78 protein-coding genes and 1 tRNA gene are annotated in these 85567 nt (G+C 59.7%); 18 read left to right on the forward strand and 61 right to left on the reverse strand.

The window, feature by feature from the left end; genetic code table 11:
* Positions 1 to 111: 111 nt before the first annotated feature.
* The 6 genes from ACKUUJ_RS07940 to ACKUUJ_RS07965 form a co-directional block, all read right to left on the reverse strand.
* Positions 112 to 1047 carry a hexose kinase gene (locus tag ACKUUJ_RS07940; protein WP_409065242.1) on the reverse strand — a complete coding sequence of 312 codons (936 nt, stop codon included), beginning with the start codon at positions 1045 to 1047 and terminating at the stop codon, positions 112 to 114.
* A gap of 198 nt (positions 1048 to 1245) precedes the next feature.
* Entirely contained in the window at positions 1246 to 1770 is a 525-nt protein-coding gene (gene lacB / locus ACKUUJ_RS07945; protein WP_117583544.1) for a galactose-6-phosphate isomerase subunit LacB, read from the reverse strand.
* Positions 1771 to 1833: 63 nt separating this feature from the next.
* Positions 1834 to 2262 carry a galactose-6-phosphate isomerase subunit LacA gene (gene lacA / locus ACKUUJ_RS07950; protein ID WP_117635790.1) on the reverse strand — a complete coding sequence of 143 codons (429 nt, stop codon included), beginning with the start codon at positions 2260 to 2262 and terminating at the stop codon, positions 1834 to 1836.
* A 303-nt stretch (positions 2263 to 2565) separates the two neighbouring features.
* The gene (locus ACKUUJ_RS07955; protein WP_409065243.1) at positions 2566 to 3531 is read right to left on the reverse strand and encodes a hypothetical protein; all 966 of its coding nucleotides are present in this window, start codon (positions 3529 to 3531) and stop codon (positions 2566 to 2568) included.
* 507 nt (positions 3532 to 4038) lie between these two features.
* Positions 4039 to 4377 carry a PTS lactose/cellobiose transporter subunit IIA gene (locus tag ACKUUJ_RS07960; RefSeq protein WP_006234827.1) on the reverse strand — a complete coding sequence of 113 codons (339 nt, stop codon included), beginning with the start codon at positions 4375 to 4377 and terminating at the stop codon, positions 4039 to 4041.
* A gap of 214 nt (positions 4378 to 4591) precedes the next feature.
* Positions 4592 to 5596 carry a LacI family DNA-binding transcriptional regulator gene (locus ACKUUJ_RS07965; RefSeq protein ID WP_409065244.1) on the reverse strand — a complete coding sequence of 335 codons (1005 nt, stop codon included), beginning with the start codon at positions 5594 to 5596 and terminating at the stop codon, positions 4592 to 4594.
* Between the two features lie 357 nt (positions 5597 to 5953).
* On the opposite strand from ACKUUJ_RS07965, the gene ACKUUJ_RS07970 reads away from it, so the two are divergent.
* Both ACKUUJ_RS07970 and lacG (ACKUUJ_RS07975) read left to right on the forward strand, forming a co-directional pair.
* Entirely contained in the window at positions 5954 to 7729 is a 1776-nt protein-coding gene (locus ACKUUJ_RS07970; protein WP_409065245.1) for a lactose/cellobiose PTS transporter subunit IIB, read from the forward strand.
* Positions 7730 to 7795: 66 nt separating this feature from the next.
* Complete coding sequence (lacG, locus tag ACKUUJ_RS07975; RefSeq protein WP_152068508.1) at positions 7796 to 9235, forward strand: 6-phospho-beta-galactosidase; 1440 nt, start codon at positions 7796 to 7798, stop codon at positions 9233 to 9235.
* A 267-nt stretch (positions 9236 to 9502) separates the two neighbouring features.
* Here the strand turns inward: lacG (ACKUUJ_RS07975) and ACKUUJ_RS07980 are convergent, their stop codons facing one another.
* Complete coding sequence (locus tag ACKUUJ_RS07980; protein ID WP_040358938.1) at positions 9503 to 10531, reverse strand: LacI family DNA-binding transcriptional regulator; 1029 nt, start codon at positions 10529 to 10531, stop codon at positions 9503 to 9505.
* 344 nt (positions 10532 to 10875) lie between these two features.
* Here ACKUUJ_RS07980 and lacG (ACKUUJ_RS07985) point away from each other — a divergent pair, with 344 nt between their 5' ends.
* On the forward strand, positions 10876 to 12324 hold the full coding sequence (lacG, locus tag ACKUUJ_RS07985; protein WP_006234822.1) for a 6-phospho-beta-galactosidase: 1449 nt from the start codon (positions 10876 to 10878) through the stop codon (positions 12322 to 12324).
* Positions 12325 to 12500: 176 nt separating this feature from the next.
* Positions 12501 to 14261, forward strand: a complete 1761-nt coding sequence (locus tag ACKUUJ_RS07990) for a PTS lactose transporter subunit IIBC (RefSeq protein WP_022094682.1) — start codon at positions 12501 to 12503, stop codon at positions 14259 to 14261.
* A 257-nt stretch (positions 14262 to 14518) separates the two neighbouring features.
* Here ACKUUJ_RS07990 and ACKUUJ_RS07995 read toward each other — a convergent pair whose 3' ends face one another.
* Positions 14519 to 15520 (reverse strand): LacI family DNA-binding transcriptional regulator, encoded by a 1002-nt coding sequence (locus ACKUUJ_RS07995; RefSeq protein ID WP_117583550.1) that lies wholly within the window; start codon positions 15518 to 15520, stop codon positions 14519 to 14521.
* Between the two features lie 284 nt (positions 15521 to 15804).
* Between ACKUUJ_RS07995 and ACKUUJ_RS08000 the strand changes: the two genes are divergently transcribed.
* On the forward strand, positions 15805 to 17583 hold the full coding sequence (locus ACKUUJ_RS08000; protein WP_117583551.1) for a PTS lactose transporter subunit IIBC: 1779 nt from the start codon (positions 15805 to 15807) through the stop codon (positions 17581 to 17583).
* Positions 17584 to 17658: 75 nt separating this feature from the next.
* Complete coding sequence (gene lacG, locus ACKUUJ_RS08005) at positions 17659 to 19080, forward strand: 6-phospho-beta-galactosidase (RefSeq protein ID WP_204986886.1); 1422 nt, start codon at positions 17659 to 17661, stop codon at positions 19078 to 19080.
* Between the two features lie 506 nt (positions 19081 to 19586).
* Here lacG (ACKUUJ_RS08005) and ACKUUJ_RS08010 read toward each other — a convergent pair.
* The gene (locus ACKUUJ_RS08010) at positions 19587 to 20351 is read right to left on the reverse strand and encodes a DeoR/GlpR family DNA-binding transcription regulator (RefSeq protein WP_055251192.1); all 765 of its coding nucleotides are present in this window, start codon (positions 20349 to 20351) and stop codon (positions 19587 to 19589) included.
* A 206-nt stretch (positions 20352 to 20557) separates the two neighbouring features.
* On the opposite strand from ACKUUJ_RS08010, the gene ACKUUJ_RS08015 reads away from it, so the two are divergent.
* On the forward strand, positions 20558 to 21610 hold the full coding sequence (locus tag ACKUUJ_RS08015) for an aldose epimerase family protein (protein ID WP_409065246.1): 1053 nt from the start codon (positions 20558 to 20560) through the stop codon (positions 21608 to 21610).
* Positions 21611 to 21935: 325 nt separating this feature from the next.
* Here the strand turns inward: ACKUUJ_RS08015 and ACKUUJ_RS08020 are convergent, their stop codons facing one another.
* Complete coding sequence (locus ACKUUJ_RS08020; RefSeq protein WP_347479669.1) at positions 21936 to 22418, reverse strand: PTS sugar transporter subunit IIB; 483 nt, start codon at positions 22416 to 22418, stop codon at positions 21936 to 21938.
* A 207-nt stretch (positions 22419 to 22625) separates the two neighbouring features.
* On the opposite strand from ACKUUJ_RS08020, the gene ACKUUJ_RS08025 reads away from it, so the two are divergent.
* Positions 22626 to 22701, forward strand: a tRNA-Thr gene (locus ACKUUJ_RS08025).
* A 212-nt stretch (positions 22702 to 22913) separates the two neighbouring features.
* Here ACKUUJ_RS08025 and ACKUUJ_RS08030 read toward each other — a convergent pair.
* From ACKUUJ_RS08030 to ACKUUJ_RS08040, 3 genes are all read right to left on the reverse strand, one after another.
* Positions 22914 to 23387: a YhcH/YjgK/YiaL family protein gene (locus tag ACKUUJ_RS08030; protein WP_347479668.1), complete on the reverse strand. Its 474-nt coding sequence runs from the start codon at positions 23385 to 23387 to the stop codon at positions 22914 to 22916.
* A gap of 197 nt (positions 23388 to 23584) precedes the next feature.
* Positions 23585 to 24520, reverse strand: coding sequence for a hexose kinase (locus tag ACKUUJ_RS08035; protein ID WP_409065247.1), 936 nt, complete (start codon positions 24518 to 24520; stop codon positions 23585 to 23587).
* 59 nt (positions 24521 to 24579) lie between these two features.
* Entirely contained in the window at positions 24580 to 25461 is an 882-nt protein-coding gene (locus ACKUUJ_RS08040) for an aldose 1-epimerase family protein (RefSeq protein ID WP_409065248.1), read from the reverse strand.
* A gap of 157 nt (positions 25462 to 25618) precedes the next feature.
* Here ACKUUJ_RS08040 and ACKUUJ_RS08045 point away from each other — a divergent pair, with 157 nt between their 5' ends.
* Positions 25619 to 26203, forward strand: coding sequence for a flavodoxin domain-containing protein (locus ACKUUJ_RS08045; protein WP_118372965.1), 585 nt, complete (start codon positions 25619 to 25621; stop codon positions 26201 to 26203).
* Between the two features lie 75 nt (positions 26204 to 26278).
* Here the strand turns inward: ACKUUJ_RS08045 and nagA are convergent, their stop codons facing one another.
* From nagA to ACKUUJ_RS08085, 8 genes are all read right to left on the reverse strand, one after another.
* Entirely contained in the window at positions 26279 to 27448 is a 1170-nt protein-coding gene (gene nagA / locus ACKUUJ_RS08050) for an N-acetylglucosamine-6-phosphate deacetylase (protein ID WP_022094606.1), read from the reverse strand.
* A gap of 117 nt (positions 27449 to 27565) precedes the next feature.
* Positions 27566 to 28732 (reverse strand): SIS domain-containing protein, encoded by a 1167-nt coding sequence (locus tag ACKUUJ_RS08055; RefSeq protein WP_035137674.1) that lies wholly within the window; start codon positions 28730 to 28732, stop codon positions 27566 to 27568.
* Between the two features lie 114 nt (positions 28733 to 28846).
* Positions 28847 to 29578 carry a GntR family transcriptional regulator gene (locus ACKUUJ_RS08060; protein WP_022094608.1) on the reverse strand — a complete coding sequence of 244 codons (732 nt, stop codon included), beginning with the start codon at positions 29576 to 29578 and terminating at the stop codon, positions 28847 to 28849.
* Positions 29579 to 29763: 185 nt separating this feature from the next.
* Entirely contained in the window at positions 29764 to 30846 is a 1083-nt protein-coding gene (locus ACKUUJ_RS08065; RefSeq protein WP_055251210.1) for a PTS system mannose/fructose/sorbose family transporter subunit IID, read from the reverse strand.
* Entirely contained in the window at positions 30836 to 31636 is an 801-nt protein-coding gene (locus ACKUUJ_RS08070) for a PTS sugar transporter subunit IIC (RefSeq protein ID WP_022094610.1), read from the reverse strand. Before ACKUUJ_RS08070 ends, ACKUUJ_RS08065 begins: the two co-directional genes overlap by 11 nt.
* Positions 31637 to 31726: 90 nt before the next feature.
* Entirely contained in the window at positions 31727 to 32209 is a 483-nt protein-coding gene (agaV, locus tag ACKUUJ_RS08075; RefSeq protein WP_022094611.1) for a PTS N-acetylgalactosamine transporter subunit IIB, read from the reverse strand.
* A 36-nt stretch (positions 32210 to 32245) separates the two neighbouring features.
* Complete coding sequence (yajC, locus tag ACKUUJ_RS08080; protein ID WP_409065249.1) at positions 32246 to 32527, reverse strand: preprotein translocase subunit YajC; 282 nt, start codon at positions 32525 to 32527, stop codon at positions 32246 to 32248.
* Positions 32527 to 32970: a PTS fructose transporter subunit IIA gene (locus tag ACKUUJ_RS08085; RefSeq protein ID WP_409065250.1), complete on the reverse strand. Its 444-nt coding sequence runs from the start codon at positions 32968 to 32970 to the stop codon at positions 32527 to 32529. Before ACKUUJ_RS08085 ends, yajC begins: the two co-directional genes overlap by 1 nt.
* A 702-nt stretch (positions 32971 to 33672) precedes the next feature.
* Here ACKUUJ_RS08085 and ACKUUJ_RS08090 point away from each other — a divergent pair.
* Together ACKUUJ_RS08090 and ACKUUJ_RS08095 are read left to right on the forward strand one after the other, a co-directional pair.
* Positions 33673 to 34311, forward strand: a complete 639-nt coding sequence (locus ACKUUJ_RS08090) for a hypothetical protein (protein ID WP_409063553.1) — start codon at positions 33673 to 33675, stop codon at positions 34309 to 34311.
* A gap of 9 nt (positions 34312 to 34320) precedes the next feature.
* A complete protein-coding gene (locus tag ACKUUJ_RS08095) occupies positions 34321 to 34560 on the forward strand; it encodes a helix-turn-helix transcriptional regulator (RefSeq protein WP_118388347.1) in 240 nt (79 codons plus the stop codon).
* Positions 34561 to 34674: 114 nt separating this feature from the next.
* Here the strand turns inward: ACKUUJ_RS08095 and ACKUUJ_RS08100 are convergent, their stop codons facing one another.
* From ACKUUJ_RS08100 to tmk, 13 genes are all read right to left on the reverse strand, one after another.
* On the reverse strand, positions 34675 to 35769 hold the full coding sequence (locus tag ACKUUJ_RS08100) for a hypothetical protein (protein ID WP_409065251.1): 1095 nt from the start codon (positions 35767 to 35769) through the stop codon (positions 34675 to 34677).
* 126 nt (positions 35770 to 35895) lie between these two features.
* Positions 35896 to 36981: an isocitrate/isopropylmalate dehydrogenase family protein gene (locus ACKUUJ_RS08105; protein ID WP_022094615.1), complete on the reverse strand. Its 1086-nt coding sequence runs from the start codon at positions 36979 to 36981 to the stop codon at positions 35896 to 35898.
* 6 nt (positions 36982 to 36987) lie between these two features.
* Positions 36988 to 37686 (reverse strand): HEAT repeat domain-containing protein, encoded by a 699-nt coding sequence (locus ACKUUJ_RS08110; RefSeq protein ID WP_055251216.1) that lies wholly within the window; start codon positions 37684 to 37686, stop codon positions 36988 to 36990.
* Positions 37687 to 37701: 15 nt separating this feature from the next.
* Positions 37702 to 38130, reverse strand: coding sequence for a hypothetical protein (locus tag ACKUUJ_RS08115; RefSeq protein ID WP_055251218.1), 429 nt, complete (start codon positions 38128 to 38130; stop codon positions 37702 to 37704).
* Between the two features lie 5 nt (positions 38131 to 38135).
* Entirely contained in the window at positions 38136 to 39215 is a 1080-nt protein-coding gene (locus ACKUUJ_RS08120) for an NAD(P)-binding domain-containing protein (protein WP_409065252.1), read from the reverse strand.
* Between the two features lie 98 nt (positions 39216 to 39313).
* Positions 39314 to 40267 (reverse strand): DegV family protein, encoded by a 954-nt coding sequence (locus ACKUUJ_RS08125; protein WP_343001421.1) that lies wholly within the window; start codon positions 40265 to 40267, stop codon positions 39314 to 39316.
* A 79-nt stretch (positions 40268 to 40346) separates the two neighbouring features.
* Positions 40347 to 40931, reverse strand: coding sequence for a ribosome hibernation-promoting factor, HPF/YfiA family (hpf, locus tag ACKUUJ_RS08130; RefSeq protein WP_035137685.1), 585 nt, complete (start codon positions 40929 to 40931; stop codon positions 40347 to 40349).
* A gap of 317 nt (positions 40932 to 41248) precedes the next feature.
* The gene (locus ACKUUJ_RS08135) at positions 41249 to 42259 is read right to left on the reverse strand and encodes a substrate-binding periplasmic protein (protein WP_409065313.1); all 1011 of its coding nucleotides are present in this window, start codon (positions 42257 to 42259) and stop codon (positions 41249 to 41251) included.
* Between the two features lie 734 nt (positions 42260 to 42993).
* Positions 42994 to 44106, reverse strand: coding sequence for a hypothetical protein (locus tag ACKUUJ_RS08140; protein WP_409065253.1), 1113 nt, complete (start codon positions 44104 to 44106; stop codon positions 42994 to 42996).
* Between the two features lie 11 nt (positions 44107 to 44117).
* Positions 44118 to 44924, reverse strand: a complete 807-nt coding sequence (locus ACKUUJ_RS08145; protein WP_409065254.1) for a double zinc ribbon domain-containing protein — start codon at positions 44922 to 44924, stop codon at positions 44118 to 44120.
* A gap of 102 nt (positions 44925 to 45026) precedes the next feature.
* On the reverse strand, positions 45027 to 46721 hold the full coding sequence (locus ACKUUJ_RS08150) for a stage 0 sporulation family protein (RefSeq protein WP_409065255.1): 1695 nt from the start codon (positions 46719 to 46721) through the stop codon (positions 45027 to 45029).
* Positions 46712 to 47839 carry an ATP-binding protein gene (locus ACKUUJ_RS08155; protein WP_409065256.1) on the reverse strand — a complete coding sequence of 376 codons (1128 nt, stop codon included), beginning with the start codon at positions 47837 to 47839 and terminating at the stop codon, positions 46712 to 46714. Before ACKUUJ_RS08155 ends, ACKUUJ_RS08150 begins: the two co-directional genes overlap by 10 nt.
* A gap of 1 nt (position 47840) precedes the next feature.
* A complete protein-coding gene (gene tmk, locus ACKUUJ_RS08160; protein WP_409065257.1) occupies positions 47841 to 48524 on the reverse strand; it encodes a dTMP kinase in 684 nt (227 codons plus the stop codon).
* Between the two features lie 239 nt (positions 48525 to 48763).
* On the opposite strand from tmk, the gene ACKUUJ_RS08165 reads away from it, so the two are divergent.
* Positions 48764 to 49747 carry a zinc-ribbon domain-containing protein gene (locus ACKUUJ_RS08165; RefSeq protein ID WP_409065258.1) on the forward strand — a complete coding sequence of 328 codons (984 nt, stop codon included), beginning with the start codon at positions 48764 to 48766 and terminating at the stop codon, positions 49745 to 49747.
* A 141-nt stretch (positions 49748 to 49888) separates the two neighbouring features.
* Here ACKUUJ_RS08165 and ACKUUJ_RS08170 read toward each other — a convergent pair whose 3' ends face one another.
* The 7 genes from ACKUUJ_RS08170 to ACKUUJ_RS08200 form a co-directional block, all read right to left on the reverse strand.
* Positions 49889 to 52483, reverse strand: a complete 2595-nt coding sequence (locus tag ACKUUJ_RS08170; RefSeq protein WP_409065259.1) for a DNA topoisomerase I — start codon at positions 52481 to 52483, stop codon at positions 49889 to 49891.
* A gap of 54 nt (positions 52484 to 52537) precedes the next feature.
* Complete coding sequence (gene hypB / locus ACKUUJ_RS08175; protein ID WP_195920071.1) at positions 52538 to 53221, reverse strand: hydrogenase nickel incorporation protein HypB; 684 nt, start codon at positions 53219 to 53221, stop codon at positions 52538 to 52540.
* 55 nt (positions 53222 to 53276) lie between these two features.
* Positions 53277 to 53633, reverse strand: a complete 357-nt coding sequence (hypA, locus tag ACKUUJ_RS08180) for a hydrogenase maturation nickel metallochaperone HypA (protein WP_117565013.1) — start codon at positions 53631 to 53633, stop codon at positions 53277 to 53279.
* A gap of 6 nt (positions 53634 to 53639) precedes the next feature.
* Positions 53640 to 54431, reverse strand: a complete 792-nt coding sequence (gene tatC / locus ACKUUJ_RS08185) for a twin-arginine translocase subunit TatC (protein WP_022093860.1) — start codon at positions 54429 to 54431, stop codon at positions 53640 to 53642.
* Entirely contained in the window at positions 54431 to 55012 is a 582-nt protein-coding gene (locus ACKUUJ_RS08190; RefSeq protein ID WP_409065260.1) for a twin-arginine translocase TatA/TatE family subunit, read from the reverse strand. The genes tatC and ACKUUJ_RS08190 overlap by 1 nt, the downstream gene beginning before the upstream one ends.
* 154 nt (positions 55013 to 55166) lie before the next feature.
* Positions 55167 to 55481: an STAS domain-containing protein gene (locus tag ACKUUJ_RS08195; protein ID WP_117769921.1), complete on the reverse strand. Its 315-nt coding sequence runs from the start codon at positions 55479 to 55481 to the stop codon at positions 55167 to 55169.
* A gap of 66 nt (positions 55482 to 55547) precedes the next feature.
* The gene (locus ACKUUJ_RS08200; protein WP_409065261.1) at positions 55548 to 56852 is read right to left on the reverse strand and encodes an aminotransferase class I/II-fold pyridoxal phosphate-dependent enzyme; all 1305 of its coding nucleotides are present in this window, start codon (positions 56850 to 56852) and stop codon (positions 55548 to 55550) included.
* Between the two features lie 150 nt (positions 56853 to 57002).
* Between ACKUUJ_RS08200 and ACKUUJ_RS08205 the strand changes: the two genes are divergently transcribed.
* Complete coding sequence (locus ACKUUJ_RS08205; RefSeq protein ID WP_040359778.1) at positions 57003 to 57257, forward strand: hypothetical protein; 255 nt, start codon at positions 57003 to 57005, stop codon at positions 57255 to 57257.
* An 86-nt stretch (positions 57258 to 57343) separates the two neighbouring features.
* Here ACKUUJ_RS08205 and nhaA read toward each other — a convergent pair whose 3' ends face one another.
* From nhaA to ACKUUJ_RS08240, 7 genes are all read right to left on the reverse strand, one after another.
* A complete protein-coding gene (nhaA, locus tag ACKUUJ_RS08210; RefSeq protein WP_409065262.1) occupies positions 57344 to 58702 on the reverse strand; it encodes a Na+/H+ antiporter NhaA in 1359 nt (452 codons plus the stop codon).
* 266 nt (positions 58703 to 58968) lie between these two features.
* Positions 58969 to 59892, reverse strand: coding sequence for a manganese-dependent inorganic pyrophosphatase (locus ACKUUJ_RS08215; RefSeq protein ID WP_117646235.1), 924 nt, complete (start codon positions 59890 to 59892; stop codon positions 58969 to 58971).
* A 166-nt stretch (positions 59893 to 60058) separates the two neighbouring features.
* On the reverse strand, positions 60059 to 61012 hold the full coding sequence (locus tag ACKUUJ_RS08220; protein ID WP_226812558.1) for an ROK family protein: 954 nt from the start codon (positions 61010 to 61012) through the stop codon (positions 60059 to 60061).
* Between the two features lie 241 nt (positions 61013 to 61253).
* The gene (locus ACKUUJ_RS08225) at positions 61254 to 61586 is read right to left on the reverse strand and encodes a PTS lactose/cellobiose transporter subunit IIA (RefSeq protein WP_197736861.1); all 333 of its coding nucleotides are present in this window, start codon (positions 61584 to 61586) and stop codon (positions 61254 to 61256) included.
* Between the two features lie 9 nt (positions 61587 to 61595).
* Positions 61596 to 61898 carry a PTS sugar transporter subunit IIB gene (locus tag ACKUUJ_RS08230; RefSeq protein ID WP_035137700.1) on the reverse strand — a complete coding sequence of 101 codons (303 nt, stop codon included), beginning with the start codon at positions 61896 to 61898 and terminating at the stop codon, positions 61596 to 61598.
* Positions 61899 to 62059: 161 nt separating this feature from the next.
* Positions 62060 to 63403: a PTS sugar transporter subunit IIC gene (locus ACKUUJ_RS08235; RefSeq protein ID WP_195444678.1), complete on the reverse strand. Its 1344-nt coding sequence runs from the start codon at positions 63401 to 63403 to the stop codon at positions 62060 to 62062.
* Positions 63404 to 63522: 119 nt separating this feature from the next.
* Entirely contained in the window at positions 63523 to 64923 is a 1401-nt protein-coding gene (locus ACKUUJ_RS08240) for a glycoside hydrolase family 1 protein (RefSeq protein WP_117746098.1), read from the reverse strand.
* Positions 64924 to 65227: 304 nt separating this feature from the next.
* Here ACKUUJ_RS08240 and ACKUUJ_RS08245 point away from each other — a divergent pair, with 304 nt between their 5' ends.
* The gene (locus tag ACKUUJ_RS08245; protein ID WP_409065263.1) at positions 65228 to 65947 is read left to right on the forward strand and encodes a GntR family transcriptional regulator; all 720 of its coding nucleotides are present in this window, start codon (positions 65228 to 65230) and stop codon (positions 65945 to 65947) included.
* Between the two features lie 74 nt (positions 65948 to 66021).
* Positions 66022 to 66954, forward strand: coding sequence for a type I phosphomannose isomerase catalytic subunit (locus ACKUUJ_RS08250; protein ID WP_409065264.1), 933 nt, complete (start codon positions 66022 to 66024; stop codon positions 66952 to 66954).
* A 242-nt stretch (positions 66955 to 67196) separates the two neighbouring features.
* Here ACKUUJ_RS08250 and ACKUUJ_RS08255 read toward each other — a convergent pair whose 3' ends face one another.
* The 4 genes from ACKUUJ_RS08255 to ACKUUJ_RS08270 form a co-directional block, all read right to left on the reverse strand.
* Positions 67197 to 67964 (reverse strand): hypothetical protein, encoded by a 768-nt coding sequence (locus ACKUUJ_RS08255; protein WP_152068460.1) that lies wholly within the window; start codon positions 67962 to 67964, stop codon positions 67197 to 67199.
* Positions 67952 to 68974 (reverse strand): hypothetical protein, encoded by a 1023-nt coding sequence (locus tag ACKUUJ_RS08260; protein WP_152068459.1) that lies wholly within the window; start codon positions 68972 to 68974, stop codon positions 67952 to 67954. Before ACKUUJ_RS08260 ends, ACKUUJ_RS08255 begins: the two co-directional genes overlap by 13 nt.
* A 371-nt stretch (positions 68975 to 69345) precedes the next feature.
* Positions 69346 to 72246: an ATP-dependent helicase gene (locus ACKUUJ_RS08265; protein ID WP_409065265.1), complete on the reverse strand. Its 2901-nt coding sequence runs from the start codon at positions 72244 to 72246 to the stop codon at positions 69346 to 69348.
* Positions 72247 to 72601: 355 nt separating this feature from the next.
* Positions 72602 to 73576 carry an undecaprenyl-diphosphate phosphatase gene (locus tag ACKUUJ_RS08270; protein WP_409065266.1) on the reverse strand — a complete coding sequence of 325 codons (975 nt, stop codon included), beginning with the start codon at positions 73574 to 73576 and terminating at the stop codon, positions 72602 to 72604.
* 247 nt (positions 73577 to 73823) lie between these two features.
* On the opposite strand from ACKUUJ_RS08270, the gene ACKUUJ_RS08275 reads away from it, so the two are divergent.
* Positions 73824 to 74261, forward strand: a complete 438-nt coding sequence (locus ACKUUJ_RS08275; protein ID WP_006235921.1) for a universal stress protein — start codon at positions 73824 to 73826, stop codon at positions 74259 to 74261.
* 220 nt (positions 74262 to 74481) lie between these two features.
* Here ACKUUJ_RS08275 and ACKUUJ_RS08280 read toward each other — a convergent pair whose 3' ends face one another.
* From ACKUUJ_RS08280 to purH, 4 genes are all read right to left on the reverse strand, one after another.
* Entirely contained in the window at positions 74482 to 75525 is a 1044-nt protein-coding gene (locus tag ACKUUJ_RS08280; protein WP_161115888.1) for a sensor histidine kinase, read from the reverse strand.
* A 9-nt stretch (positions 75526 to 75534) separates the two neighbouring features.
* Positions 75535 to 76206, reverse strand: a complete 672-nt coding sequence (locus tag ACKUUJ_RS08285) for a response regulator transcription factor (RefSeq protein ID WP_161115889.1) — start codon at positions 76204 to 76206, stop codon at positions 75535 to 75537.
* 176 nt (positions 76207 to 76382) lie between these two features.
* The gene (locus ACKUUJ_RS08290; RefSeq protein ID WP_409065267.1) at positions 76383 to 77114 is read right to left on the reverse strand and encodes a hypothetical protein; all 732 of its coding nucleotides are present in this window, start codon (positions 77112 to 77114) and stop codon (positions 76383 to 76385) included.
* An 81-nt stretch (positions 77115 to 77195) separates the two neighbouring features.
* The gene (purH, locus tag ACKUUJ_RS08295) at positions 77196 to 78803 is read right to left on the reverse strand and encodes a bifunctional phosphoribosylaminoimidazolecarboxamide formyltransferase/IMP cyclohydrolase (protein WP_022093847.1); all 1608 of its coding nucleotides are present in this window, start codon (positions 78801 to 78803) and stop codon (positions 77196 to 77198) included.
* Between the two features lie 277 nt (positions 78804 to 79080).
* On the opposite strand from purH, the gene ACKUUJ_RS08300 reads away from it, so the two are divergent.
* On the forward strand, positions 79081 to 79722 hold the full coding sequence (locus ACKUUJ_RS08300) for a GNAT family N-acetyltransferase (RefSeq protein WP_409065268.1): 642 nt from the start codon (positions 79081 to 79083) through the stop codon (positions 79720 to 79722).
* 189 nt (positions 79723 to 79911) lie between these two features.
* Here ACKUUJ_RS08300 and ACKUUJ_RS08305 read toward each other — a convergent pair whose 3' ends face one another.
* Positions 79912 to 81858, reverse strand: a complete 1947-nt coding sequence (locus ACKUUJ_RS08305; protein ID WP_409065269.1) for a DUF2207 family protein — start codon at positions 81856 to 81858, stop codon at positions 79912 to 79914.
* Between the two features lie 456 nt (positions 81859 to 82314).
* On the opposite strand from ACKUUJ_RS08305, the gene gluQRS reads away from it, so the two are divergent.
* Complete coding sequence (gluQRS, locus tag ACKUUJ_RS08310; protein ID WP_409065270.1) at positions 82315 to 83316, forward strand: tRNA glutamyl-Q(34) synthetase GluQRS; 1002 nt, start codon at positions 82315 to 82317, stop codon at positions 83314 to 83316.
* Positions 83317 to 83331: 15 nt separating this feature from the next.
* Here gluQRS and ACKUUJ_RS08315 read toward each other — a convergent pair whose 3' ends face one another.
* From ACKUUJ_RS08315 to ACKUUJ_RS08330, 4 genes are all read right to left on the reverse strand, one after another.
* Positions 83332 to 84057, reverse strand: a complete 726-nt coding sequence (locus ACKUUJ_RS08315; protein ID WP_409065271.1) for a metallophosphoesterase — start codon at positions 84055 to 84057, stop codon at positions 83332 to 83334.
* Entirely contained in the window at positions 84054 to 84692 is a 639-nt protein-coding gene (locus tag ACKUUJ_RS08320) for a metallophosphoesterase (RefSeq protein WP_409065272.1), read from the reverse strand. The genes ACKUUJ_RS08315 and ACKUUJ_RS08320 overlap by 4 nt, the downstream gene beginning before the upstream one ends.
* Positions 84693 to 84732: 40 nt before the next feature.
* Positions 84733 to 84972 (reverse strand): hypothetical protein, encoded by a 240-nt coding sequence (locus ACKUUJ_RS08325; RefSeq protein ID WP_118081513.1) that lies wholly within the window; start codon positions 84970 to 84972, stop codon positions 84733 to 84735.
* Between the two features lie 153 nt (positions 84973 to 85125).
* The coding region (locus tag ACKUUJ_RS08330; protein WP_409065273.1) for a hypothetical protein at positions 85126 to 85567 on the reverse strand (442 nt) is incomplete at its 5' end.

Below are 85567 nucleotides of genomic sequence, written 5' to 3' on the forward strand. Positions count from 1 at the left end.
AAAGAGGAGGGCATTGACCTTTTGGTCATGCCCGACGATTGAACGTCAGATTGCCGCTTAGGGGCGTTTGCAGCGTCGAGCCGTTACGCGGTTTGGTAAAACCGCGTAACCCTACAGTTCAGTCACGACAACGCTGTTGTAGATCTCGTCCCAGCGGTCCATGACCAGGTGGCCGGTCTTGGGATCCATGGCGTTGAGCTTGCCGCAGGTATTGGCGGTCTTGAGCACCGTGATGTCGTCGGCACCAGCAGCAATGGCATGCGCAAAGCCGGCGATGGTCGAGTCGCCGGAACCTGTCGCGTTCACAGCCGCAATCGCGGGCGTCTTGGCGCGGAACGCGCGGCCCTCGTGGAAGCCCACCGAACCGGCAGCGCCCATTGAAACGACAACCCAGGGAATACCGGCAAAGCGGCCATCGGCGGCAAGCGCCTCGCGCAGGGCATCGACATCATCGGTCGTAAAGGACGTACCCAGCAGGCCGTTAATCTCGGTCAGGTTGGGCTTTACGAGCTCGGGCTTAGCGTCGGACTCCAGCACGGCTTCCAGCGATGCACCCGAGGTGTCGAGCAGCACCTTGGCGCCCGCCTCCTCGGCGATCTTGACGAGCTCGGCATAGTAGCCGGCATCGACGCCACGCGGCAGTGAGCCCGAAAGCGTCACAACGTCCGCCTTCGCTGCAAGCTCGGCAAACTTGGCCGTAAAGGCCTCGAGCTCGGCGGGCGCAATCTGCGGGCCGCTCTCCAGCAGCTCGGTCTGATTGCCCTCGTGCAGAATATTCAGGCAGATGCGCGTCTCACCGGCAATGGGCATAAAGTCGTTCTTGACGCCGTCGGCATCCATAAGCTCGGCCATATAGGCACCCATGTGACCGCCAAGCAGACCGGTCGCGAGCACGTCATCGCCCAGCTGCAGCAGCACGCGGCTCACCTTGAGGCCCTTGCCGCCAGCGGTCTTTTCGGGCGTCACACGGTTAACATCGTCGATGATCAGCTTGTCGAGCTGATAGCGCGTATCAATCGACGGGTTCATGGTAACGGTCAGAATCATGTTGGACTCCTGTTTAGAAAACCGGCCCGCGCCCCATCACAGAAACGCGAGCCGTCAATTAAAAAGCTGCAGAATGCCAGGTACCGCCAAAACGAAGCACACAAGCTCAGCAAGCAAAAGTGTTATCGGAGCAGCTCGCCCGCCAGATGGCTTCGCAGCGTCGACTGGTCTGGCGTTCGGTAGAACGCCGGAACCCCACTAGTCGTGGTATTCGCCGCGGTCCCACTTCTCCAGGAACTCGTCAAAGAAGTGCGGGTCAGCCTGAGCCTCGGCGTCGGCCTTATTGCAGGCATCGATCTTGGCAATCAGGGCATCGTGCTCGGGGGTCTTGTCGTAGGGCTCCTCCAGGAAGGCAAGCATGATGTCGGCCATCAGGAACTCGCCAGTGATCTTGCCGCCAAAGCCCACGATGTTGGCGTTGAGCTCGCGACGGGCATACAGGGCAGAGGTCATGTCGCGAACCAGGGCGCAGCGGGCGCCGGGAACCTTGTTGACGGCGTTGGTGATGCCGATGCCGGTGCCGCACAGGGCCACGCCAAAGTCGGCCTTGCCGCTGGCAACAGCCTCGCCCACGGCCTTACCGTAGATGGGATAGTGCGTACGGGTGTGGCTGTAGGTACCGCAGTCAAGCACCTTGTAGCCAGCCTGCTCCAGGCGGTCGGCCAGATAGATCTTCTCGTCCGTAACGATATGGTCGCAACCGATTGCGATGGTCTTCTTCATCAGAACGTCCTTTCGTCTGAATTCACAAGTTGAGATAGAAGTTCGAGTTCTCGGTGGCTCTCGTTAGGCCATCTTATTGAGCATGTCGACACGGATCTGGTGACGACCGCCGGCGTACTGGGCGCGCAGGAACTCGCGGGCGATCTTCTTGGCGACCTCGGTGCCCACAACGCCCGGGCCCATGGTGACCATGCGCGAGCCGTTGTGCTCGCGGGTCATGTAGGCGGAACGCTCATCGGAAATGTTGGCGACGACCATGCCCTTGATCTTGACGGCGGCCATATAGGAGCCGACGCCGTACTTATCGAATGCAAAGCCCTGGGAATCCTTGTGCTCCAGCAGGTCTTTGGCAACGGCGGTCGCGGAATCGACAAAGTCCGCGGCAGGGATCTCGGAATAGTCGACGACCTCGTGACCGTCGGCGATGAGCATCTCCTTGATGGACTCCTTCATCGACATACCGTCGGCATCGGAAGCGATTACAACCCTCATGACATCCTCCTTGAGAGATACGCAGGTGCGCAGTTTCTGTTTGGAAGTGTTGAATCGCGTTCAGGTCCGGGCATCTGAATGTGCGGTTCTTCACTGTTCATGTTTATTTGAACACATTCGAACAGAGACTGCAACAATAATTTGTTTGTCTTTGTTCTTTTTTGAACAAATACCGTTCGCGGATGATTGGCGACCGTTTGGGCCCGGCGCGAACGTAGCGACCATGTGCTCAACAAACAAAAGGGCGGCCGAGAACGTGTCTCGGCCGCCCTTCGGCGGTATGCCCCGGTATATACAGCTGTTTTAGTTACTCGGACTGCCCACCTTTTTGGTGTGCTTGGACGGAGTACTCAGAAAGCGGCCCGTCAAATAGCTCGCTGGACCGGAAATATCGATCCCCAACAGCGTGTGTCCCAGCCACAGAAACGCCGCGAGCACCAGCAATGGGATAACACACGAGGTCACGATCATCACGATGACGCCTTCGATCAGATCGGTCACCTGTTGCACAATCTCATCGGTCATCTGCTTGGCGCCGCTGGTCACCGACGTGACAAGACCCGAGGCGCCTTCGGCAAGCTGCTCAAGCACATTCTTGGACTCTGTGGACTCGGTCTTTTTCTTGCTTGCTTTGGAGCTGTCGCTATCTGCCGCATCCGCAGCCTTTTGCTGAGCTTGCTCAATACTTACGCGATACGTTTCATCGACCTTCTGCGACACCCATACGCTTGCAGGCACCAACACCATGCCAATTATGGCGACCACCAGCACACGCGTTGCCACGCGGCGAATGACTGTGCTCGTGCTCCAGCGTCCGTGAATGCCAAGTGAGATCGCAAAGAGCACCAGCGCAAACGGGATCAGGATGCCCAGGCCAACCGACCACAAAATCGTAAGCAAATATTTCTCTAGGTATAGCACGGCAAGCACGATACCAAGGTTGCCTGAAAGCTGTGCGAGCTGCTCGGCGACTGGCGTTCCCGTATCGCCCGGCAGCGCAGTGATACCCGCAGATAGGGCGACGCACGAGGTCGTGAGCGCCAAAACGTTGCCCTTCTTTTGGTCGATAACCTCGATGGTGGAGTCCCATGTTTTGGTATCGGCGAAATGCGGACGAGCTACAAAACCCGACAGCAGCGCCAGTACCACGAGTGCAACGATAAAGCCAATCTGTAGCTTTTTGTTTGCGCACACAATATCGGACAGGCTGGGCTGTAGCTCGGCTACCGTCGTATGCTCAGTTATCTGGACAGGACGCCCATGGGCCATCTCGTGCGCACCTCTTTTTTGTATTGACCCGTTATCCGGCATTTGGATACCTCCTCATTCCGGCCTGTATTGCGGGTGAAAGTATACCCATCCAGCGAAAAACCGAACGGGGGGCGTGCAGAAGCTCCATAACGCTGCCAGTCGAACAGTGCCATTTCAAAACTATGCCGGTTTACTACCGTAAAACCGATAGGACCGACCACATTTGCTATTAGCAGAAAATGGCAAGCTTTCTACCTGCGGCTTTGATAACGCTGTTCTTTCCATAGTTGAAAGAATACGATTCATCGTAGTAAACCGGCATAGTTTTGTAACCGACGGGTCGAGTCGGCACCGCAACAAACCTAATAACCCGTTTTCTTCCATCCTCAAAGGATCAAATGCATGGCAGGAGTGTCCCTAACTGCCGGCAGATAAGGAACGTCCCCAAGTGCCGGGTAAAAAGAAAAAGCCCTGTCGCGAGTTTGCGGCAGAGCTTTTGGAAGGGGACTTGGTTGTGCGGGCTCGTTAGGCGAGCTTGGCCTCGAGCTCGGCGATGCGCTTGTAGGCATCGATGGTAAAGCGGGTCTGCTTCTCCAGGATCATAGTGGTCATGAGAGTGTCCTGAGCGTGAGCCATGATGAAGGTCATCTCCATCTCGCCACCGCCGGCCTCCTGCGAAAGCAGCTTGGTCTGCGTGTCGTGGGCACCGATGAGCGCATCGCTGGCATCCTTGTGCAGCTGCTCGGCCTTCTCAAAATCACCCTCGCGAGCAGCATCGAGCGCTGCAAGCAGATCGGTCTGGGCGTCACCTGCGTATGCGACGATCTCGAATCCAACCATCGAGATTTCTTCTTTGGTTGCCATATTGCGTTCCTTTCACATATGAACCAATGGAGAGCATCGCGTCCGGGCATACGCGCTGCGTTCTGTATGGCAGAAACATTAACATTCAAACAAAAAAGAACAACGCAAAACATAATTTCAAGCTATGAACGGTCAATTTTCGCCCGTGAACGGTTTCCAAACCATTTCGAACAATATCAAACATTATTAACGGAAACCCAAACAGGACCGCGCCCTAGCGCAAATCGCGCACCGTATCGCCCTCTACGAGCACGCCGGGGATCAGCATGTGCTCCACGCCAGACGCACCCCCCTCGGCACCGGCGATCTTATCGACTGCCCACATGCCGACACGCCTGTTGTCAAAGCGCACGGTGGTCAGGCGACGGTCGGGCACGATATCGCCCAGGCTGTCACCAACACCCACCACGCTCACGTCCTCGGGCACACGCCTTCCGCGCGACTCGAGCCCGCGAATGCAGCCGTAGGCCATGGCGTCGTTGGAGGCATAGATGGCAGTACAGGTCGGATCGTCCGCCAGAGCCTGGCCTGCGGCATATCCGCTCTGCGCCGTCCAATCGCCACGGATGAGTCGCGGCAGCTCAATACCATGTGCGCGCAATGTCTCGCGCCAGCCTTCCTCGCGCTGCATGCCCGAAAGCGAGCGCTCGGGACACGAGATAAAGTGCACGGTCTTGTGCCCCTGCCCCAGCAAGTACTCGACCACCTGGCGCGAGCAATCGAACTGGTCGTTATCGACCGTAGAGCACAGCGGGTGCTCCAACATCGTAACGAGCACCGTCTGCATACCGGGCAGCGGCTCGAAGGTGCCAAAGTCCGCCGGCATGCGATTCATGATCACGACCACGCCGTCTACCGGCAGCGCGCTCATGCGCGACGATGCGCTCTCGAGGGTATAGGGATGTCCATCTACTTTAGTGAGGGTGATGGCGTAGCCGTGCTTATCGGCGGCGGCGGCAAAGCCCTCCATACGGTCGAGGTTGCCGGTACCGGTAATGTTGAACATGGCGACGCCGACGGTCTTAAACTTGCCACGGCGCAGCGATCGACCGGCAAAATTGGGGCGATACCCCAGCTCGCGCATGGCGGCGCGCACGCGCTCCTTGGTCTCAGGGCGTACGCTGGGCGAATCGTGGACGGTGCGCGAGACTGTCTGCTCCGAGACGCCCGCGAGACGCGCCACATCCTTAACGGAAACCGATTTTTTAACAGCGGCCATAGGTCGATCTTTCTATGTCGACGATGCCATTGGTGGCACCCTACGCAGTCATTTTTAACGCCTTCAAGTATATCCAACGCCTCCCCCACCATACGCTCACCACCCAAAACCTACCGTTCACCGACATTTTTGCTTCCCCAAACGGCTTTTGGCTCCCAAATGTTAACGTTGCCATTGCGCAAACACAGAGCCACCGGGCGGCTCAAACGTTTACGCATAAGGAATCGACGGTTCGCAGGCACAGGAACCACCGGTTCGCGTCTTTTTTTGTGTCGCAAAATGGCAACGTCAACATTTTGGCAACCGAACGCCAAAAGCTACCATCGTTGCTAACCCACCGACTCTTAGGAGCATTGCATGGAGCAACTCATCGCCACCATCGAAAAAGGCCAGCCCTTTTTCAACGCGATCGCCCGCAACAAGTACCTCAAGGCGATTCGCGACGGCTTTATCTCCGTCATCCCCATCATCATCTTCTCGTCCATCTTCTGCCTGGTAGCCTCGGTCCCCAACATCTGGGGTTTCTACTGGCCCGATGACATCAACAACGCCCTGTGGAAATGCTACAACTACTCCATGGGCATCCTGGCCATCGTCTGCGCCGCCACCACGGCCAAGCACTTCGCCGACGCCCAGAACCGCGATCTACCCAAGAACAACCAGATCAACTTCATCTCGTGCATGTGTGCGGCCATCATCGGCTTCTTGCTCCTTTCGAGCGACACCATCGCCACGGACGCCGCCAGCGGCTTCAACACCACCTACCTTGGTTCCAAAGGCCTGCTGACCGCCTTTATCGCTGCGTTTGTGACCGGCATCATCTACAAGTTCTTCATTAAGCGCAACATCACCGTCAAGATGCCCGAGCAGGTTCCGCCCAACATCTCGCAGACCTTTAAGGACATCATCCCCTTCTCCGTCTGCATCACCGTCTTTTGGGTTTTTGACATCGTCTTCCGCGCTGCTTTTGGCTTCTGCTTTGCTCAGGGCGTCATCCAAGTGTTCCAGCCCCTGTTCACCGCTGCCGATGGCTACATCGGCCTCGCTGTGATCTACGGCGCCATGAGCCTGTTCTGGTTCGTCGGCGTCCACGGCCCCTCGATCGTCGAGCCCGCCATCGCCGCCGCCCTTGTTGCCAACATGACCGACAACCTGGCCGCATTCCAGGCTGGCCAGCACGCTTCCGCTGTCCTGACCCAGGGTGCCCAGTACTTCGTCGTCTGCATGGGCGGCACCGGCGCCACGCTCGTCCTGGTCTTTATGTTCTGCTTCCTGGCCAAGTCCCAGGAGATGCGCGCCGTCGGTAAGGCCGCTATCGTTCCCGTGTGCTTTGCCGTCAACGAGCCGCTGCTGTTCGCCGCACCCATCGTGCTCAACCCCGTCTTCTTTGTCCCGTTTGTCTTTGCCCCGATCGCCAACATCTGGATCCTCAAGATCTTTATCGACTTCTTGGGCATGAACGGCTTTATGTACACCCTGCCCTGGACCGTCCCCGGCCCCATCGGTACCATCATGGGCCTGGGCTTCCAGCCGCTCGCCTTTGTGATGCTCGCCCTTATCCTGGTCGTCGACTTCGTTCTGTACTACCCGTTCTTCCGTGCCTATGACGCCCAGAAGTGCGCCGAGGAGGCCGAGATCTCCCAAGAGGAGCTCGCCGCCAAGAACGCCGAGAAGGCCGCCAAGCTCAACGATGCCTTCCAGGGCAAGGCTGACGCCAAGAGCGTTGCCGCCGGCGCTGCCGCCGAGGCCGTGAAGGCCGACTCCCCCGCCGCTTCTGCAGCACCCGCTGCCGAGGCAACGACCGCCAGCGACCTCAACGGCAAGCGCGTGCTCGTGCTCTGCCAGGGCGGCGGAACCTCGGGCCTGCTCGCCAACGCACTGGCCAAGGCTGCCAAGGAGCGCGGCATCGATCTTGAAACCGCTGCCGAGGCATATGGCAACCATGTCGACATGCTCCCCGACTTTGACCTGGTCGTCCTGGCCCCGCAGGCCGCCAGCTACCTGGCCGACCTGCAGAAGGACTGCGAACGCGTGGGCAACAAGTGCGTCGCCTGCCGTGGCAAGCAGTACATCGAGCTCTCCCAGAACGGCGATAAGTCTCTCGCCTTCGTCTCCGAGCAACTCTCGAAGTAAGTAACGCTCAGGGCCAGCCGACCATCCAAGACCGGCTGGCCCTTCGATTTAGACGATTGGATCATCATGTCCGTTAACCCTGCTAGCGTCACCAACCCGCCTACGCAGTTTCCCGAGGACTTTGTCTTTGGCGGCGCCACCGCTGCCTACCAGGTAGAGGGCGAGACCCGCACCCACGGTAAGGGCAAGGTTGCCTGGGACGACTTCCTGGAGGCCCAGGGGCGCTTTTCCCCCGATCCCGCTTCGGACTTCTACAACCAGTACCCCGTCGACTTGGAGCTGTGCGAAGAGTTTGGCATCAACGGCATTCGCCTCTCCATCGCCTGGAGCCGCATCTTCCCCAACGGTACCGGCGAAATCAACCCCGAGGGCGTCCAGTTCTACCACGATCTCTTCGCCGAGTGCCATAAGCACCATGTTGAGCCGTTCGTCACGCTGCATCACTTTGACACGCCGCTTCCTCTCTTTGAGAAGGGCGACTTCCTCAACCGCGAGACCATCGACGCCTTTGTGGACTTTGCCACCTTCTGCTTTAAGGAGTACGCCGACCAGGTGACCTACTGGTTCACCTTTAACGAGATCTGGGCCGACGCCTCCAACACCTACATCGAGGGCACCTTCCCCGGTGGCGTCAAGGCGCATCTTGCCGAGGCCTTCCAGTGCGAGCACAACATGATGCTCGCCCACGCCAAGGCAGTGCTGGCCTTCCACAACGGCGGCTTTAAGGGCAAGATTGGCGTCATTCAGTCGCTGGAGTTTAAGTATCCGCTCAACGAGAACGACCCCGCCGACATCAAAGCCGCCAACAACGAGCACGTGCTGCAAAACCAGTTCTTGCTCGACGCCACCTTCCGCGGCGACTACGCGCCCGACACCCTCGAGTGCGCCAACCGCCTGGCCGCCGTCTCGGGCGGCACCATCGAGATCTTGGACGAGGATCTGGAAATCATGCGCGAGGCCGCGCTCTACAACGACTACCTGGGCGTTAACAACTACCAGTGCCGCTTCTTGAAGGCCTACGATGGCGAAAACGACCTGCACCACAACGGTACGGGAGAGAAGGGCACCGGCCGCTGGCGCGTTAAGGGCATTGGCGAGCATGTGAACAAGCCTGGCATCCCCACCACCGACTGGGACTGGATCATCTATCCCGAGGGCCTGTTCGATCTGCTCGTCTACATTAAACAGCGCTACCCCAACTACAAGCAGATCTTCATCACCGAGAACGGCATGGGCTACAAGGACCCCTACAAGGACGGTTTTGTGGACGACCAGCCGCGCATCGACTACATCGAGCAGCACCTGCGTTGGCTGCTCAAGGCCATGGAGGTGGGCGTCAACGTGGGCGGCTACTTCCTGTGGAGCCTGCAGGATCAGTTCTCCTGGACCAATGGCTACAACAAGCGTTACGGCTTCTTTTACGTTGACTTTGAAACCCAGAAGCGCACGCCCAAGGCAAGCGCCTACTGGTACAAGCACGTGGCGCAGACCCGTCGTCTGGACTAGTGGCTGGCGGGGTTGCCCGCTCACACAACCTGTCCCCATTTCTCAGCCGGGGGCGGCACGTCACACGGCGCGCCGCCCCCGGTCTTTTTGTTTTTGGGCTGGTCGGGAGCCGTTTGTCTCGATCTGTAACATCTAGCCGAGTTTTTTGGTCCTAGCTGTTACAGATTGAGACGAACAGGATTGCTCTTTCCGAAGAATCTAAATCTGTAACACGTAGCCCGCTTTTGACCGTCTACCTGTTACAAATCGAGACAAACGGAGTAGGACCTAACCCCGTATGTCCCTAACAGTCGAGCGTTCGACCAGCGTACTCGGCACATGAATCGCCTCGATAGACGAGCTCTCTCCAATCGCCGCCTCAAACGCAAGCTTACCGACACCGCGCAAATCAAATCGCAGCGTCGTCAGCCGATTGTGAGGAACAAGTCCCTCGAGTGCGTCGTCGATACCAACCACGCTCACGTCGTCGGGCACGGACAGGCCCGCGTTCTCGAGCGCGGCGATAACGCCCAGCGCCATCTGGTCATTTGCCGCAAGCACGGCAGTCGGCGCCTGCGACCCGCCGGCAAGCACCTCGGCCGCAATCCGCTCGCCCATGGCGTACCCACTGTCCGCACTCCAATCGCCACGCAGCATCGGAGCGGCATCGACATGAGCACGACCCAGCGTATCGCGCCAACCGGCCTCACGAAAACGCGAGGAAATCGAGTTTTCCGGACCCGCCACAAACCGCATATTCGAGTGACCATGTTCCAGCAGATAATTGGTCAACAGCTCGCACGAACCATACTGGTCGGAGTCGATCGTCGTGCAGCGCGGATGCGCATACATGGACAGGATGACCGTTCGCACTCCCGGCTGGGGAACAAACTCCTCAAAATCGGGAGCCATGCGGTTCATGTTGAGAATCATGCCGTCGACGGGTCGCTCGACCATGCGGCGCGAGGCATCGGCAAGTGCATAGGGCTTGTCGCCGCCCATCTCGATCATAGTGACGGCAAAATCGTGCTCGCGCGCCGCTTGCATGATACCCTCGAGCGTCGCCAGGTTACCGACACGTGTGATGTTGTACATGCACAGGCCAATAGAACGATACGACCCGCCGCGCAACGCCGCTCCAGCAAAATTGGGACGAAAGCCCAGCTCTTCCATGGCGGCCAGCACACGCTTGCGCGTCTTTTCCGTCACGTTGGGCATACCGTTGACCACGCGAGACACAGTCTGGCGGCTCACGCCAGCGAGCGCCGCAACCTCTGCCGCGCTCGCCGAACGACCATTCCTTGTCTGCTGATCCATGCCTTCCACGCTAACCTGCTTCCCAACTATTCCCCGCGCCCATGGCGCATCGTACATACATTGATAACGTGCTCATGATACCCGAGCCATATACCACAACATGAAAACTTCTGTCAATCAAAACCGCTTACCGAACAAATACAACCGTTCGCGGCTGTTTGAAGTTGTTTTGTTTCTATACATCCCAGCCGGATGTTAACGTGCTCATTGTCAAATGTTCACGTGCTCATTTTGGTTCTAATCATTTTAAGATAGTGTTTATCGGGCTTTTTCACCGCTGAACGCTAACCAGGGAGCCTCCTGAGCGCAAACGCACAATATCGAACAGCGAGACGAGAGGGTGTATGCATATGTCTTTGCTAAACCGCGTACAGCAGCTGCCGAAGGGCTTTGTTTGGGGCGCCGCAACCGCCGCGTACCAAACGGAAGGTTCCACGAAGGTGGCAGGCAAGGGTAAGACCATGTGGGACGATTACCTTGTCGCCCAGGGTCGCTTTTTGCCCGACCCGGCCAGTGATTTCTACAACCGCTACGAGGAGGATATCCGCCTTTCTGCCGAGCATGGACTCAACGCCATTCGTGTGTCCATCGCCTGGACCCGCATCTTCCCCAACGGCGACGATGCCGAACCCCTCGCCGAGGGCGTTAAGCACTACCACGAGCTGTTCGCCTGCTGCAAAAAGTATGGCGTCGAGCCCTATGTGTCCCTGCATCACTTTGACTCCCCCGCCGCCCTGTTCAACCAGGGCGACTGGCTCAACCGCAAGACCGTCGACGCCTATGTGCGCTATGCCGAGTTCTGCTTCCGCGAGTTCCGCGAGGTCAAGAATTGGTTCACCATCAACGAGCTCATCAGCCTCTCGCACTCCCAATACATCCAAGGCAACTTCCCGCCCAACCATCACTTTGATGTGACGAGCGGCATCCAGAGCCAGCACAACGAGCTCGTTGCCCACGCCCGCGCCGTCAACCTGTATAAGGATCTTGACGAGACCGAGCACCTGGGCGGACGCATTGGCATGGTCAACGTCCTGACGCCGGCATATCCTGCCACCGACTCGCCCGCCGACCAGCACGCCGCCGACCTGTACAACGCCTTCTACACCGACTTCATCATGGACGGCGCCTTCCTGGGTCACTACTCCGCGCGCACCCTCTCACTCATCAACGAGATTCTGCGTGCCAACAACGCCACACTTACGGTTGAGGACAGCGACATGGAGGAGCTCGCCAAGGCGGCGCCCCGCAACGATATGTTCGGCCTCAACTACTATCAGTCGGCGTTTATCGCCGCCTACGATGGCGAGTCAACCAACAGCTTTAACGGCACCGGAGACAAGGGCACCTCGTGCTTTAAGTTTAAGGGCGTCGGGCAGCAGGTCGATATGCCGGGTATCCCCACCACCGACTGGGATTGGCTCATCTACCCGCAAGGCCTCTACGACACGCTCAAGCACATCAGCGCCACCTATCCCAACCTCCCCGTCATCTATATCACCGAAAACGGCCTGGGCCACAAGGACCCCGAGCCCGACGCAAACGGCATCGTCGCCGATCCCGAGCGCATCGACTTTGTCGACCAGCACATGGAGAAGGTGCTCCAGGCGCGCGCCGAGGGCGTCGACGTCCAGGGCTACTTTATCTGGAGCCTGCAGGACCAGTTCTCGTGGGCCAATGGCTATAACAAGCGCTACGGCCTGTTCTACATCGACTTCGACACGCAAAAACGCTACATCAAGCAGTCGGCACTCTGGTACAAGGAGCTCGCCGACACTATGGCGGACGCGCAGTAGCGCATCGCCTCGCTTTCCCCCGAGAAGGGAGCGGCCCTATGCGATACAAACCCAGCCGCTCCCCTCTCTCCCCCTGGGACCGGCCCCGCCTGCACCCGGGCTTTTAGCAAGCGGGAGACCATATAGGTTTTCAACGTCCATGCCATTAAGATTTCATGCAAAGAGGAGCGTGAACTATGGAATCGATCGTTAAGTTCTTGGAGAAAGGTCAGCCGTACTTCGACAAGGTCTCTAAGAACATCTACCTTCAGGCCATTAAAGACGGCTTTTTGGCAGCAATGCCCATTATCCTGTCTTCTTCTGTCTTCCTGCTTATTTCGACCCTGCCGGGCGTTGTCGCCACGGTCGGCGGCTTTACGCTGCCCGACTGGTGGAACGTCGACGTCGTGAACTTCTGCAACAAGGTTTACAACTTCACGATGGGCGTCGTGGGCATCATGGTCGCCGGCACCACCGCAAGCGCGCTGACCGGCTCCAAGAACCGCCGCATGCCTGCCGGCAAGGCCATCAACGCCACGAGCACCATGGTCGCCGCCATGTGCGCTATGCTCATCTTGGCCGTTACCCAGACGAGTGCCAAGATCGACGGCGCCGATGTCTCGGTGTTCTTTACCGACAACATGGGCACCAAGGGCCTGCTGAGCTCCTTTGTCGCCGCATTTGCCACGGTCAACATCTATGCCTTCTGCATTAAGCGAGACATCACCATCAAGCTGCCCAAAGAAGTCCCCGGCGCCATCGCCCAGAACTTCCGCGACATCTTCGCCTTCAGCTTCTCCATCCTGTTTGTCGCCGTCATCGACGTTATCTGCCGCACCTGCTTGGCCGTCCCGTTTGCCAACGTCATCTCCACGCTGGTGAGCCCGCTGTTCGCCGCTGCCGATTCCTACGCCGGCCTCGCCCTCATCTGGTTCATGATCCCGCTGTTCTGGTTCATGGGCATCCACGGCCCCTCGGTCGTTAAGCCTGCCCTCAACGCCGCGCTGTTTGGCAACATCACCACCAACCTCGCCACGCTGCAGGCCGGCGGTCACCCCGCCCTCGCCCTGACCGAAAACTTCGGTAACTACATCGGCGAACTCGGCGGCACCGGCGCCACGTTCATTGTCCCGATCATCTTCCTGCTCTTTATGCGCTCCAAGCAGCTCAAGGCCGTCGGCAAAGCCTCTGTCGTGCCCGTGATGTTCGCCGTCAACGAGCCGCTGCTGTTCGCCGCGCCCATCATCCTCAACCCGTACTTCCTGATCCCGTTCCTGTTTGCCCCCGTGGCCAACGTCCTCATTGGTAAGTTCTTCATCGACTTTTTGGGCATGAACGGCTTTATCTATGCCATGCCGTGGGCACTCCCCGGACCGATCGGCACCTTCATCGACACCAACTTCCAGCCGATCTCTCTGGTCCTGGTTGTCGTCCTGCTGGTCGTTGACTTCTTGATCTACTACCCGTTCTGCAAGGCCTACGACAACGTCCTGTGCAAGCAGGAGGCCGAGACCCTGGCCGAAGAAGAGGCCGAGGAGACCAAGGCCGTCAAGACCGCTGCCGCCCCCGCCGTTGAGGCTCCTGTTGTCGAGACCGCTTCTGCCACTGAGGCCTCCGCAGCTCCGTCCGCCCTTAAGGGCAAGGATCTGAGGGTTCTGGTTCTGTGCGCTGGCGCCGGCACCTCTGCACTGCTCGCCAACGCGCTTAAGGAAGGCGCCGACGAGCTGGGCATCGACATTACCGCCAACGCCGGTGCCTACGGCAGCCACTACGCCATCATGGACCAGTACAACGTCATCGTCCTGGCTCCGCAGGTTCGCACCTATTACAACGAGATGAAGGCCGACACCGACCGCCTGGGCATCACGCTGCTGTCGCCCAAGGGCAAACAGTACATCGACCTCACTAAGGATCCCAAGGGTGCCGTCGCCTGGATCGAGGAAAACCTCGAGGCATAAGACGCTGACACCACCTGCCGCTTGCAGACAATAAATGGCCCGTGCATCGATGTGTGATGCGCGGGCCATTTTGTTTAGACCGCACCCGTCCTCCTGTTCATCTCAATCTGTAACATCTAGCCGAGTTTTTCGGTCCTAGCTGTTACAGATCGAGATGAACGCACAGGCCAAGCCGAAAATCTCAATCTGTAACATGTAGACCACTTTTGACCGTCTAGTTGTTACAGATCGAAACAAACGGAATAGGCCGAGCACGTCTACGCCCGCAAGTCCTTTACGCTGGAACGCTCGACCAACACGCCCGAGACGAGCGTACGGCTTCTGGAGCTCGGAGCTTCCAGACCCGCGACGACCTCGTTGAGCGCACGGACGCCCAGCTCGCGGTGGCGAAACTTCACCGACGTCAGAATCGAGTTGGGAATCGTCTTATAGAGCTCATCGTCGAAGCCGATCACGGACACATCATTGGGCACACTGAGCCCTTTGTCACGTAGAGCCATCATCACGCCGTTTGCCATGCAGTCGTTAGCAGCGAGGACCGCCGTGCAATCGGGCTTATCGGCAAGCACAAGGCCCGCGGCATAGCCACTATCCGCATTCCAATCGCCTTGCAGAGGCTCGGGCGGCTCAATGCCACGCGCCTCGAGTGCCGCACGCCAACCTTTCATACGGCACTGGCTCGACAACGACTCTTTCTTACCAGAGACGAAGTACACGTTTTTATGCCCGTGGTTCAAGAAGTACTCGCACGCCATGCGCGCGCCGCCCTCTTGGTCGTCACTGACGGTGGAGCAGGTAGGATGTTCCATCGGTGTGATAATCACCGTCTTGAGGTCTTTCGGTGCCTCAAAAGTATCAAAGTCATCGACCATCTGACGCAGGTTGAAGATCATGCCATCAACAGGCAGCTGCGACATCCTACGCGCCGCTTCGGCAAGGGTCATCTTCTCCCCCGCCCGCTTTTTGATCATCGTGAGCGCAAAGCCGCGTTCTTCGGCGGCATCTGCGATACCGTCAATCATGTCCACGGCACCGCCCGACAAGTGGAACAGCACCACGCCAATGCACCCGTAACGGCCCAACTTGAGCGAACGCGCGGCAAAGTTGGTTCGAAACCCGAGCGCCTCCATTGCGGAATGAACCTTATCGCGTGTCGACTCTCGCACGCTATCGGGCTCGTTGATCACACGCGAAACCGTCTTGAGAGAAACACCCGCAGCAATCGCCACATCGTTCATTGAGACATTTTTCTTGTCCATCGTTGCCACTACTTCTCCAGTCGGTTTTGCATCGCTTGCTTTTTGCGTTCTAGCATACACTACCTGCCCGACTGACAAATCAACCGTTTACCGGACAATATCGACCGCTCACCCGTATATCCTTGTTGCTCTTCCAAAAATGTCTTACGTTGTCATTAACGAAATGACAACGTTGTCATTTCGCAATGCCTTCCTTAAGCAGGAAGGTTTCCGGGCAGTCCTGACCATCCATCGACGACCAGTTCCATCCACATGCATCGCGCATCAAGTAGCAAAGGAGCTCTATGGACGCCATCGTAAAGATGCTCGAAAAGCATCAACCGTTCTTCGAGAAGATCTCGAGAAACATCTACCTCCAGGCCATCAAAGACGGATTCCTTGGGTGCATGCCCATCGTCCTTACCTCTTCGATCTTTCTGCTGATCGCCACCCTTCCCGGCGTAGTTGGAATCACGTTGCCCCAGCCGCTCATCGACTGGTGCAACAAGCTGTACAACTTCACCATGGGCGTCATGGGCATCATGGTTGCCGGCACCACCGCCAAGAACTTTACGGCTTCCATGAACCGTCGCATGCCCGCCGGCAAGGTGCTCAACGACGGCTCCACCATGGTTGCCGCCCAGTGCAGCATGCTGCTGCTCGCTGTTACGCAGTTCACCACCAAGTTCAACGGCTCCGAGCTTTCTGTCTTCGATTGCACCAGCATGGGTACGCGCGGTCTGTTCTCGGCCTATATCGCCGCGTTCATTACCGTGTGGGTCTATAAGTTCTGCGTCTCGCGCGATCTGACCATTAAGCTGCCCAAGGAGGTTCCGGGCGCCATCGCACAGAACTTCCGCGACATCATCCCCTTCGGTGGCGCTGTCATCATTTGCGGCATCATCGATGTGGTTGTGCGCAACCTCATGGGCGTTCCGTTCTCCGAGCTGCTTATCAAACTGCTCTCCCCGCTCTTCACTGCGGCAGAGACCTACCCCGGACTCATCCTTATTCAGGCAGCCACCGCGTTCTTCTGGTTCATCGGTGTCCACGGCCCTTCGATTGTCCAGCCGGGCATCGACCCCATCCGTCTTGCCAACCAGGCCGAGAACCTGCAGGTTCTGCTGGCCGGTGGCCACCCCGCCCACTCCCTCACCTTTAACATGTCGCTCGTGGGTGAGTTCGGCGGCACCGGCGCCACGTTCATCGTTCCGCTTCTGCTGATTCTCTTTATGAAGTCCAAGCAGCTCAAAGCCGTCGGTAAGGCCTCGATTGTTCCTGTTGCCTTCGCCGTCAACGAACCGCTGCTCTTTGGCGCGCCCATGATCCTCAACCCCTACATGCTCATCCCCTTTGTTGCCGCCGGCTGCGTCAACGTAAGTGTTGCCAAGTTCTTTATCGACAACGTGGGCATGAACGGCTTCTCCTTCGTGGTGCCTTGGGCTACCCCTGCCCCCATCGGCATCTTCATCACCACGAACTTCCAGCTTATCGCCCTGGTATTTGTCGCGATCATCATCTTGCTGGACGCCATCATCTACCTGCCGTTCTTGAAGGCATACGATAAGCTGCTCTGCGACCAGGAAGCCGAGCGCGCCGCCGAGCTGGGTCTCGAGTCCGATGGTGCTGCCACCATCGCCGCCAGCACCTCTGCGCCCGCTGTCGAGCAGGCCACCGCTGCCGTCGAGCCGACCGCCGCTGCCGCTGACAGCAAGCCTGTCGCCGATCAGCCCGAGCCCGCTGCCGATGCATCCGCTAAGAAGGATGTCGACGGTCTGAAGGTCCTCGTCCTGTGCGCCGGCGCCGGCACCTCTGCCATGCTTGCCAACGCCATCAAGGAAGGTGCCGCGCAGACCGGAGAGAACATCGCTTCCTCCGCAGGCGCCTATGGCCAGCACACTGCCATCATGGATCAGTACGACGTTATCGTGCTTGCCCCGCAGGTCCGTAGCTACTACAACGACATGAAGGCCGACACCGATCGCCTGGGCATTAAGCTGCTCGCCCCGCGCGGTAAGGAATATATCGACCTTACTCGCGACCCCGCTGGCGCCATCAAGTGGCTCCGCGAGAACCTCGACTAGTTCCTCCCTCTGTTGGTGCCCGGATCCCCAGTTCGGGCACCTCTCCCTATTCGTATCCCACAGAAAGGATGACTCATGACCAACCCCATGCAGTTCCCCGACGGCTTTGTGTTTGGCGGCGCCACCGCCGCTTACCAGGTTGAGGGTGAGACCCGCACGCACGGCAAGGGCAAAGTGCCCTGGGACGATTTCCTGGCTGCTCAGGGTCGCTTCTCCCCCGACCCCGCAAGCGACTTCTACAACAAATATCCGGTCGATATCGACTTGTGCCAGCGCTTCGGCATTAACGGCATTCGCGTCTCCATCGCTTGGAGCCGCATCTTCCCCAGTGGCACCGGCGAGATTAACCCCGAGGGTGTCGCTTTCTATCACGAGCTTTTCGCCACCTGCAACAAAGCTGGCGTTATCCCCTATGTCACGCTCGATCACTTCGATACGCCCGAGGCCTTTTACCAGAACGGCGGCGAGGGTTTCCTGACGCGCACGACCATCGACGCCTTCGTCGAGTACGCCAAGTTCTGCTTTGCCGAGTTCACCGAGGTCAAGCACTGGTTTACCTTTAACGAGATTCCCGCAACCGCCGAGGGCAGCTTTATCGTCGGCAACTGGCCGCACGGCGAGAAGTACCGCCTGGACAAGGCCTTCCAGCTCATGCACAACATGATGGTGGCCCACGCCAAGGCTGTCGTCGCCTTCCATGAGGGCGGCTTTGAGGGCGAGATCGGCATTGTCCAGAACCTGGAGCCCAAGTATCCCCTCGATCCCAACAGCGCTGCCGACTGCGAGGCGGCTCGTATGGCCGACGTCATCAACAACCGCTGGGTACTCGACGCCACCTTCCGCGGCCACTATGCAGCCGACACCATGGAGGCCGCGACCAAGCTGGCCCATATCGCCGGCGGCGAGCTCGACGTCCGCGACGAGGACATCGCCGCACTGACCGCCGCGCTCCCCTACAACGATTGCCTGGGCGTCAACACCTACAAGTGCCAGTTCCTGCGTGCCGCCGAGGGCGAAAACGACATCAACCACAATGGCACCGGCGACAAGGGCTCCTCGCGCTGGTTCCTCAAGGGCGTGGGCGAGTCATGCGTGCGCGAAGGCGTACCCACCACCGATTGGGACTGGATCATCTATCCCGAGGGCCTCTACGACCTGCTGCTCCGCATTAAGAACGATTACCCCAACTACAAGAAGATCTACATCACCGAGAACGGCATGGGCTATAAGGACGACTTCGAGGACGGCTTTATCGACGACGCCCCTCGCATCGACTACATGCGTCAGCATCTCGCGTGGATCCTCAAGGCAATCGACGGCGGCGTGAACGTCGACGGCTACTTTGTGTGGTCGCTGCAGGACCAGTTCTCCTGGACCAATGGCTATAACAAGCGCTATGGCCTGTTCTACATCGACTTCGAGACTCAGGCCCGCTATCCCAAGGCGAGTGCGTACTGGTACAAGAACGTCGCGGAGACCGGCCTGCTCATGGCCTAGTTCCCCCGCATACCCCCTGTCGGCCGCATGAGAATCCCTCCACGGGTTCGCATGCGGCCTTTTTTGTTTTGGCTCGGCCCGAGCAGGCCGTTTGTCTCGATCTGTAACATCTAGCAGAGATTTTTGGCCCCAATTGTTACAAATTGAGATGAACGGGGGCACCCGGTTCGAAATGTCTAGATCTGTAACATCTGATTCGCTTTTGGCCGTCTAACTGTTACAGATCAAGACAAAGATGATGGCTGGGTAGACAAAATCTCGATCTGTAACATCTAGTCGAGTTTTTGGGTCCTAGCTGTTACAGATTGAGACAAATGCACAGGACAATCCCCCCAATCTGTAACATCTGGTTGGTGATTTCACCCCTACCTGTCACAGGTTGAGACAATTTGATAGTGGAGTCCTCATTTACACGTCATATCGCGTAGCGCTCACGCGTTGATTCCCCACAATGACAGGAGGTAAAAGTCCTCCCGCATCGCCTGTTGGCAATCCCATAGCGTTAGCTAGCAGATGACCTGCGTGTGTTCCTCGATGGCGGCACGATTCTCGGCGGCGATACCCGGTTCGCACACCACGGCATCCAGGCTGTCCAAGCGACAGAAGGTGTAGAAGTCGCGCTTGCCGATCTTGCTGGAATCGGCGATCAGATAGCGTGAGTCGGCCTTGCTAAAGGCGAGCTGCTGGATACGGCCCTCGTCCATGTTGGACGTAGATACGTCGCCATCCAGAATGCCGTTGGCGCCGATAAACGCCGCGTCGATGCCCAACGCACGCAGGGTATCCTCGGCCGTTGGTCCCACAAAAGCGGCGGTGCGGCGACGGTACATACCGCCCACGAGGCACAGGTCGCAATCTTCGCGCGCCTCGAGCAGGTTAAACACCGAAAGCGAATTGGTCACAATGCGCAGGCGAAATGCCGGCAGCATCGAGGCCATCTGCTCAACCGTAGTGCCCGTGCCCAAAAAGATGGTCGAGCCCTCCTCGATGAGCTCAACGGCGCGGCGCGCGATCTGCAGCTTTTCCTCGGCATGCTTAGTGCGCTTTTCGCTGTGCGAATACTCATGGCGCAACATAGCATGGGGACGTCCCTGTGCGCTACGGGCGCCACCGTGCACGCGCTCGATCTCGCCCAGGCTCGCAAGTTCTTCGAGGTCGCGGCGAATCGTCATATCCGAAACGCCCAGCGCATCCGAAATCTCCTTGACCGAAACCGTGCCCTGCTCTTCGAGCAGCTGACGAACCTTATCCTGTCGCTCTGCCTTAATCACGATGAATCCTCGCCGTTCTTTGCGCGCATATCATTCAAACAGTAACGAACAAATTGTATCAGACTCGTGCGCGTCAAAAATGAACACCCGCACAGCTCCAATCATCACTTTTTTGAGAAAAATACCCCCTGCTTTAGTGGGGTGTAGTGATAATCTCGCCTGTTCGCGCTACAGTTTGTCCGAAATACCTCGATGTTAGGAACCAAATGATCACTTCCGAGCTTTTCGGCACCGCGCCGTGCGGCACCTCCGTTCATCGTTACACCCTCAACGGGCCCGAGATCTGCGTTCGCATTATGGACTATGGCGCCACCGTGCTGGGTATCGATGTGCCCGACATTCCCGGCAACGTGCGCGATGTGGTACTGGGCTTCGATAAGCTCGAGGATTACTTTGACAACCCCGCCTGCTTTGGCGCGACCATCGGCCCCGTGGCAAACCGCACCGCGGGCGCCACGATCACCATCGACGGCACGGACTGGCACATGCCGGCCAACGAAGGCGTCAACAACCTGCACAGCGATCTTGAGCATGGTCTGCACAAGCGCGTATGGGACGTTGAGCTCGACGAGACTCACAACGCCGTGCGCATGACCACCTCGCTTAAGGATGGCGAGCTGGGCCTGCCCGGCAACCGAACCTTTACGGCTGTGTTTACCGTTACGCGCACCGGCGTCTTCCGCATCGAGTATGGTTGCGAGAGCGACCGCGCCACCTACGTGTCCATGACCAACCACACGTACTTTAACCTTGCCGGCCATAACGCCGGCATGGACTGTGAGCACTTCTTTATCGCCAACGCTGCCCACTACTTGCCCATTAACGAGCAGAACATCCCCACCGGCGAAATCGCTCCGGTCGAGGGAACACCGTTTGACTTTCGCGAGCTGCGCCCCGTCGCACCCGGCATGGAGGCCGACGACCCGCAGATTAAGCAGGCCCGTGGCTACGATCACTGCCTGTGCATCGATGGCTATCAGTACGGCCGCAACCTGCGTCGCGCCCTACATGTCGAGGAGATGTGGACCGGTCGTGAGCTGGACTACTACACCACCGCCCCGGGCGTGCAACTCTACACCGGCAACTGGCTGGGCGACGAGCACGCCAAGGACGATGCCAACTATGGTTGGGGCGCCGGCTTTGCCCTCGAGGCCGAGATGTACCCCGACACGCCGCACCAGCCGCTGTTCCCGCAGGGCATTGTGGGCCCGGGTCATCCCTACAGTAATGTGATCGAGTACCACTTTATGAGGCACTAAGCCCATAACACAACATATCGCACAGCAGCGCCCGCCGGCACACCGCCGACGGGCGCTGCTTCATGCCTAAATCCTTCTTTTCGATGCCACCGAATTGGTGACATAACAAAACTATGCCGAATTACTACGATGAACCCACTATGTCCGACCACGCGCTGGTTTATAAAAAATTAGCAGCTCGTTTACCTGCGGTTTTATTCTCTGCAAATTTGGCATGCTCGGCGATAAGCAATTCATCGTAGAAAACCGGCATAGTTTTGGCGGACAGCGCCACACAGATCCCCTACGAAGGCAAAATGATCCGTTTTCCTCCGTCCCCAAGGGATCAGTTGAACAGATTGCCGATGGGATCGGGGGCGGAACTGGGGAGATAGCGGATTTCTAGCTCTATACCGAGCTTTTGCAACTCTTTGAAGGCGGCGATGTCTGTATCGCCTACGGCAACGGCAGGCGTTGCAGAGCGCTTGCCCTCCCCCGCCCGCATATGGCCGATACTAATCTTGGTTATTGGCACACCGCCCTTAACCAGCGCGAGCGCATCGGAGGGTGAGGCCACCATGATCAGAATCAATTGGCGAGGCGTTGCGGTATGAATGACGTCGATGGTCCTTTGCACCGAGAAAAACCGCGTCCAAACGCCTTCTGGCGCCGCCACCCTCATGGGTGCCCATTGGCGCGAATCTGCCGCGATCTCATCGTTGACGATTAGGACAAGGTTGGAACCCACGGCTTCGTTCCACAGCTCAACGTCTTGTCCGTAAATGAAACGGTCATCGATACGCGTGAGAAGGATCTTGGGTTGAGCCATGGCTGCCCCATTCTGTTTGAGACCCATACGAGCGGGACGTCGACCACCAACTCAACAGCTGGTCAAGCGCCAGATGGACGCCGCAGACATCGCGCCTCTAATATTAGTGCATTTAAAGTGAGAAAAGCCATCAGAACCCTTGCGCGGATGTGCGATGTCCCGTATCATAGACAGCCGTTGACGCCTCAGTTGCGTCACCACATGGCCGCCAGCGTAGCTCAGTTGGTAGAGCACCGCTCTCGTAAAGCGGGGGTCACCGGTTCGAGCCCGGTCGCTGGCTCCATTGCACAAGATAGCCGCCTTCGGGCGGCTTTTTTGTTGCCGATTTTGAGTGCGTGCGTGCCAATCCACGTATCGTAACGGCCTCAACCCCCCTACTCAAAAACAGAAAGCCCCGCCAACCGCAATCCCCAAAGGAACCGCGATCAGCGGGGCCCAAGCGCATTCCTCCAAGGGATAACGCTCGCAAAACGAACAGCTCAGCCGAGCGGCTCGTTACTCCTCCCAGTAAGCGTCTGCAAGCAGCTTAAAGCAGATCTTCTTGACCGGCTGCGCGCCATCGCCCGGGAACTCGAGCGTGGGCATGTGAGGCTCGCCGGCAACAAACAGCGCAAACTTGTCGTCAGCAAGATCGCCGGCGATCGAGGCGTCGGAATCGACCAAATCGTAGTCGTCCTTCTCGTCAAACTCCTGAACCAGCGTCAGGCTGCCCGTGGCAACCTTAAAGGCCTCGCGACCCTCGACGTCGATCTGCAGGTCGTGATAGCGCTGATGCGTCTCGTAGTGGGCCTCGGCTTCGGGACGCGTCGTGGGAGCCATGACGTTCGCAAAGACCTTGTCGCCCAGAATCGAATGGCTGCCGACCTCGAGCTTCGCCGGATCGTTCTCCTCGAGCCAGTCGATCAGCACGTCGAGGCCCTTGAGCATTCCACGGTACTCCTCGATATCGCCCAATGCACCGTAAATCATCTAAATCCCCTCTCGGATCGTTTCTTTGGCGGCTACTCGGCAAACGCATTACCGACGCTGTTGCCACCCACATGCGTCTCGACCAGGGTAAGGTCGGGATTGAACACGACAGTGTCGGCGTCGCGCCCCGGCATAATGCTACTGCACTTGTCGTCGACATGAGCTAGCAACCGATGCCGGGGCCGCAGCACAAGCTCCTACAGCTCGGTCACGACAACGCCGTTGTAAACCTCGTCCCAACGGTCCATGACCAGATGGCCGGTCATGGGATCCATGGCATTGAGTTTGCCGCAGGTGTTGGCGGTACGCAGCACCGTCTCGTCGTCGGCGCCGGCAGCAATCGCATGTGCGAAGCCGGCAATGGTCGAATCGCCAGAGCCCGTAGCGTTAACGGCGGGGATATCGGGGGTCTTAGCGCGGAACGCACGGCCATTGTGGAAGCCAACTGAGCCGGCAGCGCCCATGGATACGACGACCCAGGGGATATCGGAGAAGCGGGCGTCAGAGGCGAGCGCGGAACGGAGCTCGTCCACATCGTCGGTGGTAAAGCTCGTGCCCAGAAGGCCGTTGATCTCGGTCAGGTTAGGCTTGACCAGCTCGGGCTTAATTTCGGACTTAAGGGCGGCCTCGAGCGAAGCACCCGAGGTATCGAGCAGCACCTTGGCGCCGGCGTTCTCGGCAATGCCCGTGATCTTGGCATAGTAGTCTGCCTCGACGCCGCGGGGCAGCGAACCCGAGATGGTAACGACGTCGGCCTTACCCGCAAGCTCGGTAAACTTGGCGGTAAAGGCATCGAGCTCCTCGGGGGCAATCGTCGGGCCGCTCTCGAGCAGCTCGGTCTGGTTACCGGCATGAAGGATGTTAAGGCAAATGCGAGTCTCGCCCTTGATGGGCACAAAGTCGTTGTTAATACCGTTGGCGTCCATAAGCTCAGCCATGTAGGCGCCCATGTGGCCGCCGAGCAAACCGGTTGCCACAACGTCGTCGCCCAGCTGACCCAGCACACGGGCCACGTTGAGGCCCTTGCCGCCGGCGGTCTTTTCGGGCGTCACACGGTTGACGTCGTCGATAACGAGCTCATCGAGCTGATAGCGCGTATCAACAGACGGGTTCATCGTAACGGTGAGGATCATTTTTAGCTCCTTATCTCGCAGGCTCCTTGTGCCTCGCGATACGAGTCGACAAAACGGAATTACAGAATCTCAATCGTGAACGAGCGAACGACGGTCTCCTTGGGCTTGGCGACAAGGCAGCCGCGCTTATGCTCAAGCACGTCGTCCTCATCGGAGCAGGTCGAAAGGCCGCCCCAAGGCTCAACCGCCACAAAATCGCCCTCGGGCTTGCTCCACACAATGAGATACGGAAAGCCCTCGAAGCTCAGGCGGACGCCCTTGTCCTCGCCCTTCTTGGAAAGCGTGACCTGACGGCTCTCGAGCACGTCAAAGATGGTCTCCGCAAAATCGAAGAGCTCATGCGACAGAGGCAGCGTCTTTCCCACCATGGGGTTCTTGGAGCGCCTGTCCACATCAATCAAGCCAGTCGAAGGGACAGCGGTGCAAAGCTCCGCAGCCTCGTCCTTCTCAAAGCGCAGCTCGTAGTCCGTATAGGCCTCGCCCTCATCGAGCGGACACCTAAAGCCGGGGTGTCCACCGATAAAGAACGGCATGTCCTCGGTGCTCTCGTTGGTAACCTCATAGGAAACGCGCACGGCGGCGTCCTCGAGCGTATAGCGGGCGACAAGTTTAAACGGATACGGATAATCGCTCAGCAATGCAGCGTTATCCTCGGATGCCAGGCACATAGCCAGCTCGTTTGCGCTTTGACTCAACAGCTTCCACTCCTGCTTGCGCGCAAAGCCGTGGCGGGCGAGCTTCACATGATGCCCGGCAAACGTCATAGCGTTACCATCGCGCAGGCCTCCGCAAATCGGAAAGCAGACCGGCGCCTGGCCGGACCACACCGCGGGATCACCCTGCCACAGATACTCGCGTCCGTCAGCCTCAATCGAGGTAAACGAGCCGCCAGCCGTGGAAACCTTGATAGAAATCGAATCGTTGGAAAGAGCGTATTCCATTATCCATCCTTTCGGACAACTGCTTTTTTTCATGCAAGCGCCCGTCTCAATCCTAGTCAGAGGACAAACCCGCGCGCTCGTCGATGTGTCCGGTATCCCGACCATACAACGGGGTACCATACAAACATTGACGTCATTACAGCTGAAAGGCCTTCTTATGCGAACCATCATCCTTTATGCCTCACGCCACCACGGCAATACGAAAAAGCTCGTGGACGCCATCGTCGAGGCGCACCCCGAAATCGATACTCTCGACGTGAAGTCACTCGGGAAAAACGAGTACCCCGACCTGCACGAATATCATCTGATCGGCGTCGCCACGGGCATCTATTACTCCGAGATCGACAAAGATATGGCACGCGTGCTCACTAACGTGCTGCAGCCGCAGGACAAGGTGTTTGGCCTTATGACCTATGGCGGCAAAAACAAGTGGTACGGCAAGGATATCGATGGCATCTGCCGCATGAGGCAGGCCATCTTTATGGGTGTCTACGGTTGCCCCGGCTTTGATACGTGGGGGCCGTTCAAACTCACCGGCGGTGTCCAAAAGGGACACCCGACCGCTGAAGAAATTAAGGGCGCCGTCGACTTCTTCGACAAGATCGAAGACGAGTACGGCGACATCATCGTCGAAGAGTATGCCAAGCGCGAGAAGCGCCTAGCCTACGAGAAGGAGCATCCTGCAGGAGGCCTGGTGGCCGGCGTCAAGCGCACGGCAAAGAAGATCGCTAACAAGCTGTAACTGTAAAGGTGCTTTTGAGCGTTTAACCCATACGGCGGGTCCGAGCAGATTCGGGCCCGCCGTCTTTTTCTATCGTTACTCGGTAAAGGCGTTGCCGACGCTCTGGCCGCCAACATACGTCTCGACGAGGGTGAGCTCATGGTCGAACACGACAAAGTCGGCGTCGCGACCCGGCATGATGCTGCCGCACTTATCCTCGATGTGTGCAGAGCGAGCCGGTACCTCGGTTGCCATGCGGATGGCGATATCGGCGCTGGCGATGCCCCAGTCGACGATGTTCTTGACGCCCTGGGCAAGCGTGAGCACCGAGCCGGCAATGCTCTTGCCGTCGGCGAGCCAGCACAGGTTGTCCTTCATGATGACGTCCATGCCGCCGCTGGTGTAGCTGCCCTCGGGCATGCCGCCGCAGCCAAGGCAGTCGGTGATGAGCACCGTGTGCTGCCAGCCCTTTGCCTGCAGCAGCGCCTTGATGGCGGCAGGGTTCACGTGCTTGCCGTCACAGATGATCTCGGCATAGGTCTCGGGCGTGGACATGGCGGCACCCACGACACCGGGCTCACGGTGATGCAGCCCGCGCTGGCCGTTATAGGTATGCGTAAAGCAGCTGGCACCGGCGTTGATGGCGGCGATGCACTCATCGTAGGTGGCGTCTGAGTGACCGATGCTGGTCACCACACCCTTGGCGTTCAAAGCAGCCGCATAAGCAGCGGCACCGTCGCGCTCGGCAGCCATGGCGCTCTTAACGATGCGACCACCCGCAGCCTCCTGCCACTGGTCGAAGACCTCCTCGGAGGGATCGATAAGATAAGCGGGGTTCTGCGCGCCCACGTGCTTCATGGTAAAGAAGGGGCCCTCCAGGTAGATGCCCTGAATGCGAGCACCGCAGAAGTCGGGGCCGCGACCCTCGTCAGCCTGGGCGATGGCGGCGCAGGCGTCCTTGATCTGCTCGACGCCATCGGTGAACGTCGTGGGCAGCCAGCTGGTGGTACCGCGACGGGCAAGCTCGGTCGAGCTGATATCGATGCCCTCGGGATCATTATCGGTAGTTGAGTGGTTGTAGAAACCATGGATGTGAGTATCGACCATACCCGGTGCGATCCACGATCCCGTGTAGTCCTTAATCTCGCAAGAGGGCTCGTCGGCCTGCCAGGCGCCAAAGACGCCATCCTCGACCATAAGATAGCCGCCCAGTTGCGGGCCTGCCGGCAAGAAGAACTTGTCAGCCTTAATTGCGTACGTGCTCATATGCACTCCTTGCTTCTAAAGCAGTTGACTGTGGTGATGCTTATACCCAGCTCACGTAAAACAAAAAGCGCCCGCCCGCCGTTATGAGCGGACGGGCGCCCTTACAGGGGGACGCGATTAAGCGGTGAAGGGGTGAATCGTCACGCCCTTAACCACGCGGTTGACCGTGCCGGTGGGGCTCGGCGTATCGGGCGTGTTGCCCACGCGCACGGAGTTGAGCAGGCTGATAGCCTGAGCAAACATCACGAACGGCAGTGCAAGGTAGCCCTCGGGAAGTGCCTCGTAGCCCTTAAAGGTGAAGGACTCACCCTCGTAGACGGTGGCACCTTCCTGCTGAACGGCGATGGTGTGCTGAGCGATCTCGTCGCCACCGATCTCGTTGAGGATGTCGATGTCGTACTGACGGGTGTAGGCGTCGTTGTTGACGAACACGAAGACGAGCGTCTTATCGTCGACGAAGGACTTAGGTCCGTGACGATAGCCCATGGAGGTGTCGTAGGAAGTAGCGACCAGACCGTGAGCAAGCTCGAGGATCTTGAGCTGGCTCTCCTGGGCAAGGCCACCGAAGGAGCCAGAACCCAAGTAGGTCACGCGGTTGAAGTCGCCAGCCAGGTAATCGGCGATCTCAGGCTCACGGGAGATGACCTCCTCGCCCATCTTGGCAATCGTCTCGACCCACTCGGCCTTCTGCTCGTCAGAGGCAGTGTCAAAAATAAGGGTGGAGAGCAGGGTCATGCAGGAATAAGAACCGGTCATGGCGAAGCCCTTGTCGTTGGCGCGCGGGATGAGCAGCGTCAGCGCGTTGGGATCATCGGCAGACTCGACGGCAAGCTTGCCCTCGGGAGCGCAGGTGATGTTGAGGAACTTGACGTTGTGGACGAGCTCCTTGGCAACGGCAACGGCGGCAAGGCTCTCGGGGCTGTTGCCAGAGCGGGCAAAGGAAACCACGAGCGTGGGATCCTCGGCGCGCAGGAAGTCGCGCGGGGCACTCACGATGTCGGTCGTGGCGATGGGCTTAAAGTCGTAGAGATCAGTGTTGCCAGCGTGACGCAGGTACGGGGCGCAGGTATCGCCAACGTAGTCGGACGTACCGGCACCGGTGAAGACAACGGACAGACGACCCTCGCCCATAGCGCGAGCCTCGGCCAGGAAGGCCTCGATGGCCTCCTTGTTCTCGCGATAGATGTTGAGCGTATCACGCCAAAGCTCGGGCTGCTGAGCAATCTCGGCCGTGGTGATCTGGGCGCCGAGCTCGGTGAGCTCCTCGACACTCTTCTCGAACATTTCTAATACCTCTCTCTAGAAGTAATCCTCTGACGTGCAATTATACACTTCGGTTGGTTATCTGGTAGTAACCAGTTAAATGCAAAGAATCACCATATGGATACGATGCGAACACTAGTTACTACGCTGGTGATAAACCTTGTATTTAAACTGATCGGCACGAGCAACCGAGAGCGTATACTCCACAACCTCGTTTGACTCGTTATACGTAGTCCTGACCAAATCGAGCACAGGCGAGCCCTCGACAATTCCCAAAAGGTGGGCATCGGTGGGACGGGCTATGCTCGCATAGAACTCCTCTTCGGCCACGCGAATCTTTTGCTGAAAGTCCTGCTCAATCACATCGTAAAGCGGCTTACGCTCCAGCAGCGGTCGCTTTAGGGACAGAAATTGACGAACCGGTAGATAGCTGCGTTCGACCATCATGGGCATGTTGTCAGCAGAACGAAGGCGCTTGAGCTTAAAAATGCGATCACCGATGCGCAATCCCATATGCTCGGCCAGATTCTTATCGGCCTCCATCTCGCAAAACTCGAGAATCGTGGTCTCGGGTTCTCGACCCATCGCGCGCATCTGCTCGGTAAAGCTGTAGGACTGCATAAGATTGGTTGCTTTTGCCGAACGGTCGGTCACAAAGGTACCGCGACCGTGCTGCCGAACAACCAGTCCTAAACGCTCCAGTTCCTGCAGAGCCAGGCGTACCGTAGTGCGCGAGAGACCATAGCGCTCCGAAAGTTCGCGCTCGGAAGGAATCATGTCACCGGCGCGATATTCATGGTCAATCTTTTCGGTCAGAATATCGACCAGCTGATCGTACAGCGGTTGCTTACGCGCTCCGATCGCCATCCTATCCTCCCTTTTGCTCGAATTCGGCTAACTACCTAGGGTGTTATGCATTATCTGTCTGCCACACCCGAATCATTAAGAAAACAAAAGCCGCGCGCTCTTTCGAGCACGCGGCTTTTAACATACACATGGCTTAAGGGGTCGGGGTGTGAGCCGCGTAGGGACACACCCCTCAAGCTAGAGCCTTACCAGATGCTCGGCCAGAGACCAAGCGGGCCAGCGCCCAGGATGCCAAGGACGAAGAGCAGGAGAATGCCCTTGGTCGGGGTCCAGCTGTGCTTAGCGAACATGTAGTAAAGCAGCAGCGTAAGCATAAGCGGGACGAGCTTCGGGACGATGGTGTTGAGGGTGTCGGCAACAGAGAAGTTGACCGGATCCTCGGTAACGGTGCCGTAGGTCACGGACTCCATGCCGTTACCCAAATCGGTGACGCCGCACTCGACAGCGTTGCCGTCGGCATCGGAAGCGGTAAGGGCGTTGCCGTCCTTATCGGTCATGGCGATGGTACCGGCCTCAGCGGTCTCGGTATCGATGCCCTCCATACCGGTGAAGTTCTCGGCCTCCTTCTCGGAGACGATCACGGTAGTAGCGGAGAGGCCACGGGTGGTGCCGTTGGGGATCTGGAGGTTAATCTGGGTGCCACCCATGGTGACGACCAGGCAACCGACGACGAAGACGCCCATGATGGAAGCGGCACGCGTGAAGGCCTGCATGTTGGCGGTCAGAGCGTCAATAGCGCTGGTGCCAAGCTTGTAGGACCAGTTCATGAGCCAGAAGCGCAGAGCGAACTGGACGACGTTGAAGATCACCAGGAAGATGATCGGTGCAGCGGCGTTGCCGTTGATGGCCATGTTGGAGGTGATGCCGGCCGTGATAGGCACGAGCGTCAGCCAGAACAGGGCGTCACCGATACCACCGAGCGGGCCCATTGCGGCGACGCGGACGGCGCGGATCGTGGGGATGTCAACCTTGTTCTGCTCGAGCGAAAGCACGATGCCCATAACAAAGGTGACAAGGAACGGGTGGGTGTTGAAGAACTCCAGGTTGTGGCTCATGGAAGCCGCGAGGTCGTTCTTGTTGGTGTGGATCTTCTCCAGACCGGGGATGATGGAGTAGAGCCAGCCAGCGGCCTGCATGCGCTCGTAGTTGAACGATGCCTGCAGGAAGCAGGAGCGCCAAGCCATCTTGTTGAGGGTCTTCTGGTCGAGCTGCGGAGCAGGAGTGAGATCCTCGTAGTGCTCCGGGATCACATACTCATTAGATGCCATCTTCGAAGTCACCTCCGTCAGAAACAGCTGCACCCTTCAGCTCGGTCTGCTGCTGGAAGTCCCAGAAAGCGATGCCGAAGCCGATGAGAGCGAGGATGAGCAGAGCAGGGGTTGCCAGCGAATCGTTGGCAACGGTGATGAGCGCGAGGCCAAAGCCCATGAGGAAGAAGCCCCACATATCGCGGTTCATCATAACCTTGAGCAGGACGGCGAAGCCGACGAAGCGCATCATGCCGCCTGCAGCGGACAGACCGGTCTGCAGCCAAGTCGGGATGGCAGAAGCGATGGTCTGACCGATGGTAGCGCCAGCGATGAAGAACAGGGTGACGACGACAGCGAAGATCAGGCCGAGCAGAGCCATGGCGAAGTAGTTCAGGCGCTCGATGCCCTTGGTGTCCGCGTTGTGAGCCATGTTATCGGCCGTGGACATAAGCGGGGACATAAGCGTGAAGACCAGGGTAACGCCAAGCTGGCCAAGCAGAGCGAACGGAATGGCGAGGCCGACTGCCGCGTTGGGCTCGAGGCCCGTGGCGATAGCGAGAATGGCTGCCATGATGCCGCCGATGACGGCGTTAGGCGGCTGAGCGCCTCCGATCGGCATGTTGCCGATCGTCATGAGCTGATAGGTACCACCCACGAGAAGACCGGTGTTGAGGTCGCCAAGGATAAGACCGATGACGGCGCCGGTGACGATGGGCTGATAGAGAGACTCGAGGAAGTCAAACTGGTCGATTGCCGCGATGAACGTGACGACGAAGACCAGAGCGATCTGGATGATCGAGTATTCCATCTTGCTCCTCCTTTCAAAATGTATGTACGCACTTTGGATTTCACGTACAGAACGTCAGGGTTTCACTCCTGACAACGTGGATCACGAGGATTACGAGAAGAGCTTGCTCGTGTCCTCAACAGGCGTGCTCGGAACGCGCCTGATCTCCAACTCCACCCCCAATTCCTGCAGCTCTTTAAACGCAGCGACATCCTCGTCGTTAACTGCGACGGAGGTGGCGACTTGGCGCTTTCCTTCCGACATGTGCATGTTGCCGATGTTTACCTTCTTTATAGGCACACCGCCCTTGACGAGCGTAAGCACGTCTTCCGGTGTTTCGGCCACGATGAAGATCTTCTGGCGCGGGCTCGCCTTGCCAATGACGTCGATGGTCTTCTGCAGAGAGAAGAAACGCGTAGCGACGCCGGCGGGAGCGGCCATCTTCATGAGGTTCTGGCGCATGGTGTTGGACGCCACGTCGTCGTTGGCGACGAGGATGAGGTTGGAGCCCAGGGTGGAGTTCCACTGGGTGGCAACCTGACCATGAACCAGTCGGTTATCGATGCGGGTAAGAAGAATGTTGGGTTCTGCCATGTTGATCAGCTTCCTTTCGTTATTTGCTGACGACAGTTACTTGATCTCCTGAATCGCGTAACGCGAAACATCTACGACGGCTCCGGATCGGACTTTGATCTGGACCTTCTCGCCTTCGATGCCTTTGACGGTTCCGTAGATACCGCCGGCGAAAAGAACCTCTTGACCCGGCTTGAGCCCGGTGTGCAGCTCCTTGAAGTACTTCTGCTTCTTCTTCATGTTGATTTGCGACCAGATGGTGTAAATCAAGCCCATGATGACAAGCAGGCCTAAAAGGGCGACCGAGGAGCTCAGGACGTTGGCTCCGAAATCGGCCATTAGATGCCGTCCTCGTCGCCGAAGATATCCTCTTCCTCGGAGCCGGCAACGGATGCGACCGTCTGGGCGGTGACGCCCGTCTGGCCAACGGTCACGGCCTGCTCGCCAAGCTCGGCGAGCGTGGCATTGCCGCGGAGGAACAGAAGCTCAATAACCATGGGAAGGTTGGTGCCAGTCAGAACCTCGACGTTGTCGACATCCTGGGCAATCATCATCGACTGGTTGAACGGGGTGCCGCCAAGCAGGTCGGTAAAGACGAGCACGCCATCGCACTCCTCGCGCATGGCGGTAATAGCGGCGCGGAGATCATCACCGTAGGAAGCAGCCTGGTCGCCCTCAAAAGGAACGACGGTAAAAGCGGGCTGGTCGCCGGCAACCATAGCGATAGCGCTAGCTAGGCCGGGTGCGAACTGTCCATGACCGGTAAGAATAAAGCCAACCATTCAAATTTCCCTTCCGAAGGTGTGTACAATCTGAGTCCGATGATTTTCGGAAGCCAGCGGGCGCTCGCCCTTAAAGCTTCTTAGAAAGCGTTCTTTGAAGACCAGTGGTTTCTAAACTGGTAGTAACCACGTGACGTGTTGTTGTCACTATATCACCCCAGAAGAGGTCGCTTTCGTTGATTCATACGGTAAAACGTTTTTGCACCGCTCACGGTGATATTTCGACCGTTTACCGGTCGTTAACACTTCTACCTGCGGTTTTGAAACCGTTTCGAAATGCTTTGGCAAAAGATCGGAACTTTTCCTGTCCCTAAACAACGCAGGGCGGCTAAAAATAGCGTGTAGAAAAATTGCAGGTCATTGTGAAGATATGTGAATTGGTCTTTTTGACTTAATACCAGTTAGAACCAGTTTTGAGATTATCGGTGAACGGTAGTTTTCGACCGTTCACCGGTTACTTGCAATCGTTTGCAGTTGTTTTCCCATATGAATCGGGGAACCCGATGAAGCACTTATGCGATCACGGAAAGTTTTGACATTTGTCCTCATCCCCCGCGCGCCAAACTCCGACACCCAAAATGAGCCATAGCTCTCGCTATTCGTCTCACAAACATTACTTACTCTAATCTGTAATTGTTTATCGTTTATCATTAAATATGATATAAGATACAAGTATCATCCAAGACATTGGTTGGAGGAGCTATGATCCGCTGGAACGTATCCAAATCGAATGAAGCCATCGACCGTGAACAGGCAATAGCCGATCTGAGGAAGCTCACTCGCATCTGCAAATGGGCCACAATCTGCACCACCGTGGCGCTCGCTCTGGGACTTCTCGCAGTCATTGCGATTGACCTTCTACTCGTATTGCCTAGCCTCTCCCAAGGGTCGTGTCTCCAATCCGTAGAACTTCAAGGCGGCGAAGGGCCGTGCCTGGCTATCGTCGGTACCGATGCGCAGACCCCACTTATGCTCGTCGCACACGATGGTCACACTGCCATAGGGAGCCTCTTGATGACATGCCTCGCGCTTACCATCGCGCTAAGCGTGCGCAGGCTTTTCTTCAACATTGAAAAGGAAGGCAGGCCCTTTGACCTTGAATGTAACCACACACTTCGTCGAGTAGGACATTTATTCCTTATCGGCGGCGTTGCCGTGAGGCTTCTTGGTGCCGTAATCACGGGAATAATACTCTCAGGATTTGGCGGCAGCTTTACGGATGCGTTCGTCGGCCAGTTATTCGAGCCCTCCATGCTCTTTGCAGGCCTGATTATTTGCCTGATTGCCAGTATCTTCCGCTACGGGTATATCCTGCAAAAACAAGATGACGAGTTGCTCTAGGGGGAATCCATGATTATTCTGCGGCTTGACCGCATGCTCGCCGAACGCAAGATCTCATCCAAAGAGCTTGCGGAACGCGTGGGCATCTCCCAGGTCAATATGTCACGCATTAAGACGGGCAAGGTTTCTGCCATACGTTTTTCAACTCTTGACGCGATATGTCGGGCACTCGACTGCCAACCGGGCGATGTACTGGAATATATATCCGACGATGAAGCCGATAGCCTTTTTGGACTTAAAGATGAATAGCCATAATTAAGCCGCCAATCACGCCCTCAACGCAAAAAGTCCGCCAGAACGACTTCCGTACTGGCGGACTTTCTGCTGTCTATCGGCTAGATGCTCGATGAGCCGTGCGACTCTTTACGCAAACAGGCCGTAGATGCTGATGTTGGCCTTGGCGTAGAGGCCGTTAGCATACTCGGTCCACTTGGAGCTGGCGCTCGAAGCCTGCGAAGAGTACTGCTGGTAAGCAGTGTAGTAGGCGGTCATGGCCTGCTTATAGGTGGCGCTATCGGCCGTAAAGGCATCGTCGGCAAAGGCCTTAGCGTAGGTGCCGTTCTCGTCCTTCCAGGTACCCTTCGAGCTATCCCACTCGTCGCCGGCAAGGTTGATGATGTAGTCGGCGTAATCCTTGCTCGCGGTGTCCTCATTGCCGTCAGAAGGCTCGGTCGGAGCGGTCGGCATGCTTGCGGAGCTATCGCCCACCTTCTTCTTGTAGAGCTTCTGCAGCGTCGCGGACTGGCGGACGATCTGCTTGGCCTGGTCCTTGGACACGCCATACTGCGTGGCCATGGTCTTGTAGTCCGAAGTGCCGATGGATTCCTCGGCGTACTGCTTCATCTCCTTAGAGGAGACGGTAATGCCCTCGTCCTCGGCAGCGTCGAGCAGGATCTTGTTGCGCACGTAGGACAGGATGACGTCGGCAGAAGGAGCGGTGTAGTTGCCATCGCTATCCTTGACGGTGTCGAGGCTGTACTGGCTCTCGATGGCCTCGCGCGCGGTGATGTCGCTCTTCTTGCCGTTGTAGCTATAGCTTGCCACGGTCGAATCGAGCTGGTCCTCGGTCAGGGTCGACGAGCCGACACCCTTGCCGCCAAAGCCGCCATTGCCAATAAAGAAGCCGACCACGGCGGCGATCACGACGGCAACCACAAAGGCGGCAATCATCGTCTTCTTGTGCCTGGATGCATGGTCGTCTTCATCGGAACCCAGAATATCGTCGTCCTCATCCTGGGCCTCGGGCATCAGATTCTCGTCAGCGGCATCCGCGGCAATCTGAGCCTCCAGTCGGGCGTCCTCCTCCTCGGCCGTCGTGCCGGCGGCAATGTGCTCGGCAGACGTACCGGCGACCAGATCGATCTTCTCGTCCTCGTCACCGTCGGGGCCTTCGCCGCGCTCGATGATCTGGATGCCGTCGATCTCGTCCTTCTCGTCCTTCTTTTGAATCAGACCCATATCAGTTACTCCTTGTTAGGAAACATAGTCTTCAATAGAATACGCCCGACAGAGTGCCGGGCGTATTGATTCTTAGGTTATACGCAAACACTTAAGTACTATTTAGGCGTTTGCAGCGTGCCTACCTTAGGCCAGGTGCGCGATAACGGCATCGGCAAAGGCCTGCGTGCCCACGGCGCCCTCGACGGAACCGGTCTGGGCACGGCGCACGTCGCCGGTAACCTGCTCGCCCTCGTCGAGCGTGGCAGATACGGCGGCGCGAATGCGATTGGCAGCGTCGTTCTCGCCCAGGTGATCGAGCATCATCGCAGCAGAGAGAATCTCGGCCGTGGGGTTGGCGATATCCTGGCCAGCGATATCGGGCGCGGAGCCATGCGTTGCCTCGAAGATGGCGCAGTCGGCACCGATGTTGGAGCCGGGGGCCATACCCAGGCCACCTACCAGGCCGGCGCACAGATCGCTGACGATATCGCCGTACAGGTTGGGCAGCACCAGGACATCGAAGTCGTTGGGGTTCTGGACCAGGCCCATGCAGGTGGCGTCGACGATCTTGTCGTTGAACTCAATATCGGGATAGTTGGCGGCCACCTCGCGCGCAACGCGCAGGAACAGGCCATCGGTCGCCTTCATAATGTTGGCCTTGTGCACGGCCGTCACCTTTTTACGGCCGCAGCGGCGGGCGTACTCAAAGGCGTACTCCACAATGCGGCGGCTCTTGGCGATGGAGATGGGCTTAATTGAGATGGCGGAATCGGCGGCGAAGGTCTTCTGACCCGAGCGCTCGACAAGCTGTGAGAGCTCCTCGACCTCGGCAGCGCCCTCATCGAACTCGATCCCGGCGTAGAGGTCCTCGGTGTTCTCACGCACGATGACCAGGTCGACGTCGCGGAAGCGCGAGCCGTCGCCCGGCTGCGACAGGCAGGGGCGCACGCAGGCGTACAGGTCGAAGTGCTTGCGCAGGGCCACGTTAACGCTGCGGAAACCCGTGCCGACCGGCGTGGTGATGGGGCCCTTGATGGCAACCTTGGTCTCGGCGACCGCATCGAGCACGTGCTGGGGCAGCGGCGTGCCAAACTCGTCCATGACGCCGGCACCTGCCTCCTGGACGTTCCAGTTGATCTGGACACCGGTGGCCTCGACCACGCGGCGCATGGCCTGCGTAATCTCGGGACCGATACCGTCACCGGGAATCAGGACTACATCGTGCGCCATAATCTGTTACTCCTCGTCTTCGGCGTCGTCAGATTTTTTAACGCTAGCACGCTTCTTCTTTTTGGAGAGATCCAGGCCAAAACGTTTAACAAGCATTTCGCAAATCTCGCTCGAACGGGCCTTGAGATAGCTGCCCTTGCCGTTCTCGGCGTCGAACTTAAGGCGCAGCGCAAGCTTCTCGGCGACCTCGGCGTCGATCTCGCCCTGGCCAAACTCGTACAGGCAACCGAGCATATCGCGATACTCAAGGTCGCCGTGGTAGCACTGGATGGCCTCGTCTAGGATGGGCCAAGCCTCGCGTGAACGCTCAGCACTCGTGGCGCCCCACACGCACAGCAGGCGGAAGGCGGCATAGCGCAGCGTGGAGGAAATCTCGTCGAACAGTGCGGTCTCGGCGCCCTCAAAGGCATCGCCCAGCTGCTCGGGGCAGGTGGTGGCGAGCGCCGTCAGGGCATCGAGGGCCTCCCAGCGGGTCTGAGCCTCGGGGCGGTCGAGCGCCTCGATCAGCGCGGGCACGCAGGGCACCACGCGCTGCGGATCGCGCTCGGCAAGCAGGTGCAGCACGCGGGCGGCAAACTGGCGGATACGGCGCGTGGGGCAGCCGAGCTCCTGGACCAGGCGGTCGACGGCATTCTCGTTCTCCTCTGCCAGCTGAAGCTGTGCCAGCTCCTCGTCGGTGAGCTGTTCGTCTTTGTTTTCTGCCATAGTTACCTCTTCTTACTATTTCTTAGCGTGCTTGCCAGCACCCTTGCTGTCATCGGTGACCGAGATGAGCTGTCGGTCGGCAGCGCCATTACGACGCGCACGGCGGCGTTCCTCGGCATCGCCCGCGTCGGCGGCGGCGCGGTGTGCCTTGTTGACGTTAAAGACCTCGTCGTGCTTGCGCCACGGACCGACGGACTCGCCAAAGCTCATCTTAAGGCCGGCGATAAAGCCGCCGAGCCAGCCGATCGGCGCAAACTGCACCAGCGGGAACAGCGAGAACACCCAGGTCAGCAGGACGACTGCCGCAGCTCCCGCAAAGTTGGCAATCCAGTAGTCGCGCTTGGTGATGACGCGCTTTTCGCACGCCCACTGGCCGCACAAAAAGCCGATGTAGATCGCAAAGAGAAAGAGCACCAGCGCAAGCACCACGAACGTCAAGCTCATAGGCGCTACTCCCCGTGATGGTGGCCGCAGCAGCACTCGTGGCCGTCGTCATGACCGTGACCGCCGCAGCACTCGTGGTCCTCGCCATGGTGGTGTCCACAACCGCACTCGTGGTCGTCGCCACGCTCGCCGCAACCGCAGCCTTCCTCGTGAGCACCGTGCTCCTCGGGACGATACTGCGACCAGTCCAGACCGGCGGCGATGGCATCGGCCTCCTCCTTATAGAGGACCGTGACGGCCTGGGTGCCCAGCTTGGCGCCACCGATGGCATCGAGCATGTCGTAAAGCGTAAAGGCCACGTCGGCGCCGGGCAGCGCAAGCTCACGGTCGTCGGCATAGGCGAGCGCCAAGCGCAGGTCCTTAATGAAGTGCTCGACCATAAAGCCGGGCTTGTAGTCGCCGTCGAGCGCCTTGGGCGCCAGGCTCTCCATGGCGCCGGACTTGCCGGTGCCACCCAGGATCATCTGACGGGTCTTCTCAAGATCAAGGCCGCTCAGCTCGGCAAACGCCAGCGCGTCTGCCATGCCGACCATGCAGGCGCCCAGCGACACCTGGTTGGCGAGCTTGGCAGCCTGGCCCTTGCCGGTGCCATCGAAGCAGCAGATGGTTGCCGCAAAGGTGGAAAGGATGTCGCGGACCGGCGCGATGTCGTTCTCGGTGGCGCCTACGATAGCCGTGAGCGTGCCGGCGATGGCACCCGACTCGCCGCCGGTGACGGGGCAGTCAAACGCCATGCGACCGGAGACCTGGGCGGCCTCGGCAATATCGCGCGCCAGCTCGGGCGAGCTCGTGGTAAGGTCGATCAAGACCGCACCCGGCTTGGTGCACGCGAGCAGGCCGTCGCCCGCCAGGTAGAGTTCCTCGACCTCGGAGGGATAGCCCACCATGGTAAAGACGACATCGGCGTTCGCCGCGGCATCGGCCGGCGTATCTGCCCAGACGGCGCCGCGCTCGATAAGCGCCGCCGCCTTGGACTTGGTGCGGTTGTTGACCGTGACGGGATAGCCGGCGTCCAGAATGTGGCCGGCGATGGGGGCACCCATGATTCCGGTGCCAATGAATGCGACGGAGAGCTTGTTTGCCATGAAACCTTTCCTTTTGGGTTGGGTGTTGTTACCAGGTTGAATACTCGGTGCCAGCGTTTGGGCTGTGAGTCGAGGGCGATTACGGACGCAGCGCTTGCCTACTGACCGCGCACGCGGCGGGCGATACGGTCGGAAAGCGACGCCTTGTCGGCGCGGTTCTTACCCCAAAACGCGCAGCCCACCATGCCGGGGCCCACGTGCGAGCCGATGGTGGGACCCACGGAGCCGCGAATGATCGTGACGTCGGCGCAACCCTCCTCCTTGCGGATGGCGGCTTCGAGCCAGTCACCATCCTTTTCGGCATCGGCCGTCATGATGGCGATGGGCATGGTGCGATCGGGCACGTAGTTCTCGCGGAACGACTTGAGGATGGACTTGAGCGCCTTCTTGCGGCCGCGGTTGACGCCGATCAGCGACAGCGAGCCGGCCAGGTCGTAGGAGAGCTCGGGCTTGACGTCGAGCTTTGCCGTGAGCTGCGCCGCCGCGGGAGGAATGCGGCCGCCGGCAGCCAGTGCGTCGAAGCTCTCGAGCGTAAAGTAGCCGTGCACGTAGGTTTTTGCCTCGTTTGCCCAATCGACCAGCTGTTTGGCGGTCAGTCCCGCCGAACGCTGGCGCACGGCCTCGAGCGCCAAGAGCGCGCCGGTCGCGCAGGGCAGAGCGTTGTCGACCACGTAGAGCTCAAAGTTGGGATACTCGGCGCGCACGGCATCTGCCGCCTGGCACGCGGAGTTGTAGCTCGACGACAGCGCCGAGGTAAAGCACAGGTAGACCGTGGGCGTACCCTCTTTGGCGCACTCGGTAAAGAACTCGATATAGCGACCGAGCGACACAGCCGAGGTGGACACGCGGGCACCAGCGCGCATGCGGTCGTAGAACTCCTTAGGGCTCATGCTCGACCAGATGTCGTCTGTGCGCTCCTCGCCATCGATAATAAAGGGAAAACCCAGGATATCGACATCGAGGTTCGCGGCGACCTCGGGGCTAAAGTCGCAGCAGGTATCGACGACGATGCGGCAACGGTTCGAATGACCGGCGGATGCGGCCTTGTCCATCAAAGCGACTCCTTACGTAAAAAGGCGGCCACCCGCATGGGATGGCCGCCAACCGTTAACTCATGCAAGTTAACGTATTTTACTCGTCAAGTGTTTCGATGCGGGGCTTGATGATGCCATATCCACCATTCTTACGGTGATACACCACATTGATGAGACCGGTCGTCGCGTTCTCAAACACGTAGAAGTCGTGACCCAGCAGATCGGTCTGCACCAGCGCCTGTTCCTCGGTCATCGGGGTGACGTCAATAACCTTCTCGCGGACGAGCAGGTCGTCCTCCTCCTCGGGCAGCAGCAGGTCGGCCAGATCCTCGACGCGCTCGACCGGTGCGACATCCGCGGCGCTGGCACCACCCTGGCGGTTGTCCACGACCTTGGTCTTGAACTTGCGCAGCTGGCGGGTAACCTTATCGGCGGAGAGGTCGATGGCAGCATACATATCTGCGCCGTGCTCGGCAACGCGAATCACCGAACCGCGGGCACGAACCGTGACCTCGACGATTGCCGGGTTGGGGTTCGAGGGGTTCTTCTCATAACGAAGCACGACGTCGACTGTCATGGGCTCGATGTCGAAAACCTTGAGCGCCTCGCCGATTTTCTCATCCACATGCGCACGCAGAGCATCGGTTACCGTCGTCTTGCGTCCAGAAACCTTGATATCCATACGTGGCTCCAATCTGCCTCGGGGACTTACTGTACTGGCTATGTACCCATTGCCGTGCATTTAATCACGCGAATTCCCAAAGACCCGAATAACGACTGCTTGATACCGCATACCGAAGTCTCGCACTTTTCCGTGACAAAGTGCGCTATAGGAAGGCGTCGACGGAGTTAATTTTTCTCCTGGAAATTAGCTTTGACCTGCTAGTTTTACCAAAATAGAAAAGCCAGGCTCCCCTATTTGGGAGACCCGGCCATGCGTGTTGAAACCGTGAAGAAGCGCCTTGTTCGGTGTATGGCAGACGCCACCCCTACCAATAACTAGCTATTGAGCTTGTTGATGTCATCGTCGGTGATGGCGCCCTCCTGGCTAGACGACGGACTGTCGCCGTTGTTATCAGAGGCGTCGCCATCGGAGGACTCGGTCTCGTTGGACGTGGAGTCGGATGCCTGCACATTGGCCCCCGAAACAGTCTTGGCGGTAAGGTCATAGGGCATTTGGCCATACCAGACGCAGTGGACCGCCTCGAGCGTGCCGTCGACCGTGATGCCGTCGAGGGCATCACTCACGGCACGGCACAGCTCATCGTTAGAGCTAAGGCCTGCGACGCCAAGCGTGGAGGGTGCCTCGAGCGTGCCGACATAGGAGATCTGACTCATCAGGCGCGCGAGGTAACCACCGGCCGTGGAATCACAGATCACGTAATCGACCTCGCCCGACTCGAGTGCCTCGAAGCACTCGTTGATGTTGGAGAAGGTCTTTTGGTTGGCCGTGATGCTCTGCTTGGCAAGCGCTTCCTGCGAGGCTGAGGAGGTCTGAACGCCCAGGGTAGCGGTGTTAAGCGTTTCGGTGGAAACGCTCAGCGACTCGCCGTCACTGCTCTTGCCGAATACGGCGGGGGCGTCGTACAGACAGGTGCCAAGTGAGCTGATATCGCCGTCCGTAGACCTGGCGTCGCCAATAAAGATGTCGGCCTTTTTATCGCTGAGCGCGGAATCGGCCGAGGACGCATCGACAAAGGCGACTTTGAGACCCATGCGGCATGCAAGGGCACGAGCGGCATCGACCGCATAGCCCGTGAGGTTTCCGTCGGCATCCTGCATGGCTTGCGGGGCATCGGAAGTATCGAGGGCGACCGTCAGGGTTCCCGGCGTGACCAGGGCATCGTCCGATACCGTGGGGGTAACGGTCTCGCGCTCAATCTGGTCGATCGTGGGCGTCGTGAACGTGGACAGTGGATTGAACGCACATCCACTCAGGCCCAAAACGGCAATGACCGCCGCGGTCCCAGCACCTAACCGAGCCGCATGCATCAAGCTGCCCCTCACCATGTCCACTACCCTGCCTTCTGTGTCGTATACAATCCGTGCCCTGCACGGAATATCGGGTTGTTCCCACCAGCTGACCTGGTATTTGACCCCACACTTGCGCACCGGGGCGTTTGCTCGGGAGGCCGCAGCCACCTTCACGACTGGCCCGCTCGCCCGCGAGGCGGTATTGCCCCAAAGAAAGTAGAACGGACGGTGCGGCTTACATCTAGGACGCGCCATGATCGCGCCGCGCGCACGCGGTCGCTTACGTGGATCCCTTTGACCGCGTCTGTCTTGGACTAGGATGGGCATTTCGTCCGTCCGCAACCACAGCCTGGCAGGAACGTAGGGCATTATAGCTAAGTTCAAGCTATAGTTTAAGGTTAGGGACGTTATTCGCATCGCGAGCACAGATTTCGCAGGTCGGGGCGGGTCATTCGTGCCCCCATGAAGCCCGGAGCTCCCCCCACGGGGAGCTCCGGGCCACCCGTCTCAGGGTGCCGTGTGCAAAAAACGGCAAATATGAGTACTGCTACCAATTTAGTAGCAGCGTATTTCCGCCCCACGAGCCCTTTTTGAGTTCCGCACAGCCCGCTTGGCGCCAAGATATTCCACATTCGTTTATTATCTCATCGCTGAATCCAGTTTTTCGGCCCAAGTTTCTTTATTTTTGCTGTCACTAATCTAGTAGCAGTACTCATATTTGCCGTTTTTTGCACAGGGCATATAAACAGACCCCCTATAAAGCCATAGTTTTACGCCGGCTTGAGCCCAAAGCACGCTCGGAGCGTATTCAGCAGAGCATCTTGCCTCTTTCGACGAGCCTCTACACGATTCTGATATCGCTTACCCATGCGTTGGTATATGCGCCATGCGAGCGCCTCTAACGCCTCCATGTCGCAGAGCATCTCGTTGTTGACCGTCGCGACCTCGATTCCCATGGACGCCAAACCCGTATTGCGTTTTTCATCGTGAATGCGCCCGCCGCGAGACGAATGGCCCTGCTCGCCGTTGTATTCCAGGTCAAACCGGGCTGCTTCCTGATAGGCATCGCAAACCGCATGCGGCATCCCCGAGATCGCCTGCGCACGGTCGTTGAACTCGATCTTGTGGTCGGTCTTAAAGGGACCACAGGCAAATCCGCCATAGGAAAACGGAAGCGAAAACATGGCAAGCATGATGCACTCCATGGGTGAACGCAGGTTTTCCGACAGGTAGGGGCACAGGCGCAGCAGCCGTTTGGCGGCACTCCCATTGCATCCGGAAAGGTATTTTTCCAGTCGATCAGGCGTCAGCACCGGCTCAACTTCAAAATAGCCTACGTCTTTTGGTTGGTCTTTGTCCTTTGCAAGCTTGTTCGCAACAGGTGAGCTGTAGGGAGGCAGATACCGTCCGCGATCGCTCAGCGAAATCTTGGAGCACAGCTCCTGGGCCAGGGCAAATGCCTGGATACAGCCGACTTCGCGCGCAACGGCGGCACAGAGGGCCTCGGGAGACAAGCTGTACACCCCCGGCTCCACCTCCAAAATCGAGGCGTCCGGCAGGCCTGTAGAACAAACGGACCAGCTTGCACCAGGCATGCGGCGACGCTGCTTCGCCGACCCCACCAGCAGGCACAAGTCTTCTTGAACATCGCCACTCACGGCCCCGATCCGCACCAAATCGGGAAGATACATGTCCTCGGCCGAGGGAGACGATGTATGCAGCACACGGCGCTCTTCATCGGGATCGAGGTCTCTCCAGCTGATGTAACCCATTTGTCGGCGCTCGGCGCGCATCATGCGCAGCGCCGAGGCACCGGTCAGGACTACGGAGGCCGCCAGTTGCTCGCTTGTCAGTTCGATGCGCCGCGCTATCTTCACTGCCACAAAACCACCCCCTACCAAACGCGTGCGACAGCGAGACCATCGACTGCTGCGGCGCCGGCACGCTTGAGCTCCGCCGAGGCTGCTGCCATGGTCGCGCCCGTGGTAATGACATCATCGATGAGCAGCAGGCGCTTGCCCCGCACATCCTCGACCGTCTCGTACATGCCACGGGCATGCTCCCGGCGTTCATCGCGACCGAGCTCTCGCTGGTCACCATGACCGTATTTGACCAGGGCGTCCAGCAACGGCACACCCGAAAGATCGCAAAACGAGCGCGCGATTGCTTCCATATGGTCGAATCCACGCCGCCGAAACGCTGCCGCAGTCGCGGGCACAAATACCACCGCGTCGGCGCCGGACAGCACACTGCCGTAGCGATCGGAGGCTGCCACCTGGGCATGCAAGGCGGTGTCGTAGAGTAGCTCCGCCAGATACGGTGCCAGACGGCGCTCGCCCGCATCCTTGTACGCCTTGATAATGCGCGGCAGCGGATGTGCATAGACGGCGCACGCCAGGCAGCGGTCGAGCGCCTCCGCCATTGCCGAGGACGCGCCCTCGACCGAACACTCAGTGCACAGCAAATCCCCAAACGGGGCGCCGCATCGGGTACAGCTATGACGTGGGTCGATGAGCGTGAGCGATGCCAGACAATCCTGGCAGATCAGCGCACCGGCGCGCTCGCAGCCGGCACATCGCGTGGGCGACAATGCCTCGAGCGCCTCGCGTGCCACCCGCTCGACAAACGGTAGCAATTCGTCCGCAAACGGTAGGGCGTCGGCACCCTGCAGACGGCTCAATATGTTCAGATGGCTTTTCAAGACACAACCCTCCCTACGTTCGGTCGCAGGGAGGGTTGTTGATTCAGCGTTATGATACCCCGATGCGCTCGGGGCAAGGCGGGCTAAATCCGCTCGCGGGCGTTATTCGCCGGTAGGCGGTTGCGGTGCGGACGAGGTGTGGGTCGAGCCTTCGCCGCCGTCCTGGCGCGGCTTGCGGGAGCGACGGCGGCGACGGCGCTTTTGACCCTGGTCGGCCGAGCCCTCGCCACCGCGATCCTCGCGCGGCTCGCGCTCGTCGCGAGCGGCGCCACGCGAAGCCTTGGCAGCCGCTCCCCCGCCATCCCCGGGACGACGGCGCGTGACCTTGACTTCGCCATCCGAAACCTGATCGGCCACAGAAGGAACCGAGGGCTTCTGCTGCGTGCCCGAGGAATGGCGACGACGCGGACGTGGCATGCGCTCCTCCTCACCACGCGGCTTGCCGCCCTTGTCGGCAGGCGCGTCGGAACCCGAGCCACCCTTGGGAGCGGCACCGGCCTCGCGAGCGGCTGCGGCGCGGAAGGCGTCCTCGCGCTCCTCGCTCGACAGGTGACGGCGGCGACGACGCGTGGGGTTCATGCCACCGCCGCGGTTTTGCTGCTGGGGCTGCTGAGCCTCGCGCTCGCGGGAAGCGTTCTTACCCGCGGCCTCGCCATTGTCGACGGACGCCGCGCGCTTGCGGCGGCGACGGCCACCAGCTGCCTCCTCGGCCTCGGGTGCCTCGGCCTTGCCGCGGCCCTTTCCACGGCCACGGCCCTCGCCCTGGCCCTGAGCGGTGCGAGCATCGGATTCGGCATCGCGACGACGGCGCTTGGGCATCGATGTGCCGGCCAGACGATCGGCACTCGACAGGCCATCGCCCACGTCAACGCCGTTCTCGCGATCGAGTTCCATGAGCGCCAGGCGCATCTCGGGCGACTCGATGCGCTCGAGCACATCGCGCGTCACACAGTCGGGGCGGCAGTTGCAGCCCTGTTCGGCGGCCTTCTTTTTGCAGCCCTCCGAGCACGTCATATCGGCCAGGTTGACCTTAAAGACCTTGCCGTTCTCCAGGCGCAGCACCAGCTGCTCACGCGGCGTGTCATATTCCTGGATACGCGCCTTGCCAAGCGGCGTATCGATGAGCGTCTTCTTTTTGGGCGCACGGCTCTTAAAGTCCTTGTACGCCTCGAACTCATAGCGCAGGCAGCACATCAGGCGGCCGCAAACGCCACTGATCTTGGACGAGTTGAGCGGCAGGTCCTGCTCTTTTGCCATGCGAATCGAGACGGGCTCAAACTGTCCGCCAAAGCGCGTGCAGCAGAGCTCCTGTCCGCATTGGGCATAGCCGCCCACAAGGCGGGTCTCATCGCGCACGCCGATCTGACGCATGTCGACGCGAATGTGCAGCGTCGAGGACAGGTCCTTGACGAGCTGACGAAAATCGACGCGCTCCTCGGCCGCAAAGTAGAACACGGCCTTCTCGCCGCCAAACAGGTACTCGACGCCGACCGGCTTCATCTCGAGGTCGAGCTCTTTGACGAGACGGCGGAAATCGACCATCGCCTCGTCGCCCTGGATGGCCAGGTCGTCGGCAAGCTGCAGGTCGATGTCGCTCGCCACGCGCAGCACGGGCTTGAGCGGCTGGCCGATCTCATCTTGCGGCACCTCGAAGGGATCGGCCGTGACCAGGCCGATCTCGGTCCCGCGCTCGGTGGAGCAAATGGCATAATCGGCCTCGAGGATATCCAGATCCTGCGGGTCAAACCACAGGTCGCGCGAGGCGTAGGTAAACTTAACGGGTACGACTAACGGCATTTCAGTGCCTTCCTGATATCGAACAGCATGACCTCGATGGCCAGCTGGGGAGTAACGTTTCTGGCGATGTTGCGCTCGGCGGTCGCGACCGCCTCGAGCGCCCGGGTGGCACCCGCAGCATTCGTCGCGGCGGCAAGCCGCCCGATCGTGTCGCGCACGTCTTCGTTCACGACGTCGGCCGCCTCGTCCTGAAGCGTCAGCAGCACGTCGCGCATGAGCGTCCGCGCGCTCGCCAGCGCTTCCATGATACCCGAACGCTCGCGCGCGTTGAGTTCGCGCTTGTTGCGGTCCTCAAGCTGCTTCAATGCTCCACGCGACAGATAGTCGGCGTTTTGCTCGAGCACCTTTTCCTGTGTGGACTTGACCTCGGCGAGCGGTGCCTTAACGGCGACGATGAGCGACTTGGCGCGGCTGAGCACATCAGCCTCGTCGGCAGCGATGAGCGAATCGATGGCGCGGACCATTTGGCGGCGAGCATCCTGGCGCTCGGCACTCTTAAGGAACTCGATGCCGCGTGTGGGACTTCCCGCCACGGCGACCACCATGCGGCAACGCGCGAGGTCCTGACCCGTCGCGCGACTCACGGCCTGCGCGGCCACGGTGGGCGACACCAACCGAAACGGCACGCACTGACAGCGGCTCACGATGGTGGGCAACATCACGTCTGCCGAGGTGCCCAACAAGATGAACATAACGCCCTCGGGCGGCTCCTCGAGTGTCTTGAGCAGCGCGTTGGCGGTGTTAGCGCGCAGTTGCTCGGCGCGATCGATGATGTAGACCTTGGCCTTGGCACGGATGGGCGCCAGCGGAACGTCGTCGAGCAGCTCGCGGGTCTGGGCAATGAGGTAGCCTGTGGCGCTCTCGGGCGTGTAATAGTGCACGTCAGGATGCGTATGCCGAGCAACGCGTACGCAGCTGTCGCATGCTCCGCAGCCGTCCTGCTCGCACAGGAAGGCCTGGGCGAGCGCCCATGCGGCATCGAGCTTGCCGGCACCGGGAGCGCCCAAAAACAGGTAGGCGTGCGATGCGCGGCCGCTGGCGACGGCGTTGGTCAAAAAATCGCGAACGCGCTCTTGGGTGTCGAGCTTGGCCAGCAGGCTTGCCTGAGCGGGGGCCATGTTACTCGGCCTCCTTGGCAAGCGCGGCGGCGACAGCATCTTGCGAAATGTCGAGACCGTACGCGCGAATCTGCTCGACCGTCTTCTCGAAGACTTCCTCGACGGTCGCAGTGGCGTCGATGAGCTTTACGCGGTTTGGCTCCTCGGCAGCAATAGCGCAGAATCCCTGGTAGACACGCTCCTGGAATGCCATGCCTTTGGCCTCCATGCGATCTGCCGCGCCACGGGCTGCCATGCGCAGCGCCGCCTGCTCGGGCATGATGTGATAGACGAGCGTGAGCGCCGGGTGCGTTCCCGCAACGGCCAGGTTGTTGGCATCGCGCACCATCTGGCGATCAAGGCCGTCGGCAAATGCCTGATAGCAGGTTGTGGAATCGTAGAAGCGGTCACACAGGACCACCTTGCCGGCCGCGAGGGCGGGAGCTATGACCTCGTGCACCAACTGGGCGCGCGCTGCCTCGTAGAGCAGCAACTCACAGGTGTCGCCCATCGCTGTATTGGCGGGGTCGAGCAGCAGAGCGCGGATCTTTTCGCTAATGGCGGTACCGCCCGGCTCGCGCAGGCTCACAACCTGGTAGCCAGCGAGTTCGAGCGCGCGGGCAAGCAGACGCGCCTGCGTGGACTTGCCGGCGCCGTCGACGCCCTCGAGCGTGATAAAGCTATGTTGAGCGGGCTCAAAAGCCATGGGCGCAGCCCCTTCCTACAAGGCGCGTAAATGCAGATATATCAACCAAGCCATGATACCCCAGTGCTCGGCGCGTCCCCAATGGCTAATGGTGCCTTTCCAAAGTTGCGGTGAAATAGGGACTGGTTGAAGCCCTGAGACCGCCAAACAGTCCCTATTTCACCGCAACTTATGATGGGGAATTTTGGACGCTGGGTATAATCGTCGTATTGCATTGAAATGTGGCGAAAGGAGTGGCAATGTCTCGGTATTGCGCCTCGTGCGGCAAACTTCTTGCAGATGATGCCAAGTTCTGCACCTCATGCGGTGCACCCGTTGAGCAGACAACCGCAAGCAATGGCCAACCCGATTTTGAGCAGACCGGCTTCCTCGATACGCCGCAAGCTAAGCCGGACGACCCCCTCGCCTATCGCCCCGACCCTGCCGCCAGCCCCGCAGCGGTCGAAACGACGCAGCGCATACCCGTCGCGGACACCCCGCCCCAACAGCAACCGGCATCTACGTACGCGCCTGATTCACCGCAGGCCCCCGCCGCCAAAAAGAGCAGCACCAAGGCGCTTATCGCCGTTATCGTTGTGCTCGTGGCAATTATCATCGCCTTGGTCATCTTTTTTGTGATCAAGCCTTTCGACAACGCCGCCACGCAAACGACTGCCGAGATTACTAAGCTGCACCATGATGTTGACGATGATGACCTCAAGCCTCTCGACGACCCCAATAGCCTTTTTGACGATGACGACGATGATGACGAGGATGGCAGCCAGGCGACCCTCTCCGAGCAAAACCTCTACCGTCGCCTGAGCGAATACTACGACCTGCTCGAAGATCTCGATAACCAGGTCCGTGCCTGCGCAGAGGCGTTCAATGGCGGTTATCTGGAAGAGGACCGTACCGCCCGTCAAAATCTCGCCGACGTCGCCGAGCGCACGGAAGACACCATCGAGCAGTACTACGATATCGTCGAGGACCTGGACGTCCCCACAAGCTCTAAGAACTACAGCTCGTGGAAGGACATCATTGCTCTGTACGACGACCTGGATCACCGCATCGATGCGATCTGCGATGCCTGGGAGATCAGCTTAAAGTACGCAAAGCCCGCGGACCATAAGAACGAGATCGTGGCGCCGCTGTCGCGCGACAACGTGGCGGGCACCAATGACAATAAGTACCGCCTAGACTTTGAGGAGCGCTATCCCGGCGCCAAACCCGTCGAAGTGAACTAACGCCTTGTCGTTTCCGAGCCGGCAGTTAGGGACGTTCCTAAACTGCCGGCAGAAAAAGGAATGTCCCTAACTGCCGGTCAAAAAACGAGCGAGGATCATGGGACCCTCGCTCGTTTTTTGGGCAATGTTTCGACTGCGCCGTTACTTGTCGGCGGCTGCTTTCTTGGCAGTCGACTTCTTCGCGGTCGACTTCTTGGCGGCAGTGGCTTTCTTAGCCGTGGCCTTCTTTGCCGTCGAAGTCTTCTTCGTCGTGCTCGCCTTGGTCGTGGTCTTGCGGCCGCGGGCGGGCTTCTTCTCCTTGGTCGGGCAGTCCATGTTCACGCAGATGCGCCACGGGCCGCGCGCGGTGTTGACCACCACGATGGGAGCGCCGCACTCGGGACAGGTCTCGCCTGTCGCCTCGAGCTTGCCACGCGCCGGCAGCGGATAGCTCACGCCGCAATCGTCATAGTTGGTGCAGCGGATAAAACGCTTGCCGCTCTTCTCGCTCTTGTGCGCAATCAGATCGCCATGGCGTCCGGCCTCGGCACACACCTTGCACTCGCCCACCTTAAGGTCGGGCTCGTAGTTGGTGGGGCATGTGGGGTTCACGCAAATCTCGAAAGCCTTTTGGCGGAACGGCTGACACTTAATGCGCGGCGCACCGCACTCGGGGCACACGGCGGCCTCGCCCTCTAGCGGGCTCACCTTGACGCCACTCGGCACCGGATAGGTCACGTCGCAGTCGGGCCATCCCATGCAGCCGATAAAGCTGCCGCGGGTCTTGGCACTCGTCTTCATAACCAAGTCCTTGCCGCACTTGGGGCAGGCGCCCACGCGCGCATCGGCCGTGACGGCGTCGCTGATGGCGTCGCCCAGCTCCTGCGTATGCTTGAGCAGCTCGTCGAGCACGCCGGCCAGCAGCGCGCGCGAGTGCGTCACGACATGCTCTTCGGTGTCCTCGCCGCGCTCCACACGGGTCATATCGCCATCGAGCTCGCTGGTCATATCGGGGCTCGTGATGCGCGGGGCAAACTGCGTCAGTGCGTCGATGATGGCGATGCCCAGCTGACTCGGCTCCACGGGATCATTTTTGAGATAGCGCACGGCATACAGGCGCTCGATGATGCTCGCGCGCGTTGACTTGGTACCCAGGCCGCGCTTTTCCATCTCCTGCACGAGCTTGCCCTGGCTGTAGCGCGCGGGCGGCTCGGTCTGCTTGGCCTCGAGCTTAATGTCGAACACGTCGACCGTATCGCCCTGCTCAAGCGGCGGCATCTGCTCGTCGCGCTTGAGTCCATACGGGTACGCCTCACGGAAGCCGGGGGTCACGAGCACGTCGCCCGAGGCCACGAACGGCTCGCCGTTCACGTCGAGCTCGAGCTTGGTGTTCTCGATGGTCGCGGGACCCATGAGCGTTGCCAGGAAGCGACGGGCGATGAGGTCGTAGAGCTTGCGCTGGCCACCGTCGAGCGTGGACGGATCGCCCTCGCCCGTAGGATAGATAGGCGGGTGGTCGGTGGTCTCGACCTTGCCGCGCGTGGGCTTCATGGGACCGGCGAGCACCTTTTTGCATACGGGCGCCAGCGCCGGGTTGATCTTTGCCAGGTCGCTCACCACGGCGCCCAGATCGAGCGTCGCAGGGTACACGGTATTGTCGACACGCGGGTAGCTGATGAGACCGGCCATGTAGAGGGACTCGGCGATGCGCATGGTACGCGCAGGTGAGATGCCCTCGGCTGCGGCGGCAGCCTGCAGCGAGGTGGTCGCAAACGGCGTGGGCGGCTGCTGCTTGCGCGAACGCTTGGTCACCGCGGCGACGGTTGCCGTCGCAACGCCGTCGACATGGCCGTACGCCGCCTCAGCAGCATCCTTGTCGGTAAAGCGCGCCGTCTTGTGCGCAATCTTAAAGCGGTCGTCCTCGGCAGCACCCTGTGCGGCGCCCATGCCGCGGATCTGCCAATAGTCCTCGGGCACAAACGCCATGCGCTCGCGCTCGCGCTCGACCACCAGGGCAAGCGTCGGCGTCTGCACACGGCCGGCAGAGCGCACGTTACCAAAGCCGCCAAACTTGGCGAGCGTCAGGTAGCGCGTGAGCACCGCACCCCAAATGAGGTCGATGTGCTGGCGGCTCTCGCCGGCGTCGGCCAGATTCTGGTCGAGCGAGACGAGATTATCGAAGGCCTGCGTGATCTCGGCCTTGGTAAACGAAGAGTACTGGGCGCGGGCAACCGGCAAGTCCGGCGCCACCTCGCGCACCTTGTTAAGGGCGTCCGAACCGATTAGCTCGCCCTCGCGATCGAAGTCCGTGGCGATAATGACGCTATCAGACTTTTTAGCGAGGTTCTTGAGCGAACGAATGAGTTCCTTCTCGGCCGGTAGCTTAATGACGGGCGCCCAGGTGAGGTAAGGCAGGCTCTCGAGTTTCCAGCCCTTGATTGAGATGCCATCGGCAAGAAACGGCTTGCGCTTGGTGTCGTAGGGCGGACGCGCCAGGCCATCGGGTATGTCGGCCGGCAGCATCTCGCCGTCCTCGGTGACCGAATACCAGCCCAGCTTTTTATCGAACAGCACGCTGTCGCAAAAATCGGGCGCTAGGATGTGACCGGCAAGGCCGATGGTCACGCACTCCTCGCCCTTCCACTCAAAACGGTAGATGGCGGTGTTGTACACCTTGTCCTTTTTGGGCTTGCCCGTGGACAGACGCTCGGCGATCTGACGCGCGGCGTCGTTTTTCTCGGCGATGATGAGCTTCAAAAGAGGCTCCTATCTCGTATCTCTGCGGCTACGCCCGCCCGTATGGCGGCCGACTTACGCCCTTGCTTGCTCAATCTGCCCGATGAGCCAATCGCACCAGGCATCCATGCCCTCGCCCTTGCGCGCGCTCACGGCAAACCGCGGCGCCTGCGGATTGAGGTCATCGAGTGTCTTAGTATACCTATCCATGTCAAAATCGAAAGCCGGGGCCACGTCGACCTTGTTGAGCAGCTGTGCGCCGGCGTGTTGGAAGATGCCCGGGTACTTGACGGGCTTGTCGTCGCCCTCGGGCACCGAGAGGATCATGATAGACAGGTTCTCGCCCAGGTCAAAGTCGACTGGGCAGACCAGGTTGCCCACGTTTTCGATAAAGATGACGTCGATGTTTTCCAGACCCACAGCCTGGTCGAAGGCGTCAACGGCCTCCATGATCATGTTGCCCTCGAGGTGGCACAGGCCGCCCGTGTTGATTTGGATGGCGGGCATGCCGGCTTCCTTCATGGTGATGGCGTCGACGTCCGAGGCGATATCGCCCTCGATGACGGCGCAGCGCAAGCCGGCCTTGTCGCGCAGGCGCTCGTTGGTGCCCAGAATCGTAGTGGTCTTGCCCGAGCCAGGGCTCGACAGCACATTGATCACATAGGTGCCTGTCTCATTAAATCGCTGACGCAGCTGATCTGCCAGGCGCTCGTTGCGCGACAGGATCGGCGACGCGATATCAATCGTTTTCTCGGCCATACTTAGCGCTCCTTACTTTAGCCCCTTTGTACCCTGTCCCCAGGTGGCTGGCGGGTTAATCGTCGGGGGTTTCGATTTCGATACTGGCGATGTCGAGCTCGCGGCCGTGCAGCAGACGCACGTTGGCGCCGCCACACTGGGGACAGCGGCAATGGAAGCGGTCGTGCTCAAAGACCTCGCCGCAGTCCAGGCACTCGCTTTGTGGATGGACTTCCTCCACAGCAAGCTCGCAGCCGCGCGTGAGCGGGTCCTCGTCGCGAAACGTCTCCCAGGCAAAGTCGAGCGCCTCGCGCACGACCTCGGTCATATCCCCGATACGCAGCGTCACCAAAACGGCGCGCGAGGCCCCCGCCCCACGCGCCGCGCGAATCACTGTATCGAGTATGCCGTTGACAATGCCAACTTCGTGCATACCGTTTTACTCCTCGTCGTCCTCGTCGTCCGAGAACAGGTCCAGACGGCTCACAAACAAGCCCTCCTTGCCCTCGCGCGCGGTAATGACCACACGGGCGATGGCGAGCGAAATCTCGTAGAGCGAGAGCAGGGCGCCATACATGAGACCCAGCGTAACGGGCGAGCCGTCGGGCGTGATCACAGCCGAACCCACGAGCAGGCCAACGTATACATAACGCCAGGCACCGCGGAAAGCAGCGTAGGACACGATGTGGAAGACGGACAGATAGAAGATGATGAGCGGCAGCTCAAACGCCACGCCAAAGCCGATCATAAAGAGCAGCTCCATGTTGACGTAGTTCTCCAGATCGGGCAGTGCCGTAGCGACGGCCGAGGTCTCGCCGATGAGCCACTCAAAGCCCGCAGGAATGATGATGAAGTAGCAGAAGATGGCACCCAGGAAGAACAGCACCGTCGAGGCGAGCACCGTGGGCACGACCCACTTGCGCTCGTTGGGGCGAAGCGCCGGCAGGAAAAACGCCAGAATCTGCCAGATGATCATGGGCGTGCACATGACAACGGCCATCTTGATGGCCAGCGAAAAGCGCAAACCAAAGCCACCGAGCGTGGTGGTGATGTAGAACTTACCGTCCGGCACAAAAGAGCGGATGGGGTCTTCCAGGATGTCGAGCACCACAGGCGTGGCGAAATACAGCACGATAGCGGCGGCAAACACCGACACGACCACGATGGTCAGGCGGCGACGGAGCTCTCCCAGGTGATCGAAGAGCGGCATTCGCGCAGGTCCGATAGGCATTACTCATCGCCTCCCTTCGGGGCGTCGGCGTCAGCAGCGTCGTCCTCGGCCTCGAGCTCGCGAGCGAGCTGGTCGACGACGGCCTTGCGCTTACGGGGACGACGGGCGTAGAGGTCAGCCGTCGTGGGCTCTGCCGGCTCGGGCTCGGGCTCCGGCTCTGCAGCAGGCTCGGGCTCGGCTGCGGCAGCAGCAGCGGCGGCAGGCTCTGCACCCTTGGCCTCCTCGGCAATACCTTCGTCCTCGGTGGCACCCTCACTTGCGGCCTTCTCGGCGGCAAGGCGGGCGCGGCGCTCCGCAAAGGTCTCCTTCTTTGCGGGCGCGGCCGTCTCGACGGCATCCTCGTCCGCATCGGAATCGTCATCGACGGCAGCCTTCTTGGACTTGACCGGAGCCGAAGCAGCCTCGCTTACCGGATCGATGATCTCGGACTGAACAACGGCCGTCATCTTTTCCTGCGTCTCGCGGAACTGACGAATGGCACGGCCGATCGTGCGGCCCATCTGTGGGAGCTTATCCGGGCCAAACAGCAAAAAGCCGAAGACCACGATGATCGCGAGCTCACCCTCTCCAATACCAAACACACATACCTCCAAGGCTCGATGTGAGTCGAGCCCGCACCGCGCCATTCGGCCGGAACTCGTCTATTCATTCGGTCAAGTATAGCGCCCGGACGCCAAAACGTCCGAGCGCATCACAAACATATGCCAAACGGCACGCCCTTTTTGGGGGCAAAGATTATGCCGCCGTGATCGAAATCTCCTGGTCGACGCCCAGCAGCTGAACCACGCGCATCACCTGGGGCTGCACATTAGTGCAGCTAAAGCGCTTACCGTGGTCGACCGCGTGGTGCGCGGCGCCCACGAGCACGCCAATGCCCGTCGAATCGATGTAGCTCACCTGGGCAAAATCGAGCTCAACGGCCTCAGTGGGCTGCTCGAGCGCCAGGTCAATGGCATTGCGCAGGCTATCGGCGTTAGAGATATCGATCTCGCCGGTCACCTTAATGGTGTAGATCTCCGGTGTGGGGTTGGTGGAAATACCCAAATCCATGTATACGCTCCTTTACGTATCGAAAGTGCGGATAGTACTGGGCGCGGACTTGCGGGGCCCTAGGCGTTAGGCGCGCTCGGCACGCGCAAGCTCGGCAGCGACAAGCTTAACGGCCAGCACCAGTACGTCGAGTGCTGCCTCCAGGTCCTCGACCGTGGGATAGCTCGGCGCGATGCGGATGTTGGTGTCGCGCGGATCCTTGCCATAAGGCCAGGTGGCACCAGCCGGCGTAAGCTTGACGCCCAGGTCGGCACAAAGCGCGGCGACCTTTTGGGCCGAGCCCTCGGGACCATCAAAGCTCACAAAGTAGCCGCCGCGGGGATGTGTCCAAGTGGCGCAACCCGTATCGCCCAGGCCCTCGGTGAGTTTGCGCTCAACGGCCTCAAAGCGCGGGCGCAAAAACTCGGCATGCTTTTTCATGTGCTCCTTGACCGCCTCGATGGTGGGAAGGAAGCGCACGTGACGCAGCTGGTTGAGCTTATCGGCGCTGATAAGGCCGGCCTTCAGGCGCTTGGAGAACTCCGCGATAACCGCGGGGCTCGCACCGATAAAGCCGATGCCGGCGCCCGGGAAGGTGATCTTGGACGTCGAGGCAAAGGCCACCACGCGATCCTCGGTGCCCGCCGCGCGAGCGAGGTCAAAGATGTTTGCGAGCTCGTCGGTCTCATCGTACAGGTCGTGCACGCAGTAGGCGTTGTCCCAGAAGATGCGAAAATCGGGTGCGGCCGTGGGCATCTCGACCAGGCGACGCACAGTGTCCTCGCTAAAGGTGATGCCCGTGGGGTTGGAATACTTGGGCACGCACCAGATGCCCTTGATGGAGTCGTCGGCGGCAACCAGGCGCTCGACCTCGTCCATGTCGGGGCCGTTGTCGGTCATCGCGACGGGAACGTTCTCGATACCCAGGTCGGCGGTGATGCCAAAGTGGCGGTCGTAGCCGGGAACAGGGCACAGGAACTTGACCCTCTTGCCGTCGTGCGCGGCCTCATAAGCCTCCCAGGGCTCGCTGCCGCACGAGCCGCAGCGCCAGAACATGCCAGCGATATCGTGCTCGATCAGCAGGCTCGACGAACCCAGTACAAGCGTCTGCTCGGCGGGGCAACCCAGGAACTCCCCCGCTAGCTTGCGTGCCGAGGGAATGCCCTCAAAGCAGCCGTAGTTGGAGCAGTCGACGTTGCCGTCGTGCAGATCGGCATCGGCATTGAGGATATCGAGCATGGGTCGAGAGATGTCCACCTGGGAGGGCGACGGCTTGCCGCGGGCCATGTCGAGCGCCAGGCCCTTGGCCTTGACCTCGGCAACCTCGGCTTTGAGTGCCTCGATGGCGGCATCGAGTTCGGTGGTTTCCATCTTCTGGTAGATCGTCTGCATGGGGTGCGACCTTTCGCGAAGCGGTACGTTGCAGTTCGTCTAAGTATAGACCGCCACCGCCGCAACGGTATGAAGCCGTGATAGATTAAGTTCATCGCAATGAATTATGAATCGCCGCGCATGCCGGCGTGGGGCGCCCAAGGAGGCACTATGGAATACGGATCGTTCCAGGCCGAGGAATTCGGCGACCTGCAGCGCCTGGTCGACGGGCTGTTTTACGACCGCCGCGCCATCGACCGCCTGGATCTCATCGTACAGGCCGAGATCTTGGACCTGGCGCCCGATCTCATGGAAATCGTGAACCTTTTGCCGCCCGGTTACTACGACCGCCAGTCACTTTGCGACCAGCTCAACTCCGCCTTGGCCGCCCACGGCTGGGGCGCCGTCTACGGAACGGTGGAATAAACCTAGTCGTTTAAGAACGTCCCCAATGACTAAAACGCCGCTTGTGATGGTGTTCACAGGCGGCGTTTTCAAACTTGTATGTGCTCTTACTCGTCCTTGGGCGCGGGGTGTTTGCAGACCACGCTCATGTAGATCATACCGAGCACGGCAGCGGTGACCGAACCGGCAAGGATGGCGGCCTTGGCAGCCAGAACCTCAAACTGGGCCGTCGGGAAGGCAAGGCCGCTGATGAGGATCGACATGGTGAAGCCGATGCCGCCCAGAATGCCCACACCGGCAATCATGTGCCAGTTAACGTTATGCGGCAGCTCGCAGACCCTAAACTTAACCAGGGCAAACGTCATGCCAAAGATGCCGATCGGCTTGCCCAGCAGCATGCCAAAGTACACGCCGAGCGTCACCGGGTCGGTGAGCAGCGTGCTCATATCCACACCCACTAGGCGAACCTGTGCGTTCACGAACGCAAAGATCGGCAGAATCACAAAGTTGACCGGCGTGGAGATCAGACGCTCCATGCGGATGAGCGGCGGGGTCACGCGGTGCATGACGCGCTCGACCCTGGTGGTCGAGACGGTAAAGTCATGCTGGCCCAGGATGTGTGCCTCGTCGTCGTAGCGGTCATCAAGCAGCGGCAGGCACTCGCCCAACCAATCGGTGAGGCTATCGAGCTTGACGCCGCACTTGGCCGGAATGGTAAAGGCCAGGATGACGCCGGCGAGCGTGGCATGTACACCGCTCTTGAACATGCAGAACCACAACAGCAGGCCCAGTACCGAATACGGGGCGAGGCGGTAATGCTGCGTCTTGTTGAGCCACACGAGCGCGCAGGTCACCAGCGCGGCGGCGCCCAACCAAAACGGATTGGGGCTCTGACCGTAGAAGATGGCGATGGCGGCGATGGAGATGAGGTCATCGGCGATGGCGAGCGTCGAGAAGAACACGCGCACGCCGTTGGGCACGCGGTTGCCCAAAAGCGACAGCACGCCCAGCGCAAAGGCAATATCGGTTGCCATGGGGATGGCCCAACCGTTGCGGGCGCCGGCATGGTTAAAGATCAGGTAGATGCAGGCAGGAACGACGACGCCGCCCACGGCCGCCAGCATGGGAAGCATGGCCTGACGCGGATTCTTGAGCTCGCCGACCGTCATCTCGTACTTAAGCTCAATGCCCACCAACAAAAAGAAAAACGCCATGAGGAAGTCGTTGACGAAAAGCTCAACGGTAAGACCGGCCGTAAGGTTGCCCAGACCCACATACAGCGGGGTCTCCAAAAAGTGATGGATGGCCTCGTAGGCATCGGTATTGGCGCAAATGACGGCGGCGATGGCGGCGATGACCATAACCGCGGCGGAAATCGTGCCGTTCTCGGCGATGCGCTCCCAAATGTCGTGGCGTTCAAAGCGCTTGCGCTCACGGACGTTGAACAGCTGCTCGGTTGCTGCCATGGGCGGCTCCTTTCACGGGAAAGCTCCCGTCTTAAAAAAGCACGGCCCGCCCAAGTGGCGGCGCCGCGCTCTAACGTATTACGCTTGCATCTAGCCTACCCTGCACGACAAGCACGCAGGCGTGACCGAAAAGCGGAACCACAGGTTGAACATTATTTGCTCAACGGCACGGGCACGCCTGTCCAAGAGACGACGCGGCGCATGCACAAAAAACGACCGGAGCGCGGGGCGTCCGCGATCCGGTCGTGGCGTTCGGTCAACTAAACCTAGCAGGCGGCCATGATGGGGGCAGCGACCTGCTTCTTACGGGAGAGGACGCCCGGCATCCAGACGCCGTCGTGCTCGTCGGCAATGCCCAGGCCCTTCTGAGCAGCCTCGGTCTCGCCCTCGAGCAGGACCTGCGAGCCCTCCTCCATGATGTCGGTGATGCACAGGACAATGCCGTCGGCACCCTTCTCGGCGGCGTAGGCGCGCATGGCCTCGCGGATCTCGTCAATCATGCCAAGCGCACGGCTCTTGTCGACGGTCTCGTACTGGCCGATGAGCAGCTTCTTGCCGGCGGGCTCGAACATCTTGATGTCGTTGCCGACCATCTCGGCAGCGGTGAAGGAGCCGGACGGGCGGGTAAGGAAGACCTCCATGCCAAACTTGACCGGGTCGACGCCCACCTGCTCGCCGAGCTTGGCGGCGACGGCGCGGTCGACATCGGTGGTGGTGGGGCTCTTGAGCATGAGCGTGTCGGTCATCATGGCCGAGAGCAGCAGCTTGGCCTGGACGTCGGAAAGCTCAACGCCGAGCACGTCGGCGAGCTTGGTGACGATGGTGCAGCTGGAGCCCCAGGGCAGGCAGATGTAGTGCAGCGGGCCGGCGGTCTCGAAATCGCCGATGCGGTGATGGTCGACGACGCCAAAGACCGTGGCGTCCTTAAGGCCGGCGACGGACTGGGCGGACTCGTTGTGGTCGGTGAGGACGACGAGCTGACCGGCCTCGACGGACTCAATCACGCGGGGCTCGGCAATGCCGGCGTCGGCGAGCAGCTTGGCGGACTCCGCCGGAAGCTGACCAAGGGCGCAGGCCTCGTAGGTGTTGCCGGCATACTCAACCTGGTTGAGCAGCTGGGACAGGACGACGGCGCTCATGATGGCGTCGTTATCGGGGTTCTGGTGACCAAAGACAAGAACGTTTGCCATGGATATCCTCCACTTGATATGTGTACTTGGACGTAGCTATGGTAGCACGCCGATGCCGAGCCTTCGCAGACGGAAGGGCCACGGCATATTTTGTGGCAGGTATGGGGGCCAAGGCTGTCCCTTTTGCACCATGTTGGTGCAAAGTAACCTGACCCCCTTGCACCAGCTATTTACCGGCGGCGCGCAGGGCTACGTAGGCGGCACCGATGATGCCGGCGTCGTTTCCGAGCGAAGCGACCTTAATGGGCGTCTCGCGCGAGGCGGAAAGCGCGTAGCGCTGGAAGTGCTCGCGAACCTTATCGAGGTAGACATCGGCCGAGGCGGACGCGCCGCCACCGATCAGGAACATCTCGGGGTCGACCACGTTGGCGATAAGTGCCAGAGCACGGCCGAGATAGTCAGCCATGGTATCGGCAGCTGCCAGCGCGAGCTTGTCGCCCTCGCGGCAGGCCTGGAACACGTCTTTGGAATCGGAGGGGCCGGTGAGCTCGATGGGCTCGACGCCCGCCTTCTTGCACTCGGCCAGGTAATTGCTCACCACGCCGGTGGCGCTGGAATACTGCTCCAGGTGGCCATGGCCGCCACAGCCGCAGGTGCGCTCCTCGGCCGGGTTCAGGCACATGTGGCCAATCTCGCCGCCGGCACCCACAACGCCCGATACCACGTCGCCGTTAACGATAACGCCGCCGCCCACGCCGGTACCGATGGTGACCATCACCACGTTCTGCACGCCCTTGGCAGAACCGAGCCAGGCCTCGCCCATGGCGGCGGCGTTGGCATCGTTCTCATACTTAACGACCGCATCAGGGCAGTGCTCCTGGATGGCGATCTTGAGCTCGGGCAGGTTAATGGCAATGTTGGCCTTGACCTTGGCATCGCCCGACGCCGGGATGGGGCACGGAACGGCCAGGCCAATGCCTGCCACAAAGGCGCGCGGAATCTGCGCCTTAGCGACCACCTGGTCGATAGCCTCGGTCACCGCGGCAAAGCCCGCAGCGTCAACGATAGGAGGCGTGGGCACGCTGGCCTTGGCAAGCAGGTTGCCGTCCTCGTCGAACAGGCCCTCCTTAACCGAAGTGCCGCCGACGTCGATGCCGATGTAGTACTGCTTAGGTTCCATAGGAGCCCACCTTTCTCGTTTAAACATTGCCTGTATGGTACCGCTCTCAAGGCAAAAACCTACCAAAAAGGGACAGGTTTGTTTTGGCAGGTTTTATCTGGGGTAACGCAATTGGCTGCCCAACAGGCCGCGCAAGACCATCCCCAAAAATAAAGGCGCCGGGAGGCGGAGGCTCCCGGCGCCCGTCAAAGGGACTATGTTGTCTGTTGGACCGCACGGTCCGTCGCGGCGATAACGCCGACTAGGCCTGAAGTGCCTGCAGCTGCTTGTGAACCTCGATGAGCTCCGTCGCCATGACGCGCATGGTCTCGGTGCCGGCCATCTGGTCCTCGGCATGCAGCAAAATCAACGGGGCCTCGCCGTTACGTTCGCCGTTGGCCTCCTTCTTCAGAAGCCCCATGTGAACATCGTGGCCACCGTTATAGGCCTCGTCGCCCTGCTTGATAAGCTCCTCGGCGGCGTCAAAATCGCCCTCCTTGGCCTTTTGCACGGCATTGATGTACATGCTCTTGGCGGTACCGACGTAGCTGATGATCTCAAAGCAGGTCATCTGCAGTTCGTTCATATCCTCCATGCAGAGCACCTAGCCCATCACGCTGACGCAGTGGTCGATGATGCCGGCAGCGTTCATGCGGCCGTAGTCGACCATGTTGATGACCTCGACCGGAAAACGACCGGCGGCCTCCTTCTCAAAATCGCCCTTGGTGTAGCCGATCTGCGGACCAAGCAGCAACATGTCGCACTCGTCCAGGTGATCGTGGGCCTCGTTCATGGGACGAGCCTCGACCTCAATATCCAGACCACGGTTTGCAACCTCGGCCTGCATCTTCTGGACCAGCAGGCTCGTGGACATACCGGCATTGCAGCAGAGCATGATCTTCTTCATGGTTTCCTCCTTATAACTGCGCGGCGCGCAGACGACAACTGGTTTTATTCCTTGCGGCTATTGTGCCCACCCCCCTGCATCTTTACACAAGGGAGAGAGCTGCGGGCACCGGCGCCGCGTACCGGCGCCCGCAAAGGTGAAAGGGACGAACGTTAGGCGTTCTACTCGGCGAGAGCCTCCTGCTTGGCGATTGCCTTCTCGGAAATCTTCATAAAGGGCAGGTAGACGGCCATGCCAATGACAATCTCGATAGCCTGCCACACGCCAGCGCGCCAGTCAAAGCCCGTAGCGAGCAGGGCATTGATGACGGGAGGCATGGTCCAGGGCACCTGGGCGATGCAGGGGCTGATGATGCCTGCGCAGGTAAGGCCATAGGTGATGCCGATGAACAGGTCGGGAAGGAGGACAAACGGGATCATGAGCGGCAGGTTGTACACGATGGGGTAACCGTAGATAACCGGCTCGTTGATGTTGAACAGACCAGGCAGGATAGCCATCTTGGAAACGGTCTCGGAAGCCTTGTTTTTGGAGAACAGGAGCGTGTCGAGCAGGAGCATGAGGGTGCAGCCCGAGCCGCCGATGAGGGCGAAGCTGTTAACGATCTGCATGTTCATGTAGTGATCGGGCTGGATGGTGCCACCGGCGGCAAAGGTAGCCATGTTGTCGACGATGAGCATGGTCAGGATCGGCTCGACGGTAGCGCCAGAGATGGTGGACTGGTGAATACCGACGCAGAACAGCAGGTTAGCAAGGGTGTAGATGAGGATAACAGCCCACGGACCAGCGTTCATGATGCTCTTGAGCGGGTTGGAGATGCACGTGGAGATGATGGTGCACAGATCGGTGCCGGCGCACACGGCGAGCAGGGCTGCGGCAAGAGCGAAGACCGCGAGGTTAAGCAGCATCGGAATCATGACGTTGAAGGAGTTGGAGACCGCGGGAGGCACGCCCTCGCCCAGCTTAACCTTGAGCTTCTCGACGCCAGAAATCTTGATGAAGAGCGAGACGGAAAGCAGGGCGATGATAATAGCCGAGAACAGACCGTTGGTGCCGGTGTTGGCAGTCGAAAGGGCGCCCGTGACCTCGGCGGAGGTGATCTTGTCGGTGAGCAGTGGGCTCGTGGCGGCAAGCGTGGCGGTGATCTGCTGCGGCATCATGATGACGAAGGCAGAGATAGCGACGACCATGCAAGCAAGCGGATTATCGAAGCGCTTGTTCTTAGCGAGGCTGTAGCCAATCAATCCGGCCAAGATAATGGCAGAGACGTTGAGGGTGCCCAGCGTAATCGCCGAACCCCACGTCTGAAGGTTGGCAAGGCCCGCCGCATCGAGCGGGAACAGAGGGAACACGACGTTGTTAATAAGAACCGCGATACCCGCAAGGATATAGAGCGGCGTGATGGTCGCGAAGGCGTCACGCAGGGAACGCAGGTGAACCTGGTTTCCCACCTTCGCAGAGACCTCGGCAAACTTGTCGAGGAAGCTCTTTCCGTTGTCACTGGCCATGATTGCTCCTAACTTTCAAATCCGGCCTTTCCTATGCGCACGGTGGTCTGTCGCCCTCTGCCACCAGATGTGCCATGTGTTGCGCGCGGCGGCGCGCGGTCTGGACGTTCGTCCGGTCGCTAATCAACCACGTGGGTCGTGGCGACCTGTTTGAGCCAGGCCGCCGACTTCTTAAGACGGCGCTTATAGCCATCCATCAGATCGACCTCGACAAAGCCATAGCGATTCTTAAAGGCATTGGCCCAAGACCAGTTATCGATGACGGCCCAATAATGGTATCCGCGGCACTTGGCGCCCTCGTCGATGGCCTTGGCCACCCACTCCAGGTGCTGACGTACAAAGTCGACGCGGTAGTCATCCTGGATGGTTCCTTCGGCGTCACGGTTCTTGTATTCGTCCATGATGCCGATGCCGTTCTCGGAAACGAACCACTCAAGATCGGGGTAGTTCTTAGCGCAGTCCATGCCAAAGTCGTAGAGGCCCTGCGGGTAGATCTCCCAGCCGCGGCTCTCGTTCATAACGGCGTCGGGCCATACGTACTCGTCGGCAAAGTGCGGCAGGCCGTACTGGTCGACCTTGCTCGCCGGCGCCTGAACACGCGTGGGGTGGTAGTAGTTGCAGCCTAGCCAGTCGACAACACCCTGCTTGAGGATCTCTTGGTCGCCGGCGCGGAACGGGAGCTTAACGCCGCCCTCGGCCAGGCTGTCGAGCACGTCGGCAGGAAGCTCGCCCTTGGTGATGAGGTCGAGCCACCAGCGGTTGTTGATGCCGCTGGTCATGCGCACGGCCTCGAGGTCCGCCTCGCTGGGGTTCTCCTTGGTGTAGACCGGGGTAAAGCAGTTGATCATGCCGATCTTGGCATCGGCGCGAATAGCGCCCTCGTCATAGGCGCGACGATAGTTGGCCACGGCCAGCGCGTGCGCCAGCGAGATGTGATACTGCACGGTGCGGGCGCGGTTGAAGTCGTGGAGCTGCGGGAACCACACGCCCTCCTGATAGCGCTGCTCGGGCTCGACGATGGGCTCGTTAAAGGTGAACCAGTACTTAATCTCCTGGCCAAACTCGTGGAAGGCGACGTCGGCGTAATGTGCGTAAGCCTCGACAACCTCACGGCTCTCCCAGCCGCCACGGTTAAAGAGGTAGGTGGGCATGTCAAAGTGGTACAAGTTGACAAACGGCTCCAAGCCGGCTTCGCGAGAGGCGCGGAACAACTCGTGATACCACGCGGCACCTTCCTCGTTGAGGTTGCCGTCGGCATCGAGCAGACGGCTCCACTGGATGGAAGTGCGATAGGTATCCAGACCCAAGTCCTTCAAAATGCGAAGGTCTTCCTGGTACTTGGCCATAAAGTCATTGCCGGCGTAAGAGCCAACGCGGTTGTAGAACGAACCCAGATCCTGGATGGACCAGGTGTCCCACAGGTTCTCGAGCTTGCCGCCCTGGTTCCACTGACCCTCAGTCTGCGGGCCGGACATAGCAGCGCCAAAGAAGAAGTCGTTGGGCAGCTGATACTGTGCCATCAAAGTCCTCGCTTTCGTGTTCTAGAGCTTCCGGTTGGAGACGGGTTTGCTTTGGCAGGTTATCCGGCGCGGGCGCGCACCGGCCATACCGATATCCAACCCGCCAAAACAAAACCGTCCCCAAACGGTCGATCCTGTTGTGCGGAAGGATTCCGTTCGTTGCTTAAACTATAGCGCTCTAATTTTAAAAGTAAAGCGTCTTTTTCTTTTTTCTTTCTCGAACTTCTTAGATAAAAGTAATATGGATGCCCTGTTGAGGGTTATACTTACTTTTTGTATTCATATATGTCGGAAAGGAGGTTCCATGATTCCCAAATACGAGGCGATAGCTGCAGATATTCGTCGAAGTATCGAGGATGGCGCTCTTAAACCGGGCGACAAGCTTCCCACCGTCGTTGAGTTCTGTGAGCTCTATAGCGTTTCCAAAATCACTGTCAAACGAGCTATCGAGCAAATCACCGAGGAAGGTCTAATTACCAGCCGTCGTGGATCGGGTACCTACGTTAAGGACACGGCGGGGCTTCCCGGCCAGGCGTTTTTCCAGGGCAAAAACGACCGTGCCCAGGGTTTTTCGTATGAGCACCGCGGGGAGAAGGTGACCTCGGTGGTCTATGATTTCTCGATTGTTAATCCACCAGCGGACATCGCAGCCCAGCTGGGAATTGCCGAGGATGACTTTGCCTATCACATCGTGCGCGTGCGTCAGGCCGATGAGAAGCCCATCGTTATCGAGTACACCTACATGCCGCTCGAGCTGATTCCGGGCCTTAAAAAGAAGGACCTGTACGGATCGGTCTACCATTTCATCCGCGAGCAATGCGGGCTGAAAATTTCGAGCTTCCACCGTACCATTCGCGCCGTGGCAGCAACCAAGGAAGAAGCTGAGCGCCTGGACACCAAACCTGGCTCTCCCCTGCTCGAGCTCAAGCAGATTGGCTTTTTGGACAGCAGCGCCGCCTTTGAGTATTCGGTCTCGCGCAACGTTGGCGACCGCTTTGAGTTGCACAACGTAACATTGGCATAGGTTTTTGTAGTCATACAGGCGCTCGTTTTGAACAGTTTTACGCGGCGCCCACGCAGCACAATGGGGGTATGAACATGTCCGATTTGATTAAACTGACGCCGATCTTCCACGAGAAAATCTGGGGCGGCCGTCAACTCGAAACCGTATTTGGCTACGACATTCCCGAGGGTCCCATCGGTGAGTGCTGGGCCATCTCGGCCCATCCCAACGGTGACTGCCAGATTGCGGAGGGCCCGTATGCCGGCCACACGCTTTCATGGCTGTGGGCCGAGCACCGCGAGCTCTTTGGCAATTGCGAGGGCAAGGAGTTCCCGCTGCTCATTAAGATTCTGGATGCCAAGGACGACCTTTCGATCCAGATTCATCCCAACGACGAGTACGCCGCCGAGCACGAGAACGGCAGCCTGGGCAAAACCGAGTGCTGGTATGTACTGGACTGCGAGCCCGGTGCCACGATCATCGTCGGCCAGCGCGCCAAGGACCGCGTCGAGGCCGCACAGATGATCGAGGAAGGCCGTTGGGACGACATGCTCAACGTGTTGCCGATTCACAAGGGCGACTTTTTCCAGATTGATTCCGGTACCGTGCACGCCATCAAGACCGGCACGCTCATTTTGGAGACGCAGCAGTCGAGCGACGTGACGTATCGTCTGTACGACTACGACCGTCCCGGCACTGACGGCAACCTGCGCCCGCTGCACATTGAGCAGAGCCTCGACTGCATCGACTTTGATGCTCAGGCTCCGACCGACGGCACGGTGACCGCGCCCGAGGTGGACGGCGTGACCGAGCTCGAGTCTAACTCCTGCTACACCGTCGATCGCGTGCGTGTCGACGGCAGCAAGACCCTCGACCAGCGCTGGCCCTTCATGTGTCTGTCGGTCATCGACGGCGAAGGCACCGTCTGCGGCGACCCCGTCCACAAGGGAAGCCACCTGCTGGCCCCGAGCACCGTCAGCTCCATCGACCTCGAAGGCAAGATGGAACTGATCATCAGCCACCTGTAGGTCACCGGTCCCCAAGCGCTCGTCGGGACGGGGCGCGGGGGTTTGGTCGCCTGCTCGGACAGTCCTGCTCGCACGGAGAGCACATTAAGTGCTCTCCGGCTCGTGCGGAACTCGCGATCGACCAAACCCCCGCGCCCCGTCCCGACGAGCCTCTGGCTAGTTACGACAATCAAAAAGCAACAAGGGGCTCCCCCGCTCATCAAACGGGAGAGCCCCTCGCCATACATAACGAATCAAGGTGCCTATAGGTAGACCTTTTCGAGAAACGATAATGTATCCTGAAGACGTGCTCTCTCTTTACGATCGGTCTGCCGATTTACATAAGAAGAAAAGTCCGCAAAGAAGTCTCCGGCATCAGCCCTCATTTGCTCTATTAGCTCCAAGCGAGCCGAAGGCGGCAACAAACCCGCAAGTCGAACAATATCCGAGCGATGCTTTCGTCGATCTTTATCGTTGCAATGGCGCCCTTCTTCATAGCTCCTATTGATATCAATGTGTGCACGCATCTTGAGGGGAATGATATGGAGCGCATCGAGCAACGTAATGCCCTCTACGTTCGTTGCGTTGTCGCGAATAAATTCGTAGTAGCCATCGTCGAGAATAATTGCCGAAAGACTTGATACGGCCCCGTCAAAGGAAAGAGGTGCCACTTCGCTCGTTTCATCTTCGAGCACAAAATCAGGATGTCGGGCAAATAGCTCAATTTGGCCGGGATAGTCTAGGACTTGCCTTGATCCTTCGGGCAAACAGAACCGATAGTAAGTGCACCTTCCATCGCCGACCTTTCCAGTCTCATATCCGGCAGCTTTGATAAATGCCCACAATGCAGTGGCGAATTCAACGCCTTTCCCATCAACAATTACGACGACATCCAAGTCTTCAGTAGCTCTAAACGAATCGCCCTCATTGTCAAATAGAACGCTGCAGGCCCCTCCACCAATAAGGACGTAACCGCCTTTACAGCCGCTCATGGCATCGGCAAATCGCTCTATTCCCCTCACTTTTGACATATCGTCCTCCTGAGCTGTTCGACCGCGTCGAGCAGACGATCTTCTTTGTAATCTGCTTTTGCGCAAGCAACGTATAAGGAAAACGGGTCGACACACTGCAAACCAGTCGCGTCAAAACTAATATCGGACGGCGCGTCCACGGGATACGACCAGACCTCAATCACAACTGCCGCCGGTTCGTACCACTGAGCCTCCAGCCATCTGTCGCCCATATGCTCTTTCAAGGCCTCTAGCTGATATTTTTCGAGAGCAATGGTTGGAGCAGAGTCTTCATGGGCAAGGTCGGACATATAGCTAAGGGCAGACACACCGGAAAGCAGCGCATCAACGGCACGTAGCTCTGTTCTCTCGATAACCTTCTTGAGCCGGATTCGCTCTAAAACTGGCGTGCGAAGATAGTCCTCAAACCCATCTAGCAACGTCTCGGTCGACAGCCCGGCGTCACACAATATACGCTTTTTGCCGTCCCGCATAATCAACCCAGGAGCTATAGCGGCGATTTCCGAAAGATAGCCGCTGACGCTTGCCGCGCTTTTGCCACACAGACGCGCTAGGTCGCCGGCGGAGCAGTCAACCCATCGTCCCGCAATGAGATTTAGGACGATTCGTTGAGATTGGGACGAAAGCGGAGCAGCGGGAGAAGCACCCAGCACTTCATCGGAAATAACGGCTCCGATAAACGGCAGGAACGCATTTCGCTCATCTCGGATATATGCGATTCCCTCCGAAGAAAGCGCGCGCATAAAACCTAAATCCATAGCATCCCAGCAAATTGCCACCGGACGAGCATCTAACGTAAGCACTGCATTGACGAGATTTCGCGCCGAAATGACACTGGGCGGTTCTTTAGGTTCCGCAACAATAAAACGGCCCTGCTCAGACATGCCAAGCCGTGCCAAGCGAAGCGAATACCGTTCAAGATACATGCGAGGAATCTGCATCTCAACTGGCTCCGGGTCGATGGCGAGCTCTAAAGAGAAGAGTCTTTTTGGGAGACAATTTAGCAGCATGTCCAATCACCCTTTTCATTTCAGTTACATTTTAGTATCTATCTGAAATTATACTGAATCGTATAAAACGCTCAATCCCTAAAGTCATAAGAAACAATCCAAACGCAATAAAGAGGCTCCCCCGCTCATCAAATGGGAGAGCCCCTACTCACATCTATTTTTCTATCAGCCCACCCGGCTCTCCAGATCAAAAAGCGAACGAGCAAAGCGACGTTCGCAAGCAGCGTTACCCAAGGACCTGGGCGGGCGTATGGGGCAGCATCGATCGCGAGTTCCGCACGCAAAGGAGGCCACTTAATGTGGCCTCCGTCTTGCGCAGGACTGCCCGAGCAGGCGATGTTGCCCCATACGCCCGCCCAGGTCCGCCGGGATTATGACAGCTTAACGATCGGCGCGAAGCCCTTCATCAGCTTTTTGGTCTGGCCGGTCTTTTCGAACTGGACCTCGATCATGTCTCCGGCGACCGAGATCACGGTACCCGTGCCAAAGGTCTTGTGGCTCACGGTATCGCCCGCGGCAAAGTCCTGCGACGCGCTGGCGCGATCAACCTTGCGCTCCACCGTCGGGGACACCTTGGACGAGGGCTTTTTGGCTCGCGGTGTGCCCGAGCCAAAGGTCGAGGCAACACGGCCGGCGTCGGGCGAGACCCCACGATGGCGCTCGGTCCCGTAGCTGCTGCCGCCAAAGAAATCGTCAAAGCTCGATCCACCGCGCGAACCGGAACCGCCGGTCGAGCGCGTATGCGAGCCAAACACCTTGCCGCCATACATATCCGAGCCCATGCCCGAGCCAAAGGTGCCGCGACGGTCGCCGCGCTTCTCCCAGCCCGTTCCCTCAAAACCGGCAGAACCGATACCGCTAAACTCGATATCCTCAAACGGAATCTCGTTGAGGAAGCGCGAGCGCGGGTTGGCAGAGGTCGAGCCGTAGGTGCGACGCGTGGCCGCATAGGTCAAGAACAGGCGCTTACGGGCGCGCGTGATGGCGACGTAGGCCAGGCGACGCTCCTCCTCGAGCTTACCCGGGTCATCGCTGCCGCCAAAGTCGTGCACGTGCGGGAAGATGCCCTCCTCCATGCCGGCCACGAACACCGCCGGGAACTCCAGGCCCTTGGCGGAGTGGATGGTCATCATTGTGATGGCATGCGTCTCGCCGGCCAGGGAATCCAAGTCGGAGCGCAGGGCCAGCCACTCCATGAGTGCCGGCAGCGCCTTACAGGTGAGCGGACCGTAGGTGCGCTCAATCTCGTCGGCATGCACGGCACCCGCCGGCATCTCCGTCGGCGCGGCATACGCGTTGCCCGCGATGGCAGCGGCCAGGGCATCCTGCGGTGAGAGCGCCGGGGCGGCTAGTCTATCGAGCGGATTGGAACCTGCAGCATCGCGCGCGCCGACGAGTGCCTCAAACGAGGATGCCGGGGCGGACGGCCCCGGTTCGGGCGCGGGCGCGCTCACCACGACGGGCTCGGGCTCGGCGCCGGCAGGAACGTCGGCAACACCGGCTGCGCGCAGCTCTTCCAAGCTCTCGAGCGTACCCTCGATGTCCTCGTGCGTCTCCTCAAATTCGGCAGCGACGCCCAGGAATTCCTGGATGTTCTCGGCGCGGCTCTCGGACTCCATGGTGCCCTCGGCGCGAAATGCCTGCAGCAAGCCCGTCTTATCGACAATCATCTCGACGACGTCCTTGAGCTCGCCGTCCATGCGGCGGCCCTCGCGCACCAGCGACACAAAGCTCGACAGGCCGTTGCGCACCTTGGCGCTAAACATGCCGGTCTCGGCGCACGCGATCTCGCAAGCCTGGAAGAACGAGCAGTGGTTGTCGCGCGCCAGCTGCTCGATCTTTTGGATCGAGGTGGAACCGATGCCGCGGCGAGGTGTGTTGATGACGCGCTTGACGCTCATCTCGTCGGCCGGGTTCACGATCATCTTGAGGTAGGCCATGACGTCGCGGATCTCGGCACGGTCGAAGAATCGCGTGCCGCCCACGATCTTGTAGGGCACGCCCGCGCGCAGGAACATATCTTCGAGAATACGCGACTGGGCGTTGGTGCGGTAGAACACGGCGATGTCGTCGTAGCTCGTACCCTTGGCGTGCAGCTTCTCGATCTCGCCGGCAATCCAGCGGCCCTCGTCGCGCTCGTCGCTCGCCTGGAAGGCCTGGATCTTCTCGCCATCGCCCTCGGCCGTAAACAGGCGCTTGTCCTTGCGCTGCGAGTTGTGGCGCACCACGGCGTTGGCGGCGCTCAGGATGTGACCCGTGGAGCGATAGTTCTGCTCCAGCTTGACGGTCTTGCAGTTTTTAAAGTCCTTCTCAAAGTCCAGGATGTTGGTGATGTCGGCGCCGCGCCAGCTATAAATGGACTGGTCATCGTCGCCTACGACCATGAGGTTTTGGTACTTGGCGGCCAGCAGGTTGGCGATTTCGTACTGGACGTGGTTGGTGTCCTGATACTCGTCGACGCTAATGTAGCGGAAGCGCTCTTGGTACTTATCGAGCACCTCGGGGCGGGTGCGCAGCAGCTCAAGCGCGCGCACGAGCAGGTCGTCGAAGTCCATCGCATTGGCGGCGCGCAGGCGGCGCTCCAGCTCCAGGTAGACTTGCGCGGCCTTTTTGTCGTTGGGGCTATCGGCGCTCTTGAGCATGTCCTCGGGGCCGATCATGGCGTTTTTGGCCGAGCTGATCTTGCTGCGGATCATGTTGATGGGGAACTGCTTTTGCTCGATGCCGAGCGCCTGCATAATGTCACGCACCATGCGCTTTGAGTCATCATCATCGTAGATGGTGAACTGACCGGTATAGCCCAGCAAGTCGGCGTCCTCACGCAGCATGCGCACGCACATGGCATGGAAGGTGCACACCCACATGCCGCGGGTGCCGCTGGGAATGAGCGCCGCCAGACGCTCGCGCATCTCGGCCGCGGCCTTGTTGGTAAACGTGATGGCAAGAACCTGCCAAGGCTTAACACCCAGGTCGCCAAGCATATGTGCGATGCGGAAGGTCAAGACGCGGGTCTTGCCCGAGCCGGCGCCGGCGAGCACCAGCAACGGACCCTCGGTGGACAGGACCGCCTCGCGCTGGGCGGGATTAAGGCTGTCAATGTCGACGAGCGGCTTGGCGGGCTTGGGCGCCGGCGCGGGAGCGTCGTAGATGTCGAGCGGGACGAGCTCGGGCTCCGGCGCTGCAGGGGCGGTGTATGCATCGAGCGGCACGGGTTCCGGCGCGGGCGGCACGGGTACCGCGGCGTTCTTTTCCCAGGGCAGGGGCTGGGTCATGGGCGACTCCTCATCTGACGGACGGCGCGCCTGCGGGCAGCGCCATAGTTTGAGCCGTACCAGTATACCGAGCCGCGCGGACACCGACGCAAATCACACCACGACTCCGTGCGCCACCGTCAGACCCGCCCCAGCGGATTTGGCGCAATGGGGTCAGGTTGATCTGCACCATGTTGCTGCAAAGTAACCCGGCCCCAATGCACCAATCAGGGCGTCGCCGATGTCATGGCAGCAGCAGCGAGCGGTGGCCGGGGCGAACAAATTGGCATGAAAAGGGGCGGCATAGACCTTCTGGTCATGCCGCCCCCTTTGAATGACAAGTTGTCGCTCTGGCCGCCGCGCAGCGTCAACCAAGTTACAGGCCGAGCATAGGCTCCAGGACAAAGAAGTACGCGAGCACCACGATGCCCAGGATGATGCGGTAGACGCCGAAGCACTTGAAGTCGTGACGGCGGACGAAGCCCATAAGCCACTTGATGGCGATAAGCGACACCACAAAGGCGACGACGCAGCCCACGCCCAGGATGGCGATCTCGTTGGTGCCGAAGGTACCGCCCTTAATAAAGTACTTGACCAGCTTGAGCGCACTCGCACCAAACATGACGGGAATGGCCAGGAAGAACGTGAACTTAGACGCCACCGAGCGCGTGCAGCCCAGTAGCAGGCCGCCGATGATCGTGGAGCCGGAGCGCGATGTGCCCGGAATCAGCGAAAGCACTTGGAAGCAACCGATACCCAGCGCGGTCTTCCAGCTCAGATCCTCGAGCGTAGTGATGGAGCCAAAGTCCAGGTTATCGTCATCGTCTGCAGCGGCAGCCGCAGCGGGAGTGGCAAAATGCGCACCAGCGGGGCGTCCGCCCGCCACCACGGCACGCGAACCAAACGAACCGGCAAGAGAGGCCTGGTCGCGCTTGTTCGCGCGCCAGTTCTCGATCACGATAAACAGCACGCCGTACACAATGAGCGCCAGCGCCACGACGGGAGCATTGTAGAAATGCTCCTCCATCCAGTCGTTAAGCGGCAGACCGATCGCCGCGGCGGGAATGCAGCCGAGCACAATCTTGCCCCACAGCACCCAGGTGTCGCGACGGCCCTCCTTGCCTTTGCTGGGAGAAAACGGGTTGAGATCGTAGAAGAACAGGACGCAGACGGCCAAAATGGCGCCAAGCTGAATCACGACCAGAAACATATTCCAGAACGTCTCGCTCACGTTCATCTTGACGAACTCGTCCACCAAGATCATGTGACCGGTCGACGAAACAGGCAGCCATTCGGTGATGCCCTCGACCAGGCCCATGAAGGCAGATTTTAGAAGCTCGATGATATCCAAAGGGACCCCCTCGTTAGACACCCGCCGATATTGTTCTGCGGACGGTGCGGGCGATGTCCCATTATCAACCGTTGGCGGCGCGCCTGCGCCTACCCTTACCAAAAAACTCGCCCGTTCACAGAATTGCGAGCGGTCAAACCCAAATCCTTGGGTATAACTGCAACAAGATAAAGTGTCCGGCGGCCACGCATCCGCGCCCGCCCGACGCACGAGCCCCACGCCCGTGCGATAGACCAAGGAGGAAACCATGAACGAGGGCTACACCAAGGTATTTGTTTCACTCGACGGTACTGAGCAGCAGGATTTTGTGCTCGCACGCGCCATCAAGGTCGCCGCGAACAACGGCGCCAAGCTGATTATCGGCCACGTTATCGATTCCACGGCACTCGAGAGCGCCGGTTCCTATCCGGTCGATCTGGTCAACGGCCTAGAGGAGGCATTTAAGAACTCCATCGCCAAGCAGCTCGAAGAGGCCAAGGCCAATCCCGACATTCCCGAGGTCGAGGTCATGATTCGCGCCGGCCGCATTCGCGAGACGCTCAAAGACGAGATGCTCGACGTGGTCAAGCCCGACCTGGTGCTCTGCGGCGCTCGTGGCCTGTCCTCAATTAAGTACGCGCTTCTGGGCTCGATTTCGACGTTCCTGCTGCGCAATACGGACTGCGACATCTTGGTCGTGAAGTAGGTTCCTTCCCGTCGGCGCAAGGCCTGCGGGGTTATCACGCCGACGTCCTCGCCGCTTCGCGGCTGCGGGATGTCGGCTTTGATAACCCCTCCCGGCCTTGCGCCTTCGTCACCGTACTTCAGCGAGTTGGCTGATAAAAGATGGCGTGCCGCCCCATTTGGGGCGGCACGTTTTGTTTGAGGCGGCACGTTTTTGTTTGGGCGGGCGTCTGCCGTGTGCGTTACTCAAAGTATTGGAACTTGTTCGTTGAAAAAGCGAATGTTACGACGAAGCCTTCGCCCGGCTCCGATGCCGCGGTGACGTCGATGCCCATCTTGGAGCACAGACGTGCCACCAGGTAGAGGCCGATGCCCGTTGCGCGCTTGGTGGTGCGACCGTTGTCGCCGGTAAAGCCCTTCTCGAACACGCGCGGCAGGTCTGCCGCACACACGCCGCAGCCGTTGTCCGCGACGGTAAGCTCGATGCGCTCGCTTGCCAGACCCTCGTCCAGCAACGCACCCGAAAACACGATCTTTGCGCCGTCCTCACGCGCATATTTAATGCTGTTCTGAATGAGCTGGCCCAGAATAAACTCGAGCCACTTCTCGTCGGTAAAGACCTCAAAGTCGAGGTTCTCGCACACCGGAGCCACGTGCGCCGCGATGAGCTCACGCGCATTGGCCTTAATCGCGCCCGTCACCAGGGTCTTGAGATCCCAGCGGCGAATCAGGTAGTCGCGCTCCACGACTTCCGAGCGCGCGTAGTACAGCGCTTGATCGATATAGCGCTCCACGCGAGCCAGCTCGCGACCCAGGTCATCCACGCGCGACAGGTCGTCTTCGCTGCTGTCCAGGTTTTCCAAAATCAGATGGGCCGCCGCCAGGGGCAGCTTGGCCTCGTGGACCCAGCTCTCGATATAGTCGCGGTAGTCATCGGTCTGACGCCGGCCTTCGGCAACCTCGTCGCAGGCGGCTTTGCCCACCCGGCGCAAGACCTCGTACTCGAGCTCGCCCTCGGCATAGGCCGGGCATTGCACCATCTCCTGCACCCATGCGGGACTCTCGAGCTCCTCTGCCGCGCGCTCCAACTGACGCAGAAAACGGCGACGGCGAGCGTACTCGATCACGATGCCGAGCATACCAAAGATAAAGGACACGCCAACCGCCACGACCACGATAGAAATGGGTGCGCCGGCGACCGTCAGCACAAAGCAGCTCAGCAGCACGCCGCACGTCCACACGGCGACGGGAAGCAGCGCATCTTTAAAGAACTTGCCAAACGACATAGCCAGCCCCTAGACCGAATAGCCCTGGCCGCGGTGCGTGGTCAAATACCCCTTGATGCCGATTTTTTCGAGCGTGGTGCGCAGACGGTTGATGTTGACGGTGAGCGTATTGTCGTCCACGAAGGCGTCGGAGTCCCACAGGTCCTGCATGATGGCCGAGCGCGAGACAATCTTGCCCGCACGGCTCAGAAGCAGTGAGAGGATACGCAGCTCGTTTTTGGTGAGCTCGGTACTGGTGCCGGTTTGCATGTTGGTGACCATGGAGCGAGCGAGATCGAGCTCCAGGCCCTTGTGAACAAGTGTGCTGCGCTCGCCCGCCGCCGCGGTACGACGCAGCAGTGCGTTGATGCGCGCCACGAGCACGCGCGCGCTGTAGGGCTTGGGAACAAAGTCATCCGCGCCGAGCGTCATGGCCATGACCTCGTCAATCTCGGTCGCGCGCGACGTGAGGACGATGATGGGAACCTCGGATTCGCGGCGAACCTCATGGCAGATATGCTGGCCGTCCTTGACGGGAAGCGTCAGGTCGAGCAGCACCAGGTCGGGCGCGGCGGCGAGAATATCGCGCGAGACATGCTCAAACGATTCGCAGGCCTCGATTTCAAACCCGGCGCGGGCAAGGATGTCGATAAGCTCACGACGAATGGGCTCGTCGTCCTCAACGATATAGATTAGCGCCATGGATTCCGCCCCCCCCCTCTTGGTTATCTTGCCCCATTATGACCGCGGATCCGCAGATACGCGCCTCACGCGGCACCAAAGTGACAGAACTGTTCGCGAGTGGCAGAGGCTTGCCCCTCGCTCGCGACGAGCACGGGAATTAAATGAGTTTTTAATCCCCGTCCCAGAAACATCATTTAGCGGCGGGCACGGAGCTTTTCGTAGCCTTCGGCGAAGAAGGCGACCGTAGCGGCGTCCGCCTCGGCGGCGTCCGTCTCGGCAGCGGGGACCACGCCGTGCTCGTCGCTCACCAGGAACAGCGCGCCCTTAAGCTGCGCGGAAATATCTACGCGCGTGACCGGGATGTTCTTGGTCTGGGCCAACTGCTCGATGAGCGTCGCCGTGCCGCACAGGCACTCGTCCGCTGGCGCCACAAAGGCAAGCTCGCCGTTATCGACGGCGGCGAGCAGCTCGGGCGCCACGCCGGTTTCGTCGGCCTCGGAGCGGGCCTCGGCGGAGCGGGCACGTAGCGCCTTGGCCGACGTATCGGTTAGCGGCTCGTACTCCCCCACCGTCATGGCGGCATTGCCGTTAACGTCGATCACCAGCATGAGCACGCCGTCGCGTGCGGTGTAATCGCCCTCGGCAAGCGACCACTCAACGTGCTGCTTGGCCCAGCTGAGCATGTTATGGGTAAGCGGCTCGCCCTGCACCAGGCGCTCGGACAGTGCGCGAATGTGGCGGTTGAGCATGGGCACCTTTTTATTGGACATGCGCCAACGGCAGACAAGCGCGGGCTTGTCGAGCGTGAATTTCTCGACCGCCTCCTGATTGGCGCAAAAGTCCTCGTACGCACGCTGATCCTCGGCATTGCCAAACAGCTCGGCATCATCAATCTGGGGCATGGTCATACCTTTCGTGTTAGTCATTCCGTCCTCTTATACCAAAAAGACGGCCCTCCAAACGGAGCAGCCGTCTTTTGCGGAGATTATTTTGTCCCAAGGCGGAACTTAGTGGCGGAAGTGGCGAGCGCCCGTAAACACCATAGCAATATTGTGCTCATTGCAGGCCTGGATGCTCTCGTCGTCGCGCTTGGAGCCGCCGGGCTGAATGATGCAGGTCACGCCGTGTGCAGCAAGCACGTCGACATTGTCGCGGAACGGGAAGAACGCGTCGCTTGCACAGGCAAAGCCGCCCTTCTCCACGCCCTCGCGCTCGCAGAAGTCCTCGGCACGCTCGCAGGCAAGCAGCGCAGAGTCAACGCGGTTAGGCTGACCCGGGCCCATGCCAATGCCGGCCTTACCCTTGGAGACCAGGATGGCGTTGGACTTAACGCCCTTGCAGACCTTCCAGGCAAACTCGAGCTCGGCCATCTCGGCGTCGGTGGGCTTGCGGTCGGTGGGGAACGTAAAGGTCGCGGGATCCTCAGTCACATGGTCGACCTCCTGCACCAGCATGCCGCCGTCGATGGAGCGCAGCTCCACCTGGGCGCCGTGGTCCACGCCGCCGGTAGCCAGCACGCGCAGGTTGGGGCGCTTGGCCATGCGCTCGAGTGCCTCGGCAGTGTAGCTCGGGGCGATGATGACCTCGACGAACTGCTTGTTCTGATCGGCAAAGTGCTCAACCAGCTCATAGGGAACCTCGCGGTTGCAGGCGATGATGCCGCCGAAGGCGCTCTTGGGATCGCAGGCGAAGGCGCGGTCGTAGGCGGCCGTGATGTCCTCGGCCACGGCGGAGCCGCAGGGGTTCTGATGCTTGAGGATCACGCAGGCCGGCTCGTCGAACTCGCGGACCAGGTTCCAAGCGGCGTCGGCATCCAGATAGTTGTTGTAGCTGAGCGGCTTGCCCTGGATCTGCTCGGAGCCCACGAGCGGGAACTGCGAGCTCGCGGTATTCTCGCAGCCCTCGGCAAAGCGATAGACCGTGGCCTTCTGCTGCGGGTTCTCGCCATAGCGCAGGTCGTCGACCTTCTCCAGCGAGATCTCGAGCTTGGCAGAGGTGTCCGCCACATCGCTTGCCTGGGCGGCAAGCCAACGGGAGATAGCCGTGTCGTAGGCGGCGGTGGTCTGGTAGACCTTCACCTGCAGGCGGCGACGGGTGGAAAGCGTGGTGCAGCCACCGGTCTCGTGCATCTCGGCCAGGACGGCATCATAGTCGGCCGGGTCGGAGATGACGGTAACGCTCGTGGCGTTCTTGGCGGCAGAGCGCAGCATGGAGGGGCCACCGATGTCGATGTGCTCGATGGCATCCGCGAAGGTGACCTCGGGGTTGGCGACGGTCTTCTCGAACTCGTACAGGTTGACGACGACCAGGTCGATCAGCTTAATGCCGTGCTGTGCCGCCTCCTGCATGTGCTGCTCGGAATCGCGGCGGGCCAGCAGCGCGCCGTGAACCTTGGGGTGCAGGGTCTTAACGCGGCCGTCCATCATCTCGGGATAGCCCGTGAACTCCTCGATGGGGGTTACGGGGACGCCCGCGTCCTCGATGGCACGAGCCGTGCCGCCCGTAGAGATGATCTCGACGCCAAAGTCATCGACCAGCGTCCGTGCGAAATCGACGACGCCCGTCTTATCGGTAACCGAGATCAACGCGCGTGCGATCTTCACATCAGATCCCATGCAGTCCTCCTGTCTGGTACGCCGCCGTGCTCTGTGAGCCGGTGATACGTCGATCTGCAGCGCTCGCGCAGCGGCATTGAAAATACTGATTCAATGTAGCGCATCGAGCGCATCGATGCACCCCGCAACGGGCGCATATGCAGAAAAAGTTTGCGAGCGGAGGGGATGGGCACGGCACCGGGCACGGTGAGTTCATGGAACACAGGGGCACCATAATTAGATGCCAATAGCGTGGTAGAACTGTGCTCGATATGCATCCGCAAAAGAAAGAGGCACCATGGTCTCGCGGGTTCTCTACCGACCGTTTGATACCGAAGACTTCGACGCCATCGCGTTGATTCTGCAGCAGCTTTGGCATAACAATTCGGATAACGATGAGTACAACCGCCTCGAGGCCGCGTGCGACCTCGCCTATTGCCTTTCGTCTTCGACGTTTTCGCAGGTTGCCGTAATCGACGGTCAGGCGCGCGGCATTGCGCTCGCGCGTGCGGGACAGAGCTCCGGCGCCACCGTTAAGGAACATTGGCTGGATACCGAACGCGCACTGCTATCGCAAATGCGCGAGCTGGAGCCCGATGCCTGCGCCGAGTATCTCTCGTTTGTGCGCGCAACCATCCGAACCAACAACCGCCTGCTCGAAAGCAGCCCGTTGCCACACGACAACGAGGTCACGCTGCTTGCCGTAGATCGCAACGTCCATGGCCTGGGCGTTGGCTCGGTGTTGCTCGACGCCGCAGTCTCGTACCTATCCTCGCGCGGGGCGACGAGGGCGCACCTGTACACCGACTCCAACTGCTCGTGGAAGTTCTACGAGCTGCATGGCTTTAAGCGCACGGCCACGCACCGCGCCAACCGCGAAGAGCGCCGTCACGACATGCCGCGCGAAAGCTTCCTCTACGAACTCGACCTAACAGCCTAAACCCGGCAGTTAGGGACGTTCCTTTTGTGCCGGCACCCCGGGACACTCCTTGACAGCAACCGCACCTAGTCGTTGGGGACGTTCTTAAATGATTAGTCGCTGGGGACAGTCTTCGTAGGTAGCGCGTAAAAAGGGGATGGGCTTTCCCCGACGGCTGTCGAGAAAAGCCCATCCCATAATTTACGACCGTTAGAACGTTCCGCCGCCGCCTCCGCCGACGCCGCCACCGCCGCCACCGGAAAAGCCGCCGCCGCTACCGCCGCTCGAGCTATCGGAACTCGAAGCCAGCTCGCGGATGGTCTCGTGATACACATCGTTAAACGAATCGAGCGGAGACTCGTTGCCGTAGTGATGGTAATACCACCAGTAGCAGGGGTAGTTGTCGTAGAAATCGTCGCTGTTGCGCAGGTCCGCAGGCACGGCCTCGGCCAGCTGTCGCAGCACTTCTTTCGAAACGCCCAGGGCAACGCCCATCACCAGCAGTTTGTTCCACAAGATCAGGTCGCTGGGGATGGCCTCCTTCAGGCGCGTAAAGTCCTCGAGCCAATGCTTGAGCGCCTTGCAGCGAGCCGCCACCTCGGCGCCCTCCGGCGTGTAACGGCGGAAGGTGCAGCTCAGGACAAAGCCCACAATCGTGACGGGGATCGAGATCATAGCGGCACCGACGTTGGCGTCCGCAAAGTCGGTATAGAACAGAGAGCCCAAAATGCCAAAGACAATGATGATGCCAAGAACCAGGCCGGCCACCATCGCGATAGTGCCATCCGATGCAATAAGCTCGCGCGCCTCCAGCTTGGCCTTAACTGTGCTCTGATAGTCCTCGAGCTTGTCGCCAACAGATGTGGTGCGCTCGCTAGCGTACTCCTCCAGCTCGCTAAACGTGCGCGAACGGACTCCGTCCTTATCGGGCTTAACGCCGGCGAAGAAGACCTTGAGCACATCGCGATCGATGCCGTCCTTCTTGGCAGCCTTCCAGGCCTCGTCGGTCACTGTGATGCGATACGTCTGCTCCTCTTTTTCGCGACGGAGCAGACCCTTCTTCTTGGTCTCGGTCGCTTCTTCCAGCTTGATCACGCGGTCGTCGGTCAGCTTCATCAGTGTGGCGATATATGCCTGATCGGGCACGTCGTTCCAGCTCATAAGAGCTGCAAGCACCGCGGGATGATCGGCGGAGGGCACATCGCGGAAGTACTCGTCCTGGAAGAGCGGCTTGGACTTGGGCCTGCGCAGCTTGAGCATCACGATTACACCGGTATAGGCAACCGCCACAACAACACACATCACGGCAATCGCGCCGGCAACCGCACGCGCGTGCTCACGGCGGGCGTTAGCTTCGTCGGCCCATTCCTTCTCTTCGCTCAGGATCGTTGACATGCGCTCTTCGCCCGAGGCGGCAAGCTGCGGCACCCAGTCGCTGGGGAAGGCGATGCGTGCCTCGGCGAATTCGCCCTGATGCACGCAGGGAATGGTATAGGTGACCATGGGCTCGTCCTCATCGAGCGACACGTCGCCCGCCAGCGGACCGTGGCCCCATGCGCGGAAGTTATCGCCTTTGACGGCCGCCGTCCCGGCAGCGGCATTTGCGAAGCGCACTTCCATCTCGACATCGTCGGAATCCGCAGACCAGCCGTCGCCCACGAACTTCCAGTAGAGCTCGGCGGTATCGGCCCAGTTCATAACCGCACCGGTCATGGTGTAGCTCACGTAATAGATCGCGCTGTCGCCGCTCTCGTGGGGGCTGAACACCTTAATCCTTACGCCGTCACCGGCCTGCTCGACCGTGTAGACGCCAGAATCGCCCTTGTTCGCGCTATCGACTTTGTTAAACGCGGTGTCCTCTTCCTCGACACTCAGCACGTCAACGTCCGCCGTGCCGCCCTGCTGGTTGGTGCCCGTATTGATCTCCCAAAACACGCCGTTGATGTCGTCGTCGAAATCAAACTGGCGTCCCTCGACAACGGTCAGCGATCCATCGGCCTCGACCGTGGCACTGATGTAGGTTTGGGTCATGGAGTAGCCGTCGGCGTGCGCGGCGGCAGGCAGCAGCAACAACGCAAGCGCAACGAGCGCGCAGACGGAAGCGAATCGCGCAAACAGGCGGCGCTGCCGACAGGTTTTGGCAACGGGGGCGTTCATAGGCACATCCTTTGTCTGTGATACCAGCAACGCCATTGTCCCACGTTTACGGGCGCACATGACGAACATCTAGGCCAGCGGAGTATCAAACGGGACGAAAGTCACGCCCGCGGCCGGCACCTGGGGACGTTCCTTATCTGCCGGCAATCTGGGACACTCCTTGGCATAGCCCGCTCCGGCAATAGATACCACTTCATAGCTCCGTCACAGGTGTAGCGGCTTTGTGTTGCCGCATGCGCACTGATTGAGTCCGCGAGCAAGGGGGCATAAAGCAGTTGAGCGAACACGGTTTGCCCCTTTGCCGTTCGCTTGAGGATCATGTCCCCCTTTTCCGCGGAAACCCCGGCAGTTGCGAAGAGCTGCCGGGGTTTCTGTCGTTTGAGGGGTTGGGCTGGCGGGTGGCGATCGAGCTGTCGAGCCGGTGCCTCCCCCACCTCCCGCGCTATACTCGTCCGCATGGATATCAACGCACGCAACATAGCAACACACGCCGCGGACGCACCGGCAACGGCAGAGCCCACCCCCGTCGTGGGACGCTTCGCCCCGTCGCCCTCGGGCCGCATGCACCTGGGCAACGTGTTCAGCTGTCTGTGCTCGTGGCTTTCGGCCCGCAGCCAGGGCGGCGGCATCGTGTTGCGCATCGAGGACCTGGACGATCGCTGTAAGCGCCCGGAACTTGCCGCCCAACTGATTGACGACCTGGCCTGGCTAGGGCTTGAGTGGGACGAAGGCCCCTACTACCAGCATGATCGCCTAGACCTGTACGAGCGTGCTCTGCATCAACTGCAAGACGCCGGCCTCACCTATCCCTGCTTTTGCACGCGCGCCGAACTCCATGCCGCGAGCGCACCGCACGCGAGCGACGGCACGCCCATCTACCGCGGCGCCTGCCGAGGCCTTTCTGCCGAAGAGGTTGCCCGCCGCAGCATCCTGCGCGCTCCGGCCACGCGCCTGCGCGTGCCCGTCGTCGACGACCTCGCAGACGACGTGATCGAATTCGTGGACCGCACGTACGGAGCCCAATGCGAGGCACTCGCCACCGAGTGCGGAGACTTTTTGGTGCGCCGCAGCGACGGCGTGTTTGCCTATCAGCTGGCCGTGGTGGTCGACGACGCTGCCATGGGCGTCACCGAGGTTGTGCGCGGATGCGACCTGCTGGGCTCCACGCCGCGCCAAATCTACCTGCAGCATCTGCTGGGACTTCCAACGCCGCACTACGCACACATTCCGCTGCTCATGTCGCCGGATGGCCGCCGCCTTTCCAAGCGAGACCGCGATTTGGACCTGGGCGAACTACGCGCACGCTTTGGCACGCCCGAGACGCTGCTGGGATGGCTCGCCGGGCAAACGGGCATCGCGCCGGACGCCACACCGCGCTCTGCCGAGCAGCTGGTCGAGCACTTTAGCTGGGATGTTATCCGTACGCATCGGGAGAACATCACTGTAACGGTCGAGTAGCCAGCCACCCCGCCTCTACGCAACATCCCAGGGCTGGAGTTCGTCACCCAAGCGAACGATGCAGTCATAGAGCACGGTGTGGCGCTCGGCCGGGTTGGCATCCCGATGAAAATGCCCGTAGTACCAGCGCTTATAATCCAAGCGGTCTTCCAGCTCATCGAAAAATGCAGTAAGACGATCAACGCCGGGGCAATTCCAGCCGGGTGCCGGATAGAGCGTGGGCGAAAGCATGCGCGTAGAGCAGGTGTGGGTGATCACGTAGTCGACCTTCCAGCCCACGCTGTCGAGCTTTGCCCGCGCCTCCTCAAAGTTGCGCTCGTCCGGCAGCTCCTGTGGCCACCAGCTGGAATACGGTATGCGGTATTCCTTGTCCACGCTCGTGGCACCGCCCATAGTAAAGATCGTTGAGTCATCGAGCTCAAAAACCTCGCCGCGCGTCAGGCGTCGGATGGGAGAGGTATCCGATAGGCGCTGCGTCAGCCCACCGTGCCACAACTCCATGGGGCGCTCCGCCCAATGATCGAAACGCTCGTGGTTGCCGTCGACGAACAGCGCGGTATAGGGACGCGATTCCAGCCAGGCGATGTCGGCGCACTCCTCGGCAGAGAAATCCCACGGAAAGCCAAAGTCGCCCGCGACGATGAGATAGTCGTCGCTCGTCAGGCTATCCCCAAGGTCCCAATCGCGCAGCTTTTGCATGTCGAGGCCGCCGTGAATATCGCCCGTCACATAGACCGTCATCGGATCACCACTTCCCTCTTATAACTTTCGAGATCGTGCTCGACCTGCTCGTCGCCCGTGGCATTGACCCACCACGGCCATTTAACGCAACACATCGGCTCGTCTACCTGCGCAAACCAAGCTTTGAGCTCCTCCAAGCTCACCGGGGCGTAGCTGTTGGCGTCCACGCCCACGTCATAGCGCAGCAGTCCCTGCCTGCGGTTGAACTCGTTGTATGCGCCGCCGCAACTGTGGATATGCCCGTGCAAATGCCAGCTGCCGTGCGACATGCCCTGCCAGTCGACCATGGGATAGTGGCTCAGCACGATTTTTTGGCAGTTGATCTTGAGCGCGCAAATGGGCGGCTCGACGATAAAAGCATCCGCTACCGCAGGCTGCGTCCAGTCTTTGTCGTGGTTGCCGGGCAGCAGATGGACGCGCTTGCAGGCAATGCTTTTGCGCAGCTCGTAGGCGTCTTGGACCGTCATCTTAAAGCTAAAGTCACCCAAGATGTAGAGCTCGTCATCCGCAGCAACCTTGCTGTTAATGTTGGCGACCATGGCATCGTTCATCTGCGCAACAGTCGACCAAGGCCTATCGCTAAGCCGTAGCATGTTCTCGTGTCCAAAGTGAGTATCGCCGGTAAACCAGATCACGGGGACCTCCTGTTGCTGCGGGGTATCCATCCCTTAGGGCTTACCCCTCGTTCTTCCATCCAAACGGGTCGAGCACCCAAAAAATCAGATCGAGTACGCCGCCGGTCATCATGGCGCCGGCAAGGGCCATGCAAACGTGCAGAGAACTGGCACTTCGGAGCACGTCGAATGGCCCCAGAACAGCCAGCAGCGCGACCGCTGCGCCGGCAAGGCACAACGCGAGGCACGGCCCCGCGTCCTTGACGCACTTCTTTGCGAGATGCTTGGTGTTATCGCTCATTGGTATCGAACTCCTTAGAGGATCGTTGTTTGGGTACATGCCGCCGCGGCAGAGCAGGGCGGCAGGGTAAGTGTCCCATGCCGTGCGGACACGTTTTTAAACCCATGTATCCGCAGGGACCCATGTCCTTGCAGAACACCCCCGAAGAATCGTCTAAGCCGCTGGCGGGCAACATACTGAACAGGGGGTCTTTCCTCGTTTGAGCGCGGTCGCCAGTGGCACGCTTGTTCTAATGGCATTTTGAGGAAGGTTTTTGCATCCCCCAGAACGGTGATAAATCTTGCCGTTCTTGATGACGATCACCTTGGTTTTTGAAGCAGCCACGCTGCGGGACTTGATGGGCGCATCCGCCTTTTGACGAGCCGGTGCCGTTTTCCGAGGCCAGCCTCTCGGAAAATCAGAATCGCAGAATCGATTGATGTAGCTGTCGAAACATCCATCGAACAGCAGCCCCGTTGCCAAGCCCGCCATGAACCCACAGGCAATCGCGGCCTCTCCTCTAATTTGCATATGTCCCTCCTTAATTAATCTTGAAGATAAAAGCGGCGCGGGAAGCAAAGCACACAGCCCCTCCGGTAACGAAAAGAAAAGGCCC

The organism is Collinsella sp. wc0583 (assembly GCF_046116915.1).
GTDB lineage: Bacteria > Actinomycetota > Coriobacteriia > Coriobacteriales > Coriobacteriaceae > Collinsella.

Coding starts and splice junctions, on each gene's coding strand:
- ACKUUJ_RS07940 (WP_409065242.1), bottom strand. CDS start 1,047: ATGATTCTGACCGTTACCATGAACCCGTCGATTGATACGCGCTATCAG.
- lacB (WP_117583544.1), bottom strand. CDS start 1,770: ATGAAGAAGACCATCGCAATCGGTTGCGACCATATCGTTACGGACGAG.
- lacA (WP_117635790.1), bottom strand. CDS start 2,262: ATGAGGGTTGTAATCGCTTCCGATGCCGACGGTATGTCGATGAAGGAG.
- ACKUUJ_RS07955 (WP_409065243.1), bottom strand. CDS start 3,531: ATGGCCCATGGGCGTCCTGTCCAGATAACTGAGCATACGACGGTAGCC.
- ACKUUJ_RS07960 (WP_006234827.1), bottom strand. CDS start 4,377: ATGGCAACCAAAGAAGAAATCTCGATGGTTGGATTCGAGATCGTCGCA.
- ACKUUJ_RS07965 (WP_409065244.1), bottom strand. CDS start 5,596: ATGGCCGCTGTTAAAAAATCGGTTTCCGTTAAGGATGTGGCGCGTCTC.
- ACKUUJ_RS07970 (WP_409065245.1), top strand. CDS start 5,954: ATGGAGCAACTCATCGCCACCATCGAAAAAGGCCAGCCCTTTTTCAAC.
- lacG (WP_152068508.1), top strand. CDS start 7,796: ATGTCCGTTAACCCTGCTAGCGTCACCAACCCGCCTACGCAGTTTCCC.
- ACKUUJ_RS07980 (WP_040358938.1), bottom strand. CDS start 10,531: ATGGATCAGCAGACAAGGAATGGTCGTTCGGCGAGCGCGGCAGAGGTT.
- lacG (WP_006234822.1), top strand. CDS start 10,876: ATGCATATGTCTTTGCTAAACCGCGTACAGCAGCTGCCGAAGGGCTTT.
- ACKUUJ_RS07990 (WP_022094682.1), top strand. CDS start 12,501: ATGGAATCGATCGTTAAGTTCTTGGAGAAAGGTCAGCCGTACTTCGAC.
- ACKUUJ_RS07995 (WP_117583550.1), bottom strand. CDS start 15,520: ATGGACAAGAAAAATGTCTCAATGAACGATGTGGCGATTGCTGCGGGT.
- ACKUUJ_RS08000 (WP_117583551.1), top strand. CDS start 15,805: ATGGACGCCATCGTAAAGATGCTCGAAAAGCATCAACCGTTCTTCGAG.
- lacG (WP_204986886.1), top strand. CDS start 17,659: ATGACCAACCCCATGCAGTTCCCCGACGGCTTTGTGTTTGGCGGCGCC.
- ACKUUJ_RS08015 (WP_409065246.1), top strand. CDS start 20,558: ATGATCACTTCCGAGCTTTTCGGCACCGCGCCGTGCGGCACCTCCGTT.
- ACKUUJ_RS08020 (WP_347479669.1), bottom strand. CDS start 22,418: ATGGCTCAACCCAAGATCCTTCTCACGCGTATCGATGACCGTTTCATT.
- ACKUUJ_RS08030 (WP_347479668.1), bottom strand. CDS start 23,387: ATGATTTACGGTGCATTGGGCGATATCGAGGAGTACCGTGGAATGCTC.
- ACKUUJ_RS08035 (WP_409065247.1), bottom strand. CDS start 24,520: ATGATCCTCACCGTTACGATGAACCCGTCTGTTGATACGCGCTATCAG.
- ACKUUJ_RS08040 (WP_409065248.1), bottom strand. CDS start 25,461: ATGGAATACGCTCTTTCCAACGATTCGATTTCTATCAAGGTTTCCACG.
- ACKUUJ_RS08045 (WP_118372965.1), top strand. CDS start 25,619: ATGCGAACCATCATCCTTTATGCCTCACGCCACCACGGCAATACGAAA.
- nagA (WP_022094606.1), bottom strand. CDS start 27,448: ATGAGCACGTACGCAATTAAGGCTGACAAGTTCTTCTTGCCGGCAGGC.
- ACKUUJ_RS08055 (WP_035137674.1), bottom strand. CDS start 28,732: ATGTTCGAGAAGAGTGTCGAGGAGCTCACCGAGCTCGGCGCCCAGATC.
- ACKUUJ_RS08060 (WP_022094608.1), bottom strand. CDS start 29,578: ATGGCGATCGGAGCGCGTAAGCAACCGCTGTACGATCAGCTGGTCGAT.
- ACKUUJ_RS08065 (WP_055251210.1), bottom strand. CDS start 30,846: ATGGCATCTAATGAGTATGTGATCCCGGAGCACTACGAGGATCTCACT.
- ACKUUJ_RS08070 (WP_022094610.1), bottom strand. CDS start 31,636: ATGGAATACTCGATCATCCAGATCGCTCTGGTCTTCGTCGTCACGTTC.
- agaV (WP_022094611.1), bottom strand. CDS start 32,209: ATGGCAGAACCCAACATTCTTCTTACCCGCATCGATAACCGACTGGTT.
- yajC (WP_409065249.1), bottom strand. CDS start 32,527: ATGGCCGATTTCGGAGCCAACGTCCTGAGCTCCTCGGTCGCCCTTTTA.
- ACKUUJ_RS08085 (WP_409065250.1), bottom strand. CDS start 32,970: ATGGTTGGCTTTATTCTTACCGGTCATGGACAGTTCGCACCCGGCCTA.
- ACKUUJ_RS08090 (WP_409063553.1), top strand. CDS start 33,673: ATGATCCGCTGGAACGTATCCAAATCGAATGAAGCCATCGACCGTGAA.
- ACKUUJ_RS08095 (WP_118388347.1), top strand. CDS start 34,321: ATGATTATTCTGCGGCTTGACCGCATGCTCGCCGAACGCAAGATCTCA.
- ACKUUJ_RS08100 (WP_409065251.1), bottom strand. CDS start 35,769: ATGGGTCTGATTCAAAAGAAGGACGAGAAGGACGAGATCGACGGCATC.
- ACKUUJ_RS08105 (WP_022094615.1), bottom strand. CDS start 36,981: ATGGCGCACGATGTAGTCCTGATTCCCGGTGACGGTATCGGTCCCGAG.
- ACKUUJ_RS08110 (WP_055251216.1), bottom strand. CDS start 37,686: ATGGCAGAAAACAAAGACGAACAGCTCACCGACGAGGAGCTGGCACAG.
- ACKUUJ_RS08115 (WP_055251218.1), bottom strand. CDS start 38,130: ATGAGCTTGACGTTCGTGGTGCTTGCGCTGGTGCTCTTTCTCTTTGCG.
- ACKUUJ_RS08120 (WP_409065252.1), bottom strand. CDS start 39,215: ATGGCAAACAAGCTCTCCGTCGCATTCATTGGCACCGGAATCATGGGT.
- ACKUUJ_RS08125 (WP_343001421.1), bottom strand. CDS start 40,267: ATGGACAAGGCCGCATCCGCCGGTCATTCGAACCGTTGCCGCATCGTC.
- hpf (WP_035137685.1), bottom strand. CDS start 40,931: ATGGATATCAAGGTTTCTGGACGCAAGACGACGGTAACCGATGCTCTG.
- ACKUUJ_RS08135 (WP_409065313.1), bottom strand. CDS start 42,259: ATGGTGAGGGGCAGCTTGATGCATGCGGCTCGGTTAGGTGCTGGGACC.
- ACKUUJ_RS08150 (WP_409065255.1), bottom strand. CDS start 46,721: ATGCCGTTAGTCGTACCCGTTAAGTTTACCTACGCCTCGCGCGACCTG.
- ACKUUJ_RS08155 (WP_409065256.1), bottom strand. CDS start 47,839: ATGGCCCCCGCTCAGGCAAGCCTGCTGGCCAAGCTCGACACCCAAGAG.
- tmk (WP_409065257.1), bottom strand. CDS start 48,524: ATGGCTTTTGAGCCCGCTCAACATAGCTTTATCACGCTCGAGGGCGTC.
- ACKUUJ_RS08165 (WP_409065258.1), top strand. CDS start 48,764: ATGTCTCGGTATTGCGCCTCGTGCGGCAAACTTCTTGCAGATGATGCC.
- hypB (WP_195920071.1), bottom strand. CDS start 53,221: ATGGCCGAGAAAACGATTGATATCGCGTCGCCGATCCTGTCGCGCAAC.
- hypA (WP_117565013.1), bottom strand. CDS start 53,633: ATGCACGAAGTTGGCATTGTCAACGGCATACTCGATACAGTGATTCGC.
- tatC (WP_022093860.1), bottom strand. CDS start 54,431: ATGCCTATCGGACCTGCGCGAATGCCGCTCTTCGATCACCTGGGAGAG.
- ACKUUJ_RS08195 (WP_117769921.1), bottom strand. CDS start 55,481: ATGGATTTGGGTATTTCCACCAACCCCACACCGGAGATCTACACCATT.
- ACKUUJ_RS08200 (WP_409065261.1), bottom strand. CDS start 56,852: ATGCAGACGATCTACCAGAAGATGGAAACCACCGAACTCGATGCCGCC.
- ACKUUJ_RS08205 (WP_040359778.1), top strand. CDS start 57,003: ATGGAATACGGATCGTTCCAGGCCGAGGAATTCGGCGACCTGCAGCGC.
- nhaA (WP_409065262.1), bottom strand. CDS start 58,702: ATGGCAGCAACCGAGCAGCTGTTCAACGTCCGTGAGCGCAAGCGCTTT.
- ACKUUJ_RS08215 (WP_117646235.1), bottom strand. CDS start 59,892: ATGGCAAACGTTCTTGTCTTTGGTCACCAGAACCCCGATAACGACGCC.
- ACKUUJ_RS08220 (WP_226812558.1), bottom strand. CDS start 61,012: ATGGAACCTAAGCAGTACTACATCGGCATCGACGTCGGCGGCACTTCG.
- ACKUUJ_RS08225 (WP_197736861.1), bottom strand. CDS start 61,586: ATGGAGGATATGAACGAACTGCAGATGACCTGCTTTGAGATCATCAGC.
- ACKUUJ_RS08230 (WP_035137700.1), bottom strand. CDS start 61,898: ATGAAGAAGATCATGCTCTGCTGCAATGCCGGTATGTCCACGAGCCTG.
- ACKUUJ_RS08235 (WP_195444678.1), bottom strand. CDS start 63,403: ATGGCCAGTGACAACGGAAAGAGCTTCCTCGACAAGTTTGCCGAGGTC.
- ACKUUJ_RS08240 (WP_117746098.1), bottom strand. CDS start 64,923: ATGGCACAGTATCAGCTGCCCAACGACTTCTTCTTTGGCGCTGCTATG.
- ACKUUJ_RS08245 (WP_409065263.1), top strand. CDS start 65,228: ATGATTCCCAAATACGAGGCGATAGCTGCAGATATTCGTCGAAGTATC.
- ACKUUJ_RS08250 (WP_409065264.1), top strand. CDS start 66,022: ATGTCCGATTTGATTAAACTGACGCCGATCTTCCACGAGAAAATCTGG.
- ACKUUJ_RS08255 (WP_152068460.1), bottom strand. CDS start 67,964: ATGTCAAAAGTGAGGGGAATAGAGCGATTTGCCGATGCCATGAGCGGC.
- ACKUUJ_RS08260 (WP_152068459.1), bottom strand. CDS start 68,974: ATGCTGCTAAATTGTCTCCCAAAAAGACTCTTCTCTTTAGAGCTCGCC.
- ACKUUJ_RS08265 (WP_409065265.1), bottom strand. CDS start 72,246: ATGACCCAGCCCCTGCCCTGGGAAAAGAACGCCGCGGTACCCGTGCCG.
- ACKUUJ_RS08275 (WP_006235921.1), top strand. CDS start 73,824: ATGAACGAGGGCTACACCAAGGTATTTGTTTCACTCGACGGTACTGAG.
- ACKUUJ_RS08280 (WP_161115888.1), bottom strand. CDS start 75,525: ATGTCGTTTGGCAAGTTCTTTAAAGATGCGCTGCTTCCCGTCGCCGTG.
- ACKUUJ_RS08285 (WP_161115889.1), bottom strand. CDS start 76,206: ATGGCGCTAATCTATATCGTTGAGGACGACGAGCCCATTCGTCGTGAG.
- ACKUUJ_RS08290 (WP_409065267.1), bottom strand. CDS start 77,114: ATGACTAACACGAAAGGTATGACCATGCCCCAGATTGATGATGCCGAG.
- purH (WP_022093847.1), bottom strand. CDS start 78,803: ATGGGATCTGATGTGAAGATCGCACGCGCGTTGATCTCGGTTACCGAT.
- ACKUUJ_RS08300 (WP_409065268.1), top strand. CDS start 79,081: ATGGTCTCGCGGGTTCTCTACCGACCGTTTGATACCGAAGACTTCGAC.
- ACKUUJ_RS08305 (WP_409065269.1), bottom strand. CDS start 81,858: ATGAACGCCCCCGTTGCCAAAACCTGTCGGCAGCGCCGCCTGTTTGCG.
- gluQRS (WP_409065270.1), top strand. CDS start 82,315: ATGGATATCAACGCACGCAACATAGCAACACACGCCGCGGACGCACCG.
- ACKUUJ_RS08315 (WP_409065271.1), bottom strand. CDS start 84,057: ATGACGGTCTATGTGACGGGCGATATTCACGGCGGCCTCGACATGCAA.
- ACKUUJ_RS08325 (WP_118081513.1), bottom strand. CDS start 84,972: ATGAGCGATAACACCAAGCATCTCGCAAAGAAGTGCGTCAAGGACGCG.